The organism is Pseudonocardia sp. Ae505_Ps2, assembly GCF_001932425.1.
GTDB lineage: Bacteria > Actinomycetota > Actinomycetes > Mycobacteriales > Pseudonocardiaceae > Pseudonocardia.
Genome location: NZ_MCIP01000001.1, coordinates 4,358,280 through 4,473,622 on the forward strand (window position 1 = coordinate 4,358,280; position 115,343 = coordinate 4,473,622).

The 115,343-nt window shown below is 74.2% G+C and carries 69 protein-coding genes (1 of these 69 only partly in view); 32 read left to right on the forward strand and 37 right to left on the reverse strand.

Going from position 1 to position 115,343, the window contains the following annotated elements; all coding sequences use genetic code 11:
• Window positions 1–189 (forward strand): hypothetical protein (locus Ae505Ps2_RS32730; protein WP_212567654.1); only part of this gene is annotated, 189 nt, incomplete at its 5' end.
• Between the two features lie 230 nt (window positions 190–419).
• Entirely contained in the window at window positions 420–2,654 is a 2,235-nt protein-coding gene (locus Ae505Ps2_RS20610) for a hypothetical protein (RefSeq protein WP_139320196.1), read from the forward strand.
• Between the two features lie 134 nt (window positions 2,655–2,788).
• Here Ae505Ps2_RS20610 and Ae505Ps2_RS20615 read toward each other — a convergent pair whose 3' ends face one another.
• The 5 genes from Ae505Ps2_RS20615 to rfbA all read right to left on the reverse strand — a co-directional run bounded on the left by Ae505Ps2_RS20615 (window position 2,789) and on the right by rfbA (window position 8,652).
• Entirely contained in the window at window positions 2,789–4,672 is a 1,884-nt protein-coding gene (locus Ae505Ps2_RS20615) for a transglycosylase domain-containing protein (protein WP_139320197.1), read from the reverse strand.
• Between the two features lie 342 nt (window positions 4,673–5,014).
• Complete coding sequence (locus Ae505Ps2_RS20620) at window positions 5,015–5,509, reverse strand: hypothetical protein (RefSeq protein WP_020621700.1); 495 nt, start codon at window positions 5,507–5,509, stop codon at window positions 5,015–5,017.
• Window positions 5,506–6,888 carry a HAMP domain-containing sensor histidine kinase gene (locus Ae505Ps2_RS20625; protein ID WP_249265312.1) on the reverse strand — a complete coding sequence of 461 codons (1,383 nt, stop codon included), beginning with the start codon at window positions 6,886–6,888 and terminating at the stop codon, window positions 5,506–5,508. Before Ae505Ps2_RS20625 ends, Ae505Ps2_RS20620 begins: the two co-directional genes overlap by 4 nt.
• Before the next feature lie 77 nt (window positions 6,889–6,965).
• Complete coding sequence (locus Ae505Ps2_RS20630) at window positions 6,966–7,661, reverse strand: response regulator transcription factor (RefSeq protein ID WP_020621698.1); 696 nt, start codon at window positions 7,659–7,661, stop codon at window positions 6,966–6,968.
• Between the two features lie 112 nt (window positions 7,662–7,773).
• The gene (gene rfbA / locus Ae505Ps2_RS20635; RefSeq protein ID WP_075553890.1) at window positions 7,774–8,652 is read right to left on the reverse strand and encodes a glucose-1-phosphate thymidylyltransferase RfbA; all 879 of its coding nucleotides are present in this window, start codon (window positions 8,650–8,652) and stop codon (window positions 7,774–7,776) included.
• A 393-nt stretch (window positions 8,653–9,045) separates the two neighbouring features.
• Between rfbA and rfbB the strand changes: the two genes are divergently transcribed.
• Window positions 9,046–10,026, forward strand: coding sequence for a dTDP-glucose 4,6-dehydratase (gene rfbB / locus Ae505Ps2_RS20640; protein ID WP_075334242.1), 981 nt, complete (start codon window positions 9,046–9,048; stop codon window positions 10,024–10,026).
• 111 nt (window positions 10,027–10,137) lie between these two features.
• Window positions 10,138–10,563: a VOC family protein gene (locus Ae505Ps2_RS20645; protein ID WP_075333341.1), complete on the forward strand. Its 426-nt coding sequence runs from the start codon at window positions 10,138–10,140 to the stop codon at window positions 10,561–10,563.
• Here Ae505Ps2_RS20645 and Ae505Ps2_RS20650 read toward each other — a convergent pair.
• The 10 genes from Ae505Ps2_RS20650 to Ae505Ps2_RS20695 all read right to left on the reverse strand — a co-directional run bounded on the left by Ae505Ps2_RS20650 (window position 10,539) and on the right by Ae505Ps2_RS20695 (window position 44,440).
• Window positions 10,539–11,267 (reverse strand): alpha/beta fold hydrolase, encoded by a 729-nt coding sequence (locus Ae505Ps2_RS20650; RefSeq protein WP_075553891.1) that lies wholly within the window; start codon window positions 11,265–11,267, stop codon window positions 10,539–10,541. The genes Ae505Ps2_RS20645 and Ae505Ps2_RS20650 overlap by 25 nt on opposite strands.
• Window positions 11,268–11,342: 75 nt before the next feature.
• Complete coding sequence (locus Ae505Ps2_RS20655; RefSeq protein WP_075333343.1) at window positions 11,343–12,479, reverse strand: class II histone deacetylase; 1,137 nt, start codon at window positions 12,477–12,479, stop codon at window positions 11,343–11,345.
• A 1-nt stretch (window position 12,480) separates the two neighbouring features.
• On the reverse strand, window positions 12,481–12,786 hold the full coding sequence (locus tag Ae505Ps2_RS20660; RefSeq protein WP_075333344.1) for a hypothetical protein: 306 nt from the start codon (window positions 12,784–12,786) through the stop codon (window positions 12,481–12,483).
• A gap of 30 nt (window positions 12,787–12,816) precedes the next feature.
• Entirely contained in the window at window positions 12,817–16,704 is a 3,888-nt protein-coding gene (locus Ae505Ps2_RS20665; RefSeq protein WP_075306661.1) for an aminotransferase class I/II-fold pyridoxal phosphate-dependent enzyme, read from the reverse strand.
• Window positions 16,701–17,819, reverse strand: coding sequence for a DNA alkylation repair protein (locus tag Ae505Ps2_RS20670; RefSeq protein ID WP_075333346.1), 1,119 nt, complete (start codon window positions 17,817–17,819; stop codon window positions 16,701–16,703). Before Ae505Ps2_RS20670 ends, Ae505Ps2_RS20665 begins: the two co-directional genes overlap by 4 nt.
• A 45-nt stretch (window positions 17,820–17,864) precedes the next feature.
• Window positions 17,865–23,990: a type I polyketide synthase gene (locus Ae505Ps2_RS20675; protein ID WP_075553892.1), complete on the reverse strand. Its 6,126-nt coding sequence runs from the start codon at window positions 23,988–23,990 to the stop codon at window positions 17,865–17,867.
• A 1-nt stretch (window position 23,991) separates the two neighbouring features.
• The gene (locus Ae505Ps2_RS20680; protein WP_075553893.1) at window positions 23,992–32,649 is read right to left on the reverse strand and encodes an SDR family NAD(P)-dependent oxidoreductase; all 8,658 of its coding nucleotides are present in this window, start codon (window positions 32,647–32,649) and stop codon (window positions 23,992–23,994) included.
• Window positions 32,646–42,002: a type I polyketide synthase gene (locus Ae505Ps2_RS20685; RefSeq protein WP_075553894.1), complete on the reverse strand. Its 9,357-nt coding sequence runs from the start codon at window positions 42,000–42,002 to the stop codon at window positions 32,646–32,648. The genes Ae505Ps2_RS20680 and Ae505Ps2_RS20685 overlap by 4 nt, the downstream gene beginning before the upstream one ends.
• Window positions 41,999–43,168, reverse strand: a complete 1,170-nt coding sequence (locus Ae505Ps2_RS20690; RefSeq protein WP_139320199.1) for an aromatic ring-hydroxylating dioxygenase subunit alpha — start codon at window positions 43,166–43,168, stop codon at window positions 41,999–42,001. The genes Ae505Ps2_RS20685 and Ae505Ps2_RS20690 overlap by 4 nt, the downstream gene beginning before the upstream one ends.
• 30 nt (window positions 43,169–43,198) lie before the next feature.
• Window positions 43,199–44,440, reverse strand: a complete 1,242-nt coding sequence (locus Ae505Ps2_RS20695) for an NAD(P)/FAD-dependent oxidoreductase (RefSeq protein WP_075306656.1) — start codon at window positions 44,438–44,440, stop codon at window positions 43,199–43,201.
• 271 nt (window positions 44,441–44,711) lie between these two features.
• On the opposite strand from Ae505Ps2_RS20695, the gene Ae505Ps2_RS20700 reads away from it, so the two are divergent.
• Together Ae505Ps2_RS20700 and Ae505Ps2_RS20705 are read left to right on the forward strand one after the other, a co-directional pair.
• On the forward strand, window positions 44,712–46,226 hold the full coding sequence (locus Ae505Ps2_RS20700; RefSeq protein ID WP_233147752.1) for an acyl-CoA carboxylase subunit beta: 1,515 nt from the start codon (window positions 44,712–44,714) through the stop codon (window positions 46,224–46,226).
• A gap of 20 nt (window positions 46,227–46,246) precedes the next feature.
• Window positions 46,247–46,501 (forward strand): acyl-CoA carboxylase epsilon subunit, encoded by a 255-nt coding sequence (locus Ae505Ps2_RS20705; protein WP_255407968.1) that lies wholly within the window; start codon window positions 46,247–46,249, stop codon window positions 46,499–46,501.
• On the opposite strand, the gene Ae505Ps2_RS20710 is transcribed toward Ae505Ps2_RS20705, so the two are convergent.
• A complete protein-coding gene (locus tag Ae505Ps2_RS20710; protein ID WP_139318733.1) occupies window positions 46,434–46,769 on the reverse strand; it encodes a hydroxyisourate hydrolase in 336 nt (111 codons plus the stop codon). The genes Ae505Ps2_RS20705 and Ae505Ps2_RS20710 overlap by 68 nt on opposite strands.
• Window positions 46,766–47,917: a hypothetical protein gene (locus Ae505Ps2_RS33590; protein ID WP_249265313.1), complete on the reverse strand. Its 1,152-nt coding sequence runs from the start codon at window positions 47,915–47,917 to the stop codon at window positions 46,766–46,768. Before Ae505Ps2_RS33590 ends, Ae505Ps2_RS20710 begins: the two co-directional genes overlap by 4 nt.
• Before the next feature lie 337 nt (window positions 47,918–48,254).
• Here Ae505Ps2_RS33590 and Ae505Ps2_RS33595 point away from each other — a divergent pair, with 337 nt between their 5' ends.
• Window positions 48,255–49,931, forward strand: a complete 1,677-nt coding sequence (locus Ae505Ps2_RS33595; RefSeq protein ID WP_075553895.1) for a tetratricopeptide repeat protein — start codon at window positions 48,255–48,257, stop codon at window positions 49,929–49,931.
• A 137-nt stretch (window positions 49,932–50,068) separates the two neighbouring features.
• Here the strand turns inward: Ae505Ps2_RS33595 and Ae505Ps2_RS20735 are convergent, their stop codons facing one another.
• Together Ae505Ps2_RS20735 and Ae505Ps2_RS20740 are read right to left on the reverse strand one after the other, a co-directional pair.
• On the reverse strand, window positions 50,069–50,773 hold the full coding sequence (locus Ae505Ps2_RS20735; protein ID WP_139320200.1) for a Crp/Fnr family transcriptional regulator: 705 nt from the start codon (window positions 50,771–50,773) through the stop codon (window positions 50,069–50,071).
• A gap of 203 nt (window positions 50,774–50,976) precedes the next feature.
• Window positions 50,977–52,479, reverse strand: a complete 1,503-nt coding sequence (locus Ae505Ps2_RS20740; protein ID WP_075553897.1) for an MFS transporter — start codon at window positions 52,477–52,479, stop codon at window positions 50,977–50,979.
• 97 nt (window positions 52,480–52,576) lie between these two features.
• Here Ae505Ps2_RS20740 and Ae505Ps2_RS20745 point away from each other — a divergent pair, with 97 nt between their 5' ends.
• Window positions 52,577–53,158: a TetR/AcrR family transcriptional regulator gene (locus tag Ae505Ps2_RS20745; RefSeq protein ID WP_075306650.1), complete on the forward strand. Its 582-nt coding sequence runs from the start codon at window positions 52,577–52,579 to the stop codon at window positions 53,156–53,158.
• A 36-nt stretch (window positions 53,159–53,194) separates the two neighbouring features.
• Here the strand turns inward: Ae505Ps2_RS20745 and Ae505Ps2_RS20750 are convergent, their stop codons facing one another.
• Window positions 53,195–53,860 (reverse strand): TetR family transcriptional regulator, encoded by a 666-nt coding sequence (locus Ae505Ps2_RS20750; protein WP_075306649.1) that lies wholly within the window; start codon window positions 53,858–53,860, stop codon window positions 53,195–53,197.
• A 76-nt stretch (window positions 53,861–53,936) separates the two neighbouring features.
• Here Ae505Ps2_RS20750 and Ae505Ps2_RS20755 point away from each other — a divergent pair, with 76 nt between their 5' ends.
• From Ae505Ps2_RS20755 to Ae505Ps2_RS20830, 14 genes are all read left to right on the forward strand, one after another.
• Window positions 53,937–55,076, forward strand: a complete 1,140-nt coding sequence (locus Ae505Ps2_RS20755; RefSeq protein ID WP_075306648.1) for an NAD(P)/FAD-dependent oxidoreductase — start codon at window positions 53,937–53,939, stop codon at window positions 55,074–55,076.
• A 378-nt stretch (window positions 55,077–55,454) separates the two neighbouring features.
• Window positions 55,455–55,742 carry a hypothetical protein gene (locus Ae505Ps2_RS20760; RefSeq protein ID WP_139318729.1) on the forward strand — a complete coding sequence of 96 codons (288 nt, stop codon included), beginning with the start codon at window positions 55,455–55,457 and terminating at the stop codon, window positions 55,740–55,742.
• A 381-nt stretch (window positions 55,743–56,123) separates the two neighbouring features.
• The gene (locus Ae505Ps2_RS20765) at window positions 56,124–56,552 is read left to right on the forward strand and encodes a hypothetical protein (protein ID WP_139318728.1); all 429 of its coding nucleotides are present in this window, start codon (window positions 56,124–56,126) and stop codon (window positions 56,550–56,552) included.
• Between the two features lie 32 nt (window positions 56,553–56,584).
• On the forward strand, window positions 56,585–56,869 hold the full coding sequence (locus Ae505Ps2_RS34290) for a DUF1918 domain-containing protein (protein WP_075306645.1): 285 nt from the start codon (window positions 56,585–56,587) through the stop codon (window positions 56,867–56,869).
• Window positions 56,870–57,962: 1,093 nt separating this feature from the next.
• Window positions 57,963–58,955, forward strand: coding sequence for an iron-siderophore ABC transporter substrate-binding protein (locus tag Ae505Ps2_RS20785; protein ID WP_170917068.1), 993 nt, complete (start codon window positions 57,963–57,965; stop codon window positions 58,953–58,955).
• A 612-nt stretch (window positions 58,956–59,567) separates the two neighbouring features.
• Window positions 59,568–59,777 (forward strand): MbtH family protein, encoded by a 210-nt coding sequence (locus Ae505Ps2_RS20790; RefSeq protein WP_075306641.1) that lies wholly within the window; start codon window positions 59,568–59,570, stop codon window positions 59,775–59,777.
• A 69-nt stretch (window positions 59,778–59,846) separates the two neighbouring features.
• Window positions 59,847–60,293, forward strand: coding sequence for an aspartate 1-decarboxylase (gene panD / locus Ae505Ps2_RS20795; RefSeq protein ID WP_075554287.1), 447 nt, complete (start codon window positions 59,847–59,849; stop codon window positions 60,291–60,293).
• Window positions 60,290–63,745: a non-ribosomal peptide synthetase gene (locus tag Ae505Ps2_RS20800; protein WP_075553900.1), complete on the forward strand. Its 3,456-nt coding sequence runs from the start codon at window positions 60,290–60,292 to the stop codon at window positions 63,743–63,745. The genes panD and Ae505Ps2_RS20800 overlap by 4 nt, the downstream gene beginning before the upstream one ends.
• Before the next feature lie 133 nt (window positions 63,746–63,878).
• Complete coding sequence (locus Ae505Ps2_RS20805) at window positions 63,879–78,092, forward strand: non-ribosomal peptide synthetase (protein WP_075553901.1); 14,214 nt, start codon at window positions 63,879–63,881, stop codon at window positions 78,090–78,092.
• The gene (locus Ae505Ps2_RS20810; protein WP_075333359.1) at window positions 78,092–79,414 is read left to right on the forward strand and encodes an MFS transporter; all 1,323 of its coding nucleotides are present in this window, start codon (window positions 78,092–78,094) and stop codon (window positions 79,412–79,414) included. Before Ae505Ps2_RS20805 ends, Ae505Ps2_RS20810 begins: the two co-directional genes overlap by 1 nt.
• Window positions 79,411–80,097: a formyltransferase family protein gene (locus tag Ae505Ps2_RS20815; protein WP_075306636.1), complete on the forward strand. Its 687-nt coding sequence runs from the start codon at window positions 79,411–79,413 to the stop codon at window positions 80,095–80,097. Before Ae505Ps2_RS20810 ends, Ae505Ps2_RS20815 begins: the two co-directional genes overlap by 4 nt.
• Before the next feature lie 105 nt (window positions 80,098–80,202).
• Window positions 80,203–81,591, forward strand: a complete 1,389-nt coding sequence (locus Ae505Ps2_RS20820; RefSeq protein ID WP_083695876.1) for a salicylate synthase — start codon at window positions 80,203–80,205, stop codon at window positions 81,589–81,591.
• Window positions 81,588–83,228 (forward strand): AMP-binding protein, encoded by a 1,641-nt coding sequence (locus tag Ae505Ps2_RS20825; protein WP_075306635.1) that lies wholly within the window; start codon window positions 81,588–81,590, stop codon window positions 83,226–83,228. Before Ae505Ps2_RS20820 ends, Ae505Ps2_RS20825 begins: the two co-directional genes overlap by 4 nt.
• Window positions 83,225–84,037, forward strand: a complete 813-nt coding sequence (locus Ae505Ps2_RS20830; RefSeq protein ID WP_075306634.1) for an alpha/beta fold hydrolase — start codon at window positions 83,225–83,227, stop codon at window positions 84,035–84,037. The genes Ae505Ps2_RS20825 and Ae505Ps2_RS20830 overlap by 4 nt, the downstream gene beginning before the upstream one ends.
• Here Ae505Ps2_RS20830 and Ae505Ps2_RS20835 read toward each other — a convergent pair.
• Both Ae505Ps2_RS20835 and Ae505Ps2_RS20840 read right to left on the reverse strand, forming a co-directional pair.
• Window positions 84,024–85,058 (reverse strand): ABC transporter substrate-binding protein, encoded by a 1,035-nt coding sequence (locus Ae505Ps2_RS20835; protein ID WP_139320201.1) that lies wholly within the window; start codon window positions 85,056–85,058, stop codon window positions 84,024–84,026. The two genes, Ae505Ps2_RS20830 and Ae505Ps2_RS20835, sit on opposite strands and share 14 nt — an antisense overlap.
• 130 nt (window positions 85,059–85,188) lie before the next feature.
• The gene (locus Ae505Ps2_RS20840) at window positions 85,189–86,016 is read right to left on the reverse strand and encodes a TIGR03084 family metal-binding protein (RefSeq protein ID WP_349289835.1); all 828 of its coding nucleotides are present in this window, start codon (window positions 86,014–86,016) and stop codon (window positions 85,189–85,191) included.
• A gap of 321 nt (window positions 86,017–86,337) precedes the next feature.
• Between Ae505Ps2_RS20840 and Ae505Ps2_RS20845 the strand changes: the two genes are divergently transcribed.
• On the forward strand, window positions 86,338–86,883 hold the full coding sequence (locus tag Ae505Ps2_RS20845) for a hypothetical protein (protein ID WP_020625921.1): 546 nt from the start codon (window positions 86,338–86,340) through the stop codon (window positions 86,881–86,883).
• 4 nt (window positions 86,884–86,887) lie between these two features.
• Here the strand turns inward: Ae505Ps2_RS20845 and Ae505Ps2_RS20850 are convergent, their stop codons facing one another.
• On the reverse strand, window positions 86,888–87,811 hold the full coding sequence (locus Ae505Ps2_RS20850) for a DUF5996 family protein (RefSeq protein WP_075306631.1): 924 nt from the start codon (window positions 87,809–87,811) through the stop codon (window positions 86,888–86,890).
• Between the two features lie 105 nt (window positions 87,812–87,916).
• A complete protein-coding gene (locus tag Ae505Ps2_RS20855; RefSeq protein ID WP_020625919.1) occupies window positions 87,917–88,216 on the reverse strand; it encodes a GNAT family N-acetyltransferase in 300 nt (99 codons plus the stop codon).
• Window positions 88,217–88,584: 368 nt separating this feature from the next.
• Between Ae505Ps2_RS20855 and Ae505Ps2_RS20865 the strand changes: the two genes are divergently transcribed.
• Window positions 88,585–91,326 (forward strand): LuxR family transcriptional regulator, encoded by a 2,742-nt coding sequence (locus Ae505Ps2_RS20865; protein WP_075306630.1) that lies wholly within the window; start codon window positions 88,585–88,587, stop codon window positions 91,324–91,326.
• A 34-nt stretch (window positions 91,327–91,360) separates the two neighbouring features.
• Here Ae505Ps2_RS20865 and araA read toward each other — a convergent pair whose 3' ends face one another.
• From araA to araB, 3 genes are read right to left on the reverse strand one after another with little or no spacing between them, the layout of a single operon-like run.
• On the reverse strand, window positions 91,361–92,872 hold the full coding sequence (gene araA / locus Ae505Ps2_RS20870; RefSeq protein ID WP_075553903.1) for an L-arabinose isomerase: 1,512 nt from the start codon (window positions 92,870–92,872) through the stop codon (window positions 91,361–91,363).
• Window positions 92,873–92,903: 31 nt separating this feature from the next.
• On the reverse strand, window positions 92,904–93,590 hold the full coding sequence (locus Ae505Ps2_RS20875) for an L-ribulose-5-phosphate 4-epimerase (RefSeq protein WP_075306628.1): 687 nt from the start codon (window positions 93,588–93,590) through the stop codon (window positions 92,904–92,906).
• The gene (gene araB, locus Ae505Ps2_RS20880) at window positions 93,587–95,290 is read right to left on the reverse strand and encodes a ribulokinase (protein WP_075333361.1); all 1,704 of its coding nucleotides are present in this window, start codon (window positions 95,288–95,290) and stop codon (window positions 93,587–93,589) included. The genes Ae505Ps2_RS20875 and araB overlap by 4 nt, the downstream gene beginning before the upstream one ends.
• Window positions 95,291–95,588: 298 nt before the next feature.
• Between araB and chvE the strand changes: the two genes are divergently transcribed.
• From chvE to Ae505Ps2_RS20900, 4 genes are all read left to right on the forward strand, one after another.
• Window positions 95,589–96,731, forward strand: coding sequence for a multiple monosaccharide ABC transporter substrate-binding protein (gene chvE / locus Ae505Ps2_RS20885; RefSeq protein ID WP_226351002.1), 1,143 nt, complete (start codon window positions 95,589–95,591; stop codon window positions 96,729–96,731).
• A gap of 92 nt (window positions 96,732–96,823) precedes the next feature.
• Window positions 96,824–98,341, forward strand: a complete 1,518-nt coding sequence (locus tag Ae505Ps2_RS20890; RefSeq protein WP_170917149.1) for a sugar ABC transporter ATP-binding protein — start codon at window positions 96,824–96,826, stop codon at window positions 98,339–98,341.
• Window positions 98,338–99,588, forward strand: coding sequence for a multiple monosaccharide ABC transporter permease (gene mmsB / locus Ae505Ps2_RS20895; protein WP_075553904.1), 1,251 nt, complete (start codon window positions 98,338–98,340; stop codon window positions 99,586–99,588). The genes Ae505Ps2_RS20890 and mmsB overlap by 4 nt, the downstream gene beginning before the upstream one ends.
• Window positions 99,589–99,742: 154 nt before the next feature.
• Window positions 99,743–100,732 carry a LacI family DNA-binding transcriptional regulator gene (locus Ae505Ps2_RS20900; protein ID WP_139318726.1) on the forward strand — a complete coding sequence of 330 codons (990 nt, stop codon included), beginning with the start codon at window positions 99,743–99,745 and terminating at the stop codon, window positions 100,730–100,732.
• A 9-nt stretch (window positions 100,733–100,741) separates the two neighbouring features.
• Here Ae505Ps2_RS20900 and Ae505Ps2_RS20905 read toward each other — a convergent pair whose 3' ends face one another.
• Window positions 100,742–101,737, reverse strand: coding sequence for an LLM class flavin-dependent oxidoreductase (locus Ae505Ps2_RS20905; RefSeq protein ID WP_075306625.1), 996 nt, complete (start codon window positions 101,735–101,737; stop codon window positions 100,742–100,744).
• A gap of 36 nt (window positions 101,738–101,773) precedes the next feature.
• Window positions 101,774–102,331 carry a MarR family transcriptional regulator gene (locus tag Ae505Ps2_RS20910; protein WP_233147526.1) on the reverse strand — a complete coding sequence of 186 codons (558 nt, stop codon included), beginning with the start codon at window positions 102,329–102,331 and terminating at the stop codon, window positions 101,774–101,776.
• 68 nt (window positions 102,332–102,399) lie between these two features.
• Between Ae505Ps2_RS20910 and Ae505Ps2_RS20915 the strand changes: the two genes are divergently transcribed.
• Window positions 102,400–102,843, forward strand: coding sequence for a Rid family hydrolase (locus Ae505Ps2_RS20915; protein ID WP_075553905.1), 444 nt, complete (start codon window positions 102,400–102,402; stop codon window positions 102,841–102,843).
• A 7-nt stretch (window positions 102,844–102,850) separates the two neighbouring features.
• Here Ae505Ps2_RS20915 and Ae505Ps2_RS20920 read toward each other — a convergent pair whose 3' ends face one another.
• Entirely contained in the window at window positions 102,851–103,333 is a 483-nt protein-coding gene (locus Ae505Ps2_RS20920) for a CGNR zinc finger domain-containing protein (RefSeq protein ID WP_075306623.1), read from the reverse strand.
• 96 nt (window positions 103,334–103,429) lie between these two features.
• On the opposite strand from Ae505Ps2_RS20920, the gene Ae505Ps2_RS20925 reads away from it, so the two are divergent.
• Complete coding sequence (locus tag Ae505Ps2_RS20925; RefSeq protein WP_075333364.1) at window positions 103,430–104,296, forward strand: alpha/beta hydrolase; 867 nt, start codon at window positions 103,430–103,432, stop codon at window positions 104,294–104,296.
• A 57-nt stretch (window positions 104,297–104,353) separates the two neighbouring features.
• On the opposite strand, the gene Ae505Ps2_RS20930 is transcribed toward Ae505Ps2_RS20925, so the two are convergent.
• The 3 genes from Ae505Ps2_RS20930 to Ae505Ps2_RS20940 form a co-directional block, all read right to left on the reverse strand.
• The gene (locus Ae505Ps2_RS20930; RefSeq protein WP_198932293.1) at window positions 104,354–106,402 is read right to left on the reverse strand and encodes a DEAD/DEAH box helicase; all 2,049 of its coding nucleotides are present in this window, start codon (window positions 106,400–106,402) and stop codon (window positions 104,354–104,356) included.
• Window positions 106,293–107,819 carry an amidohydrolase family protein gene (locus tag Ae505Ps2_RS20935; RefSeq protein WP_249265314.1) on the reverse strand — a complete coding sequence of 509 codons (1,527 nt, stop codon included), beginning with the start codon at window positions 107,817–107,819 and terminating at the stop codon, window positions 106,293–106,295. Before Ae505Ps2_RS20935 ends, Ae505Ps2_RS20930 begins: the two co-directional genes overlap by 110 nt.
• Before the next feature lie 137 nt (window positions 107,820–107,956).
• Window positions 107,957–108,616: an HAD family phosphatase gene (locus tag Ae505Ps2_RS20940; protein ID WP_075553906.1), complete on the reverse strand. Its 660-nt coding sequence runs from the start codon at window positions 108,614–108,616 to the stop codon at window positions 107,957–107,959.
• A gap of 73 nt (window positions 108,617–108,689) precedes the next feature.
• Here Ae505Ps2_RS20940 and Ae505Ps2_RS20945 point away from each other — a divergent pair, with 73 nt between their 5' ends.
• Window positions 108,690–109,196 carry a methyltransferase domain-containing protein gene (locus Ae505Ps2_RS20945; RefSeq protein WP_158071486.1) on the forward strand — a complete coding sequence of 169 codons (507 nt, stop codon included), beginning with the start codon at window positions 108,690–108,692 and terminating at the stop codon, window positions 109,194–109,196.
• Between the two features lie 18 nt (window positions 109,197–109,214).
• Here the strand turns inward: Ae505Ps2_RS20945 and Ae505Ps2_RS20950 are convergent, their stop codons facing one another.
• The 4 genes from Ae505Ps2_RS20950 to Ae505Ps2_RS20965 are packed head-to-tail and all read right to left on the reverse strand — an operon-like array spanning window position 109,215 to window position 114,020.
• A complete protein-coding gene (locus Ae505Ps2_RS20950) occupies window positions 109,215–110,054 on the reverse strand; it encodes a glycosyltransferase family 2 protein (RefSeq protein WP_212567655.1) in 840 nt (279 codons plus the stop codon).
• Window positions 110,051–111,337 (reverse strand): bifunctional PIG-L family deacetylase/class I SAM-dependent methyltransferase, encoded by a 1,287-nt coding sequence (locus Ae505Ps2_RS20955; protein ID WP_084786369.1) that lies wholly within the window; start codon window positions 111,335–111,337, stop codon window positions 110,051–110,053. Before Ae505Ps2_RS20955 ends, Ae505Ps2_RS20950 begins: the two co-directional genes overlap by 4 nt.
• A complete protein-coding gene (locus Ae505Ps2_RS20960; RefSeq protein ID WP_083702338.1) occupies window positions 111,337–112,359 on the reverse strand; it encodes an acyl-CoA dehydrogenase family protein in 1,023 nt (340 codons plus the stop codon). The genes Ae505Ps2_RS20955 and Ae505Ps2_RS20960 overlap by 1 nt, the downstream gene beginning before the upstream one ends.
• 56 nt (window positions 112,360–112,415) lie before the next feature.
• Window positions 112,416–114,020, reverse strand: a complete 1,605-nt coding sequence (locus tag Ae505Ps2_RS20965) for an NAD(P)/FAD-dependent oxidoreductase (RefSeq protein ID WP_233147527.1) — start codon at window positions 114,018–114,020, stop codon at window positions 112,416–112,418.
• Between the two features lie 311 nt (window positions 114,021–114,331).
• On the opposite strand from Ae505Ps2_RS20965, the gene Ae505Ps2_RS20970 reads away from it, so the two are divergent.
• Window positions 114,332–115,343, forward strand: the 5' portion of a protein-coding gene (locus tag Ae505Ps2_RS20970) for an alcohol dehydrogenase catalytic domain-containing protein (RefSeq protein ID WP_075306616.1). The gene runs 173 nt beyond the window's last position; 1,012 of the gene's 1,185 nt are visible here — the first part of the coding sequence; the start codon lies at window positions 114,332–114,334; the stop codon falls past the right edge of the window.

The following is a 115,343-nucleotide window of genomic DNA, read 5'->3' on the forward strand; positions in this document are numbered from 1 at the left end:
TCCTCAGCCAGCCGGCGCGCATTGATTCAGCTGTCGGGCAACGAGATCCGCCGTCTCCTCGCCGCGCTCGCCTTCACCCCGCTCACCTGCATCGACCACGTCATGCACTGGTCGACCTGGCGCCGTGAACGCCAACAACAGGCCCGCGACTGCCACTACCGCCGACGCGGCGAACGACCCCCGAGCTGATCAACTGCCGTTGCAGTACTAGGAGTCGATCGGGTAGTGGACGAGGCCGCCGACGTTAGGCCATTTCGCCTCGGACAAAAGTCCACCGCCGCGAGATTAATGGAGACCGACATCCGCGCCGCCCGGCACGGACAACACTCTGACCAGGAATGGAGCAGGGAATGAGAAAGGTAGAAATGAGACCGAGAATACGAGCACTCGCAGCTGTGACGGCAGCTGCGGTCACCGCGGTGAGTCTGGTGTTGACCGGGCAGGGTGTGGCGGCGGCGTCCGAGCCGAACCCACCGGGCCTGCCCCCGACGGTCACCCAGGACCCGCTGCCGACCGTGCAGATCGACGGGACGGTGTGGAGCCAGGTCGTCGTGGGCGACATCGTCTACGTCGGTGGCAAGTTCGAGAAGGCCCGCCCCGCGGGCGCGGCGCCGGGGACCAGCGAGACGCCACGGTCGAACCTGCTGGCCTACGACATCCGGACGGGCGTGCTGGTGGACTCCTTCGCGCCGAAGGCCGACGGTGAGGTCAATTCCGTCGCGGCGTCTCCGGACGGGAAGCGGTTGTTCGTCGGGGGCGCTTTCCAAAGCATCGACGGCAAGACCCGATCGCGCCTCGCGGCGATCGACCTCCCGACGGGCAAGCTCGTCGACAACTGGTTTCCGAAGGTGGGGACGACGGTGAACGCGGTCGTCGCCGCTGGCTCCAAGGTCTACTTCGGCGGCGATTTCAAGAAGGTCGACGACAAGCCGCACAACAAGCTCGCGGCCGTCAACGCCGCCGACGCAACCCTGGACGACGCCTGGAGCCCCCAGGTCTTCGGCGCGCGTCCGGTCGAGTCGATCACGATGAGCCCGGCCCGCACGCGGGTGATCGTCGGGGGCCGCTTCAACCAGATCGGCGAGACGAAGACCAACGCCGTGGCGTCGATCGACGCCACGAACGGGCAGGTCCTGCCGTTCGCGATGGGCAAGGTCACGACGAACGGCGAAGCCCCGACGACCGACACGCCCCAGCTCGACGACGACAATGCCAGCTCCGGCATGTGGTCGGTGGCTGCCGACGACAAGTACATCTACGGCGGTGCGTGGAGCCACGCCGGCAACGAGAAGTTCGGGAACCTGGAAGGCACCTGGGCCGCCGACCCGACCACGGGCGAGGTCGTCTGGTTGAACGACTGTTTTGGTGACACCTATGGCATCGCCCCGGTCAACGGCGTGCTGTACGCGTCCAGCCACGCCCACAACTGCGCGGCTGCGGGGAAGTTCCCCGAGCAGGGCACGAACCTCCACACCCAGGCCTGGTCGATCGCGCCGAGCTCGGTGCACAACATCAAGGACATCCGGGGGAACGACTTCTCGGCCTACCGGACGTCGAACCTGATGCAGTTCGCCCCGAGGTGGACGGTCGGCAACCAGGAGCTGAAGCAGGCGGTGTACAACATCGTCGGCACCTCCGAGTACGTCTCGATGGCCGGCGAGTTCCGAGCTGTGCTGAACAAGCCCCAGCAGGGGCTCGTCCGTTTCGCCACCCACGCGAAGGCACCGAACGCCTACGGCCCGTCCAAGGAGGCCCCGGGAACCATCAAGGCCGATCGGCTCACGACCGACGGCAAGGAGTCGGTGAAGGTGACCCTGTCGAACGCGATGTTCGACCCCGATGACACCGAGCTCACCTACGACCTGGTCCGCAACGACGACACGGCGAAGCCGGTCGCCTCGGGCAAGGCGACGACCCCCGGGTTCTGGGAGAAGGACAAGGGACGGCCGGTGGAGCTGACCGACCCGTCCCCGACCGGGGCTGCGGACAAGTACGTGATCGTCGCCCGCGACGGTGGCGGCAAGACCGCGTCGACGGACCCGGTGACGGTGGCCGCGCGGCCCACGCCGCCGACCCCGCCGACCCCGCCGACCCCGCCGACCCCGCCGGTGATCGGCCCGGACGGCGCGGAGAACTTCGCGGTCGGGCGTGCGGCGTCGATGTCGTCGACCTACGGGTTCTACAAGGGCATTCCGGTCGGCGCCAACATCGCGGTGGACGGCAAGACCGCAGGCCACCTGAACTACGGCGAGGTGATCCACACCGACAGGGGAGACGGCCGGGTGCCGGCCTGGTGGCAGGTGGACCTGGGGCAGTCACGCGACATCAGCAACGTCACGGTGTGGAACCGGACCGACGGCTACACCGAGCGGCTGAAGGACTACTGGATCTTCGTGTCCGACAAGCCCTTCGACACGTCCCTCACACCGGACCAGCGGAAGGCTCAGGGCGTCACCAGCGCTCGGGTGCAGCAGCAACCCAGCCCGTCGCTGACGACCTCGATGGAGCACCAGCCGACCGTGTCGGAGATCATGCTCCATACCGGCAAGCCCGCAGGCCCCAGCCGGGGCCGGTACGTCATGGTGCAGCAGGCAGACCCCAACGAGTTCCTGAGCCTCGCTGAGGTGCAGGTCTGGGGTCCGCCGAAGCGCTGACCGACGGGCCATCAGGGCCGGTGCGACTCGGCGGCCTGCGCTGCGACGCAGGCCGCCGAGTTCTCCACCGATCCGGGTCGGGCAGCGGGTCCGAGGACTCGCCGCCCGACTCCGGGTGATGATCGCGTCGGCGATCAGCACCTCTCCGACCCCGACACCTCCGGGCACCCGCCCCACCCCGTCCCGCCCGTGGGGGACGAGGCGTCGAGGTCAGGCTCGCCGGTGTCGGGGTCACCCTGCCCGAACGTCGGGAAGTCGGCCTTGCCGAGGTCGAGGACCGCACCGGCCATGTAGCGATACCAGAGAGCGCTGGGCAGTCCGATGCCGGTCACGGGGGTGCCCTCCTGGTCCAGGAGGGGGACGTTGCGGTCACTCCCGATCCACACCACCGCGGCCTGGACCGGGGTGAAGCCGGCGAACCAGGCGTCGTTGCTCTGACCGTAGGTGCGGGATCCGACCGTGCCGGGCTGAACTGCCGCCTGTTGCCCCTGGGGCAGCTCGAACCCGCCGAGGGGCGGGACCGACATCATCGTCTCCGCCACCGCCCGAGCAGTCTCCGGGGAGAACCGGTACTCGCCGGCCCGTTCCGGTCGCTGGTAGAGCACGTTCCCGTTGACGTCCACCACTGTCGACACCAGGTGTGGCGGGTGGTAGACGCCGCCGGCGGCCAGCGTGGCGTACGCGGATGCCAGCTGCAGCGGTGTGACCTCCTTGACGCCGAGCGCGACGGATGCGTCGGGTGCGTCGATCACTGCGGTGATCCCGGCCTTGCGGGCGGCATCGACCACGGCGGGTGGACCGACCAGGTTGGCGAGTCGGCTGAACAGGCCGGTGTCCGATGTGGCGAGGGCCTGCCGCAGGTCACAGACCGTGCAGCTGGTGGCGCCCCCGGGGGACGAGCTGATCGCACGTGTGTCGACCGGAGGGTCGGAGAGCAGACCGGCGAGCACGGCGAACGGGGTGAAGGTCATGCCCGGTTGCTTCAGGACCTGGGCGTAGTCGGTACCCAGCCCCTTGTCGCCGCCGTAGTAGGCGGAGATGCCCCCGGTCGCAGGGTCGATCGCGACCGCTGCGCTGCGCAGGTCCTCGGGCTGGCCGGCCACCTGTTCGCGGACTGCCTCGACCAGCTCGCGCTGGCGGGACGGGTCGATCGTGGTCGTCACACGCAGCCCCTGCCGGGCGATGGCGGTGCCATCCACGCCGAGCGCGCTCAGCTCGGCGCGCACGGCGTCGGCGATGTGGCCGTTCTCGCCGTCGAGGCTGGACCAGCCGGTGGAGGCGGACGGTGCGACGGTCGGCGGGAACCGTGCGGCCCGCCGTTCGCCGGGTGAGATCCGGTCCTGGTCCAGAAGGCCGTCCATGACGAACTCCCACCGCCGTCGAGCGTCGTCGGGGGCACGTGCAGGGTCCCAGTTCGTCGGGGACTGGATCAGGCCGGCCAGCAGCGCGCCCTCGCTGACGGTCAGCTGGGAAGCCGGCTTGGCGAAGTACGCCTGGCTCGCGGTCTCGATCCCGTAGGCGCCGCGACCGAAGTAGATCGTGTTGAGGTAGCCGCGGAGGATCTCGTCCTTGGGCAGCTGCTGGGTGACCTTGACCGCGACGATCAGTTCCCGATACTTGCGCGTGAGGCTGAACTCGTTGCCCACCAGGACGTTCTTGACGTACTGCTGCGTGATCGTCGAGCCCCCGCCGGAGCCTCCGGTGAGCTGTTTCCCGACGGCACGGACGATGCCCGTCAGGTCGAACCCCGGGTTGGTGTAGAAGGTGCGGTCCTCCGCGGCGAGGACGGCGTCACGGACGTGCGGGGGGATGGCCTGCAGCGGAAGCCGGACGCGGTTCCCGCCCTTCGGGACCAGCCGGACCATGGGGCTGCCGTCGGCGTAGGAGATGGTGGAGATCTGCTTGAGGGTGGCCTCGTCGGGCGAGGGCACCGCGAAGATCAGCCATCCGACCGCGAACAGCACTGCCGGTGCCCCCACGACGGCGATGACCAGGGCGATCAGGATGCGACGGTGCACGCGCCGGGACCGGATACGCGACGACCGCGTGCCGGTCTCCGGGCCCTCCCCGGCACTGGGAACTGCGGGGTCGGTGCCCGGCCGACCCGCCTCCGGACCGTCCGGCGCCACCGCCGGCAGGGGCTGCGTGACGGCATCCGGCACGGGCTGTGTGACGGCATCCCGGGGGATTCGTCTCGGCCCTCGGGCCGGTGAGGGGGGAAGCACGGTCTCCTCCGGTCACGGTGAGTAGTGGCCGTGCCGAGGGTGCCGGGGTCGTTCGGTGGTCATGTCCCGACCGTGTCGCGAGCGTGTCACGGTCGCGGGCTCACCGGTGACATGGTTACGACGGTGTGCCGTCGTTCAGTACTCGCAGGCCAGCAGACGCGGTTGGGTGCCGAGCTCGTAGAGGAACACCATCGCCTCCGTGTGGTCCGGCGTCATGAGGGTGCAGGCGATCTGCTGCTCGGCAAGCCGCCCGAGGGGCGTCCCACCGTTCGCGAGGGTGACGACGACACCTTGCTCCGAACGTTCGGCGCTCACCAGGGAGACGGACGGAGGTAGCTCGGTGCTCACGCCGGTCGAGAGTTCGGCCGGCGTCGGGCCGGCGAGCAGCACGAGCAGCAGGTCGGTGTCGTCGACGGGGCCGACGAACCGAACCACCGGAGTGGGCTTCCCCCGGAACAACAGGTAGATCTCGCGGACGTTCGGGTCGACCTCGGACAGGACCTGGTCGTCGGTCATGACCTGGGCCTCGACAGGTGCCGACGCCACGGTGTTCATTCCGCCGGGGCGAACACCACATGCGCTGACCAGCAGCAGGCCGGCCAGCCCCGCGGTGACGAGTGCCCGCCTCACCTGCGCCCCTCCGGGTACCGCGGCAGGCGCAGCGTGAACACCGCGCCACCGTCCGGGCCGTTCGCGGCAGTCAGCGTGCCGCCGTGCAGGTGGGCGTTCTCGCGGGCGATGGCCAGCCCCAGACCGCTTCCCTCGGAGCGGCTCCGTGACTGGTCGGCCTTGACGAAGCGCTGGAAGACGTCCTCCATCGAGCTCTCGTCGATGCCGGGTCCCGAGTCGCTCACCTGCACGGTGACGGTGTCGGCCGTAGCACCGGCGGTGACCAGCACGGGTGGCGCTCCGTGCCGCACGGCGTTGCCGACCAGGTTGGCCACGATGACGTCCAGCCGTCGCGGATCGATGACGGCGACGACACCGTCGGGCAGGTCGGTGTCGACCACGAGACCACGCCGATCGAGGGTGGCCCGGATCGCGTCGGCGATGTCGACGGTGTCCACCCGCAGCGTGGCGGTGCCGGCGTCGAAGCGGGTCACCTCGATCAGGTCCTCGACCAGCCGGGTCAGGCTGCGGGTCTCGACGCCGATGAGCCGGACCGCCCGAGCGGCGTCCTGGGGCAGCTGGTCTGCCGTGTCGTCGAGCAGGTCGAGGACGGCGGTCATCGCGGTGAGGGGGGTGCGCAACTCGTGCGAGACGTCGCCGACGAACCGGCGTGCGTCGGTCTCCATACGACGGAGCTGGACGACATGGTCGCGGAGCGAGTCCGCCATCTCGTTGAAGGTCGCGGACACGGCGGCGAGCTCGTCACCGCCAGGTGGGACCGTCGCCCGCGCCTCGAGGTCCCCGGCACCCAGCCGAGCCGCGGTCTGCTGCAGCGCGCGCACCGGACGCACCACTCCGCGAGCGGCGAACATCGCGAGTCCGAGTGCCACGACCACTCCCGCGGCGCCGACCAGCCAGGCGTCGCGAGCGAGATTGTCCACGACCGCTTGCTCACCGGTCAGCGAGTCGAGCACGAAGACACTGATCCGGGTCGACGGATCCTCGGGCGGTCCCGTCCCATCCTGCATGGACAGCTGGACACCGGTCACGAGCCAGGTGGCGTTGTCGTGGCGGACCCGTTGTGAGACCAGGTATCCGGCAGCGGCGGCATCGCGCAGTTGGGGCGACACCAGGGTCTGGTCGAACCCGTACGAGGCCTGACCGTCTCCGCGGAGGACCAGCACCGGGTACTCGGGCCGGCTACCCATCCTGGCTCCGATGACGGACAACAGCTCTCCCTCGGACCGTACGGGGAGAGGTTTGAGCGACTCCACCTTGCGGAGGAACCTGGCCACCGCGATGTCCTGGGCCCGCTGCACGATGGCGTCTCGCGCGGTGATGTACTCGACACCGGCGACGCCGGTGGCCACCGCGAAGCCGAGCATCGCGAAGGCGACCACCAGACGCAGGCGCAGGCCACGGAGAGGCCACGCGCGAACACCGTCAGGAGCGAGCTGAGCATCGACGGTGCGGTCGGTCACGGTCCGCCGAAACGGTAGCCGAATCCGCGCACGGTCTGCACGACGGTGGGGGACGAGGGGTCGTCCTCGATCTTCGCGCGCAGCCGCTGCACGCAGGAATCGACGAGTCGGGAGTCGCCGAGGTAGCTGTGGTCCCAGACAGCCGACAGCAGCTGCTGGCGGCTCAGCACCCGGCCCGGCGCGTCCGCGAGCTCGAGCAGCAGCTTCAGCTCCGTCGGGGTGAGCGTCACCACGCGATCATGAGAGGTGACGACCAGGGCCTGCCGGTCGATCGTGAGCGAGCCCTGTCGCACGATCTCCGGCCGGCCGTCGCTCGTCACGGCTGGTCTCTCGGCCGTCCGTCGCAGAACGGCCCGGATGCGGGCGTCGAGCACACGACCGGCGACCGGCTTGACGACGTAGTCGTCGGCGCCGGCCTCCAGACCGGCCACGACGTCGATGTCGTCGTCACGAGCGGTCAGCATCACGATGGGGATCGATCCGGCGGCACGCAACCGCCGGCACACCTCGAACCCGTCGATGTCGGGCAGCATCAGGTCGAGCACCACGACGTCGTAGTCGCCCCCGGCGACCCGGGCCAGGCCCTCGGAGCCGGTCACGGCGCAGTCGACGACGTGTCCCACGTGGGTCAAAGCGATCCGCAGACCCTCGGCGACCGACGTGTCGTCCTCGATGAGCAGGGCCCGCGCCATGTCAACATCATGACGCACGAGCGGACACGCCGCTGCCGGGCCACCACCGCGGCCCGGTGTCGAGTGGTCGCTGACTCTGTTCATGGACGGTGTGCGGTCGCCGGGGCGTCGCTCAGAAGGTGGCCGCGACCTCCATGACGTAGGCGTCGTAGCCGGAGGCGCCGTAGCGTTCCCCCAGCTTGTGGCAGGCGTCGGCGTCGATGAAGCCCATGCGCAGCGCGACCTCCTCGACGCACGCGATGCGCACGCCCTGCCGGTTCTCCAGCACGCGCACGTAGTCGGCGGCCTCGAGCAGGGATTCGTGGGTGCCGGTGTCGAGCCACGCGAAGCCGCGGCCCAGGTCGACCAGCCGCGCCGACCCCTGCTGCATGTAGACCCGGTTCACGTCGGTGATCTCCAGCTCGCCGCGGGCCGACGGGTGCACCGAACGCGCGATGTCGACGACCTGCTGGTCGTAGAGGTACAGCCCGGTGATGGCTCGGTCCGAGCGCGGGGCTGCGGGCTTCTCCTCGATGGAGATCAGCCTGCCCTGCGGGTCGGCTTCGCCCACTCCGTAGCGCTGTGGGTCGCGTACCGGATACCCGAACAGCACGCAGCCGTCGCCGGAGTTCAGGCCCTCGATGCTGCGGTGGAGCATCCCGGAGAAGCCGGGTCCGTGGAAGATGTTGTCGCCCAGCACCAGCGCCGAGGCGCTGTCCCCGATGTGGTCGGCGCCGATCACGAACGCCTGTGCCAGGCCGTCGGGGGAGGGCTGCTCGGCGTAGGTGATCTCCAGGCCGAGCTCGGCGCCGGTGCCCAGGAGCCGTCGGAAGTCCGGCAGGTCGGTGGGCGTGCTGATCACCAGGATCTCCCGGACGCCGGCGAGCATCAGCGTCGAGAGCGGGTAGTAGATCATCGGCTTGTCGTAGACGGGCAGGAGCTGCTTGGACACGACCCGGGTGAGCGGATCGAGGCGGGTCCCACTGCCGCCGGCGAGGATGATTCCTTTCACCGCTGCCCCAGAGCCCCGTGCGCAGGGCGGCCGAGCTGCGCGCCGGGACCCGCGTCGGACATCACGTGCCCGTCTGCGCAGACATCGGTGGGGTGCACCACGGAGCTCCTTCGGGTCTCGCGCAGCCCGCTCGTCGTAGCTGCCGTCGGACGGCGACGCCGTCCCTGAGGTCCGTCTCGTCGCCCCACGATGCTCGCGCGAGGTCATCACCGTGTGCTCGCCGTGTCGTGATTGCGTCACAACGGCCGACGGGTCGCAGCAGGCCGGCACGGCGGACTGTGACGCCATCGCGACACGACGAGGACGAGGTGCGGACAGGGGAGGCCCACCGTGGGCGACGTCCCGGCCGACACGGGTCGGCCGACAGCCCCGATCCCCTGGAAGGTTCTCTACGTGCGGATTCTCGTTACCGGTGGTGCCGGGTTCATCGGCTCGAACTTCGTCCGGGCCGTCCTCGCCGACCGCTACGCGGCGCTCGCCGGAGCCGAGGTCGTGGTCCTCGACCTGCTCACCTACGCGGGCACCCTCGCCAACCTGACCGAGGTGCGCGACTCGCCGCGCCTGCGGGTGGTGCCGGGCGACATCCGCGACGCCGAGACCGTCGCCGCGGCGATGAGCGGCGTCGACGTGGTGGTCCACTGCGCGGCCGAGTCGCACGTGGACCGGTCGATCGAGGGAGCCTCCGAGTTCGTCTCGACCAACGTCGTCGGGACCCAGGTGCTGCTCCAGGCCGCGCTGGAGGGTCGCGTCGAGCGGTTCGTGCACGTCTCCACCGACGAGGTGTACGGGTCGGTGGAGACAGGTGCGTCGGTCGAGACCGACCCGCTCGAGCCGAACTCGCCGTACTCGGCGTCGAAGGCCGCGTCGGACCTGCTGGCTCTGGCCTACCACCGGACGCACGGGCTGCCGGTCTGCGTCACCCGCTGCTCGAACAACTACGGGCCGCACCAGTACCCGGAGAAGCTCGTTCCGCTGTTCGTCTTCACCCTCCTCGACGGTCGCCCGGTGCCGCTCTACGGGGACGGCCGCAACGTGCGCGACTGGCTCCACGTCGACGACCACTGCCGGGCCATCGCCATGGTGGCGGTCGGTGGCCGCCCCGGGGAGGTCTACAACATCGGCGGCGGGACCGAGCTCAGCAACATCGAGCTCACCCGCCGGCTGCTTGAGCTGGTGGGTGCGTCGGAGGCGATGGTGGAACGGGTCGCCGACCGCAAGGGGCACGACCGCCGCTACTGCGTCGACTGGTCGAAGATCCGCGCCGAGCTCGGGTACCGGCCGCAGGTCGAGTTCGACGACGGGCTGCGGCGCACCGTCGAGTGGTACAGGCGCAACCGCGTCTGGTGGAGGTCGATGAGCCCGGCCGCGGCCTGAGCGCGCGTCGAGAGGCGTACACGGTCCGGTGCCGAGATCGCCCGTACGGGACGCCACGGACATGTCGGTCGTCGCTATGATCGCCAGGTCTTCTGGGCGACGGGGAGAGTCATGCGGCCAGCCAGTGTGTACCCGGTCCTGTGCACGGACCGGATCGAACAGTCGAGGGACTTCTACGTCGACCGCCTGGGTTTCGAGACGACGTTCGAGGCCGACTGGTACGTCAGTCTCCGATCGCCCGGCTCCCGCCCGTTCGAGCTCGCGCTGATAGCCCACGATCACCCCACGCTGCCCAGCGCCTACCGGAGGCCGGTCCAGGGGCTCCTGGTGAACATCGAGGTCGACGACGTCGACGCCGAGTGGAAGCGAGTCGTCGTCGACGGTGGGGTGACGCCGGAGCTGGAGCTGCGGGACGAGCCGTTCGGGCAGCGGCACTTCATCGTCGCGGATCCGAACGGCGTCCTCGTCGACGTCATCACCCCCATCGAACCCTCGGCCGAGTTCGCCGCCCTCTACGCCGAGGACGCCACCACCTGAGCCACGGCCGGGCCCACCGCCGTGTCGGCGCGGAGCGCGTCGAGCAGAACGGGGACGATCGTCTCCGCAGCGGAGCTGCGGTACAGGTAGAAGTGACCGCCGTCGAACGAGAGCCTGCGGAAGTCCGAGGTCGTCTCCACCGACCACAGGAACATGCGCTCGGCGATGACGATCGGGTCGTCGGTCGCGCAGAGGGCCACGATCGGGACGTTCGTCCCGTTCGGTGGACGTCGGTAGGTCTCCAGAGCCTCCAGATCCGCCCGGATGGCCGGCAGCGAGGGACGGAGCAGCCCCCCAGGATCGGCGACTCCGTCGGGGGCGCCACCGATGCGATGGACGTGGCGGACCAGGTCGTCGTCGCTCAGCCGGTGCGAGTAGGGCGGCCGGCTGGGGAAGCACGGTGGCTGGCGCGCCGAGACGGCGACGAGCCGCGGTGGCATCCCGCGGCGTTCGAGCGCGCGGGTCAGCTCGTAGGCGAGCACGCTCCCGAAGCTGTGCCCGAGCACGACCGTCGGCAGCGGGTCGCGACCGGCGACCTCGTCCGCCAGCTGCGCCACGATGGGCCCGGTCCGGCGCAGCGGTGTCTCGGTCGAGCGTGTCCCGCGACCCGGCAGGTGGGCGGCGAGCAGCTCCACGTCGGCCGGGACGAGGCCGATCCACGACCGGAACGCCGACGGCCACCCGCCTGCGTGCGGCAGGACCACGATCCGACCGACGGGCTGCGGCCGGCTCCGGCCGGCTCCGGCCGGTGCGGCGGCCGAGCGCGGCGAGCCAGCCGGTCATGACACCACCGCCGGCGCGGCGAGCAGCGGATGACGGGCCTGCAGGTGATCGACGACCCGCCGCTGGTGCGGGGTGAGTCGTTGCCCGGGAAGGTTCTCCAGGGAGTGCAGGAACGGGTCGTCCGGGGCGGGCAGACCGGCCACCGCGGTTGCGACCGACAGCAGGAGGGTGGGCTGGTACCACGCGGAGTAGCCGCCCTCGTGTGCGAGGACGATGCGCCCGGAACAGAGCTCGTCGGCGAGGTCGCACAGGGCGCCCACGACAGTGTGGAAGGTGCGGCTGGTCGCCATCATCCGCCCCATCGGGTCGTGTGCGCCCGCGTCGAGTCCGGCCGCCACCAGGATCAGGTCCGGCCCGAAGGCCCTGGCGGCCGGGAGGACGAGCGACTCCACCGCCGCCACGTACCCGCCGTGTCCGGTGCCCGCGGGCAGCGGCACGTTCATGGTGGTGCCCGCGCCCGCTCCGGACCCCGTCTCGGCGGCGGTCCCCGATGCGGGCGGGAACAGTCCGTCCTGGTGCAGCGACACGTAGCAGACGTCGGGGTCCTCCCAGAACACGCGTTGCAGTCCGTTGCCGTGGTGCACGTCGATGTCGACCACCAGTACCCGGCGGGCGCCCTGCTGCTGGGCGACCCGGGTGGCCACGGCCAGGTTGTTGAACAGGCACAGCCCCATGGCCCGGTCGGGCTCGGCGTGGTGACCGGGCGGGCGTACCAGGCAGTAGGCGCGCCGGTGCCGGCCGGCGAGCACCTCCCGGACGGCCGCGGTGCAGGCACCGACGGCCAGCCGCGCGGCGGCCGCGCTGTGGTGTCCTGCCGGGGCGTACACCCCGGCGTCGCCGCCGCCCCGGGCCGAGGTCGCCTCGACGCGGTCGACGTGCTCGCGCGTGTGCACGAGCAGCAGGTCCGCATCGGGCGCGGGGGAAGGGGTGTGGCGGGTGAACCGGTCCAGGACGCCCGACAGCCGGACGAGCCCTTCGGCACGCCGGAGGTCGGGGTCGACGGCGAACTGGCGCAGCGGCTCCACCCCCGGTCCGACGGGAAGATGACCGCTGCCCGCACCGGGGTCGTGCCAGAAGCACAGCTCGTGCGAGAACCACGCCGGCGGCGGCCCGGCCGGCCCACCCGCGGTCATCTCAGACCGCCGCGCCGGCGCGGACCACCGAGAGGCCGGAGACCCGGGAGATGTGCCCGGTGTGGAACGCGCGATCCTCGGCGGTGGTCCGCTTGGTGGTCAGGACCGTGTCGAGCAGTGCCAGCACCTGCTCGACCTCCGACGTCGTCGGGTCCCGGTCGCCGATCTCGGTCTCGATCTCACGGATCCGTCCCGCCGGGACGATGACCCCCGCCTCGTACTCGGCCGAGTCGTCGTTGTGGTTGCGCGTGCAGGCCACTGCCCGCAGCACGGCACCGAAGAACGCCTTGCCGTTGATGTCACCCATGATGCTTCCCTTCGGGACGGAACGGACGGATCAGACGAGCCCGAGCCGGCGGCCGGCGCGGGTCAGGACCTCCACGGCGAGGTCGATGTCGTCATCGGTGTGGGACAGGTTCACGATGGTCCGCAGCCGCGGAAGGCTCCGCGGCACGGCCGGGTAGACGATGGGCTGGACGAACACCCCGTCGGCCTGGCACAGCCGGGCGAGGTCCTGGGCCTGGCCGTCGTCGCGGCAGAGGACCGGCACCACCGGCGACTCGCTGTGCAGGGTGTCGAAGCCCGACCGGTGCAGCGCGTCGCGGTAGCGCCCGGTGCGGCCGCGCAGCTGCTCGGCCATCCCCGGTGCGGCCGTCATCACCTCGACGGCGGCGAGCGCGGCGGCCGCGTTCGCCGGGGTGACCGCGGCGGAGAACATCCAGCCGCGGGCGTTGTTCTTCAGCGCGAACACCAGGTCCGCACTCCCGGCGACGTAGCCGCCGGCGCTGGGCACGGTCTTGGACAGTGTTCCCATCTTGACCGCAACACGGTCGGCGCCGATGCCGAAGTGCTCGGTGATGCCTCGTCCGGTCCGGCCGAGCACCCCCAGGCTGTGGGCCTCGTCCACCATCAGCGGGGCGTCGAAGCGTTCGCAGAGATCGACGATGCCCGGCAGCGGCGCGATGTCGCCGTCCATGCTGAACACGGCGTCGGTGACGACGAGCCTGCCGCCGTCGCCGGACTGGCGCAGCGCCCGCTCGAGATCGTCGAGGTCGTTGTGGGCATAGGTCAGGACCCGGGCCCCCGACAGCCGGTACCCGTCGAGGATACTGGCGTGGTTGTAGACGTCGCCGATCACCGTGTCGCCGGGCCCCACCAGTGCGCCGACCGTGGCCACGTTCGCCATGTACCCGCTGGAGTAGACGATGGCGTCCTCCGTGCCCAGGAACCGGGCGATCGCGAGCTCCAGCTCGCGGTGGAGGCCGAGGGTGCCCGCGAGCAGGCGGACACCGTGCGCACCCGTGCCGTGCCGGCGCACGGCCTCCTGCACCCGGGCCCCGATGTAGTCGTGCCCGATCAGGCCGAGGTAGCTGTAGGAGGCGAAGTTGAGGTACCAGCGGTCGTCGAAGCGGATCCAGGAGCCCGTCTCCTCCTCGACCACCGGCTCGTAGAAGTAGCGACCCTCGGCGACGACGGCCCGGTCCTCCCGGGAGAGGTCGTCGATACGGCGGTCGAGGAAGCCCCCGCCGGGGCGGTCGGTCAGCCGGCCCGGCAGTGTGCGTCCCGGCACGCTCCGAGGCCCGGTCGGGGCCCCTGCTGCGCCTCCCTCGGGGCGCGGGCCGGGCCGGTCGAGGACGTCCGATCCCACAGCGCCGGCCGCTGCTGTGTGCGGCATCGGCCGCGTCACCGCGGGCGGTGCCGGGACCGGGCGCGGTGACGGCACCACCGCGGGCGCCGGCGCGATCACCGCGGCCGGGGTCGACGGGGGTGTGGTCGACGAGAGTGTGATCGAGGGGGCGGGCGCGGGGTGCCCGGGACCGACCGGCTCCGTACGGAAACGGTCCCAGTCGGGCCGGAACGCGGGGCGCACGTCGGAGGTCGTGGATCCGGCAGGTGCGGACGTCGGGACCGAGGAGGCCCCGGCATCGGTCGTGGGCACGGACGGGGCCCCGCCGCCCGGAGTCGGGGCAGGCACGGGGAGGGACCGGAGGTGGTCCAGCAGGTCCTGCACCTTGGTCAGCTCGAAGAGGAGCGCGGGGTCCAGCTCGTAGCCGGCCTTCGCCAGGCCGGCGGTGATCTCGACGGCCATCATCGAGTCCAGCCCGAGCTCGAGCAGGTCGTCGCCCGGAGCGACCGCGGGCAGGTGCATCGTGCCGGTGAGGATCGCGCTCACGGACGTCCATGCGTCGGTGGTGTCCAGCGTGCTGGTCATCGGTTCGTCCTTCGGTCGGGCGGGTGCGGACAGGACGTACTGGCCGGGTGGGCGGGTCAGCACCTCACGCAGCAGCGCCAGACCCGCGTCCGGTTCGAGCGCCGGGATGCCGCGGGCCGCGGCCGCAGTGACCACGCCCTCGCCCATCCCGGCGTTCCACAGGCCCCAGTCGAGGCTCCACCAGTGCTCGCCGTCGTAGCGGCGGCGGGCCGCGTAGCCGTCGAGGAACGCGTTCGCGGCGGCGTACGCGCTCTGGCCCAGATTCCCCTCGACCGCGCTGATCGAGCTGAACAGCACCACCGCGCCGGGGCGGTGGTCGCGGTCGAGCATCGCATCGAGTGCCTGCACACCCGAGATCTTGGGGGCCAGGACCTCCGCGATCCGCTCAGGAGTGAGCGTCCGGACCAGGCCGTCCCTCAGCACCCCGGCCGAGTGGATCACCAGGTCGAAGCGCTCCCGACCCAGCGCCGGGTCGGGAGCGGCCACGTCCGTCGTCAGGACCTGGACCTCGCACCGCTCGCGCAGCCGGTCGATCCGCTCCCCCCGACGCCCCGACGGCGCGGTGCGGCCGACGAGGGTCAGGTGTGCGCACCCGAGCTCCGCCAGCAGCTCCGCGACGAGCAGCCCGAGTCCGCCCAGACCCCCGGTGACCAGCACGCGCCGCCCCCTCGGGTCGAACGGTGGCCCGTCGCCGGGGCCGGCGTCGCGACGGTGGGGGACGAGCAGCTCGTCGCCGTGCCGGCGGTACTCGCCGCCGTCGTGCGGGACGGAGAACGACCCCGACGGTTCGCCGCCGAGGTCCAGCAGCGTGACCGGCGTCCGGGGGTGCTCGGTCCGCACCGAACGGAACAGGCCCCACAGCGCGGTGTGCGACGGATCGGGACGCTCCCCGTGGGCGTCGCGGGTCACGACGGTCAGGGCGGGGAACGGTCGGATGCCGGACAGCGTGCGTGCCAGTGCGGCCGCCTGCAGCACCTGGGTGCACGCGTCCCCGCCGGGGGCCGGGGCGTGCACGACGAGCTCCGGCGGCTCCTCGGCCAGGTGGGACTGCAATGTCCCGTCGGTGATGACCTCGAGCCCGAGACGTCGCACCGGTCCCCTGATCCCGGGGGCGTCGCCCAGGACCAGGATCCTCGAGGTGTCCTGAGGTGTCGGCGCGGGTGCCGGAGCGGCCCGCCAGCCGGGGACCGTCGTGCAGCCGGCCGTCCCGGACGCGCGGGTCGGCATACCGGCGGCGGTGCGGCCCGGCGGGCCGACCGTCCGCAGCACGATGCGGTCGAGTTCGAGGACGACCTCACCCTGTTCGGTGCAGACCGTCGCCCGCCCCCGGCATCCGGCGGCGTCCGGGCCGCCCGGGGTCCGCTCGACGAGGGCCAGCAGTGTTCCCCGGACCGGACGACGGACGGAGATCCGCCCGATGTACCACGGCAGGCAGCGCCCGGCGGCGCCGTCGTCCAGCAGCCCCAACCCCTGGAGGAGGGCGTCGAGCACGGCCGGGTCGATCACGGCGCCGGGCTCGTCGGTCGTCGGTCGCAGTACCGCGAACATCCGGTCACCGTCGCGTCGCAGCGAACGCATCACCCGGTACCGCTCGCCGTAGACGATCCCGCTGCCCGCGCGCCAGCCGTCCAGGACCGCCAGCGGCGCTTCGGGTCCGGCGGAGGCCTCGAGCGCGGCGGTGTCGAGGTAGGTCGGCGGGGGAAGGGGTGCCCCGGCCGCGACCGCACGGGCATGCAGCCGGGACGGGGAGTCCGGGTCGTCCGCCCGGCGGGCCCGCAGGACCACCGCGCCGTCGTCAGCGACGTCGACCTCCAGAGCCGACCCGCGGTCGGTGACGACGAGCGGCTCGGCGAGGACCACGTGCTCCAGCCACCACCGCCGCGAGGGTGCGCCGGCACTGACGGCCCGCAGCATCTGGTCGATCTGTGCCGCCGCCGGGAGCACCCCGACCCCGTCGATGCGGTGGTCGGCGACCACCGGATCGTCCGCGGTGAGCGTCCGCCGGCTGGTCATGTGACGAGCTCGAATCCGTCGGCGGCGACGACCCGACCGTTGACCTGGAGGTCGATGACGTGGGTACCGGGGTAGTAGCGGCGGGTCGTGATCTCCCGGACCGGGTGGCGCTTCTCCACCACCCGGCTCTCGCCGGGCCCCAGCTCGACCGAGGCGAGCTTGAAGACCTTGGGGAGGGTGCGCCCGTTGTTGCGCACGTGGTGCACGACGTAGTCGACGGCGACGGTGTGCGCGTGCCGATCGGTGTTGCGGATCTCGGCACGCAGGGTGACCGACTCGCCGAGCCGGATGGTGGCGGGGCTGAGCACCAGCCGGTCCGCCCGGACGTGTTCGCCCCCGGTCACACCGGACAGGGCGAGTGCTCGCTGGTCGCCGTTCTTCACCAGAACCCGCAGCGCGTGCCTGCTGATCCACTCCGTCTCCGGGGTCGGGCTCTCCGCGGCCCACCGTTCGAGCACGTCCAGTACGGCGTCGGGGTGGTCGCGGGCGATGTCGTTGAGATTGTTGGCGACCGACTTCCTGACGTAGGGCGAGGGGTCCGAACGCAGTGCCTCCAGTACCTCCAGGACAAGGGTGGGGTCCTGGACGAACCGGTGCAGGGTCCGCGCCCACGGCAACCGCGGCCGGATCCCCTCGCTCGCCAGCCGGCGCACGTTGAGGCTCGGTGATCCGGCCCAGGTCCGGACCCGCTCCATCGTGATCTCGTGGTGCTGGTCGAGGTAGGGCCGGATCGCGTACTCACCGGTGTGCCGCCGGGTGATCTGTTCGATCGCGTCGAGCGAGATCTCCGGGTGACCGAGACCGTGGTCCTCCACGAACCGGGCCACCGGCATGAGGTACCAGCTGGTGTTGAACATTCCGTCGCCCTCGGCCAGCTCCTCGCCGAGGATCGACAGCAACGTCGCCAGGGCCTGCGGATAGTCCTGCGGGAGCCTGCTGCGCAGGCCGTCGGAGAGGACCCGGACGCGGTCCTTCAGCTCGAGCGGGGGGACCAGCGCCGCGACCTCGGTGACGTATCCCTCGAGGTCGAACTGCGGGTGCACCTGCGTCACCAGGTCTCCGAGCAGGCGGGCCGCTCCGCTGTCGAAGTGTCGCTTCAGGCCGTACTCCGTCATGGACGTACTCACTCTCCGGGGTCGCGGGGGAACCGGTCGTCGACGTTAGAGGGTTGTCCTATCGGTCGGCTTTCGGTCCTGACGTCCGGTGTCGTCGACCCAGTAGCGGGTCCGGGCGAACGGGAACCGGGGCAGGTCGGCGATACCCGGCCCGGGCGTCCGCGGTGTGCCCGCGAGGACGACCTCGGGGTCGGTGGTGTTGTGGTGGTCGCACAGGTGCCGGTACAGCGCGTCGGTACGGCCGCGGGCGAGGGTCGAGCGCACGAACCCCGCCTCGGGAGTGAGGTCGGCGGCGAGCCGGGCGAGCACGGGCTGCGGCCCGATCTCCCAGTAGCCCGCCGGCCGGCTCCGGTGGACCTCGGTCAGTGCCTCGTGGAAGAGCACCGGCTCGACCAGACCGTCGGCCCACGTCTGCGGGTCGGTCGCGGTCTCCGCCGTGTGCCGGGTCCCGGTCACGGTGGAGGTGAAGGCGATCTCCGGTGGCCGCAACCCGGCCGTCGCGAGCTCCGACCGCAGCGCGGGCACGGCGCCCGACATGTCCCGCGAGTGGAACGCGTGGCTGACACTCAGCGGTGTCACCGCGACCGGTTGCGCCGTCGCGGTGAGCCGGTCCCGCAGTGCCACGATGTGCTCCCGCGGGCCGGCGACCGCGGTGTTGCGCGGCCCGTTGTGCGCGGCGACCTCCAGCCCCGGGTGGTCGCGCAGGATCTCGGCGACGGTCACCCGGTCGGCGTGCACGACGGCCATCGAGCCGGGCGCCGGCTGGGCGAGCATGGCCCGCCCCCGGCAGGCGGTGACCCGCATGAGGTCGGGCAGCGCGAGGCACCCCGCGGCCCATGCGGCGGTGAGCTCGCCGACGCTGTGCCCGATCACGTGCCCGGGACGGATCCCCCAGGAGTCCAGCAGCCGGACCAACCCGACCTGGACGGCGACGATCGCGACCTGCGCGTGGTCGGTCCGGGTCAGCACCCCGGCCTCGGACCGGAACAGCAGCTCCGGCAGCGGGACCGCGAGCCAGGGCGCCAGCATCGCCGTGCAGTCGTCGACGGCGGAACGGAACACGGGCTCGTCGCGGTAGAGGTCGGCGCCCATGCCCGGGTACTGGGAGCCCTGGCCGGTGAACAGGAACACCGTCGGACCTCCTGCTCCCGTACCCGTCCGGATGACCGGTGCCGCGTCCGCGGCCCCCGTCGCGACGGCGGTGAGCCGTGCGGCGAGCTCGGCGCGCGTCGTGCCGTGGACCGCCACGCGGTGGCGCTGGCGGGCCCGCCCCGCACGCGAGGTCCAGGCGACGGCGGCGAGGTCGTCGTCGTCCGGGAGAGCGGTGACGGACCGGGCGTAGCGGTCGGCGAGGTCCCGCACGGCGTCCTCGGTGGGAGCCGACACGGTGAGGACATGGCTGCGTCCGGCCGCAACGGCGGGTCGCACCAGGGGGGAGGGCTCCTCCAGCACGACGTGGGCGTTCACCCCGCCCATCCCGAACGCCGACAGGGCCGCGCGCCGGGGACCGTCGCCCCGGTGCCAGGGCAGCGCGTCGACGGCGGGGAAGAACGGTGTGTTCTCGAACCGGATGTGGTCGTTCGGCCTGGTCAGGTGCAAGGTGGCCGGGATCGTGGCGTGCTCGAAGGCGAGGAGGACCTTGACCAGACCGGCCAGACCGGCGGCGGGCTCCAGATGGCCGATGTTCGACTTGACCGAGCCGATGGCACAGAACTGGCGGCGGTCGGTGTGCCGACGCCAGGCCCGGGTCAGCCCGTCGACCTCGATCGGATCGCCGAGCGTGGTGCCCGTGCCGTGTGCCTCCACGAGGGAGATGGAGTCCGGCGACACGTCGGCGTCCCGCAGTGCCGCGGTGATGACGTCGCGCTGGGCCGTCGGGCTCGGGGCCGAGTACCGGCTGGTGCGGCCGCCGTGGTTGACGGCTGCGCCGATGACGAGTCCGCGGACCCGGTCGCCTTCGGCGGTGGCGTCGGCCGAGCGGCGCAGCACGACGGCCGAGGCACCCTCACCGGGTACGAAACCGTCGGCACCCGCGTCGAAGGCGGCGCACCGGGCCTGCGGGGACAGGGCCCGCATCGCCGTCATCGAGGCGAAGTACTCAGGGCTGATCGCCGCATGCACCCCGGCGACCACGGCGGTGTCGATGTCCCCCGAGCGCAGGTGCGCCAGCGCGGTGTGCAGGGCGACCAGGGCAGAGGAGCACAGCGTGTTGACCACCATGCTCGGTCCGGTCCAGTCCATCAGGTGCGACAGCCGGTTCGGGATCATCGCCTCGAGGCCCAGCCCGCGGCCGTCACCGACACCGAGCCGGGCGCGTTCCTCGTGGTAGTGGTCGTGGCTGTAGGCGATCCACAGCCCGGTCCTGCTGCCCTCGGCCCGCGGGCCGATCCGACCGCCGTCCTCCAACGCTTCCCAGATCGTCTCGTAGACGATCCGGGCCTGCGGGTCGATCATCGGAGCCTCGCGCGGCGAGATCCGGAAGGGTGTCGGGTCGAACCGGTCGACCTCCGGCAGGAACGATGCGCGTGGGGCGGAGTCCGGGTGGCCGGCCCACCTGCCGGCGGGGAGTTCGTCGACGGTGTCGACGCCGTCCCGCAGCAGTTGCCACATCTGCTCGGGGGTGGAGGCACCGGGCACACGGACGGCCATGCCGACGACCGCGACGTCGCGCGACGGATCCCGGTCCGCCGGGTCGGCCGGGCGCGGGCCGGTGGGTCTCCCGGCCGGCTCGCCCGCCGGGGCCACGGTGGGTGCCGGCGTCGGTGTGGCGGCCACCGGTGCCGGGGTGGTCGGCCCCGCGGCCAGGGATCTCGACGGGGGTACGGGCGGCCGGTCCGAGCCGGGTGGGTCCGCGGGTGGCGGGCCGCCCGTCGGCTGTCGGGACGCGTCGTCGGTCCGGCCGCCGGCGCCGGGCCGCTCTGCCCGCAGCGCGCGCACCAGCTCCGGCGCGTCCTCGGCCAGGAAAGCGGCGAACCGTCCTGGTGTCGGGAACTCGAAGAACACCGTCGGGTAGAGCGACAGGCCGCGCTCGCGGGACAGACGCTCGCTGAGGTCGACCAGGCCCACCGAGTCGAACCCGGTGGACAGGAACTCCTCGTCGGTGTCGTCGTGACCGAGCCCGGCCTCGGCCAGGAACCAGTCGAGCACCACGGCGGGGGCCGGTCGCCCGTCCGCGCCGGACGATGCCACCACGCCGGTCCGCGAGGACGGACCGATCGCCGGAACCGCCGGAACCGCCGCCTCGGCGGTGACCTCCGCCGGGGTGGGGGCCCGTTCCGGCGCCGTCGGCGCGGACGTCGCCGCATCGGTCGGCGCGAAGGCGGCTGCCGGTACCCGCTTCGAGGAGATGTCACGCAGCACCATCACGACCGACCCGGCGTCGTCGGTGACGGTCTGGGTGACCCGGCAGGCCTCCTCGTTCCAGAACCCGACCCGGGTGTGGACGAACGCGGCTCGTTCCAGAGATCCGTGCACCTCCACCGCGCCGATCGACAAGGGGATGAACACCGGGGCGTCGGCCCGGCCCGCGATCGCATGGTCCAGGTCCAGTGCGGCGATCGTGACGCTGTCGAGCAGGCCGGGGAACAGCTCGACCCCGTCGTCGTTCCAGCTGCGCTGACGCGCTCCCTCGACGCGGGCGAGCGTGCCGTCGGGTACGGCCGCGACCCACGAGATGTTGCGGTAGTAGCGGCCGTGCCGATAGCCGAGCGCACGCAGTCTGCGGTAGAGCGTCGTACCGGACCTCAGTGGCCCGCAGGTCTCCAGCAGCGGGCCCAGGTCCAGACGGGCGGGCCGGGCGACGGCGGTGGTGACGTAGCGCCCGTGCGCGTACGGGCCGTCCGGTCCCCGGAGCTCGAAGGCGCCGTCGCCGGTGGTCCTGCACGTCACGACCTCCGGCTGCGCCGCCCGCAACGGGCGGTGGAACACCAGGTCGGCGAGGCCACCGAACGTCCCGCCGGCGGCCACCGCTCCGGCCCTCAGCAGGTCCAGCCACGCCATTCCCGGCAGCATCGCCTCGCCGAACACCGAGTGCTGCGCGATGGGAACCTCGCCGGGGCCGTGGACCCGCTCGAAGGCGAAGCCGTCCGCCCCGAGCGGCTGCAGTACCCGCAGCGGCCCGCCGGACTCGGCCGACCGCTGCGGCTCCCGCAGGTCCAGCACCCGCCCGTCGGCCTGGGTCATCGGGACCTCGGCCGTCCGGAACGGCCGGCCGGCGCGGTGGCGGCTCCAGTCCACGTCGTGCCCGTCGGCGTACAGGGCGGCGAGGACCGCGGCGATCCTGCCGGCGACGTCGGCCGGGCCGGTCGTGCCGTCGAGAGGACCGGGGCCCTCGACCGGGGTGCCGGCGGCGAGCAGCGCCGCGACCGCCGCGGTGGGGTCGGGGTCGTCGCCGAGTGCGTAGGCGGCGGTCACCGCACCCGGCCCCTCCCCGGGGAGCGCCGCGTCGGGTGCCCCCAGGGCGACCAGCGCGACCGGCCAGGCGATCGCGCCGCAGAGCGCGGTACGGCGGGCCCCCCAGGCGCCGATCGGATCCCCGGTGGCGGTGACGAACCGGTCCACCAGCCGTGCGACGGCCGGGACCTGTTCGGCCAGCCAGGGCAGCCAGGTCCCGGCGTCGCCGCCCGGGACGGGTGGCGCCGGTGCCCGGTGTGGTGCCGACCCCGGCCCGGTGCGCAACAGCGTGTCCCGCAGGGCTGCCGCGAGCGCGTCGGCGCCGTCACCGGACACCGCGATCCGTGCCGCGAGGTGCGGGCGGGAGAGCCGGGTGGTGGCGCAGGCGTCGTCGAGACCGGGACCGAGCCGGGGGAGCAGCTCCAGCCACTGGGTGGCGAGCTCACGCACCCCGTACGGCGTCCGGGCGGACAGCGTGAGCACGTGGGGACCGGTGCCGGCACGCGGCGGGACCGGCGGCGCCCCGGTGACCACGGCGTGGACGTTCGTCCCGCCGAAGCCGAACGCGCTCAGCCCGGCCCCTCGGACCGTCGCCGCGGGCCACGTCTCGGCCGCCCCGGTCAGCCGCAGCGGCCCTCCGTCGATCTGCAGGCGTGGGTTGGGCTGTTCGACGTGCAGGCCGGGGACGATCTCCTCGGCGAGCGCGCAGAGCAGGCCGGCCAGCCCGGCCAGGCCGGCAGCGGAGTGCAGATGCCCGATCCGCCTCTTGAGTGAGCCGAGCGCGACCGAACCCGGGGCCATCCCGTGCCGGGTGAACACCTCGGAGAGGGCGCGGACCTCGATCGGGTCGCCGATCGCGGTGCCCGTGCCGTGTGTCTCCACCATCTGGACCGTGTCGGGGTCGACCCGCCGGTAGACCCCGTCGAGGAGCTCGACCTGGGCCTCCAGGTTGGGCGTCGTGACACCCATGGTCGCGCCGTCGTTGTTGGCGGCGACGTGCACGATCGTCCCGAGCACACGGTCGCCGTCGCGCTGCGCCGCCGCCAGCGGTTTCAGCACCAGGGCGACCGCCCCTTCCCCGGGGACGTAACCGTCCGCGCGACGGTCGAACGTGCGGCACAGCCCGTCGGCGGACAGGGCCCCGGCCCCGTCGAGCAGTCGGTAGGTGAGCGGGTCGACGAGCAGGTCCACGCCGCCGACCACGGCCAGGTCGCAGTCACCGCTGCGCAGGCTGAGGCAGGCCGCCCACAGGGCGGTGAGCGAGGACGAGCAGGCCGTGTCGAGCACCAGCGCCGGCCCCGCCAGGTCGAGCCGGTCGGCCAGCCAGGCCGCGGCGAAGTTCTGCGACCGGCCCCACAGCGTGGCGGCGGGCGGCCCGGTGGGGGACCCGGGGCCCGGGAGGGCCGCGTCGTAGCCGTAGGCGTTCATCCTGCTGCCGACGAACACCCCGGCCCGCAGCCGCCGGCGGCCCCGATAGCCGGCCTCCTCGAGGGCGCGCGCCCCGATCTCCAACATCACGCGGTGCTGGGGGTCGATGCGGACCGCGTCCTCGGCGGACAGGCCGAACGCCTCGTGGTCGAACGAGTGCGGATCCTGCAGGAAGCCCCCGCGCAGGCCCGGGCGCGGCAGCAGGCCCGGCGCCCAGCGGGCGGCCGGCACCGGCGACACCGCGACGGTGTCGCCGGCCAGGAACGTGCGCAGGTCGGTCACGTCCTCTGCTCCGGGGAGCCGGACGGCGAGGCCGATGACGGCCAGGTCATGGGTCGGGTGGTCGGACATGTCAGGCCTTCCCGTCCGTGCGAGGGGTGTCGTCGAGTTCGGTCAGCAGGGTCCGGAGGTCGGCCCCCGGTGCCGTCGCCGCGGGGGTGTGGTCCGTCGTGGTCGACGGGGAGCGCGGTGCCGTGCCGGCGACGACGTCGGCGACGTCGGCGACGCCGCGGGCCCGCAACAGCACTGAGGGGTCCAGCGGGCTGCCGGTGCGGGACTCGATCGCCGCGGCGAGCTCGGCGACCGTGATGGAGTCCAGGCCCAGTGCCTCGAGTGCGACCTCCCCGGGGTCCTCGCCCAGCACCGCCCGGAACGCTCCGGAGACCGCAGAGACCGCCCGTGCACGATCCGGCGCCGCGGAGCCGAGGCCGGCGGCCCCCTTCGGCCCGACCTCCTGGTGAGGGGAGCCGTGCGCCGCCGGGACCGGGGCACCGTCGCCGGCCCGGGTGGCGGAGCCGAGGAGCACCACCGCACCGCCGAGGTCGAACGAGGCACCGAACGCGGCCCGGCCCTCCTGCGGCGTGAGCGAGTGGCGGGCGGCGAAGGCCGGATCGGCGGCCATGCCGGTGCCCGTCCAGTCGGGCCAGGCGTGTGCGGTCACCCGCAGGGACGGGCCGTCCTCCCGTTCGGCCAGCGCGAGCTGGTAGGCGTTCGCGGCGGCGTAGTCGACCACCCCGCGACCCGCCTCCGGGAGCCAGCCCGCGATGGACGACACCAGTACGACCCAGCGTGCGGCGTGCCGGCGGGCGAGCGCGACGACCACGTCGGAACCGACGCACTTCGGGGCGAGCACCCGTTCGGCGTCCGCGGGGCTCCGGCGGGTGAGCGCCCCCACCGGGTTCACCACCCCGGAGCAGTGGACGATCCCGCGCAGGGGCCCCCACCGCTCGACGAACCGGGCCACGACGGCGTCGAGCCCGTCCGGGTCGGTCACGTCGGCGCGGTCGCAGGCCACCTCCGCACCGGGGACGGTCGGCGGCTCGACGGCCGAACGGCCGACCACCCCGATCGCCCGTGCCCCGTGGTCGGCCAGCGCCGCGACGAGCTCGCGGCCCACCGCTCCGTGACCGCCGAGGACCAGGTGGAAGCCGGACGCGTCGGCGTCGCGGGGGGTCGGTTCCGGGAGCGGCTCGTGGCTGCGCTGCAGACGATCACCGGACCGCAGCGCCCGCTCCTCCGGTTCGGCGGGTTGCCCGGTCACCAGCGAGTACAGCTCGCCGGGCAGCGCCTTGGCCGCCCGGGGATCGTCGACCCGGACGTCCACGCTGGCCGCCGACCAGCCTCGTTCCGCGGCCGCCGCGCGTACGGCGGCGCCGCGCGCGACCGACCACGGTCGCAGCTCGGGCCTCTCCTGCGACCCGACGGCCGCGGCGCCGTGCAGCACCCACAGACAGGCCGCGCCGGTCCGCAGGCCGGCGGCGACGCCGCGCAGCCGGTCCCAGAACGTGGCCGTGGTGGAATCCGGGTCGTCGAGCACGACCACGGCGTCGGCGGTGGACAGCTCGGTCGCGGGGACGCAGCCGTCGGAGACGAGTCGGGCGATCAGGGTCTCCCGCGGGACGGTTCCCCCGTCGACGAAGACGGACAGTCCGGCCGGGGGCCTGGCCGGCGGGACGCACGCCGTGCGCCACACCGGACGGGCGGCGGACGGTGCGATCACCGGGTCCTGCGGCGGCCGGCCGACCGTGTTCCAGTGGTCCTCGTCGGCGAAGGGGTAACCGGGCACCGCGGTCCGCCGTGCGGTCGGTGCCGAGAACAGCGACCAGTCCAGCCCGTCGGCACCGGTCAGTGCCGCGGCGACCAGGTCCGCCGGGTCCCGTGGCGCCACCGGTGGCGGAGCGCCCCCGCCGCACACCACCGGGGCGGTCCCGTCGGCCACTGCCAGCAGCCCGGCGCGCAGCTCGGTCGCGGACCCACCGGCGACGGCGGCGCGGTGGGAGAGCTCGGCGCGTCCGGTGTTGGCGGTGTGCACGACGTCGGCGAGGTCGGTGTCGTCTCCGGTGTCGTCGCCGGTCTCGCCGATCCGGTCGGCGTAGGAACGAGCCAGTCGGCGTACGCCCTCCTCGGTCGCCGCTGAGATCCGCAACGCGTGTTCCCGGGGCGGGACCGGCGTGCGCGGCCCGATCGGCGGCGGCTCCTCGATGACGACGTGGGCGTTGACGCCGCCCATGCCGAAGGCCGAGAGAGCGGCGCGGCGGGGGGTGCCGTTGCGGCGCCAGGGGGTGGGGGTGAGGAGGGGGTGGAAGGGCGTGCGCTCGAAGCGGATGTGCTCGTTGGGGCGGTCCAGGTTGCGGGTGGGCGGAAGGGTGTCGTGCCGGAGAGCGAGGATGATCTTGGCGAGTCCCGCGAGTCCCGCGGCCGGCTCGAGATGACCGATGTTCGTCTTGACCGACCCGATCGCACAGTACTGCCGCCGGGTGGTGTGGGGGGCCCACGCCCGGGTGAGCGCGTCGATCTCGACCGGGTCGCCGAGGGCGGTCCCGGTGCCGTGGGCCTCGAGGTAGCTGATGGTGTCGGGGGACACGCCGGCATCGCGCAGCGCCGCGGTGATCACCTCCTGCTGCCCCGACACCGCAGGCACGGTCAGACCGGACGTCCGGCCGCCGTGGTTGACCGCGGTGCCGGTGATGACGGCGTGCACCGGGTCGCCGTCGGCGAGTGCGTCGTGGAGCGGTCGGAGGACGACGGTCACGGCGCCCTCCCCGGGGACGAACCCGTCGGCGTCCTGGTCGAACGCCCGGGGGGATCCGCTGGGGGACAGCGCCCCCAGGTTGGTCATCGCCGTGTAGTGCAGCGGCGACAGTGCGAGCCGCACCCCACCGACGACGGCGTGGTCGCACTCGCCGTCGCGCAGGCTGCGCACGGCGGTGTGCAGCGCGACCAGCGACGACGAGCACAGGGTGTCCACGGTGAGGCTCGGGCCGTGCAGGTCGAAGAACCAGCTGACCCGGTTCGCCAGGAAGGCGTTGTGGTTCCCCAGGCCCGCGGCGGCGTCCAGCTCACGGTCCACGTTGAACTCGCGGTAGTGCTGGTAGCTGGCACCGACGAAGACCCCGGTCCGGCGGGGTGCGGAGGTCGGGTCGACGCCGGCCGACTCCCACGCCTGCCAGGCCGTGCGCAGCAGCCACCGTGCCTGCGGGTCGAGCAGGCGGGCCTGGCGCGGGTGAAGTCCGAACAGGTCGGCGTCGAAGCCGGCGACGCCGTCGACGAACCCGCCGACCGGCCGGTCCGGCCGGTCCCACCGATCCGCGGGCGCCGGGCGCAGGGCATCGCTCCCGTCCCGCAGCAACGGCCACAGGCTGTCGATGTCGTCGGCACCGGGCAGGACACCCGCGAGGCCGATGACGGCGATGTCGTGGCGGTCCCCCGACGGTGCGACGGGTGGCCGCCTGCGCGCGGACACCGCGGGGGCCACCGCCTCCTCCACCGCCTCGACGAGCGCGGGGTCCGCGGTCAGGGGAGCGAGGGACTGCTCGTCCGCGCGGTCCGGGTGGGTGGACCGGAGGGCGGCGTCCTCCCGGGTGGCGGACGGGCCGACCTCGAGCCCGAGCGCGTCGGCGAGGGCACGGCCGTCGCGGGCGGCGAGTACCTCGACCGCCGACACCGGGGTGCCCGCGGCAGCCCCGATCTCGGCCGCGATCTCGCCGGCGAGCAGGGAGTCCATCCCCACCGCGGACAGCGGCGTGGTCACCGTGACCGAGGGGTCGGCGAGGACCCCGCGCAGGATCTCCAGCAGACCCTCCGGAGTGAGCGACGTCCCGGGGGCGTCCGCGGGCGGTGATGCTCCGCCGGCGCCGGCCACCGGTCGGAACCGGATGCCCTCGAGGACGAGGACCGGGCCGTCGACGCCCAGCAGCCACGCATCGGCGACGTGCGTGCCGTCCTGCCACCCTCGCGAGCGCAACCGGAGCGAGAGCGCCTCGGCGGGATCACCGGTCGCGGTGACCCGGCCGATGCCCACCGGAAGGAGGGCGGTGTCGGACAGTGTGGGATCTCCCAGGGTCAGCACCGCCATGGCTTGCAGCGCCGCGTCGACGGCGGTGACCCGGTCGGTCGCCGGTACCGCCCCCGGCAGCAGATCGGCGGCGACCGCCCCCTCGCCGTGCCGGACACCGCCGATGCGGCGCAGTGCCGGCGCATACCGGGTGCCGTGGGTGTCGAACCACGCGTACAGCCCGGCGGGGTCGAGCACGCGGGGGCACGGTGTCACGTCGGGTGCAGGCACCTGCGTCGGACCGGGCTCCGGACGCAGCCGGGCGATCACCCGGCCCTGCTGGTGCAGGGTCGCGACCGCACCGTCGATGGTGTCGTCCAGGTCGTGCTCGGGCAGGGACGTCGCCGTCCCTCGGGCGGGGAACTCCACGTCACGCAGCACCGGGGCCCGGTCGAGGCCCAGGGACAGCAGCAGCGCCGCGGGCACCGTCGGCAGCCCGAAGACCTCGTGTCCCGCGATCAGCGCGGCGGCTCCGGCCGGGTCGGGGGCGGTGGACGGAGAGGGGGTCGCCGGCGTACGGAACGGGTAGGACGGCAGTGGCGCACGCCGCGCGGCGGCACCCGGGCCGAGGGGGCCGCGGGGGCCGCCGTCGACCCAGACCCGGGCGGTCTGCACGAGTCCTGCGACGGTGTCGTCCGCCCCGTCGGGGTGCACGACGGACCCCGGCCCGCACCCGAGCGCGCGGCGCAGCCCGTCGGCCAGCTCCTCGGCACCGCGGGCGACGACCGCCACCCGCAGCGCCAGGTGCCTGCGGCCCACCCCGGCCGAGGTGTGCAGTACTCCGGGGTCGAGGCCGTCGTGCACGGCGGCGAGCAGGTCGGTGAGGCGCCGGGTCAACGCCTCCGGCGTGTGCGCGGACACGTGCAGGACGCCGGCCGCGCCCGGGTCGTGAACGGTCGCGACGGGCGCCGGCCAGTCCTCGACGACGACGTGGGCATTGGTGCCGCCCATGCCGAACGCGCTGATCCCGGCCCGTCGGGGCCGGTCGCCGGCCGGCCAGGCGGTCGACGCGGTGGGGATCGCCAGCACGCCCGCGGGCAGTCGGAGCCGCTCGCCGGGCCCACGGTGTCCGGCGACGGGCGGGATCTCGCCGTGACGCAGGGACAGCAGCACCTTGACCAGGGAGGCGAGCCCGCTGGCCGGTTCGAGGTGCCCGATGTTGCCCTTCAGCGCGCCGAGCAGCACCGGTGCGGCCCGGTCCGGCCCGAACACCTCGGCCAGTGCGGCGATCTCGATCGGGTCGCCGAGCGGGGTCGCCGTTCCGTGGGTCTCCACGTGGTCCACCGACGACGGGGAGAGCCCGGCGTCGGCGAGTGCGGCCCGCAGTACGTCGGCCTGCGCAGCGCTGCGCGGGACTGAGAGGGCGCCCGCACGACCTCCGTGGTTGGTGGCGACCCCACGGATGACCCCCCAGACGTGGTCGCCGTCGCGGAGCGCGTCGGCCAGCGGCCGGAGCAGGACTGCCACCGCACCCTCGCCGGGGACGAACCCGTCGGCCGCGGCGTCGAACGGGCGCGGCAGGTCCGCGGAGAGCGCGCCGAGGCGGCTGAGACTGCGGTAGTACCACGAGGTGAGACCGACGTGGCAGGCAGCGACGACGGCGGTCGAGCACCGGCCGGCCCGCAGCGCCGACACCGCCTGCTCCAGGGCGACGAGCGAGGACGAGCACAGCGTGTCCACGGTCATCGAGGGCCCGGTCAGGTCGAGCGCGTAGGAGATCCGGTTGGCGAGCAACGCGTTCATCGAGCCCAGGGCGGTGTGCGGCCCGACCCGGTCGAGGCCGGCCGCGTCACGGTGGTGGGTGTAGGTGGCCCCGACGAACACACCGACGTCGCGCCGGTCCGCCGCTCCGCCTTCCTGCACGACCGACCAGGCGTGCTCCAGCAGCAGCTTCTGCTGCGGGTCCATCTCGGCGACCTCACGGACGGCGAGCTCGAAGAACCGCGGGTCGAGACGGTCGATGTCGCGGACGAACGCGCCGTTGCCGCAGTAGGTGCCGGTCGTGGCGGTGTCCCGGTCCTGCAGGACCTCGCCGATGTCGAAACGGTCGGCCGGGACGGGGCCGAAGGCGTCGTCGCCCCGCCGCAGCATCGCCCAGAAGTCGTCGAGGTCCTCGGCGCCGGGCAGGTCGCCGGACACCGCGACGACGGCGATCGCGCCCTCGGGCGGCTCCCGCCGTGGCTCGGGCCGTCCGGCCCGGGAGACATCGGTGGCGGTCGCGGGAGCGGGGTCCGGTGTGGGGACTCCGGATGCCGGTGCGACGCCGTGCCGGTCGCGGAGCGCGTCGACGACGCCGCGCACGTCGGGATGCTCCAGGAAGAGCGTGGGGGGCAGGGTCAGGCCCCAGCGCGCACCGAGGGCCTCGGTCAGCTCGACGCTCGTGATCGAGTCCATGCCGAACTCGGCGAACGAGGTGTCGGGGGCCAGGTCCTCGACACCCAGGCGGTCGACCAGCGCAGCGGTGACCTCGGCGGTGAGCGGGTCGGTGCCGGCGTCCGGCGGCGGTGCCGGGCTCGGATCGGCCGGGCGGGCCGACGCGGCCGGGGGCGCGTCGGGACGGACCTCCTCGGTACCGGTTGCTCGGTCGGGGTGGGCCACCACCACCTGTCGTTCGCCGGACAGGACCGCGGCGGTCAGCGCGTCGAGTCCCTCGACCGTGCCCAGCGGCTCCACCCCCCGACGGCGGAGCTGCGCGGCGACCTCCACACCCATCCCGATCTCGCCCCACAGCCCCCAGTCGATGCTGATCCACGGTGCGCCGAGCAGGTGGGCGGCACCGTCGAGGTGGGCGTTCGCCGCGGCGTACCCGGCCTGCCCGAGGTTGCCGAACGCGCCCGACACCGACCCGAACAGCACCGCGAGGTCCAGCTCGACCCCGTCGACGGCGGCGACGAGCTCGCGCAGACCGTCGGCCTTGGGCGCGACCACCGAGCGCAGGTCCCCGGGGGAGACACCCCGCAGCAGGCCGTCGCGCAGCACCCCCGCCGCGTGCACGACTCCGCGCAGGGGCCGCCCGCCCAGTCCGGCGACGAGCTCGGCGAGGGCGCCGGGTACTGCGACGTCCACCGCGTGCGACCGGACGAGGGCACCGTGTGCGGCGATCGCGGTGGTCGCCGACGGGGCGAGCCGCGAGCCCCCCGACCGGCTCACCAGGTGGATCTCGCCGGCGCCGTCACGGGCGAACCGTTCCGCCACGGCGAGCCCGAGCCCGCCGTGCCCGCCGAGCACGAGGTAGGCGCCGTCGGCCCGGACCGGCAGGGCGGTCCCGGGCCCGGCGGGCAGCGGTTCCCAGGCGGGGCACAGTCGTGCCCCGCCCCGGATCGCGCTCTCGGCCGGGCCGATCCCCAGATCATCGGCACCCACGGTCCCGGTGCCGGCGAGATCGATCATCCGCAGCGACAGCCCGGGGTACTCGACGGCCGCGGTCCGCAGCAACCCCCAGACCGACGCGCGGCCGGGGTCGGGCCGGTCGCCCGGGGCCGCCGCGGCGGCCCGCTCGGTGAGCACGACGAGCCGCAGTCCCTTCCGGCGACGCTCGGTGAGGGACCGGACGACGTGCAATGCATCGAGAAGGTCCCGCTCCCCGTCGTCGGCGGGGTCCCCGACCGCGGTCGCCATGACGACTCCGTCCAGCCGGCCGGCAGCTGCCTCGTCCCAGAGGCGGGTGAGCCCGTCGAGGTCGGGGATCCCGTCCGCGACCTCGTCCACCCGGGAGCCGGCCGCCCGCAACGCAGCGGCGGCCTCGGCACCGGGGGACCGTGGGCCGCCGTGGTGCAGGACCACCCAGCGGCCGCCGGGTGCCGGTGCGGAACCGGGTCCGGACGGCGACCAGCGCAGAACCCTCATCGGAGCAGGAGCAGGAGCAGGAGCAGGAGCAGGAGCAGGGACCGGCGTCCTGGCCGTGACGGCCTCCGACGGTGCTGCGGCCGTCATGGGGACCCCACGCATCCGCAGCCCCACCAGCTCGGCCACGACCCGGCCGGTCCCGTCGAGGACCACGGCGTTACAGCGGCCCGTCCCGTGCTCGGCCGGCGCAGTGCGCCACGCGCGGACCGACACCTCCGGACCACGCAGGGGTGCGTGCACCACGAGCCGGTCCACCCCGACCGGGTACAGCGGGCGCAGTCCTCCCGGCGCCGTCGCCTCCTGCAGGACCACCGACGACAGCTGCAGCACCCCGTCGAGAAGCAGGGGGTGCCCGATCCACGGACGGGCGTCCGCGCTGTGCAGCACGGCTTCCGCCGCCCCCTCACCGACGACCAGTGAGGTCAGCGTGCGGTAGGAGGGTCCGTACTCCAGGCCGGCTCCCGACCAGGCCGCGTACACCAGGTGCGGGTCCCAGGCCGTACCGGCCACGGCGGGTGGTGCCGTGCCGGGCGGCGACGCGGCGGCGGCCGGGGTCGCCGCCCCGACCGGTCCGCTCGTCCCGTCCGCCAGGAGCTGCACGGACCCGGCGCCCGCACCGGAGCGGACGACCCGCACCGTCGTCGGCGCGTCCGGCGGCACCACGACCGGCCTGCGGAACGACACGCCCCGCAGCTCGGTGCCGCCCGCGGCGACCAGCGCCAGCTCGATCTGCACGGCGGCCGGGAGCAGCGCCCTGCCGTCCTTGCGATGCTCGCCGACCAGCGGGTCGGCCTCGGTGAGGGTCAGCTGGAGCAGCTGCGAGTCGGTCATGACGCCAGGCCTCCGGAACGTCCGTCGAGGAAGGGGTGGCCGGCCGCTACCGCGGCGCCGTCGCCCGGGGCGCCCACCACGGACGCGTCGGGCAGGGCGGAGTGCCGGATGCGGGCGAACGGATAGGTCGGGATCCGCACGCCGACGTGCGGCTTGCCCCGGTGGTGGGCAGCCGGGTCCAGCGTCGCGTCGGTCTCGTCGTGGTGGTCGGCCAGGGCACGGTGCAGCGGTGCCGTGCCCTCCTCCCGGCGCAGCGTGGAGCGGAACCGGGTCCGCCCGTCGCGCGGGGAGGCGATCCGGCGCAGCAGCGGGAGCAGCGCGGGTTGTGGACCGATCTCCCACCAGACGTGGTCCTGCTCGTCCGGGACACGGGCGTCGAGCTCCGCCGCCGCCGGTCCGAACAGGACCGGAGCACGGACCGCTCCCGCGTAGGAGGCCGGGTCGGTGGCGGTCCCGGGGGTGTGCAGCCGCCCGCTCGCGGTCGAGGCGAACGGGATCGACGGCGGCTGCAGCGCCAGTCCCGCGAGATGGTCGGCGAACGGGCCGACGACGCCGGCCATCGCCGCCGAGTGGAAGGCGTGCGCGACGGGCAGCGCGGTGGCCCGCACCGTGCCCGAGTCCAGGAACGCGGCCATCGCGACGGCCGGGCCCGCGACGGTCGTCGCACCGGGACCGTTGTCGGCCGCGATCTCCAGGTCCGGATGGGCCGCGATAGCCTCCCGCGCGGTGTCGACGTCACCGCGGACGACGGCCATCGCGCCGGGCCCGGGCGCGGAGGCCATCAGCCGTCCGCGCAGGGCGGTGGCCCGCATGAGGTCGGGCAGGTCCAGCACGCCCGCGGCCCAGGCGGCCGTCAGCTCACCGACGCTGTGACCGACGACCGCGTCGGGGTGGACACCCCAGCTGCGGAGCAGCGTGACCAGGGCGACCTGGGTCGCCACGATCGCGGGCTGGGCCCGGTCGGTCCCGACGAGGGGATCCTCCTCCAGGAGGGTCTCCAACGGCACGTCGAGGTGACCGCGCAGGACCGCGGCGCACTCGTCGAGCACCGCCGCGCAGATCGGTTCGGACCGGCGGAGCTCCCGGGCCATACCCGGCCACTGGGCCCCCTGGCCGGTGAAGGCGAAGGTGACCGGGGTGCGCGCGCGGCGGGCACGTGCCGGCACGGGCCCCCGACCCTCGGCGACGGAGTCCAGGGCGGCGACCATCCCGTCCCGGCCGCGGGCATGCAGCAGCAGCCGCAGCCCGTGCCCCGCCCGCCCGGTGTTGGCGGTACGAGCGACGTCGTCGACCCGGTCGGCGGGCCGGGCCCGCAGATGGCCGGCGTAGGCCGCGGCCACGGCACGCAGACCGTCCTCGGTCGGCGCCGTGACCCGCAGCAGGTGCGAACCGTCGGACCGCTCGCCCGGACGCAGGGGGGCGGTGCGCGCCGGCGGCTCCTCGATGATGACGTGGGCGTTGACCCCGCCCATCCCGAACGCGGACAGCGCTGCCCGACGGGGCCGCTCGTCCCGGTTCCAGGGCAGGGGGGCGACCACGGGGAAGAACGGGGTGTCCTCGAACCGGATGTGGTCGTTCGGCCGGGCGAGGTTGAGGGTCGCGGGGATCGTCCGGTGTTCGAGGGCGAGCAGGATCTTGACGAGCCCGGCCAGGCCAGCGGCAGGCTCGAGATGGCCGATGTTCGACTTGACCGAGCCGATCGCGCAGAACTGGCGGCGGTCGGTGTGCCGGCGCCATGCCCGGGTCAGCCCGTCGATCTCGATGGGGTCGCCCAGCCCGGTCCCGGTGCCGTGCGCCTCCACCAGCGAGATGGAGTCCGGGGACACGCCGGCGTCGCGCAGGGCGGCGTCGACGACGTCGCGCTGGGCGTTGGTGGTGGGCACCGTCAGCCCGGCGGCCCGGCCGCCGTGGTTGACCGCGGTGCCGGTGACGACGGCGTGGACGGGGTCCCCGTCGGCGAGTGCGTCGCGCAGCGGCTTGAGCACCACGGTGACCACACCCTCTCCCGGGACGAAGCCGTCGGCGCCGTCGTCGAACGCCCGTGACGACCCGGTGGGGGAGAACGACCGCAGACGCGAGCCGAGCTGGAAGTACTGCGGCGACAGGGCCATGTGGACCCCGGCGACGAGCGCGATGCCGCACTCGCCCTCACGCAGGCTGCGGACGGCGGTGTGCAGGGCGACCAGCGAGGACGAACAGAGCGTGTCGATGGTCATGCTGGGACCGTGCAGGTCCATGAACCAGCTCACGCGGTTCGCCAGCATGGCGTTGTGGTTGCCGAGCCCGGCGGCGGTCTGGACCACGTCACCCACGACCTGGTCGCGGTAGTGCTGGTAGCTGGCGCCGACGTAGACGCCGACGGTGGTGTCCGCGGTACGCCCCGACAGACCGGCGTCCTCCAGCGCCCGCCAGGCCGACTGGATCAGGTGACGCTGTTGTGGGTCCATCCAGCCCGCGTCGGCCGGTGCGACCCGGAAGAACGACGCGTCGAACCCCTCCAGGTCGTCGACGAACCCCGCACGGCGCAGGTAGACGGTGCCGGGGGTCGAGTCGGTCGCGTAGTATTCGTCGAGGTTCCAACGGTCTGCGGGTACCTCGCGTAGGCAGTCGCGGCCCTCGACGAGCACATCCCACAGCCGGTCGACGTCCCCGGCACCCGGGAACACCCCGTCGACGCCGATGATCGCGATGTCGTGCAGGTCGCGGTCGTCGGACACCGGACCTCGCGGACCCTGCCCGGTGCTCCGGGCCGCCGGGGCGGGGGCCGGCGGCGCGGGATCCGGTGGCGCGGCGACCGGCGGGTCGACCGGCGTCGGAGGCGGTGTGCGATCCGACCCGGCGGCCCCACCGGTCCCGGCTCCGCCGTCGGCCCCGGCGTCGCCGACGGACCCGGGCGCGGACGTCACGCCGTAGACCTCGGCCAGCTCCCGCACCAGCCCGTCCAGCGTGCCGACCTCCAGCACCAGCGTCATCGGAAGGGCCACACCGAGCCGGTCCCGCAGGTCCTGGGCGACGGACACGGCCAGCATCGAGTCGAGGCCGAGGTCCTGCAGCGGCCGGTCGGGCTCGATCTCGGCGGGATCGACCTCCAACGCCCGGGCGACCCACTCCGCCACAGCGGTCCCGAGGTCCCGCGCGCCCGCGGGCACCCGGCTCCCTCCGCCGGTGTCCCGCACCGGACCGGCGGCCGGTGCCCCGTTCGTCGCGGGTGCCCGTGGCGGCACGGTCGTCCCGCCGGGACCCGGACCGTCCGCGGCCGACCCGGTCGCGTCGCTCCCGGGTGCGGTGCCCTCCGTCGCGGTGAGGCGGGTCCAGGTGACCCGCTCGGCCCGCAGGAGCACCTGCCCGTCCGCGCTGACGGTGATGTCCGCGGTGACGGTGCGGTCCTCCCCGGTGCCGCGGTCGACCCGTCGTGCGTGCACGGTGACCCGCGAGGGCAGCGGCCCGTACACGGCCAGCCGCTGCACGGAGAACGGCACGTAGAGGCCCGACGTGCCGCAGGCGGCGAGCGCGACCTGGAAGGCGCCGTCGATGAGGGTCGGTTCGAGGGCCGCGGTGCCGTCGCCGACCCGCGCGAGCTCGCCGGAGGCGACCCCGTCGCCGACGACGAGTGTGTGCAGGCAGCGGAACCGCTCGCCGTAGTGCAGTCCGTGCCGCTCCAGGTCGAGATGGAACGCGGCGACATCGGCCGGGACACCGTCGGACGGGGCCGGGACGACCGGCCGCGCCGGGACGGTGTCGAGCAGCCGGGCGTCGCACACCAGGACCCCGGCGTCGTCGCGGAACCGGACGGCCCCGTCCTCGAGCCGCCCGGTCAGACCGGTGGGAGGGCTGACCACGGCCCGGAACGTCATGTCCTGCAGCGCGAGGGGCAGCCCTCCGCGCAGGTCCACGACCTTCTGCGGGTACGCCGCGCCCGGCAGCACCCGGGACCCCAGCACCACGTGACCCTCGGCCTCGGGGAGGTCGGCCCACTCCCGTTCGCGGAGCCCACCGAACAACGATCCGACGGCACCCAGGGCCGCGCCGGGATGGGCCGGCCCCCCGCGCCGCGCCGTTGCGGTGATCGTGGCGGGGGCCGCGGCCGGACGTTCCATCCAGAGGTGGCGCTCCTCCAGGGGCACCGTCGGGATCCGCACCGTGCGTGCGGGTCCGGTGACCACGGGGTGCTCACCCGCGACGAACCGCCTCGCCGCCTCGTCGAGGTCCGTGCGGTCCACGCCGGTCACGGAGAACGTCCCCGTCGCCGCCGTGGGGTTCGTGACCCCGGTGTGGCTCGACCGACTGTCGCGGTTGCCCGTGAGGAACAGCATCAGCTTGTCCTCCGCCTGCTCCGCCGAGTCGACGACGCAGGCGAACCGGTGGTGACCGTGGCGACGGCGCAGCGCGGTGGCACACAACGCCGCGATCGCGGGACGGTGCTCGGACCGCAGGAGCATCAGGAACCGCTCGGCGAGCCGGTGCAGCGCACGTTCCGACCCGGCCGAGAGCACCAGCAGCCCGAGGACGTCGTCGTCGTGCACCGCGGTGGGGGCGGCGGCGAGCACCGCGTGTGCGTTGACCCCGCCGAACCCGAAGCTGCTGACCCCCGCCACCCGGGGACCCGTCCAGGGAACGGTCCGGTCCGGGACGAACAGCGGCGAGTTCTCGAACCGGAAACGGGCGTTCGGGGTCTCGATCCCGGGCGTCCCCGGAACCGTGCCGGCCTGCAGGGCCAGCACGGTCTTGATCAGACCCGCCAGCCCCGCGGCGGGCTCCAGGTGGCCGATGTTGCTCTTCACGGAGCCGATCGGCACCGATCCTGCGGCGGCCGGGCCGAGGGCATCGCCGAGTGCCTCGAGCTCGACCAGGTCGCCGAGGCGGGTCCCGGTGCCGTGCGCCTCGACGTAGCCCATGCCGTGCGGGCCGATCCCCGCGGCCGACAGCGCCTCCCGGACGACCTCGGTCTGGGCCGGCCCGTTCGGAGCGGTGAGGAATCCGGTGCTGGCACCGGTGTGGTTCACCGCGACGCCGCGGACCACGGCCAGGACGGCGTCGCCGTCACGGACGGCGTCGCCGTCACGGACGGCGTCGGAGTACCGCTTCAGGACGACGGCGGCGGCGCCCTCACCGCGGACGTACCCGTCGGCCTCCTCGTCGAACGCCCGGCAGCGGCCGCGCGGCGAGAGCATCCCGTTGCGCGCGAAGGACCGGGACTTGGACGGGGTGAGGATGAGATTGGCCGCCGCGACCACGGCCGCGTCGCTCTGCCGGGCGCGCAGCTGCAGCACCGCCTGGTGCAGGGCGACCAGGGACGAGGAGCATGCGGTGTCCAGGCAGAAGCTCGGGCCGGTCCAGTCGAAGACGTGGGAGACCCGGTTCGCGAGCAGCGCCATCGCCGAGCCGGTCGCCGCGTGCGGGTCGGCGTGGCCGTCAGCGGCGGCCACGAGCTCACCGAAGTCGCTGGCGATGGTCCCGACGAACACCCCGGTGCGACGTCCGAGGGACACCGGATCGTGCCCGGCCGACTCGACGGCCTCCGCGGTGACGGTGAGCAGCAGCCGCTGCAGCGGGTCGGTACGGCGGGCCTCGCGGTCCGACATCCCGAAGCGGTCCGCGTCGAACAGCTCGACGCCGGCCAGCCAGCCGGCCGTGGTCGGGTCGTCGTCGGACCACAGTGAGCCCCAGCCCCGGTGCCCGACCGGGGCCGTGCCGATCGAGACGTGACCGGCGGTCAGGGACGCCCAGAACTCGTCGGGGGTGGCCGCGCCGGGGAACCGGCAGGCCATGCCCACCACGGCGATCGGCTCGTCGGCGGCCGTCTCCCGTGGAGGTACCGCCGCGTGCCGGTCGTGCACCGGCACGGACGGCACGCCGCGCTCGCCCGTGTCCGTCGTCGGTGACGGGGTGTGGGCCGCGGTGGGCGCAGGCGTGCTCCTACCGGCGACGACGTCGGCCGTCCCCCGGGACGGCCCGGACAGGCCGAGGAGCTCGGCCAGTCGCGCCGGGGTTCCGGTCGCGAGGATGTCCGTCGGCCCGACCGCGGTCCCGAGCCGGCGGGTGAGTGCGGTGGCCGCAGTGACGACGGTGATCGAGTTGCCGCCCAGGTCGAAGAAGCCGTCGGTCGCCCCCAGCGCCCCGATGCCCAGCACCTCGCCGAGCACCTCGCCGGTCACGGCCACCGGATCGGCCGGGGCCGGTGCTGCGACGGCTCCTGCCGGTCGGGCGGTCTCGACCGGCAGGACGGGCTCGACCGCCGGCGGCGCGACCGCGGGCCGCGCGACTCCGGCGCGCAGGACGGTGTCCCGGGTGGGGACCGGCAGCCGTGCCCGGTCGATCTTGCCGTTGCCGGTGAGCGGGAACCGCTCGATCGGGACGAAGGCAGCGGGGATCATGTAACCGGGCAGCTCGCGCCGCAGCGCCGCGACCAGATCCTCGCGGTCGCAGTCGCCCCTCGTCGTGAGGTAGGCGGTCAGCGCAGGCTCGCCGGTGCCTTCGAAGGCCGTCGCCACGACGACCGCGGAGCCGACCGACGGGTGGCGTTCGAGCACCGCCTCGATCTCGCCGGGCTCGATACGGAACCCGCGGACCTTGACCTGTGCGTCCACCCGTCCGAGCCACTCCAGGCCGCCGTCGGGATGCACCGCGACCAGGTCACCGGTCCGGTAGTACCGGGCGCCGCTGCGCGGGTCTCGCACGAACACCTCGGCGGTGCGATCGGGGCGGTTCACGTAGCCGCGGGCGAGCCCGGCACCCGAGAGGTGGAGCTGCCCGGTCCCTCCTGGGGCGACCGGTGCGAGGTCGTCGTCGAGCACGTGCAGCCCGATCCCGGGCGGGGCCGCCCCGAGGCCGATCACGGCGGGATCGTCGATCCTGGCGCAGGAGACCCAGATGGTCGCCTCGGTCGGGCCGTAGAGGTTCCACAGGGCTCGTCCGCCCAGGAGCTTCTCGGCGACCGACCGGGGGAGGGCCTCGCCACCGGACAGCACCGTCAGATCCGGGTGCGGTGTCCAGTCGGCGTCGAGCAGGATGCGCCAGAGGCTGGGGGTCGCCTGGGCGACGACGACGTCGGCCAGCAGCCCCGACAACCGCGCCGGGTCCGAGGCCTCGGCGCGCGAGGCGAGCACCACACTGCCGCCGGTGGTCAGGGGCAGGAGCAGCTCCAGCAACGAGATGTCGAACGCCAGTGTCGTGTGGGCGAGGACGCGGTCACCGGGGGCGCTCCCCAGCACACCGGCGATCCCGGTCAGGAAGTTGCCCAGCGCGGCGTGCTCGATCTCCACGCCCTTGGGCTCACCGGTGGAACCACTGGTGAACAGCACGTAGGCGAGGTCACCGGGTCGCACGACGGGCGGGACGGCGAGCGCCCGCCCGTCGTCGGGTCCGATGCGCCGCACCTCGCCGAGCTCACGGCCGAGTCCTTCGCACGCCTCGTCGACGAGGACGGGGCCCGCCCCTGCCACCTCCAGGTAGCGCTGCAGCCGCTCCCGGGGGAATCCCGGGTCGAGCGGGAGGAACGCCGCGCCGCAGCGCAGCACACCGAGCAGCGCCGGCAGCAGGTCGGGCCCCCGGTCGGACAGGACCCCGACGACGTCGCCCGGGCCGACGCCCGCCTCGTACAGCGAGGCCGCGACCGCGTCGCCCCAGCGGTCCAGCTCGGTGTAGCTGAGCGTCCGTCCTCCACAGCGGACGGCGTCCGCGTTCGGGCGGCTCGCCACGACGGCGTCGAACAGGTCCAGCACCGTCGGTGCCGGTGCGGGATCCTCCTGCGGGTCCGCGGTGGGGACCGCGACGACGTGCTCGGCCGGCTCGGTGCCGGCGAGTGCCTGGCGGGCCGCCTCCTCGACCTCCTCGGCCAGCTCGAGCGCGGCGGCCCCGTCCAGCCACGTCGCGCGCACGCACAGCAGCGGGGCGGTCCCCGCCACCGACACCAGCGCGACCTCGGTGTCCGAGTCGATGGACGCGTCCTGCTCGTGCTCGCGGCGCAGCAGCGCCGCCCGGGTGAAGGAGGGCAGGTCGGAGCCGAGCGGGCGGGGAGCGAGCCCGGCGCGGATCTCCAGGTCGGCGACGTAGCCCACCCGCTCGTCGGCCTCGGCGCAGGCGCGCTCGAAGGCGTGGCGGTCCGAGTCGTCCCAGCGGACCGGGACGCGTTCCACCACCAGCTGGGAGGTGATCCGTCCCGACTCCTGCGCCGCGGCCGTCGACCAGGCCACGTCGAAGCTCCGGGAACCGGTGCGCCGGGACAGCACGCGCAACAGGGACTGCTCGACGACAGCGGTCTCCTCGGGCGCGGCGGGCACCAGGGCCAACGGCAGCCGGGTGTAGTGGGCCGTCGCGGCGGAGAAGTCGCCGGCGGCGATCGGGAGGGGACGGATCCGGTCGAGCCGGTCCCGCCACCAGGTCTCGTGCCGGCGCGCCGCATCGAGCGTCGCGGCGACGGCGGCGAGCCGCGGCGCGTCGACGGGCGGCAACGGCGCGCCCACGACCGCCCCGAGCCGTTGCGCCGCGGCGGTCCCGGACAGGCTGCTGCCGTCCGGGGCGAGGAAGTCCGAGAGGACCAGGTCGGCGTCGGTGCCGGACACGGTGATCGAGGACGGGAGAACGGCGGCGACCGCGGGAGCGGCCCGGTGCGCGTCCCGCGCGGCCGCGCGCAGCTGACGGCACAGCACCGCCCCGGCGCCGGTCAGCACAGCCGGGATGCCCAGCGGATTCGGGAAGGAGCCGAAGTCCATCGCCCGGCCCAGCCGTTCCGCCCGGTCGGCCGGGGTGCCGGGGTGGACGAGCCCGTCGTCCATCCGGGCCGAGCGCGGGTGGAACCGCCGGTCACGTCCGGCCACGTCGACCGGGGTCGGCAGCGACCGCCGTGCGAGGTCGTCGACGATCTCGCCGAACAGCGCGATTCCCGCCTCGGTGGACTCCCAGGTGAGCGACAGGCCGGTCGCGTGGGGCCGTACCGGGAACCACCGCTCGGCGAGCACCGCCCCCGCGTCGACCTGTTCCGCCATGACGTGCCAGGTCACCGCGTGCCGGACCGCGCCGTCGAAGACCGCCCAGGCCGCGACGTTGCTGCCGGCGTAGCGCGGGAGCGGACCGTCGTGGAAGTTCACCGCCGCTATCGCCGGCAGTGCGAGCACCTCGGGGGAGAGGACCTGCTGGTTGACGATGCTGAACAGGAAGTCGGCCGGCTCGGCCGACAGCGCGGCGACCAGGTCGGACGACGCCGGGCGGCAGGGGATGCCGTGTCCGGACGCCCACGCCTCGACCAACGGGTCGTCGCTGAACACACCGCGGACGGTCGCCCCGGCCGCCAGCAGCGCGTCACCACAGCGCGTGAGGACCCGCGTCCCGCCCAGGAGGTGGCAGCGGGCGCTCACGTCGCAGTCCCCGTTCCCCCGGTGGCCGGGTCGGTGGCCCGGGCGACCCAGGCGTCGATCTGGGACACGACCTCCTCGTCGAGCGAGAGCTGTCCGGGGCTCCACAGCGGGTTCGACAGCCCCCGGTGGGTGCGCTCGCACAGCTCCCAGTCCTCGTGGTTGGCCTTGTCCCACAGGGCGAAGACCGCTTCGTGGGAGAAGTCGGGACGAGCGGTCTCCGACGGGTGGAAGAGCCAGAAGTGGCGGACGGTGCAGGTCGCGGGGCTCTCCGGCCACACCCACTGCGCCATCACGTAGTCCGCGGTGAAGCCGAACAGCAGGTTCGGGAGGATCGTGATCCAGTTGATCTTCTGCAGGTCGCCCTCGGGAACCGACGGGATCGGGCGCCTCTCGCTGCGTCCGGTCGAGGACACCGAGTTGTAGCCCTCGTGGATGACCTGCCAGGCACCCACGAGGTCCCCACCGAGCATGTAGGTGCCCGCGTCGTCGAAGTCCGTGACGCGGTGCAGGTCCTTGTGCGCGGTCGGGAAGTGCAGACTCTCGTTGACGTTGTGGGCGACCAGCTTCCAGTTCGACGCGACGGGATAGTCCTTGGCCTGGACGACCTGGAGGTCGGCGAGCTCGTAGGCACGGGCGAACTCGCCGAACTCGGCGAGCGCGTCGTCGAGGTCCGGGGCGTCGTCGGAGAAGCTGACGAACACCAGACCGAAGCGGACCTCGGTGCGGATCGGGATCAGACCGTTCTCGCCCTTGTCGAAGAAGTGGTCCAGATAGGTGCCGTTGAGGCTCTTCAACGCCCCGTTCCGGTCGTAGACCCAGCAGTGGTAGAGGCAGACGATGCTCTGGCGCCGCCCGGTCGGCTCCTCGACGAGCTTGTAGCCGCGGTGCCGGCAGTAGTTGTGGAAGGCCTGGACACCCTCGTCGCCGTGGATCAGCAGGATGGAGCCGGTGCCGATGTCGAGCGTCGTGTAGCTGCCCTTGTCGCCGAGCCGCGACACGTGGTCGACGGGGAGCCAACGACGGCCGTAGATCTCCTTCATCTCCCGGCGGAACTGCTCCTCGCCGGTGTAGAACTCGTGGGAGCGGCCGGTACCGCCGGTGGCGAAGTAGTCGCGGTCGGGATCCTGCTCACCGATGCGGTCGAACATGCTGGGGACGCTGGTCATCGTGGGCTCCTCGCGGCGGGCGGGTGACGGTCAGGCCGTGGGGTCGTAGACGCGCCGCTCCTCGGGGAGGCCGGCGTCGTCGTAGAGGGCCTGGAGCCCCTCGGGGGAGAAGATCTCGTGGTCGGGGACCCCGCCGGCGATCCAGCCGAGCATCGCGGTCGTCCACCGCTCGGTGGATCCGGCGGCCTCCAGGACCGCCTGGAAGAAGGGCGGCAGCTCGTCGAGCTCGGCGACGGTCGTGGTGTAGTCGTAGAGCACCGCGGTGTCCTCGTCACGGCGCTTGCCGTACTCGGCGAGTGCCGCGGAGGGGTCGGTCTCGCCGGACGCGGACCGGGTGACCGCGTCGGCGAGCATCTCGGCCTGCAGGAACGCATCGGTGATGCCCCAGCCGGTCAGCGGGTCCTTGTGGTAGCCCGCGTCGCCCACCAGGGCCCAGCCGGGACCGGCTGCCTGACGGTAGAAGTTGTCGGGGTACCGCATCGGGACGAAGGGCTCCAGCGCCCGGCCGCGGTCACGCATCTGCTCGCCGAGCTCGGGGGCGACGTCGTCCAGCACGGCCTGGAAGTGACGGGGCACGTCCTGACGGAACTCACGCAGCAGGTCCTTGCGCCCGATCACGGCGACGAGCTGGCCACCGTTCGTGGGCCACGTCCCGGCCCACGTTCCGTGGTGCCCGGTCCGGTGGTGCATGCCCCAGTCGTCGAGACCCTCGAAGTAGGAGTAGTAGGTGAACCCCGCGGCCGGACGGACGTTGTAGGTCTCCGCACCGACGCGCTTCGCGATCGTCGAATGGGCCCCGTCCGCCCCGACGACGAGCGCTCCGCGAAACTCCTGTTCGGTACCGGAGCCCGAGCGCCCCCGGACCCCGACGACCCGCCCGTCGTCCCAGATCACGTCGGTCACCGCGAAGCCGTCGACGACCTCCGCACCGGCGCGGCGTGCCGCGTTGACGAGGATCTCGTCGAGCACCACCCGGCGCGGGCAGTAGACCGCGTCGATGCCGTCGACGGGGTCGGCGAAACCGATCATCGTCACGTCGCGGTGCGCGTAGTGCATCGACCGGGACGCGGGTGTGCCGGCCGCGACGACCTCGTCCAGCAGGTCCCATGCCTGGAGCCGGGCTAGCCCGGCCTGGTGGAGGTAGTGGGTCGAGACGGTGTCCGACGGCAGCGCGGCACGGTCGAGGACGAGCACGCGGTGGCCGCGCCGGGCCAACAGCATGGCCAGCGGGGCTCCCCCGCACCGGGCTCCCACGATGATCGCGTCGTACATGCTGGTGCTCCTCCTCGGTCGGGCGCCGGGCGAGGTGCCCGACTGTGTCCCGGTGCCCTTGGTACGCACGCCGCGCCGGGGCGACCGCTCAGAAGTGCGCGTCGGGACGAGCCGCCGGGGGAGTGCTCAGAACTGCGCGGGGGAGTGGTCGGCCGCGTCCTAGCGTCGGTGGCGCGAACCGTGGAACAGAGAGGAGCGGCCCGTGACCGCCGTGGAGAACCGTCCGTCCGACCAGACGGCACCACCTACGCTGCGCGGGCTGGTCGAGGACCTGCACCGCCGCCGCGCCGCCGTCGTGGAGGGGGAGGCCGAGGCCACCGCCCGGCAGCACGCACGGCGCAAGCTGACGGTGCGCGAGCGGCTCGACCTGCTGTTCGACGAGGGGTCGTTCGTCGAGGTGGAGCCGATGCGGCGGCACCGGGCGACCGCGTTCGGGATGGACCGCAGGCGGCCCGAGACCGACGGCGTCGTCGCGGGCTGGGGCACGGTGCACGGCCGGACGGTCTTCGCCTACGCGCACGACTTCCGGATCTTCGGGGGTTCGCTCGGTGAGGCGCACGCCGAGAAGATCCACAAGGTGATGGACCTGGCGCTGTCCGCCGGCGCCCCGCTCGTGTCGCTGAACGACGGGGCCGGCGCGCGCATCCAGGAGGGGGTGACGGCGCTCGCGGGCTACGGCGGCATCTTCCGGCGGAACGTGGCCGCCTCGGGGGTCATCCCCCAGATCAGCGTGATGCTGGGGCCGTGCGCGGGCGGTGCTGCCTACTCCCCGGCGCTGACCGACTTCGTGTTCATGGTCCGCGACGTGGCCCAGATGTTCGTGACCGGCCCCGACGTGGTGGCCGCGGTGACCGGTGAGCAGATCGGGCACGATGCCCTGGGCGGTGCCGACGTGCACGCGACGACCGGCGTCGCGACCTTCGTGCACGACGACGAGGCGACCTGCCTGCTCGACGTCCGCCACCTGATCGCCCTGCTACCCGCCCACGGCGACGAGTCACCGCCCGCGACGCGGGTGGATGACCCGCCCGAGCGGACCTGCGAACGACTCCTGGACCTGGTTCCCGCAGACCCGTCGAAGCTCTACGACATGCGGGAGGTCGTCGAGGACATCGTCGACGACGGGGAGCACATGGAACTCCACGAGCTCTGGGCACCCAACGTGCTGTGCACCCTCGCGCGGATCGGCGGGCGGGTGGTGGGCATCGTCGCGAACCAGCCGCTCGCCCAGGCCGGGGCGCTGGACATCCCGGCGTCGGAGAAGGCGGCCCGGTTCGTCCGCACCTGCGACGTCTTCAACATCCCGCTGGTCACCCTCGTCGACGTGCCCGGCTTCATGCCCGGCACCCGCCAGGAACACGGGGGGATCATCCGGCACGGCGCGAAGCTCCTCTACGCCTACTGCGCCGCGACGGTGCCCCGGATCCAGGTCATCCTCCGCAAGGCCTACGGCGGCGCCTACATCGTGATGGACTCCCGCTCCATCGGGTGCGACGTGTCCTTCGCGTGGCCGAGCAACGAGGTGGCCGTCATGGGCCCCGACGGGGCGGCCAACGTCATCTTCCGCCGTGAGATCGACCAGGCCGAGGACCCGGAGGGCGTCCGCGCCCGACGCACGGCGCAGTACCGGCAGGAGCTCGTGCACCCCTACTACGCGGCCGAGCGAGGCCTGGTCGACGACGTCATCGACCCCCGCGACACCCGGAGGCTGATCCACCGGACGCTGGACATGCTGAGCGACAAGCACGTCGGCGACGCGGCGCGGCACGGGAACCCGCCCCAGTGAGTGCGCAGGCGGCGCCGGACGTGCGGGTACTGCGCGGCGCACCCACCGACGACGAGCTGGCCGCGTTGATCGCCGTGCTCGCGGCGGCGGCCGGGACGGTCCGGCGCACGTCGTGTCGGGCGGTCCCGCGACGGTCTCGGCGCCCCCGGCGTCGAGGGCCGGGGCGACCGCCCCGCGCAGCCCGGGCGGCGGCCGGCCGGCCGCCGCTCACCCGGAGTGGCCGGTCCAGACCGCGTAGCCGTGCGGGGCGATCTGCAGTACGACGTCCCGGCTGACCCCGGGGCCGGCGGTCCCGGCGTCGACCGTGATCTCGTCGGTGGTGACGGCGACGCCCTGCGCGGCGAAGTACCGGCGGGCGTCGATCACGATGCGGACCGGCAGCCGATGGCGGTCGGGCCCCGTCTCGGTCAGCAGTCCCGTGCCGTCGGTCAGCGCGACGCGGGCGAGCTCCCAGCAGCCGTCCACCTCGTACTCCATCCGGGCCTGGACCTCCGCCGCCGGGCGGCCGTGCAACAGGTCGTACACCCGAAGCGTCAGTGTCATCGGGACGCACCGCCATCGGGCCGGTCCGATACCGCCGTTCGGCGGCTCACGAGGGCGACGCTCGGCTGAACGGACGATGCGTAACTACCGTTTCGTCCGCTGTGTGCCACTCGTTCGTGGACTTCTTCGAACAGCATCTCTACTGTCGGTAATGCTTTCACGGCGTATCGCGGCAGTGGCCATGGGGGGCGTCCGTGCGACTGCGGGTTCTCGGCGTGCTGGACGTCCAGCGCATGACGGGTCAGGCCGTGGACCCGGGAGGGCCTCGGCTGCAGATCGTCCTCGCCTGTCTGCTGCTCGACTGTCCCGCGACGGTCTCGACCGAACGGCTGATCGACGCGGTGTGGCCGGACGCTCCGCCGGCGACGGCCCGGAGCCAGATCCAGATCTGCGTCTCGCACCTCCGGCAGCGGCTGGGGACCGCCGTGGCCCGGATCGTGACCCGACGCGCCGGCTACGCCCTCGAACCCGGCGCGGCGGAGCTGGACCGGCTGGAGTTCGAGCGCGCCGTCGACCGCGCCCGCGAGCTCGTACGGGCCGGCAGATCCAGTGAGGCGGTCACCGTCCTGCGCGGTTCCCTCGCGCTGTGGCGGGGGCCCGTCGTCCTCCCGGAGATCACCAGTCCCGCCGTCCGCGACAGGGCAGTGGCCCTGGAGGAGAGCCGCGCCGTCGTGATCGAGGAGCTGGCCGCGCTGATGCTGGCGAACGGCAGGCACTCGGAGCTGGTACCGCTGCTCAGCCGCGAGATCCTCGACTACCCGCTGCGCGAGCAGATGCGCAGCCAGCTCATGCTGGCGTTGTTCGGAGCCGGCCGGCAGGCCGACGCGCTGCGGGAGTACCGGCGTGCCCGTGACGTGTCGATCGCCGAGCTCGGCATCGAACCCGCCGAGCCGCTGCGCTCGCTGGAGGCCGCGATCCTGCGCGGCGACTCCTCGTTGCTGCAGGGCCCGTCGCCGGCCGCGCCGGCCGCGTCGGCTCCCGCGATGCTCCCGGCGGGCGTCGGTGACTTCACGGGCCGCGAGGCCGCGATCCGTCGCATGCTGGGTGTGATCCGCTCGAGTACCCGGGGCCGCAGCGCCGCCGCGGTGCTCGTTCTGTCCGGGCACGGCGGGGTCGGCAAGTCGGCACTCGCGCTGCACCTGGCGCACCGCACGGCCGACAGGTTCCCCGACGGCTGCTTCTACGCCTCGATCGGCAGCGACCCGGCCGCTACGGACCGGGCGCTCGAGCGCTTCCTGCGGGCTCTGGGGACTCCGCCCCAGCTCATCCCCGAGTCGTCGGACGAACGGCACGCGGCGTTCCACGAACGCATCGCCGGCCGGTCGGTCCTGATCGTCGTCGACGACGCGACCGTGGAGTCGCAGCTGCTCCCTCTGGTCCCCCCCGGGCCCGGGGAGCGCGCTGATCGTCACGAGCAGGCGGCGACTGACCGCCCTCCCGGGCGCCACCCGCTTCGAGGTCGGAGCGTTCGCCCCTGCCGAGTCGATGGCGCTGCTGGAACGCATCCTCGGGTGCGAACGCATCGGGGCCGATCCCGAGGCCGCCCGCACCCTCGCGCGGTTCTGCGGGCACCTGCCGCTCGCGGTGCGGATCGCGGCGGCCCGGCTCGCCGCCCGTCCGCACTGGACGTTGCGCGCCATGTGCTCGCGCCTGGCCGACGACTCGATACAGCTGGACGAACTCCAGCACGGGGACATGGCGGTGCGGGGGAGTCTGCTCCTGACCTACGAGTCGCTGGCCCCCGAGGCCCGCCGACTGCTGCGGCTGCTGGCGCTGCTCGACACTCCCCGCACCGGCGGGTGGGTGTGCGCGGTGCTCCTGAGCTGCGACGGACGTACGGCGGAGAGGCATCTCGACGAGCTCGTGGAGCTGCACCTGCTCGAGATCGTCGAGGTCGGCTCGGACGATCCCCTGTCCGGTCAGTTCCGGCTGCACGAGCTGGTCCGGTTGTTCGCCCGCGAACGCGCGATGGTCGAGGAGACGCCGTCCGGTCGGGTCGAGGGCATCACCCGGGTCGTGCGGGCGTTCCTGCGGCTGGTCGAGCAGACCCATGTCCACGAGTACGGCGGGGATCTGCTGCTGCGGAGCGATGGGCTGCCGGGCGACGGGCCGCGGCCGGAGGCGGACCGCCGCGCCGCCGACCGACTGCCGGTCGAGCCACTCGCCTGGTTGCGGCGTGAACGCGCCGCCCTGGTCGCCGCCGTCTCCCAGGCATCGGCGCTCGGGCTGCACACCGAGTGCTGGTCCCTGGCCGTCACCGCGGTGGTGCTGTTCGAGGCGTACGGCTTCTACGACGAGTGGCGCTCGACCCACCTCACCGCGCTCAGCGCGGTGGTCCGGGCGGGGGACCACCGCGGCGAGGCGGCCGTCCGCTACTCGCTCGGGTCCCTCGAGCTGTTCGAGCAGCGCTACGGACGGGCGCGGGTCGACCTCGACCGGGCCGCCGAGTTGTTCGCCGACCTCGCCGACGAGTACGGCCGGGCTCTCGTGGACCGCAACCTCGCCATCCTCGATCGGCTCACCGGGGACTTCGACCGGTCGTGCCAGCGGTCCCGGGCCGCCCTGGTGGTGCTGCGGTCGCACGGTGACCGGTCCGGGGCGGCACACGTGTTGGCCAACCTGGCCCAGCTCGCGATGGACACCGGCCGGGTCGACGAGGCGCTGGCGGTCATCGAGGATGCCGCACGTGCGGTGGAGGACCTGCCCAATCGCAGGCTCGCCGCGCAGATCACCCACCGGCGCGGGCTCGTCCATCTCCGCCGCGGCGAGGGCGAGACCGCGGAGGCGTTGTTCGACCGGGTGCTCACCTTCGCCCGCGCGGTCGACGACCGGTCGGCCGCGTTGCACGGGATGGTCGGACTCGGTGAGGCGCTGGAGCTGCGGGGAGACCCGGTCGCGGCGCGCCGGTCGTTCGAACAGGCCGCCGTCCTCGCCGAGAGCCTGGGCGAGAAGCGGATGCGGGCCCACGCGCTGCTCGCGATCGGTCGCCTCGACCTGGGCCTCGGCGACCGTGCGGCGGCGGCCGCTGCTGCGGTCCAGGCACTGGACGTGATCGAGGGGGCGGGCCTGACACTGCTCGAGGACCAGTGCCGCGCCGCCCTGGCCGTGGCCCGTGGTGACGCCCCGGGAGGAGCCGCGGGGCGTACGCGACCGCCGGCCTGACCTCGGGGGCGTCCTCATCAGTCCCAGACCGTGTTGCGCGGTCGCCGTGGGGAGGTGGTGGACCTGGTGGGTGTGTGCGTCATGACCGGTCGGCTCCTTCGTGGTGGTGGTGGACCGTTCCCGGCGGTCTGTGACGGTCAGCCGGCGTCGGCGCGGGCATCGAGGTAGAAGCGCAGTGCCGCCGGACGGACCCGCAGCACGCGGCCGGTCCGGAACTCGACGGCCCCCGCCTCCTCGAACCGGCGCAGGAAGTACCCGACTCGCGACCGGGTGGTGCCGACGATGTGCGCCAGCTCCTCCTGCGTGATGCGGTCGTGGATGGTCACCCCGGTCGGCCCCGCGCGGCCCAGTCGGTGGGCCAGGTCGAGCAGGGTCACACCCAGGCGGTGCTCGCTGTCATCGGTGACGAGATGGCTGATCGAGGTCTGCTGTTCGGCGAGCCGGCCCGCCAGGTGCTGGATGAGATGCCGGTGCAGTACCCGGCCGTCGAGAGCCCGGAAGAGCGCCTCGTCGGAGAACCTCAGCATGTCCACCGGGTCCATCGCCACGGCCGGCTCGGTGCGTGCGCCGTCGAGGAGTGCGAGCTCCCCGACGACCTCCCCGGCACCGTAGATGCGGAGCAGGCACATCTTCCCCGACCGGGAGTGCACGATGGTCTTCACCCGTCCGGTGAGGACGAGGTAGATCGACTCGTCGGGGTGCTGTCCGCGGTACACGGTGCTCCCCTCGGCGAACGACGTCCGGGTGTAGGACAGCTGTCCTCTCCGGACGAGATCGCCGAGCAGGTCCGGGAACTCCGTCCGACTCGACGTCCCGATGTTCCCGGGGCGGCGGGCCGGCAACGGTTCCGCCTGACCCACCACCCTGTGCGCGAGCTCCCCCACAGCGCCTCCACGGCGTATCGGACTCCTGCCCGGTTTGGGCGGTGAGTTCGGTACGTCCGACCGTAGGTGTGTGGTCTATCAGGGCCCTATCGAGCTGGATGTCCGATACGGCGGCGGCAGCGGTGATCGGGGCGGGTCGCCCGATCACCGCGCCGAGCCGGTCAGCTCCTGGTGCGCAGACCCAGCACGATCGCCACCGCCATGACGGCGGACAGCACCGCGCTGACCAGGCCGATCGTCGACAGCGACGAGGTGAACGCCTGGGTGCCCGCCGCGACCAGCTCTCCGGCCTCCGTGCCGGGGAGCCGGCCGGCGGCCTCCACGGTGCCGGCGAAGGTGTCGGCACCTCCCGCCTCTGCTCCGACAGGGGATCCCGCGAGCTGGGTGCGGTAGATGAACGTGCCGAGCGCGCCGAGCACCGCGACGCCCAGTGCCATGCCCAGCTCGGTCGCGGTCTCGGAGACGGCGGCCGCCGAGCCGGCCTTCTCCGGCGGGGAGGAGCCGACGATCAGGTCGGTGCCCAGGGCGATCAGCGGGCCGCCACCGGCGTAGGTCAGGCTGAATCCGACCACCGCCACCCACAGTCCGGTCTCCGGGCCGACCGTTGCGAGCATCAGGTGTCCGACGATGGAGATCAGGAGACCGCCGGCGACGATGTGGGCCGGCGCGAAGCGTCCGGCCAGGGCCGGAGCGGCCATCGAGGTCACGATCAGCCCGAGCGCCGCGGGCAGCAGCCAGAGGCCGGCCGCCATGGGGGACTGTCCCTGTGCCAGCTGCAGGTACTGGGTCACGTAGAGGTAGGTGCCGCCGGCGACGAACATCGCCAGCAGCATGGCCACGGCGGCGGTGCTGAAGGCCCGGCTCCGGAACAGGGTGAGGTCGATCAGCGGGGTCGTCAGGCGCCGCTGCCGGCGGGCGAAGACGACGCCGAGTGCCAGACCGGCGACGATCGCCACTGCGGCGATGCCGGCGTTGCCGCCCACCGCGAGCTCCTTGAGGCCGTAGACGACGGGCATGATCGCGCCGAGGGACAGGGCGACGCTCGCCAGATCGATCGGGTCGGCCTGTTCGGCGCGGTACTCCGGCAGCAGGAGCGGTCCGGCGACGAGCAGCAGCGCCATGACCGGCACCGCGATCAGGAAGACCGAGCCCCACCAGAAGACCTGCAGCAGCGCGCCGCCGATCACCGGACCGAGCGCGATCCCGACCGAGAACATGGTGACCCACAGCCCGATCGCCATGCCGCGCTGGCGTGGGTCGCCGAACATTGCGCTGATCAGCGACAGGGTCGAGGGCATCAGGGTCGCGCCGGCGATCCCCAGAGCGGCCCGGCTGACCAGGAGAGCCTCCGGGCTGGTCGCCAGCGCGGCCACGATCGATGCGACGCCGAAGGCGGCCGCGCCGATCAGGAGCAGCTTCCGCTGCCCGATGCGGTCGCCGAGGCTGCCCATCGTGACCAGCAGGCCCGCGATCATGAAGCCGTAGATGTCGATGATCCACAGCATCTGCTGTGCGGTGGCGCCGAGATCCAGGGTGATCGCGGGACCGGCCAGGTGCAGGACGCTGACGTCCATCGAGACGAGGAGGGTGGGAAGTGCCAGTACCGCGAGGCCGAGCCATTCGCGGGTACCGGCGCGCTGCTCGCGAGGCGCGACGGTGGTCATGACGGGACTCCTTGGTCGAAGTTGGCGTACCATCGGTACGTACAAGGGGACCGTAGCACGTTCACATACCGTCGGTACATGAAATCGGGGAGGGTCGATGACCGGAGTGCGGGTCCGGCAACGGGAGCAGACGCGCCAGGCGCTGATCCAGGAGGCGCGGACGTTGTTCGCCCAGCGTGGCTACGGCGCGGTCGGGCTGGCCGAGATCGTGGCCGCCGCCGGTGTCACCAAGGGGGCCCTCTACCACAGCTTCGACGGCAAGATCGGCCTGTTCCGCGAGGTCCTCGCGCAGGTCCAGTCGGAGGTCGCCGAGCGGGTGGCCACGTCGGTGTCCGACGACGCGGACTCCTGGGTCTCCTTCGTCGAGGGGTGCCGGGCGTTCCTGTCGGTGTCGAACGACCCCGAGCTGTCCCGGATCATGCTGATCGACGGGCCCGCGGTCCTGGGATGGGCGGAGTGGCGGCGGCTGGACGAACAGACCTCCGCGCGGCATCTGGCGGAGTCGCTGCAGCAACTCGTCGATGACGGGGTGATCGCGGCGCAGCCGGTCGAGCCGCTGACCAGGCTGTTGTCCGGTGCGATGAACGAGGCTGCCCTGTGGCTGGCCGAGGCGCGGGGGACGGTGGACAGCGAGGCAGTCTGGGCAGCGTTCCACGGCCTGCTCTGCTCGCTCCGCTGACGGCGGCCCGCCGACCGGCGGCCCTGGGTCGTCCGCTCAGGGGAGCCGGGTGAGCCCGGCGAGGATGAGGTCGATCCCGGCGAGGAACTCGGCCCGGTCGTCGTGATCGCGCATCCGTCCCGCGACCGTGCGGGTGAACGCGTACTGCTCGCCGTCGAGCTCCTCCCACCGTACGGCCAGCCGGTCGAGGAACTCCTGGCGCCCGAGAGCGGCCTCGGGGGAGCGGGCGTTCCTTGCCTGCTGACTACCGGCGCCGATGATGTGCACCAGCAGTGCGGACGTCGCGGTGAACTGGGCGTCGGACGGCACTTCCAGTGCCTGGACCTGGCGACCGATCAGCTCGAACACGACTAGGGCCGTCGCGTCCCACGGCGGCCTCGCCAGCTGGGCGCCGACCCAGGGGTGCGCCTCGATCGCATCGAACACGCCGAGGGCCACCGCGCGGATCGCGGCTTGCGGCGAGCCGGCCGGGTCAGCGCGTCCGAGCGCGCGGGACACGACCATCTCGGTCGCGGCGACGAGCAGCTCGTCCTTGGTCGCCACGTGCCACTGGATCGCGCCGTGTCCGGTCTCCAGCTTCGCGGCGAGTGCCCGGAAGGTCAGACCGTCCTCGCCCACGGTGTCGAGCAGCTGGGCGGCCGCCTCGACGACGCGCTGCCGGGTCAGCGTTTTCCGCTCCGCGCGGCGCGACGTCCTGGGCACGACTCATATTGACACGGATGGTACGTCGTACCAATCTGGTACGACGTGCCATCCGCACACCGTCGGGAGAGCTGTCATGGCCGGATCGGTCACCATCGTCGGAGCGGGTCTCGGAGGGCTCGTCCTCGCTCGCGTCCTTCACGTCCGCGGTGTCGGTGCCACGGTCTACGAGGCGGAGAGCTCGCCGCAGGCCCGCACACAGGGCGGTCAGCTCGACCTGCACCAGTACAACGGGCAACCCGCCCTGGCGGCCGCCGGTCTGACCGCACAGTTCGAGGGGATCATCCACCGTGGCGGCGAGGCCACCCGCGTTCTGACGGCCGACGGCACCGTCCTGCTCGACGAGCCCGACGAGGGCATCGGAGGCCGTCCGGAGGTCCTGCGTGGCGACCTCCGCCGGATCCTGCTCGAGTCGCTTCCCGAGGGCACTGTCCGATGGGGGCACCGGCTCGCCGGGGTCGCTCCCGCGGGCGACGGGCGGCACACGCTGCGCTTCGACAACGGCGCCACCGTGACCACCGACGTGCTCGTCGGCGCCGACGGCGCCTGGTCGAGGATCCGGCCGCTGCTCAGTGACGCGACCCCGGAGTACGCCGGTATCTCGTTCGTCGAGACTTCGCTGCACGATGCCGACGTACGGCACCCGGACGCGGCCGCGGCGGTCGGGGACGGGGCGCTGTTCGCGCTCGCGCCGGGCCGCGGGGTGCTGGCCCACCGCGAGCCCGGAGGTGTCCTGCACGCCTACATTGCCCTGGTCGAACCGCGGGGCTGGTTCCGTGAGATCGAGGGCGCGGACGCCGCCATGACGACGGCACGCGTCGCCGCCGAGTTCGGAGGCTGGTCTCCCGCGCTCACTGCTCTGATCACCGATGGCGACACCGTTCCCGTGCTGCGCCCCATCCATGTCCTGCCCATCGGGCACCGCTGGGACCGCGTGCCCGGGGTGACCCTGCTCGGGGATGCCGCGCACGTTATGTCGCCGTTCGCCGGGGAAGGCGTCAACCTCGCCATGTTCGACGGCGCCGAACTCGGCCGAGTCATCGCCGAGCACCCCGACGACATCGAGGCCGCGTTCGCCTCCTACGAGACGGCCCTGTTCGCGCGGAGCGCGCAGTTCGCGGCCGAGTCCCACCGCAACCTCGGACTGCTCTTCGACGAGCACACTCCCGCCGGCTTGCTCGCCCTCATGTCGGGCGACGAGCTGGACCACCACTGAGTCGGTCGGTTGCACCGTCACCGACGACGCGACCACCAGGTGGTCCGACGACTCCGGGAGACACCATCGACGAGAGGGTCCGTGCCCTCCTGCTGGCGCCCCATTCCGCTCACGTGCCCACCGCCCGCGCTGACGGCAGCGCCCCGGTTACCCCGACCCGGGTCGACTGGCAGGACGGTGATGTCCTACTGAACAGCACACCCCGACAGGCCTGGGTCCGGAACCTGGTGCGTGACGCGCGGGTCACGCTCGGGGTCTCGGCGAGCGACAACCCCCACGAATGCGTGACCGACCGTCCGCGGGCATGTCGTCGATGTCACCGCCGACGGTGCCGAAGTGCATTTCGCACGGCTCTTTCAGTACCAGCGTGACCGCGCGATGCCGTCGAGCCCCGACGTCGGTGAGCCCGACCCGCAGGACCCCGACCGCAGGAGGCTCGTCAGAATCGCCGTCGAGTCGACCCGCCAACAGTGGCAGCCCGGCCCCGGCGCGGCCGAGGAGTACGACGCCTGCCTCGCCTCGATCGCGAGCCCATCAGGTGAGACCTCGGCCGAGGCGCGCGGCGACGGCCCGACGACCGTTCGCGAGATCCTGGTCGCGGGTGTGACGACGGAGGCCGCACCTCCGGCATGCTCTCGGCGCAGCCGGGTAGTCCGCTCGCCATGACCCACGATCGTCGCCGCCCCGGGTCCGGCTCCGCGCTCGATCCCTCCGGTGCGGGTGTGCGCCCCCCCGGCGCGGCCGGGCGGGATCCGGTGGATCACGTGATCGCGCGTCGAGCCGTCGTCCGCCGACCGCGTGGAGGAACGGGGCCGCGTGCGATGTGCGGATTCCGGTTCCTGGCAGATGTTCAGCGCGATCGTCTGTTTCCTCCGACGTCGGCCCCGCCAGGAATAGGGCCGTTGTCGGAATCGGTTCCTATAAATCGAGATGGCGGTGTGAGAACGCAGTTCGATCGGTTCCGCGAGGGCCGGGGTGCCGCGCGGACATCGCCGGAACAGGGGTGCGAGAAGGAGGGGTTTCGTGATGGGAGTTGAACGGATCAGAGTGGACTCCCCACATCCGGACGTGTACCGGATCCGGGTGTGGGGCTTCCTGGACACCACAGCGGGTGCGCGGATCCTGCGCCAGGTCGACGCCCGCCTCGCCCTGCTCGACGACGCCCGTGTGCGGGCCGGGCACATCCTGGCCGACCTGGCCGGGGTCGCGGCTGCGACCTCGCCGGGGCTGTCCGCTCTGCGCCACGCCACCTACGCGACCGCGCGCCGCGGGGTGGGTTTCCACCTCGTCGGTGCGGGGCACCTCGCGGCACGGGCCGGGGTGCGGGCCCACGCCGTGCTGGAGCGGATCGGGCAGTTCCCCGATCTGCCGGCTGCACTGGACGCGCTGGTCACGGCCCCGGACCATCGCGACGGGGGCCGGTCACCGCGCCCGAGCCGGGGCGTCGCGTCACCGAGCCCCCGGTCCCGAGGGTGAGCACCGCAGGAAAAGGAGGAAGGTGGAGAACGATGCAGGCAGTCGTGGGCGACCACATCGTCGTCGAGTCCGCCACGCTGGGGCGAACCGCCCGACTCGGTGAGGTGCTCGGCGTGCTGGGACGGAACGGGGAGCCGCCGTACCGGGTCCGGTGGGCCGATGGGGCGGAGTCGCTCTACAGCCCCGGCGCCGACGCCCGGGTGCGGCTCGTCGCGCCCGAGCCCCACCCGGAGGAAACCGTGATCGGGGAGGGCGACGTCGAGTGGGTGGAACCGGTTCGCGACGACGGTTCTCCGGTGTCGGATCCGCGTCCTTGACAACCGCCGTGGAGTGTCTTATTAGTGGAGATGTCCGAGAGATCGGACACCGCACGACAACCGACCGAGTGTGAGCGACGGTTCCTCCGAGCAGGCCGGGAATGGCAGGCCGAAGTGAGCCCGGGCGACAGATATGGTGACGTCGTCCGTGCCGTGCCCCGTTTCCCGGTGTGCGTGGAACAGGTCGGAAAGGGAGGTGAGAACCTGGTGATGCGGGCCAATCCGTTCCGTGCGCTGGACCGGTTCCTCGACCCGGACGTCAGACCGTTCGTCCCGGCGGCCCCGGGTTGGCCGACGCACGTCGCGATCGGGTCGACGATCGCGGACGACAGCTCCTGGCCCGGTCCTCGCTGACGCGGCGGTCCGCCGAGGCCGCGGCCCCCGAGCAGCCACCGAACGGCCACGGAGTCGCCACGGAACGGCCACGACGACAGGTTCGGAAGGGGGTGGCAGCCACCTCGAGACTTCTGATCATCGACCGACCATCACTCGAACCGCACGGTGGAGTCGCCCACGGGTCGGGCACCGTCCCCGGTGCTCCGACCGGGGCGACTCCGCTCCTCGACCCTCGTGAGGTGATGACGATGCTGGACGCCCCGTGTGCAGCGCCCTCGGGTGTTCCGGCCCGAGCCGACACGGCCCCCGTCGTCGAGATGCCGCTCGACGGCCGTACCTCACCCGACTGCGGGGTCACCGCCCACGTCGAGACCGGGCCCGACACCGACGCCGCGTTCTTCGCCATCGTCGCCGCGTCCGGTCCGTGGCCCGAAGCCCGGCCTCGGACCGCCCGCCGTCGCACGATCCGGCGTCCTCGCACCGACACCGCCACCGCCACCGAGGACACGCCCGACCGCGCCGGACCGGGACGCGCCGGACCGGGAACGCGACCAACGCGGCACGACGCCGGGCGCCGAAGAGTGCGCCCCGACCAACGCTCGCCTCCGACCGCATGAGCAGGGGCCCCGGGCCGTCACGGCCCGGGGCCCCTGATCGTGCGCGTCGGTCCTCATCGGACCGTCGTGACTGTGCGGTACCGCACCGATACCGCGACCGATCTTCCGCGGACGAGTACCTCCTGCGTAACTTACGAGGTATGCCTAAGTTAAGTCGCCGAGGACTCCTCGGTGCCGCCGTGTGCGGCGCGCTGCTGTTCGGAACCGTCGCCTGCGGCAGTGAGTCCTCCGGTGCCCCCGACACCGCCCAGGGCTCGGTCACGGTCACCCACGCACTGGGCACCACGACCGTGCCGCCCGGTGTCTCACGGATCGTGGCGCTCGGGCCCACCGGGTTCGACGTCGCACTGGCGCTGCAGGCGCCCGTCGTCGGAGCGTCCTCCAGCGGCAGCGAGTCCGGTCTCTCCCCGTGGACGTCGCAGGCCCCGGGTGCCAAGGACGTCGAGGTGCTCCCCGTGACCGGCGAGGCCACCGAGGTGAACATCGAGCAGGTCGCCGCCCTGAAGCCGGACCTGATCTTCGCCCCTGGCTACTTCGCGCTGCAGAAGTCCTACCAGCAGCTCAGTGCGATCGCGCCGACGATCGGCTACCAGAAGGGCCCGGCCCAGGACACCTGGCAGGAGATGACGACGCAGCTCGCGACTGCGCTCGGCCGCCCGGCCGACGCCGAGCGGGTCATCGGCCAGGTGCAGACGAAGCTCGACGAGACGCGGGCCGCGCACCCGGCGCTGCAGGGTGCCACCTACACCTTCGGCTTCGTGCAGCCCGGTGCGGTGACCGCCCTGCGCGACCCGGACGACGCGATGAACTCGGTGCCCGCGGCGCTGGGGCTCTCGCTGTCGCCGCAGATCCTCGCCCTGCCGAAGGGGGAGTCGTTCGGGGTGCAGCTCTCCTCCGAGCAGATCGCCTCGCTCGACGCGGACGCCCTCGTCCTGTTCGACGGCGGTGACGCGGAGGCACTCAGGACCCTCCAGCGGAACCCGCTGTACGAGCGGCTGCCGGTGGTGCAGCGCGGCGCGGTCGTGACCTACGACTACGACGAGTTCATCGGGCTGCGCAACCCGTCCCCGCTGTCGATCCCGTGGATCGTCGACCGGATCGCCCCGCGTCTGTCGGACGCCGTGTCCAAGTAGTCCCTCGTCCTCCACTGCGGCCGGCTCCGGCATCCCCGGTGCCGGCCGCAGTCGTGTGCGGAGGGTTGATCCCCGGGGCCGGGGCCTCCGTCGAACGGGCCGAGGAGGCCCGGGACGTCACACCAGGACGCAGTAACGCCAACGCGCGACGAGATCAGTCAAACGAGTGACGCTGGCCTCCTCACGCTACTCCGACCTGGCGTTTCGGTCGGTGTGGGTGTTCTGCGTGATGTCACTCTCTAGGCGGGATGTTGATCGATGTGATGAAGTTAGGCTCGCCTTAGAGAAGTGCAGCCGACCATGTGCAAGGGACAGTGATGGCCGACCCCGCGAGGGTGCGAAGCGGTGGCGGTCGGACGACCGGCTGCCTCGCCGAGTGTCGGAGCGCGGTCGGGCGGCACCACGGCAGGCTCACCGAGGGCACCACGACGGGGAGCGCGAGCCTCGGGAGCCCGGTCGCTCTCCGTGGGACCCGCAGCCCTCGACCGTCGACCCGGGACGGCCACGACCAGCTCGAGCGGCCGGTGTCCGGCGGCACCGAGCGGTCCGGCCCGTGTCCCGCCGGTCGCGCCGCGCGCTGATCCGACCCGACCGACGACAGAGGAGACAGCCATGTCCGTCAACCCGTTCGACGACGAGACCGGGACGTTCTACGCCCTGGTCAACGACGAGGGTCAGTACTCCCTGTGGCCCGGGTTCGCCGCCGTCCCCGCGGGCTGGCAGGTCACGCACGGTCCGGCCGACCGCGCGTCCTGCCTCGCGCACGTCGAGCAGCACTGGACCGACCTGCGACCGCGCAGCCTGGCCGACCGCACCGGCTGACCCGCTCCACCCCTCACCCCCGAAACGGAAGGAACCCCCATGTCCGGCGTCGCCGATGTCGTCCCGCAGGTGTACCGCACGCTGCTCAGCGGCAAGATCCACCGCGCCACGGTCACCCAGGCCGACCTGCACTACGTCGGTTCGCTCACAGTCGACGAGGACCTCATGGACGCGGCCGGGCTGGTCGAGGGCGAGAAGGTCCAGGTCCTCGACATCGACAACGGCAACCGCCTCGAGACCTACGTCATCACCGGTGAGCGCGGTACCGGCGTGATCGGTGTCAACGGGGCCGCGGCACACCTCGTGCACCCCGGCGACCTCACGATCATCGTCGCCTACCAGCAGGTCCCGCAGTCCGCTGTCGCCGACCACGTGCCGCGGGTCGTCCACGTCGACGCCCACAACCGGATCGTCGAGCTCGACACCGACCCCGCCGCTCCGGTGCCCGGAGCCCTCGACCAGTTCGCCGGTCGCTGGGCGTCCGCAACCACCGCGCAGGAGGAACCACCCCGATGAGCCCCGTGTCCACCGACGAACTCCGTGAGCTGATCGCCGACCTGGTCGACGAGGAGCCCGCGGACGTCGGCGACGACGACGACCTGTTCGAGCTCGGCCTGCAGTCCATCGCGCTCATGCGCCTGGTCTCGCGCTGGCGCGACGAGGGGCTCGACGTGGGGTTCGGCGACCTCGCCGCCCGCCCGACCGTCGCGGCGTGGGCCGCGCTCCTGGCCCGCCGTCCCGACGCCGCCCCGGCGACGGACGGCACCGACGAGCAGCCCACCGACGCGGGCCGGCCCGCCGCGACCGACGAGTCCGCCGAGTTCGGGCTGGCCCTGCTCCAGCACGCGTACTGGGCCGGCCGCGACCCGGCCCAGCCCCTGGGCGGGGTGGCCCCGCACCTGTACCTGGAGTTCGACGGGCCCGGTCTCGACCCCGACCGGCTGGCCGCGGCCGTGCGCCGGCTCGTCGACCGGCACCCGATGCTGCGCGCCCGCATCACCGACAACGGCCGCCAGGAGATCCTGCCCGCCGACGGCCAGGGCACGCCCGTCGTGCACGACCTGCGTGCGGTGTCCGACACCGAGCGCGAGCAGCGGCTGGCCGCGACCCGGGACGCGATGTCGCACGAGATGCTCGCGATCGAGCGGGGCGAGGTCTTCCGGGTCGCGGTGAGCCTGCTGCCCGACGGAGCCCGGCTGCACGTCGACGTCGACATGGTCGCCGCGGACGCCGTCAGCTTCCGGGTGCTGCTCGCCGACCTGGCCCACTGCTACGCCCACCGCCTCGACGCGCCCGAGACCGAACCGATCGGCGTCACCTACCGGGAGTACCTGCAGGCCAGGCCGGCTGCACGCCGGGCGGTGTCCGACGCCGCCCGTGCCTACTGGGAGACCCGGGCCGCCGACCTGCCCGGGGCGCCCGAGCTGCCCGTGGTGGAACACGGCACCGGTCGGCCGCGCGCCCAGCGGCTCGCGTTCACCCTGGCCGGCGACGAGCGGGACGCGGTCTTCGCCGCGTGCCGCCGCCACGGTCTGACCGCGGCCGCCGTCATCGCCACCGCCTACGCCGAGGTGATCGGCGCGTGGAGCGCGCAGCCACGGTTCGTGGTGAACGTCCCGCTGTTCGACCGCGACCCGGTGCACCCCGAGATCGACCGGGTCGTCGGTGACTTCACCGGCTCGGTCCTGCTCGAGGTCGACCTGACCACGCCCGCGACGTTCCTGGAACGGGCACGGGCCGTCCAGCACCGGCTGCACTCCGACGCCGAGCACGCCGCCTTCTCCGGTGTGGAGGTGCTGCGCGAGCTCGGCCGCCGCGCGGGCGAGCAGGTACTCGCACCGGTGGTCTTCACCAGCGGGCTGAACCTCGGCGAGCTGTTCGACGAGCAGGCGCGGGCGCTGTTCGGCGACCCGGTGTGGATGATCTCGCAGGGGCCGCAGGTCCTGCTCGACGCGCAGATCACCGAGGTCGGCGGGCAGATCCTGGTCAACTGGGACGTCCGCGCCGACCTGCTGCCCGACGGCGTCGGCGAGGCCATGTTCGCCGCGTTCAGCCGGCTCGTGCGCGGTCTGGGCGAGGAGCGGACCTGGTCCGTGCCCGTCCCGGCGCTGCTGCCCGCCGACCAGCTCGCCGTGCGGGAGCGCGTCAACACCACCGCCGAGCTGCCGCCGGCGCGACCGCTGCACCACGACTTCTTCGCCAGCGCCGTCGCCAGCGGGGACGCCCCCGCCGTCGTCGCCGACTCCGGGGTGCTGGGCCACGCCGAGCTGGCCGACCGGGCACTGCGGGTCGCGGCCGGGCTGCGCGAGCGCGGGGTCGCGCCGGGCGAGCCGGTCGCGGTGACGCTGCCGCGCGGACCGGAGCAGGTCGTCGCGGTGCTCGGTGTGCTCGCCGCGGGCGGCACCTACGTGCCGCTGGGCGTGGAGCAGCCCCCCGCCAGGGTCGAGCGGATCCGGGCGGTGTCCGGGCACCGGTGGGCGATCACCGCCGAGCCGGGGGAGGACCGGGTGACGCTCACCGAGCTCATGGCCCACTCGCCGCTGCCCGAGGCGGCCGGCCCGGACCCGGAACAGGCCGCCTACCTGCTGTTCACCTCCGGCTCCACCGGCGAGCCCAAGGGAGTCGAGGTCCCGCACCGCGCCGCCGTCGCCACCCTCGACGACCTCGTCCGCCGCTACCGGATCGGGAGCGGCGACCGGACGCTCACGGTCTCCGCACTCGACTTCGACCTGTCGGTGTTCGACCTGTTCGCGGTGCTCGGCACCGGCGGTGCCGCCGTCGTCGTGCCCGAGGGCGCCCAGCGCGACCCCGACCACTGGGCGCGCGCGATCCGCGAGCACGGCGTCACGATCCTCAACTGCGTGCCGGCGCTGCTCGACGCGCTGCTGGCCACCGGGCACGACCTCGGCGACACCCTGCGCCAGGTCCTGCTCGGCGGCGACCGGGTGGGCACCGACCTGCCGGGCCGGCTGCGCGAGCGGGTGCCCGGCTGCGGCTTCGCCGGGCTCGGCGGCACGACCGAGACCGCGATCCACTCCACCGTCACCGAGGTCGGCGACGGCCCCGGTGCCGTCGACCCGGACTGGCGGTGCGTTCCCTACGGCACCCCGCTCGACGGGGTCGCGCTGCGCGTCGTCGACCACCTCGGCCGCGACGCACCCGACCACGTTCCCGGCGAACTGTGGATCGGCGGCGCCGGGGTGGCGCACGGCTACCGCGGCGACCCGGACCGCACCGCGGACCGCTTCCTGACGCTCGACGGGCGCCGCTGGTACCGCACCGGGGACCTCGCCCGCTACCGATCCGACGGCACCGTCGAGTTCCTCGGCCGTCGCGACGACCAGGTCAAGCTCAACGGTTTCCGGGTCGAGCTGGGGGAGGTCGAGGCCGCCACCGCCGCCGTCGACGGGGTGGCCCGCGCGGTCGCCGTCGTCGTCGGCGACGCGGTGCTCGCGGTCGCCGTGCACGGCACCGCCGACCCCGACACCGTCGCGGCCGCGCTCCCGGACGCGCTGCCGCCGCACATGGTCCCGCGGGCGGTCGTCGCGCTGGACCGGATGCCGCTGACCGCGAACGGCAAGATCGACCGCCGGGCCGTGCGGGCCGCCGTCGCCGAGCGGGTGGCCGACGGCGGCGACCGGGTCGAGCCCGACTCCGCCCTGGAACGGGTGGTGGCCCGGGTGTGGGCGCAGGTGCTCGAGCACGACGGCCCGGTGGGCGTCGAGACCCCGCTGTTCGCCCTCGGCGGGGACTCGGTCCTGGTCACGGTGATCGTCTCCCAGCTGCGGGAGCTGCTCGACACCGACGCCGTCTCCGCACGCACGGTCTTCGCCCACCCGACGGTCCGCGAGCTGTGCCGGGCCCTGCGCGCGCAGGAGCCCGAACGTCTCGACGCCGTCGCCGAGGTCGTCGACGAGATCGAGTCGCTCGCCGAGGACGAGGTCGACCGGGCGCTGGCCGACCGGTGAGCGGTCCTCCGCACGGCTGAGCCCCGCCGCCGCGCAGCGCCCGGACCGTGGCACCCGAACTGCGGCACCCGAACCGACCGCACCCGAACGACCGCACCCATCCGTCCCGCCCGGGACACCGGAGGCCACCACCATGACCAGTCTCGACGAGCGCAAGCGCGCCCTGATCGCCCGGCGCCTGGCCGAGTCCGGCCTGCGCCGCAGCGACCCCGGCGCCGCGCCGCGCCGGGCCGGTCGGACCGAGTTCCCGCTGTCGTTCGCGCAGCGACGGATGTGGCTGCACCACCAGATCGTGCCGGGCAGCACCGCGTTCAACCTGTGCATCGAGCTGACCGTCGACGGCGACCTCGACGTGGCGGCCCTGCGGGCGGCCTTCGACGCGCTGGTGGCCCGGCACGAGGTGCTGCGCACCACCTATCACGCGGGCGACGACGGCGACCCGTTCCAGCGGGTGCACGACTCGCTCGACTACCCCTGGGAGGTCCTCGACGCGCCCGGGGCCGACGCCGACGCGCGTCGTGCCCGGGTCCGCGAGCTGGCCCGCGAGCGGGCGTCGCGGCCCTACGACCTCGCCGCGGACTCCGCGCTGCGGGTGGCGGTGCTCCGGGAGGGCCCGGCACGCACGACGGTGTTGCTGCAGGTCCACCACATCGCCTGGGACGGCCTCACCTTCGCCGTGATCTCCCGCGACCTGGAGCGCGCCTACCGGCAGGCCCTGGACGGGGCGGTGACCACGACCCCACCGCAGCGCCAGGTCGCGGACTTCGCCGATGCCGAACAGCGGGCGTGGGCCGCTGCCGGGCAGGGGAGCGGCCACGACGCCGACGCCGCGTTCTGGCGGCAGCGGCTCGCCGAACCGGTCCCCGCGCTGTTCGACCGGCTGCCGGCCGAGGACCCCACGGCCGGCGTCGAGACGGGCGGACGGGTCGACCGGCGCTTCTCCCCGGCCGCCGCCCGCGCGGTCCGGGAGCTGTCCGCGCAGCTGGGCACGACGCCGTACACGGTGGTCCTCGCCTGCTACAGCGCCGTGCTGAGCCGGTTCGCCGGCACCGGCGACGTCGCCGTCGGCACCGCCGTGGTCAACCGCGAGGAAGGCGGGGTCACCGAGCTCGTCGGCAACTTCGGCAACCTGGTCGTACTGCGCTCGCAGGTGCGGTCCGACGACACCGTCCGGTCGCTCACCGGCCGGGTCGCGGGCGTCGCGGCCGACGGGTTCGCCCACCAGGGCTTCCCCTACGACCGGCTCGTCGAGCAGCTGAACCCGTCGGCGTCGGGACAGGACCGTTCGCTGTTCGAGGCCCAGCTGCTGTTCCTCACCCAGAAGCTGGACGGCCCGCAGCTGCCCGGTGCCACCACGAGCTGGCTGCGCACCGACAACGGCACCGCCCAGCACCCGCTGGCGCTGGAGGTGTTCCTCACCGACGACGGCTTCGACGTCGAGGCCACCTACGCCGCGGCGCACCTCACCGCGGACGCCGTGTCCACCCTGCTGGCCGACCTCGAGGCACTGCTCGAGGACGCCGGGGACGACCCGGACCGCCGGCTCGCCGACATCTTCACCACCCGCCCGGTGCACCGGTCGGTCACCGCCACCGACGGCGGGCCACGCTGGAACCCGGCCGACGCGCTCGGCCCGGGCGTCGCCGACCGCGCCGACGAGGTGGCCCTGGTCGCCGCGCCCGGCCCCGGGAAGGCTCCGGTGGAGGTCACCGTCGCCGAGCTCGACGACACCGCCGACCGCGTCGCCGCCGCGCTGCGTGCGCGCGGCATCGGGCCGGAGGACCGGGTCGCCGTGCTGCTGCCCCGCACCACCGGCCTGGTCGCCGCCGTGCTCGGCGTCCTGCGCGCCGGCGCGGCCCTCGTACCGGTGGATCCCGGCTACCCGGCCGCACGGATCCGGCACGTGCTCACCGACTCCGCGCCCGCCCTGGTGATCACCGACGGTGCCGCCGTCGCGACCGGTGCGGCCACGGCGAGCGTCGCGGACCTGGCGACGGGCCCGGCCCCGGACCGGCCGTTCGACCGGCCGCGCCCCGAGCAGGCCGCCCACCTCGTCTACACCTCCGGATCGACCGGCGTGCCCAAGGGCGTCCTCGGCACCCACCGCGGCCTGGCCCGGCGGCTGGACTGGGCGGGCCGGGCCTGGCCGGTCGAGCCCGGTGACGTCCGGGTCGCCAAGAGCTCGATCGCCTTCATCGACGGGGTCACTGAACTGCTCGCCGCGCTGGCCGGTGGGGCGCGGGTGCTGGTCGCCGACGACGCCACCGCGACGGAGCCGGAGGCACTGGCCCGGCTGCTGCGCACCGAGCCGGTCGCGCAGGTCACCGCCGTCCCGTCGCTGGTGTCCGTGCTCGCCGAGACCCCCGGCCCGGTCGCGGTGCGCCGCTGGATCTGCTCCGGCGAGCCGCTGACCGCCACCGCCGTCGCGGCCGCGCGCGCGTGGGCGCCCGGCTCGGTCGTCGTGAACTCCTACGGATCCTCCGAGGTCGCCGGCGACGTGCTCGCCGGAGAGGTCGACGGCGACGAGCGCGTCACGGCCGGGCGGGTGGTGCCCGGCAGCACCGTCGCGCTGCTCGACCGGTTCCTGGCCCCGGTACCCGACGGCGTCGTCGGCGAGCTGTACGTCGGCGGCGAGCAGGTGGCCCGCGGCTACGCCGGCCGGCCGGCCGAGACCGCCGCCCGGTTCGTCGCCGACCCGGCCGTGCCCGGCGCCCGCCTCTACCGCACCGGTGACCTCGCCCGGCGCCTGCCCGACGGCCGGTTCGAGCTGCTCGGCCGCGCCGACGACCAGGTCACCGTGCGCGGCGTGCGGGTCGAACCCGGCGAGGTGGAGGCCGCCCTGGTCGCACAGCCGGGTGTGCGCGCGGCCGTGGTCGTCGCCCGCACGGTCGGCGACGGACCGTCCCTGGTCGCCTACGTCGTCCCCGCCGACGACACCGCCGAGCTCGTGGGGGAGGACCTGCGCACGGCCGTCGCGCAGCGGCTGCCGTCGCAGTTCGTGCCGGCCACGGTCGTCGTGCTCCCGGAGCTGCCGCGCACCCCCGGCGGCAAGATCGACACGCGTGCGCTGCCGGTGCCCGACCGCGTCCACGGTGGCTCGCGCCCGCCCCGGGACGACCGCGAGCGCGCACTGTGCGCACTGTTCGAACAGCTCCTCGACCGCACCGGGGTCGGCGTCGACGACGACTTCTTCGTCCTCGGCGGGCACTCGCTGTCCGCGCTGCGGCTGGCCAACCGGGTGCGGGCACGGCTCGGCGCCCCGGTCACGGTCCCGGACGTCTTCGCCCGCCCGACCGTCGCCGGACTCGCCGCGCTGGTCGCGGACCACGCCCCCGCCGGTACCGACGACCGGGACCCGGCTGCCGCCGACGGCCCGGTCCGCCGCCCGGACACCGCACCCGCGGTCCTCGCCCCCGCCCAGCATCCGATGTGGACGCTGTACCGGATGCAGGGCCCCGGCGCGGCCTACAACGTCCCCCGCGAGTGGACCGTCACCGGCCCGTTCGACCCCGAGGCGTTCCGTGCCGCGCTGCACGACGTCGTCGCCCGTCACGAGGTGCTGCGCACCACCTACGGCGAGACCGCCGACGGCACGGTCACCGTGGACGTCCATCCGCCCGGTGAGCTGCCGGTGCACGTCGGGACCGGAGCCTCGGACGAGGCGGGCGCCGACGCGACGCTCGCCGCGCTCGTCGGGCACCGCTTCGACCTGGAGCGCGAGGCCCCGGTCCGCGCCGAGATCGCCCGCACCGCCGACGACCGCCACCGCATCGGGCTCGTCTGCCACCACATCGCCGTCGACGAGTGGTCCCTGCGGGTCCTGCTCGCCGACCTCGGCACCGCCTACGCCGCCCGCCGCGCCGGGCGCGCCCCCGCCCTGCCCGCACCGCCGCTGCGCTTCGGCGACGTCGCCGCCTGGCAGGCCGCGCTCGTCGGGACCCCGCAGGAGCCGACCGACCGCGCACGGCGCCAGCTGGAGTTCTGGGCCGACCGGCTGACCGGCGCGCCGCCGGTCACCACGCTCCCCCCCCCCGACCGGCCCCGGCCCGCGACGCCCGGCGGGAACGGCGCCGAGGTCCGCTCCGAGTTCGGCCCCGAGCTGGCCGCGGCGCTCGGCGTCGCCGCCCAGCGGCACGGGACCAGCATGTTCATGCTGCTGCACGCCGCACTGGCCGTCCTGCTGGAGGCGCACGCCGACGCCGACCGCGACCCCGGCGACGACGCCGGGGACGCCGTCGTGGTCGGCACCCCGGTCTCGGCGCGGCGGCACGCGGGGGCCGAGGACGTCGTCGGGTTCGCGCTGACCACCCTGGCGCTGCGGCTGGACCTGCACGGTGACCCGACCCTGGCCGAGGTCCTGGACCGGGCCCGCACCGCGGACCTGGCCGCGATGGAGCACGCCGACGTCCCCTTCGACCGCGTCGTCGACCGGATCGGCCCGGAGCGGGGCGCGGCCTCGCCCCTGTTCCAGGTGGAGCTGCTCTACCTGCGTACCGACCCCGACCGCAGCGAGCTCGACCTGGACGGCGCCGTCACCACGGCCCGGCGCACCGGCACCGGCTCGGCGAAGTTCGACGCGACCTTCGCCTTCCACGAGTCCGTCACCGAGACCGGCGACCCGCGGCTGGGCGTGATCGTCGAGTACGCCACCGAGCTCTACGACGCCACGACCATCGAGGCGGTGCTCGCGCGGCTGGAGCGTCTGCTGGACCTGGTCGCCTCGGCGCCCGGCACCCGGCTCTCCCAGCTGCGGCTCGACCCGCCGGCCCCGGCACCCGCTCCGGCGCCGACCGGCACCGATCGGCTCCCCGGGACCCTCCCCGCCACCCTCGCGGCACTGTTCGCCGCGACCGTCGCGGCCCGGCCCGAGGGCCCCGCGCTGGTCGCCGGGGCGGAGCGGCTGACCTGGGGCGAGCTCGGCGACCGCGCCGGGCGGCTGGCCGCCGTGCTCGTCGCCGACGGGGTCCGCCCGGGGGACCGGGTGGCCGTCGGCGTCCCGCGCGGCGCCGACATGGTCGTCGCGGTGCTCGCCGTCGCCCTCGCCGGGGCCACCGCGGTCCCGCTGGACGTCGACTCCCCGGCCGGTCGCCTCGCGCTCATCGTCGGCGACGCCCGGCCGCACAGCCTGCTGGCCGTCGCCACGACCCCGCAGAGCGTGACCGGTCTCGGCCCGCGCGTGGTCGCAGTCGACGCGCTCCCGGCGGACGTCGCACCGCTGCCCGAGCCCGTCGCCGTCCCCGCAGCGCAGCCAGCGTACATCGTCTACACCTCCGGGTCCACCGGCCGGCCCAAGGGCGTCGAGGTCCCGCACCGTGCGGTGCTGTCGCTGCTGGCGGCGACCGTGGCACCCGGCGGCACCATGGACGTCACCGCCGACGACGTGTTCTCCCTGGTCCACTCGATCGCCTTCGACGTGTCGGTGTTCGAGCTGTGGGGCGCGGTCGCGACCGGCGCGACGGTCGTGGTCGTCGACGGCGACACCGCACGTGACCCGGAGCGCCTCTGGGCACTGATCGCGGCCGAGCGGGTCAGCGTGCTCAGCCAGACGCCCTCGGCGTTCGGCCCCCTGGCCCTCGCCGAGCCCACCGGCGGCGCGGCGGCCGAGACCCTGCGCTACGTGGTGTTCGCCGGGGAGGCACTGGAGCCGCGGCTGCTGCGGGACTGGTGCGCCCGGCACGCCCCCGGCGCCCCGGTGCTGGCCAACCTCTACGGCATCACCGAGACCACGGTGCACACCACCTACCGTGAGATCGGCCCCGCCGACCTCGACCGGCCGGTCAGCCCGGTCGGTGGCCCACTGGCCGGGCTGGAGGTACGGCTGCTGGACCGGCGGCTGCGACCGGTCCCGCAGGGCGTCGTCGGAGAGATCCACGTCGCCGGAGCCCAGCTGGCCCAGGGCTACGCCGACCGCCCCGACCTCACCGCCGTCCGGTTCGTGGCCGACCCCGACGGCCCACCCGGCACCCGGCTCTACCGGTCCGGTGACCTCGCCCGGTTCGACCGGGCCGGGGAGCTGGAGTTCGCCGGCCGCGCCGACGAACAGGTGAAGATCCGCGGGTACCGGGTCGAGCTGGGGGAGGTCGACGCCGGCCTGCTCACGCTGCCGGGGATCGCGCAGGCGGTCACCCGGGTGCACACCGGCACCGACGCCGCCGACCGGCGGCTCGTCGGCTACGTCGTGCCGACCCCCGGCACCACGGCCGACCCCGCCGCCGTGCGCACCGCCCTGGGCGCCGTCCTGCCCGGGTACATGGTCCCGGCCGCGATCGTCGTGCTGGAGCGGCTGCCGTTGACCGTCAACGGCAAGCTCGACCGCCGCGCCCTGCCGGAGCCCGACTTCGGCGGGGGCCCCGTCACCGCGGACCGCGAGCCCGCCGACGACGTCGAGCGGACCCTGTGCGCCGCGTTCGCGAAGGTCCTCGGCGCTGCCCGGGTCGGCCCGGACGACGACTTCTTCACCCTCGGCGGCGACAGCATCCTCGCCACCCGGGTCGTGCGGGCCGCGCGCGAGGCCGGACTCGACGTCCGCACCTCGCACGTGTTCGCCCACCGGACCCCGGCCGGGATGGCCCGCGTCGCGGGCACGGCACCGCAGACGGTCCGCACCGACACCCGGCTGCTGCGCGACCTGCTCGGGCTCGGCCCGGCCGACGTCGCCGCGCTCGGCGAGCGGGTCGGCGGCACCGCCACCGACGTCTGGCCGATGTCCCCGCTGCAGGAGGGCCTCTACTTCCAGTCCGTCTACGACGCCGCCGAGGGCACCGGCGGTGACACGGCCGGCAGCGGCGTCTACATCCTGCAGACCGTGTTCACCCTGAACCGCACCCTGGACCGCGAGCGGCTCCGGGACGCGCTGGCCCGGCTGGTCGCGGCCACGCCGCTGCTGCGGGTGGGGTTCACCACCGACGACCGCGGCCGCCCGGTCCAGGTCGTCCGGGACCACCTCCCCGACCTGCCGGTGCCGGAGCTGTCCGTGGCGTCCGTGGACGGTGCCCGCGAGGCCGCCGAGCAGGAGCGGGGGCGACCCATCCCGCTCGACGCGCCGCCGCTGTTTCGCCTGCTCCTCGTGCACCTGCCCGACGGCCGGGACCGGCTGGTGCTCACCAACCACTTCCAGCTGTTCGACGGCGCGTCGGCCATGCGCGTCGTCGACCGCCTGCTCACCCTGCACGACGGTGGCGAGCCCCCGGCGGCGCCCGGCTACGACACGTACCTGCGCTGGACCGCCGACCAGGACGAGAAGACCTCGCGCGAGGTGTGGGAGCGGGCCTACGCCGACCTCGCCGCCCCGACCCTGGTCGCGGGCGAGGAGCAGCGGTCCTTCACCGAACCCTCGGCCCGGATCGGGACCCGGCTCGGGGTCCCGCTGTCCGACCGGGTCCGGGCCGTCGCCGCCGGGCACGGGGTCACCGTCAACACCGTCCTGATCGCGGCGCTCGGCGTCGTGCTCGGCCATGCCACCGGCGGCGACGACGTCGTGCTCGGCACGCCGATGGCCGTCGCACCGGACGAGATCGCCGGGGTGGAGCACTCCGTCGGGCTCTTCCTCAACACCGTCCCCGTCCGGGTCCGGCTCGCCCCCACCGACACCGGCGCCGACGTGCTGCGCCGCCTCGCCGACGAGCGCGCCGACCTCGTCGCGCACGAGTACCTCGGGCTGGGGCAGATCCAGCAGGCCACCGGCCGTCCGCGGCTGTTCGACACCCTGTTCACCCTGCGCAACGCCTGGGACGCGTTCGCCGAGGCCGCGCAGCGGCACGGGATGGCCGACGTCGAGACCCTCGACGACTCCCACTTCCCGCTGTCGTTCGCGGTCAACCCGTTCGACGACATGGAGCTGACCGTCGACCACCGTCCGGAGGCGGTCGACACCGATACCGCACGGTCGCTGATGGACCGCTTCGTCGCGGTGCTCGACGCCCTCACCGCCGCGCCGGACGCCCCGCTCGCCGCGGTTGACCTCGGCGTCGCCGTGGACACCGGTGCGACCGCCACCCCGGTCCCGGACGCCACCATCGCCGAGCTGCTCGCCGAGCGGGCCGCGACCTGCCCGGAACGCACCGCCCTGGTGGCGGGGGAGTCCCGGCTGACCTTCGCCGAGCTCGACGCCCGGGTCACCCGCACCGCGCGGGTCCTGCGGGCCCGCGGTGCCGGCCCCGAGACCGTCGTGGCGCTGGGTCTGCCGCGGTCGACGGCCAACGTCGTCGCGTTGTTCGCGGTGCTGCGTGCCGGCGCGGCCTATGTGCCGTTGGAGTTGGACCATCCCGACGAGCGGCTCGCGGAGATTCTTACCGCGTCGGGGGCGGCGTTGTTGGTGACCGATTCCACCGTCGCCGCCCGTTTCGATCCGTCCGTGCCGCAGGTGTGTCTGGACGAGCCGGGTCTGTTCGACGGTGTCCCGGACACTCCGTTGTCGGTCGAGGAGCTGGGTGCTTTCGCGCCCGGTACCCCGGGCCGGCTCGACCACCCCGCCTATGTGATCTTCACGTCGGGGTCGACGGGGAAGCCCAAGGGTGTGGTGACTCCGTTCCGTGGGTTGACGAACATGCAGGTCAACCACCGTCGGGAGATTTTCGCTCCGACGATCGAGGCTGCGGGTGGTCGGGTGTTGCGGATCGCGCACACGGTGTCGTTCGCGTTCGACATGTCGTGGGAGGAGCTGCTCTGGCTGGTGGAGGGGCATGAGGTGCATGTGTGCGACGAGGAGCTGCGTCGTGATGCGGAGCGTCTCGTGGAGTACTGCGGTGAGCATCGGGTGGACGTGGTGAACGTGACCCCGACCTACGCCCATCACCTGTTCGCCGCGGGTCTGTTGGACGGTCCGCACGTGCCGCCGTTGGTGTTGCTCGGTGGTGAGGCGGTGCCGGAGTCGGTGTGGTCGCGGTTGCGCGAGACCGAGGGGACGTGGGGTTACAACCTGTACGGTCCGACCGAGTACACGATCAACACCCTCGGCGCGGGCACCACCGACAGCGCCACCTCCACGGTCGGCACCGCCATCACCAACACCGCGGCCCACGTCCTCGACGGCTGGCTGCGCCCCGTGCCCGACGGCGTGGTCGGCGAGCTCTACATCGCCGGAGCAGGGCTCGCCCGCGGCTACCTGGACCGTCCCGCCCTGACCGCCGAGCGGTTCGTGGCCGACCTCCGGATCCCGGGTGGCCGGATGTACCGGACCGGTGACCTGGTCCGGCGTCGCGGCGACGGGAACCTGGACTTCCTGGGGCGCAGCGACGACCAGCTCAAGATCCGCGGCTACCGGGTGGAACCGGCCGAGATCGAGACCGCGCTGGCCGCCGCCGACGGGGTCTCCCAGGCCGCCGTCGTCGCCCGCCCGCACCCGGAGGTACCCGGCCAGCGCCAGCTCGCGGCCTACCTCGTCGGCGACCCCGACCCGGCCACCGTCCGCGACGCGGTGGCCCGCGTGCTGCCCGACTACATGGTGCCCACGCTGTGGGCGGTGGTCGACGCGCTCCCGCTCACCGTCAACGGCAAGCTCGACGTCGCCGCCCTCCCCGAGCCCGCCGCCCTGCGCCGCAGCGGGGGACGCGCACCGCGCACACCACTGGAGGAGACCCTCTGCTCGATCGTCGCGGAGGTCGTCGGCGTCGACGGCGTCGGCCCCGACGACGACTTCTTCGACCTCGGCGGCGACAGCATCTCGGCGCTGGCCCTGGCGAACCGGGCCCGCAAGGCCGGCATCCGGATCCGCCCCCGCCACGTGTTCGAGGCCCGCACCGTCACCCGGCTCGCCCCCTACGGCAGCCGGACCGCCACGGCCCGCCCGGCCCTGCAGCCCGTGCACCACGACGGAGGAGAACGGGAGATCTCCGCCGGGCAGCGGCAGATGCTCGCGCTGTCGCGGGTCGGCGGACCCAGCGCGGTCTACAACGTGCCGGGCGTCCTGCGCCTGCACGGCCCGCTCGACACCGACGCGCTGCGCGCCGCCTGGCTCGACGTCCTCGGTCGGCACGAGGTGCTGCGCACGATCTACCCCGACGGCGCGACCACGGCCCGGGTGCTCGAGCCGGGCGCCGTCGGACCGGTCGTCACCACCGAGCGGATCGACGCGGCGGACCTCGACAGCCGGATCGAGACCGCGGTGCGCGCCCCGTTCGACCTCGCCCGTGAAGCACCGACCCGGGTCACCCTGTTCGAGCTGGGCCCCGACGAGCACGTCCTGGTCGCGGTGCTGCACCACATCGCCGTCGACGAGTGGTCATGGCGCCCCCTCATCGAGGACCTCCAGACCGCCTACCGGGCACGGCTGCGCTCCGGCCCGGACGCGCCGTCGTCGCTGCCCGCGCCGACCGTCCGCTACGCCGACTTCGCCGCCTGGCAGCGCGACTGCCTCGCCGACGGGTCGGACACCTCGGCCACGGCGCAGCTGGACTTCTGGCGGACCACACTGACCGGCGCCCCGGTCGAGACCACGCTGCCGGTCGACCGGCAGCGTCCCGCCGCCCCCACCGGGGCAGGCGATGCCGTACCGGTCGAGGTGGGCCCGGAGCTGACCGCCGAGCTGCACCGGCTGGCCCGCTCGCACGACGTCACCGTGTTCATGCTGCTGCACGCCGCGCTCGCCGTGCTGCTGTCCCGGCACACCGGCTCGCCCGACGTGGTCGTCGGCACCCCGATCTCGACCCGCTTCGACCCGGCGCTCGACGACGCGGTGGGCTACTTCCTCAACACCCTCGCCCTGCGGACCGACGTGGCGCCCGACCACACGGTGGCCGACCTGCTGCGCGCGGTCCGGGGCGCCGACCTCGACGCCTACGACCGGGCCGACGTGCCCTTCTCCGACGTCGTGGCCGCCGTGGCCCCGGACCGGGCGCCCGGGCGCAGCCCGCTGTTCCAGGTGATGGTGGTGTGCCTGGGCGGCGACGCGAACGCCCTGCCCCCCCGCCTCGACGGCGTGGACGCGAGCGCCGACGTCGTCCGCACGGGCACGGCGAAGTTCGACGCGTCGTTCAACTTCACCGACACCCCCGACCTGCTCTCCGGCGTCGTCGAGTACTCCACCGACCTGTTCGACCGGTCCACGATGGAGCGCGCCGCCGACCGCATGGTCGCGGTACTGCGGGCCTTCGCCGACGACCCGGCACGTCCGGTCGGGTCGATCGACGTCCTCGCCCCGGCCGACCACGCCGACGCCGTCGCGCGTGCGGCGTCCGCGGTCGCCCCGGTCCCGGACGCCACCATCGCGGAGCTGCTCGCCGAGCGCGCCGCGACCTGCCCGGACCGGACCGCACTGGTCTCCGGCGACGAGCACGTCACCTTCGCCGAGTTCGACGCCCGCGTCACCCGGCTCGCCCGCGTCCTGCGCTCCCGCGGGGCCGGCCCGGAGACGGTCGTGGCGCTCGGGCTGCCGCGCTCGGTGGACAACGTGGTGGCGTTGTTCGCGGTCCTGCGGGCCGGTGCGGCGTACGTGCCGCTGGAGCTGGACCATCCCGACGAGCGGCTGGCCGAGGTGCTCGTCGCCTCGGGGGCGACGCTGCTGGTGACGGTCGCGGGTGTGGCCGCACGGTTCGACGGCGCGGTGGAGCAGGTGCGCCTGGACGAGCCGGGTCTGTTCGACGGTGTCCCGGACACGCCGCTGACCGATGAGGAGCTGGGGTCGTTCGCGCCCGGCACTCCGGGTCGGCTGGACCATCCCGCGTATGTGATCTTCACGTCGGGGTCGACGGGGAAGCCGAAGGGTGTGGTGACTCCGTTCCGTGGGTTGACGAACATGCAGGTCAACCACCGTCGGGAGATTTTCGCTCCGACGATCGACGCCGCGGGTGGTCGGGTGCTGCGGATCGCGCACACGGTGTCGTTCGCGTTCGACATGTCCTGGGAGGAGCTGCTCTGGCTGGTGGAGGGCCACGAGGTCCACGTGTGCGACGAGGAGCTGCGTCGCGACGCGGAGCGTCTCGTGGAGTACTGCGGTGAGCATCGGGTGGACGTGGTGAACGTGACCCCGACCTACGCCCATCACCTGTTCGCCGCGGGCTTGTTGGACGGCCCGCACGTGCCGCCGTTGGTGCTGCTCGGTGGTGAGGCGGTGCCGGAGTCGGTGTGGTCGCGGCTGCGCGACACCGACGGGACGTGGGGCTACAACCTGTACGGTCCGACCGAGTACACGATCAACACTCTCGGCGCGGGCACCACCGACAGCCCGACGTCCACCGTCGGCACCCCCATCACCAACACCACCGCCTACGTCCTCGACGGCTGGCTGCGGCCGGTGCCCGACGGCGTCGTCGGTGAGCTCTACATCGCCGGGACCGGACTGGCCCGCGGCTACCTGGACCGGCCGGACTCGACGGCGGAGCGGTTCGTCGCCGACCCGTGGACCCCGGGTGGCCGGATGTACCGGACCGGTGACCTGGTGCGGCGCCGCGGCGACGGGAACCTCGACTTCCTCGGCCGCAGCGACGACCAGGTGAAGATCCGCGGCTACCGGGTGGAACCGGCGGAGGTCGAGACCGCGCTGGGCGCGGTGGAGGGGGTCGACCAGGCCGCCGTCGTCATCCGCACGACCGGGACGACGAAGCGGCTCGCGGCCTACCTGGTCGGCGACCCCGACCCGGAGACGGTCCGCGACGCGGTGGCCCGCGTGCTGCCCGACTACATGGTGCCCACCCTGTGGGCGGTGGTCGACACGCTGCCGCTGACGGTCAACGGCAAGCTCGACACCGGTGCGCTGCCCGAGCCCGAACCGATCGCGCACCGCGCCTCCCGCGCCCCCCGCACCCCGCTCGAACAGCGGCTGTGCGCGATCGTCGCCGCCGTCCTCGGACTGGACACGGTCGGCATCGACGACGACTTCTTCGGCCTCGGCGGCGACAGCCTCGGCGCCATCGACATCGCCGCCACCGCCCGGCGCGAGGGCATCGAGCTGCGCGTCCGGGACCTGCTCGTCGCCGGGACGGTCGCCGCGGTCGCGGCGGCGCTCGACGCCGGCGAGGGCGAGGGCGGTGACACAGCCGGTACCGCCGGCACGGTCGGTGCCGGGGCATCGGCCACCCCGGCCGCCGACGAGCCCGGCACCGCGCCGCTCACTCCGGTCCTGTCCTGGCTGGGATCCGTGGGCGGCCCGGTCGCCGGCCGGGCACAGGCGGTGCTGGTCACCACCCCCGCCGGGTTCGACGCCGACGACCTCACCGCGCTGGCCGACGCCCTGGTCACCCGGCACCCGGTCCTGCACTCGGCCCTGGAGACCGACGCGGACGGGCGCTGGACGGGCCTGCAGATCCTCCCGCGCCACGACGCCGACCCGGCTGCGCTGGTCCGGCGGGTTCCCGTCGACCCGGCCGCCGGGGCCGACGCACTCACCCGCGCCGTCACCGAGGCGACCGTCGCCGCCCGCGACGAGCTCGACGCGGGACCCGGCGGGATGCTGCGGCTGCTCTGGTTCGACCGCGGCACCGAGCCGGGACGGCTCGCGGTCGTGGCGCACCACCTCGCCGTGGACGGCACGTCCTGGCGGGTGCTCGCCGAGGACATCGCGACCCACGGCACCGGGACCGAACCGGCCCCGGAGGCCACCGGCTTCGCCGCGTTCGCCGCGCGGCTCCACGCCCACGGCGCCGGACCACAGGTCACCGCGGAGACCGGCTTCTGGACCGAGACCCTCTCCTCGTCGGCCCCGCTGCCGGCGCTGCGGCCCCGCGACCACCGGGACACCCACGCCGACCTCCGGCAGACCGTCGTGACCGGCCCGGACGTCGTCACCACGCTCGCCGGGAGGCACGGCGCCGGCGCCGAGGCGGTGCTGCTCGCCGTTCTCGGGGAGGCGCTCACCGTCACCGCGCCGGACGGCCCGCTGCTGGTCGACCTCGAACACCACGGCCGCGCCGAGGAACTCGGGGACGACATCGACCTCGCCCGGACGGTGGGCTGCCTCACCGTGCTCGCCCCGGTCCCGGTGCGCGGCACCCCCGGTCCGGAGGTACCCGACACGGCCCCCGCGATCGCCAGGGCCCGCGACGCCGTCGCCGCACCGCCCGGGCGCGGCCTGGGCTGGGGCCTGCTGCGGTACCCGGCCGACGGCACGCCCCGGGTCACCGGCCCGGGAGCGGAGGTCGCGCTCAACTGGCTCGGTCGCACCACCCGGCCCGCCGGGACCGCGAGCGGCGGCTGGGAGCTCGCCCCCGAGCAGACCGCGGTACGGGTCGGACCCGCGCCCGGCGTGCGGGTCGGGCACTCGCTCGTCGTCGACGTGCTGCTGCGCGACACCATCGACGGCCCCGTCCTGGAGACGACCTTCGGCCACCCCACCGGCGTCCTCGACGCCGGCACGGTCGACCGGGTCGCGCAGCGCTGGGCCGAGGTCCTCATGACCTGGTCGGTGCGTGGCTGATGGCGTCCCTGCTGGTCGACGTCAGCCCGCTGCGCGAGGACCGGACGTTCCGCAACCTGTTCGTCGCCCGGACCATCCTGCTGTTCGGGGTCGGGATCGTCGCGGTCACCGTGCCGCTGGAGGTCTACGGCCGCACCGGCTCCACCCCGGTCGTCGGGATGGTGACCGCGATCGAGTCGGTGGCGTTCGTCGTCGGGTACCTCGGCGGTGGGGTCCTCGCCGACCGGGTCGACCGCTGGCTCCTGGTGCGCGTCACCTGGCTGATCAGCGGGACGACGTTCGCCGGGCTCGCGGTGAACGCCGCCTGGATCGGGTCGACCCCGTTGACCGCCGCACTGGTCGCCGCGAACGGGCTGTCCGGCGCCACCTGCATCACCGCGATGCTCGCCGTGACCCCGTCCATCGTGGACCGGGCCAAGCTGCACGCGGTCGGGGCGTTGAACACCGTGTCGCTGCGCCTCGGCGCGGTGGTCGCCCCGGCCGTCGGCGGCATCGTGTTCGCGGTCGCCTCCGCCGCCTGGAACTACACGGCCGGCGCACTCGCCGCCGCCGTGACGTGGGCGCTGCTCATGGTCGCGCCGCCACCGGGCCGGGGACGGACGACCGCGGCCGCCTCGGCCGGTCCGGACGGCGACGGTCCCGACGGCGACCAGCCCGGCGCGGGCGGCGGGGACGGCGCTCCGCAGGAACCGGTGGAGAGCCCGCTGGCCGCCCTGCGCTCCGGTGCCCGGTTCGCGGTCCGCGAGCCGGTGGTGTTCGGCGTGATGGTCGCCGGCCTCGTCGGGATGGTCGGCGGAGGCTCGTTCGTGCTGGTCCCGGCCTTCGTCGAGGCCCGCTTCGGCGGCTCGTCCACCGTCGTCGGCCTCATGTACTCGGCACTCGCGGCCGGGGTGGTGCTCGGCTCGCTGGGCAGCGGCTGGGTCCGGCGCAGCCCGCGTCCCGGCCGGCTCCTGCTGGCCCTGATGGTCCTCTGCTATGCCTGCTACGCGCTGGCCGGCGCCGCACCGACCGTTGCGCTGGTCCTCGCCGCCCTGGTCGCCGCCGGCGCGACGAACGCGATCGAGGAGGTGCTGCGCTACACGCTGCTGCAGCTCCGCACCCCCGACGCCCTGCTGGGCCGGGTGAACAGCCTGTTCGCCGCCCAGGCCATGACCGGCGCCGCAATCGGCGCCGTCGTCGCCGGGTTCGTCGGCGGCCTCGTCGGCGACGGCGACGCGCTCTGGTTCTACAACACCGTCACCGGTCTGGTCGCCGCCGCGACCGGACTGCTGCTCGGACCGCTGCGCCGGGTCACCCGCGCATCCATCGAGGAGGAACGATGATCTTCGTCGGCGACGGCGCCCTGCTGTGGCGCGCCGTGCGGCACGCCCGGGCCGACGGCCACCCCGTCGACCTCGTCTGCCACGGGCCCCGCACCACCCCACCGCCGGGGTTCGACCCAGGCGCCGCCCGCGAGGTCCGCAGCGGCGCCGACCTCGACGCGCTCGCCGGCGAGCTCGCCGAGCGGTGCACCGACGGCCTGCTGTGGTCGATCGACAACCCGTTCCTGTTCCGGGAGAAAGTGCTGGCCTCGGGGCTGCGGCTGCTCAACGTGCACGGAGGGCCGCTGCCGTCCTACCGCGGCCTCCCGCCGGTGACGGCTGCCTACGCCGTGCTGCACGGCGAGACCAGCTTCGCCGCGACCCTGCACGAGATCGACGCCGGCATCGACACCGGCCCGGTGCTGGCCGAGGCGCGGTTCCCGATCGACCCCGACGCGGTGCTGGAGGACGTGCTGTCCGACCTCGTCGAGGCCGCGCACCGGGCGTTCACCGAGAACCTCGGCGCGGTCGTCGACGGCACCGCCGGACCGGCCCGCCGGCCCGAGGGCGAACCCGGCTACTACGGGCTCGCCGAGGGACTCGCACTCGCCGGGATGCGGGGCCACCCCCGCTACGACCAGGCCACCGACCTGGGGATGTTCGCCGACTACTACCCCGACGCCGCGACGGCCTGGGGCCGCTGAGCCCGCCGTCCCACCTGCCCGTCGACGCCCGGCCCACCACGCCTCGGCACCCCACGACGACCCCCACCCCGGTGGCACGAGCGCCGGCCCGAAGGAGAACCGACCATGTCCACGACCACCGAGGCGGCCGGCCCGCCGCGCACCCAGCCGGCCCCCACCGAGCGGACCCGCAGCACGACCGACCGCAGCACGACCGACCGCACCGCCACCGACCGCATCGCCGGCGCCACCGCCGTCGCCCGCACGGTGCCCGACTCGGACCCCTACGTGCTCTACGAGCGCGGCGAGGACGTGTTCCTGGCCGCGGGCACCGCCGCCGAGATCGTGCTGGGTCCCGACGGCCTGACCGTCACCGCGCCCACCGGCACCCGGCACGAACCGCTCGGCGCGGACCCGCTCGGCCAGGTCTCCGCCGCCCTCGCCGAGGTCGGCGGCACCGGGTGGCAGGCGTTCGGCTGGGCGTCGTTCGAGCTGGCCCACCTCCTGCACGGCGGGGAGCTGCCCGCGGACACCGGCACCCTGCTGCACCTGCTGCTTCCCCGCCACACCGCGCACCTGCACCCCGGCGGCGTGGACGTCGACACCGCCGACGACGCCGTCGCACGGGCCTGGCGCGACGCGATCCTCGGTGCCGGGAACGCAGCACCCCGCACCGGGCCGGCGGTGACCGTCGACGAGTCCGCCCGCGCCGAGGCCTACCGCGGCTCGGTGGCCGCCGCCGTCGCCGAGATCGGTGAGGACCGCTTCCGCAAGGTCATCCTGTCCCGCACCGTCCCGGTCACCGAGCCGGTCGACCTGCCCGCCACCTACCGGCACGGCCGGGCGCACAACACCCCGGCCCGCTCGTTCCTGCTGCGCCTCGGTGGGCTGGAGGCGGCCGGGTTCAGCCCGGAGACCGTCGTCGAGGTCGCCGCGGACGGGACCTTCTCCACCCAGCCGCTGGCCGGCACCCGGGCCCGGTCCGGCGAGCCGGAACGCGACGCCGAGCTGTCCGACGAGCTGCGGCGCGACCCCAAGGAGATCTACGAGCACGCGGTGTCGGTCCAGGTCGCCCAGGACGAGGTGTGCGAGGTGAGCGACCCGGACGCCGTCGTCGTGGAGGAGTTCATGCGGGTGGTCGAGCGCGGCAGCGTGCAGCACCTCGCGTCCCGCGTCCGCGGCAGGCTCCGGCCCGGCGCCACCGCCTGGGACGCGCTGGGACGGCTGTTCCCCGCGGTCACCGCGTCCGGGCTGCCGAAGGCCCCGGCGTGCGAGGCGATCAGCCGCCACGAGGGAGCACGCGGCCTCTACAGCGGCGCGGTGCTGACCGTCGACCACACCGGTGCGCTCGACGCCGCGCTCGTGCTGCGCGCCATCTACCGCGCGCAGGGCCGGACCTGGCTCCGCGCCGGGGCCGGCATCGTCGGCGCGTCCACCCCGGAACGGGAGCTGGAGGAGACCCGGGAGAAGCTGCGCAGCGTCAGCCGGTTCCTGGTCGGAGAGGAGACGACGTGACCGTGCTCATCGACGGGGCGCTCGGCTGGCCCGACGCGGACGTGGAGCGCTACCGGCGGGAGGGCTACTGGGGCGAGGACACCCTCGGTGACCTGCTGGGACAGTGGGCCGGGCGGTACGGCGACGCCGTCGCCGTCGTCGCGGGGCCCAGCCGGCGGACCTACGCCGAGCTGGACCGGGCCGCGGACGCCCGCGCCCGCTCGCTGCGGGCACTCGGCATCGCCGAGGGCGACCGCGTCGTGGTCCACCTGCCCAACACCGCCGAGTTCCCGGTGACCCTGTTCGGGCTGCTGCGGGCCGGGGCGGTGCCGGTGCTGACCCTGCCCGCGCACCGGCAGGCCGAGATCGAGCACCTCGCCGCGCTCTCCGGGGCCGTCGCCTACGTCGGACCCGACGTCGTCGAGGGCTTCGACCACCGCGAGCTCGCACTGCAGGTGGCGAAGGCGGTCCCCTCGTTGCGGCACCTCCTCGTCGACGGCGAGCCGCTGCCGGGGACGACCGCGATCGCCGACCTGCCCGCCGGCACCGCCGAGCCGCTCCCGCGGCCCGACCCCGGACAGGTCGCGGTCCTGCTCGTCTCCGGCGGCACCACGGGCAAGCCGAAGCTGATCCCGCGCACCCACCGCGACTACGCCTACAACGCCCGGGCCAGCGCCGAGGTCTGCGCGCTGACCGCCGACGACGTCTACCTCGCCTGCCTGCCGCTGGCGCACAACTTCCCGCTGGCCTGCCCGGGCCTGCTCGGCGCCCTCGGGGTCGGGGCCACGGTCGTCCTCGCGCCGGTCCCGAGCCCCGACGTCACCCTCGGGCTGGTCGCGGCCGAGGGCGTCACGGTCACCGCGATGGTGCCGCCGCTGCTGCGGCTCTGGGCCGACCTCGCCGGCGACGGCCGCGGGTCCTGGGACCTGTCGACCCTGCGCCTGGTCCAGGTCGGTGGGGCCAAGTGCGACGCGACGCTCGCCCGCCGGGTCCGTCCCGAGCTCGGCGCCGCCGTGCAGCAGGTCTTCGGGATGGCCGAGGGGCTGCTGAACTACACCCGGCTCGACGACCCCGACGACCTCGTCGCGGTCAGCCAGGGGCGCCCGCTCAGCCCGGCCGACGAGGTCCGGGTCGTCGACCGCGACGGCACCGACGTCGCGGAGGGGACGGCGGGGGAGCTGTGGACCCGTGGCCCGTACACGCTGCGGGGCTACTACCGGGCCCGCGAGCACGACGCGACGTCGTTCACCCCGGACGGCTACTACCGCACCGGCGACCTGGTGCGCCGCCTTCCGACCGGGCACCTCGTGGTCGAGGGCCGGATCAAGGACGTTGTGAACCGCGGCGGCGAGAACGTCGCGGCCACCGAGCTGGAGGAGCACCTGCTGGCGCACCCGGACATCGCCGGCGCGGCCGTCATCGGGATCCCGGACGACGACCTGGGCGAGGCGGTGTGCGCGGTGATCGTCCCGGCGCCCGGCGCGACCCCGCCGAAGCGGCGTCACCTGCGCACCTTCCTGACCGAGCGCGGGCTGGCCCGCTTCATGTCCCCGGACCGGGTCGTCGTCCGGGACGACCTGCCGCTCACCGCCGTCGGTAAGATCGACAAGCGGGCACTGGGTGCGCTGCTCGCCGCCGAGAGCGAGGTGCGCGGATGACGGTCACGACCCTCAACGGCATCCGGCTCTCCTGGACCGACCACGGAGGCGACGGCCCGCCCGTCGTCCTGGTGATGGGCACCGGCAGCCCGGGACGGGTCTGGCAGACCCACCAGGTGCCCGCACTCCGCGAGGCCGGCCACCGCGTCGTGACCCTCGACAACCGGGGCATCCCGCCGACCGACGAGTGCGCGCACGGGTTCACCGTCGACGACATGGCCGCCGACGTGCTCGCCCTGGTCACCCACCTCGACGCGGGCCCGGCGGCGCTCGTCGGCACCTCGCTCGGCTCCCGCGTCGTGATCGAGGCGGCGCTGGCCCGGCCGGACCTGGTCACCCGGGTCGTCGCGATGGCCGCGCACGCCCGGCTCGGCCCCGTGCAGCGGGCGATCACCGCGGGCGAGATCGCACTCGCCGACGCCGGGGTCGAGCTGCCCGAGGACTACCACGCCGCGGTGTCCGCGTTGCAGTACCTGTCGCCGTCGACCGTGCGTGCCGACCGGGAGGCCCAGGACTGGCTCGACGTCCTGGCGTTCGCCGGGGCGGGGGTGTCGAAGGGGCACCGGGCCCAGCTGCAGGTGTCGATGGACCTGGGGGACCGGACCGAGGCCTACCGGGCGCTCGCCGTGCCGCTGCTGGTGCTCGCCTTCGCCGACGACGCCGCGATCCCGCGGCACCTGAGCCGCGAGGTCGCCGACGCCGTGCCCGGTGCCCGGTACGTCGAGATCGCCGACGCCGGGCACTACGGCTACCTCGAGCGGCCCGCCGAGGTGAACCGGGCGACGGTCGCGTTCCTCAGCGGCCGGTAGCGGGCGCGGCGGCCACCCGCTCCAGCGCCGGGCGCAGCCGGTCGAGGAGCCAGCCGGTGGACACCACGTTCGGTGCCTGCAGCGCGATCGCCTCGTCGAGGCCGATCGGGACGTAGGTCGTGCGGGCCAGCGCCCGCGCGACCACCGGGTTGCCCTCGAACCGCCGTCGGTCGGCCGGGGTCGGGAAGCTCATGACGACCAGGTCGGCCTCGGCCAGGCGACCCGCCTCCTCGTAGGACAGCGCGACCGTGCCGGGGGCGACCTCGTCACCGGCGGGCGGGTCGGGGGCGAAGGTCGGCGGCAGGCCCAGCCCGAGCGCGCGGGTCAGCGCGGTGGACTGGTTCGCGGGGTCGACGATGACCGGGATGACGTCGCCCCGTGCCTGTCCGACCAGCACCGACCGGCCGGCGAGACCGGGCAGCTGGGCCCGCAACGCGCCGACGGCGCCGTCGGCCCGCGCCACCAGCTCCTCGGCCCGCTCCGGTGCCCCGAGGGCCGCGCCGATCCGCCGGGCGTCGTCCTCCATCGGGGCGCCGAACAGCACGTCGCGGTAGACGACGGTCGGGGCGATCGCGCTCAGGCGCTCGTAGGCGTCGCGGTCGGTCACCAGGTAGGACGACACGGCCAGGATGACGTCCGGGCGGTACGCCGCGATCCGCTCCAGCGGCAGCGGCTCCAGCTCACTGATCGTCAGCACCCCGTCCGGGAACGGCGCGAGGTAGGGCGCCTGCGGCTGCGACTCCCCGGCGTTGCGCAGGCCACCGACGACGTCCGCCCCGAGCGCCCTGGCGACCGCGACGTCGGCCGACCCCAGCGCGACGACCCGCTGCGGACGGGCCGGGATCGTCGTCGTCCCGAAGGCGTGGTCCAGCGTCAGCGGGAACGCGGCGTCCGCTCCCTGCGGACCGGCCGCCTGCGGTGCGGCGGAGCATCCGGCGACGAGCAGCATGGCCGCGACGACGAGTGCGACGACGGTGGCGACGACCGACGGGCGGGCCGAGCCGAGCGGTGGGGTGTGCACGTTCCGACAGTCGTCCGCGGGCCGCTCCCGGTTCCGGCGAGCGGCGTTCCCCACACCCGCGGCGCCCGTCCGCGCGCGATGTCCCCCGGCGGAGCGCGGCCGCCGCGCCCGTTGCGCCCCGGCGCTCGGGTCACGCGGGTCCTCCCGTGGGCGTCCGGGTCGGCGCCGGGAAGGCGGCCGCGACGGCGCCGGGGGCGCGGCCGGGGCCGGGCGTGTCGGCGAAGGTCTGGGCGATCGCGACCCACTCCGCGGCCACCGGACCGGTCGTGGTCACGTCGGTGTCCTCGACGTGCCGGCGCTGGGTGGCGACCAGGCAGAAGCCGAGCGCGGAACCGGTGACCCGGTCCGCGGCGTCCTCCGGGCCCCAGGTCCACGAGGCGCCGGAGGGGGCGAGCAGCTCGACCCGCACGGGCACCTGCGGGACCTCGCGGCCGTTGTTGCGGAAGGTGAAGCCGAAGGTCTGCACGCCGAGGTGGGCGACGTGGCGCAGCCGGTCCGTCGGCTCCCGGAGCACCCCGAGCGCGTCGGCGACGTCCTGGCCGTGCGCCCAGGTCTCCATCAGCCGGGCGGTGACCGAGGACAGGGCACTCATGTCGGGCCCGTACCAGGGCAGCCGGGTCTTCGGCTCGATGCCGCGGAACGTGCCGACGAGGGCGTCGCGGGCCCCGGCGAACCACGCCCGGACCTCCTCCGCCCCGAGCCCGGCGTGGTCCGCGGCGACCCGGTCGGGGAAGCCGGGACCCAGCTCCCGCGGCGCGGCCGCCCGCGACCGGAAGGTCTCCGGGTCCGTCGCGGCGAGGGCGGCGGCCTCGTCGAAGTAGGCGAGATGGGTGAGCTGGTCGCGGACGCTCCAGCCCTCGGCCGGGGTCGGCGCGCCGATCCCGGCGTCGTCGAGGTCGGCGACCATCGCCCGGACGACCGCGCTCTCGGCCTCCAGGTCGTCGAGGACCGCGTCCATGGACACCATGGTCAGATGCTCTCCTGCCGGACGGGCGCGCCGTAGGTCACGTCGCTCGTGTGGGGCCGTCACCTCGCTGCCACGGCCTGCGGATCATGGTGGACCGTGTCGAGGACATCGGGAAGTACAGAGGAGGACATCGGGAAGCACGGACGACCGATTGCGTGACCGATCCCCGGGGACCGCGCCCTTCGTAACGTCACCGCCGGGTCGCCCGTCCCGCACCTCGGCACGCGACAGCGCGACGGGAGGCCCCCGCGGCGACCGATCGCCCGGCTGGTGCACCGGGCCCGCCACGGTCCCGGTGGGAGAGGGGTAGACGTGAGGATCACGATCCTGGGACGCGGCACCGTCGGCGGCGGCCTGGCCGCGCTCTGGTCGGCCGCCGGGCACACCGTCACCGGTCTGGGCCGCGACGGTGGTGACGCGACCGGGGCCGACGTGCTCGTCGTCGCCGTCCCCGGGGACCAGGTCGCCGACGCGCTGGGCCGGACGACCGGGATCGCCGGCGTCCCTGCGATCGACGCCACCAACGTCTACGGACCGCGCGACCCGGAGCACGAGTCGAACGCGCACCTCGTCCGCTCCCGGACGGGCGGGCCCGTCGCGAAGTCCTTCTGCGCGAACTTCGCGTCCGAGTACCCGCGCCTGGCGACACAGACCACGCCCCCGGGCAACCTGGTGGCGGCCGACCCCGCTATCCGTACGCTCGTCGACCGGCTCAACCGGGACGCGGGGTTCGACCCGATCCACGTCGGCGGCCTGGAGGCGGCCCGGGCGATCGAGGACGCCGGCCCGTTGCTGATCGCGATCGCCCGCAACGGGACCGGCCCGTTCTTCTACCGGATCACCCCGACCGCCGGTTAGGCGGTCACGCCCAGCGGAGCGGGTCGTCCTCCAGCGCGGAGCGGTCCCAGCGCCCGAGGTCCGCGGCCGCCTCGTAGGTCGTGCGGAGGAACTCGGCGACCGCGCGGTCCGGGTCGGGTGCGGCGCGGGCGACCTCGTAGGGCAGCAGGAACTGCTGGAAGTCCGGGCTGTAGAAGGCACCGTCGGGGCCGACCGGGGCCTCGGCGAAGCCGTCGGGCGCGGGGTACGCATACGAGTAGAAGGCGCCCTCCTCGCCGCCACCGGGCCAGAACCCGCAGCTGGACAGCTCCCGCGAGTAGCCCTCGACCATGACCCAGTCGCCGCAGTTGGGCACCCCGCCCGGGTGCGCCGGCGCCGGCCTCCCGGAGAAGCGGGTGCAGGCCATGTCCATGCTGCCCCAGAAGAAGTGCACCGGGCTGACCTTGCCGACGAAGTGCGCCCGGAACTCACCGAGCACGCGGTTCACCTGCAGCAGCTGCCGCCAGAACAGGGTGGCGGCCTCGGCGTCGTAGGAGGCGTGGGTGAGGTCCTCGGCGAACGGGATCGCCGGGTCGACCTCGTTGGGGTGCGGCCGGATCGGCGCGGAGATGCCGAGCCGGCCGAGCACGTCCAGGACGGCGCCGTAGAACTCGGCCACCGACATCGGCGCCAGGTCGAAGCCGAGCGCGCCGCCGTCGCTGCTGCGGACCTCGAGCCGGTGGCCGAGCAGGTCGAGCTCGATCTCGAAGGCCCCGGTGCCGTACGGGACGGCCGACGTCGTCAGGCCCCGCGCGCTCGGGTACAGGGTCACCTGCCACCAGTGGTTGATCAGCGGGGCGTGTGCCATCCGGATCTTGCCCACGATCTGGGTCCACATGTGCAGGGTCTCGCGGGTGGTGGTCCAGTCCGCCACGCGCAGGCTCGGCCAGCTCGTCGTCGTGCTGCTCATCGGTCTCCTCGTGGATCGGCCGGACCGGGGTCGCGTTCCCGGTCCCGGCGGTGACGCGGCCCGGGTGGTGTCCACCGGGGCCGCGGATGTGGCGCCGGCGACCGGTCAGTCGGTGACCCTGCTGGTCGCCCGGTACTCGAGGTGGGCGAGCTCGGGATGGCGCGCCAGCCAGGCAGCGACGAACGGGCAGATCGCGAGTACCCGCAGCCCGTCGGCCTGCGCCGACGCGATGCCCTCGCGGGCCAGCGCCGATCCCACCCCGCGTCCCTCGAAGGCCGGGTCGACCTCGGTGTGCACGAAGGCGACGAGCTCCGGCGTGCGTACGTACGCGGCGACGCCGGCGAGCGTCGTGCCGTCGTGGGCCTCGAACCGGTTCGCGGAGCGGTTGTCGGTGACGACGATCATGTGGGGCCTCTCTCCGTGGTCGCCCGTCGACCGGGCCGGCGGTACTCGGGGGTGGTCCGGGGCCGGGACCCCGCCCGCGCCCCGGATCATCGAGGCGAGGTGGGTCAGGCTATCGGTCACGATCGCGCTGCCGCGGTCGACGACCGGGTTCGACGCCGGTCGCGCGGAACACCGGTGACGTCGGGACCCCCGCACGTCCCGGGCGCATCGGTGGGGGCGGGTCGGATCACCCGGCGAGTGTCGGGTCCGGCCGGTCCCGGCGGATCGGTCGCCGGATCGGTCACCGGACGATCCGGACGACGCGGCTACGGTGGCCCGACGGATCCGCCGTGCCACGGGGAGCAGGCGGGACGAGGCTGCGGGGGGTCATGGAGCTGTTCGGACGGCGTGCCGAGACCGCGGCACTGGAGCGGCTGCTGGCACGCGCGGCCGACGGCGCGGGTGCGGCGCTCGTGCTGTGGGGGGAGCCGGGGATCGGCAAGACCGCACTGGTCGACCACGTCGTCGACGCCGCGTCCGGGGCCACGGTGCTGCGGACCAGGGGCACCCGGATGGAGACGGGGCTCGCCTTCGGCGCACTGCACGCGCTGCTCTGGCCGGTCCTCGACCGGCTCGACGCGCTCCCGGACCCGCAGGCCGCCGCACTGCGCGGCGCGCTCGGGGTCAGCCGGGACCCGGCCAACCGCTTCCTCATCGGCGCGGCCGTGGTGTCGCTGCTCTCCGGCCTGGCCCGAGACCGGCCGGTGCTCGTCGTCGTCGACGACGCGCAGTGGGTCGACGAGGCGACCGCGCACTGTCTGGGCTTCCTCGCGCGTCGGGTGCGGACCGAGCCGGTCGTGGTGATCCTGACCGACCACGCCGACCCGGCCCAGGGGCCCTGGGAGGGGGTGCCGGCGCTGGAGGTCGTGGGACTCGCCGACGACGACGCCCGCCGGCTGGTCGCGGCCGCCGTCCCCGACGCCGACGAGGCCCTCGTCGACGACACGGTCGCGATGGCGGCGGGCAACCCGCTCGCGCTGCAGGAGCTGCCCACCGTCGGGCGCGAGGCCGACGACGAGGCGTCCGGGGAGCCGATGCCGGTGGGGCCCCGGCTGCGGCAGGCGTTCTGCGCCCGCGCCGAGGCGCTGAAACCGGCCACCCGAGCGTTGCTGCTGCTGGCGGCCGCGGACGGGCGGGGCGACCGGCACGTCGTCGACCGGGCCGGGGCCGGGTGGGGTGTCGACGCCTCCACCTGGGACGAGGCGCTGCGCTCCGGCCTGCTGCACGCCTCGGGCACCCGCCTCCGGTTCCGCCACCCGCTGGTCCCGGCCGCCCTCTACGACGGCGCCCCCGTCACCGACCGCCGGACCGCGCACCGGGCGCTGGCCGCGGCGCTGCCGGCCGAGGACGTCGAGCACCGCGCCTGGCACCTGGCGGCCGCCGCGGACGGCCCCGACGAGGACGTCGCGGCGCTGCTGGAGCAGGCGGCCGCCAGGTGCCTGGAGCGCAGCGCCGGTCCACTGGCGGCACGCACGCTGCGGCGGGCGGCCGACCTGTCGCCGGACCCCGCGGACGCCGCACGCCGGCTGGCGGTCGCCGCCCGCGCCGCCTGGGGCGCCGGCGACGCCGAGGGAGCCCGGCGACTGCTCGACGACGCCGAGGGCCGGGGCGGGGCGGAGCCCGTCGTGCGGTACAGCGGCGGGCTGCGCGGGATCCTCGAGTTCACCACGGGTCTCCCCGAACGCGCCCACCACTACCTGGTGGGGGACATGGCCGTCGTCGCGGGGACCCGCACGGCGATGGAGCTGGGCACGGTGGCGGCCCGCGCGGCGTGGTCGGCGGGCCGCCCGGACCTGCAGCAGGCCGCGCTGCAGCGGCTGCTCGCCCTCGACCCCGGCGGCGTCCCGGAGCTGGCACCGGTCATGCCGACACTGCGGGCCTGGTGGGCCTGCTACGACGGGACCGGCCGGGCGGCCGGGTCGCTCCCGGCCCCGGACGCGGCCACCGTCGGCCTGCTCGGGACCGTGCCGTGGGAGCTGCTGCCGCCCGTGCCGCTGGTCCAGGCCTGCGGGGTCGAGGGGCCGCTGCACGACGTGCTGCGGGTGCAGGCCGCGCAGCTGCGGCGGCGGCACGAGTTCGCCGCGCTCGCGATGGTGCTCGCACAGAGCGCGGTCCTCGACGCCGCGGCGGGCCGGTGGGAGACCGCCGAGGCCGGCGCCACCGAGGGCCTGCGGCTGGCCGAGGAGGTGGGGGCGAACCACGTGGCGAGCCAGTGCCGGCTCTGTCTGGCGAACCTGGCCGCAGCCCGCGGCGACGCCCCCGGCCTGGAGGAACACACCACCCGGGCGCTGGCGGTCTCGGTCCGGCAGGAGGTGCGCGCGCTCACCGCGTCGGTGTACTGGGTGCGCGGCCGGGCGGCGCTGTTCGACGGCAGGCCCCGCGACGCACTGCACCACCTGATGCCGCTCGACGAGCCCGGCCACGAGGCCGCACACCCCACCTTCGCACTGCTCGCCGCCCCGGACACCGCCGAGGCCGCGACGCACGAGGGGCGCACGGAGACGGCCTCGGCCCGGCTGGCGGCCGTCGAGAGGTGGGCCCGGCGGACCGATGCCCACTGGGCGCGTACCGCTGCGCACCGTCTGCGCGCCCTGGTCGCCGGCGGGCCGGACACGGAGGCCGCGTACCGCGCCGCGCTCGACGGCGCGGGTGCCGTCCCGGATCCGTTCGAGCGGGCCCGTACCCGGCTGCTGTATGGCGAATGGCTCCGTCGGGTCCGCCGTCGCGCCGACGCCCGGCACGAGCTCGCCGGGGCGGCCGAGGCCTTCGGCCGCCTCGGCGCGGAGCCGCTGCGGGCGCGGGCGCTGCGGGAGCTGGGGCTGGCCGCGCAGTCCGGGGTGCGGCACGAGCCGGCCGCCGCCGGGCTCACCGCCCAGGAGCTGCGGGTCGCCCAGCTGGCCGCCGAGGGGCTCACCAACCGGGAGATCGCGGCCCGGCTGCTGATCAGCCACCGCACGGTCGGGCACCACCTGGGCAGCGTCTACCCCAAGCTCGGCGTCACCTCCCGGGCCGAGCTCGCACGGATCGACATGGCGGGCGACCTGAGGTTCCGCACCCCCGGGCACGAGTGACCCGGACCGCCGGCCCGTCGCCGGGCGGCGGAGCTCAGAAGCCGCGCGCGAGCCGGTGGTAGGCGTTGTTCCAGCGCAGCTCGTGCAGGAACGTCCGCGGCCGTGTGGTGTCGCCGATGTGCACCAGCTCGGTGCCGACGATCTCGGCGAGGTCGTCGACGGCCTCGACCCCGACGGCGGTCGACAGCACCGTGTGGTGTGGGCCGCCCGCCATCAGCCAGCACTCGGCCGAGGTCGCGAGCGAGGGCTCCGGGACCCACGTCGCCGTCGCCACCGGGAGCCTCGGCATCGGCTCGTCCGGGTCGACGACCTCGATGTCGTTGCTGACCAGGCGGAACCGCTCCCCGAGGTCGCAGATGCCGAGCACGACGCCCGGGCCGGGGTCGGCGGTGAACCGCAGCCGGACCGGGTCCTCCCGCCCGCCGATGCCCAGCGGGTGGATCTCCAGCGACGGCCGGGACCCGGTGATGCTCGGGCAGACCTCCAGCATGTGCGCCCCGAGTATGCGCTCGTGGCCGGGACGCAGGTGGTAGGTGTAGTCCTCCATGAACGACGTGCCGCCGGGCAGCCCGGTGGCGACGACCTTCACCGCGCGCAGCATGGCCGCGGTCTTCCAGTCGCCCTCGGCGCCGAAGCCGTAGCCGTCGGCCATCAGGCGCTGCACCGCGAGCCCGGGGAGCTGACGCAGACCGCCGAGGTCCTCGAAGTTCGTGGTGAACGCCTGCGCCCCGGTGGACTCCAGGAACGAGCGCAGCCCGATCTCGACCCGCGCGCCGTAGCGGAGCGCGTCGTGCCGGGCGCCGTCGGGGAGCAGCTCGGACGCGACGTCGTAGACCTCGGCGTACTCGCCGACGAGCTTGTCGACGTCGGCGTCGGAGACCTGGTCCACCACGGCGACCAGGTCGTTGACGCCGTAGGTCTGCACCGACATCCCGAAGACCCGGGTGGCCTCGACGCGGTCGCCGTCGGTCACGGCGACGTCGCGCATGGTGTCACCGAACCGGACGAACCTCAGCGCGCGCAGCTCCGCGGCACCGGCGGCCGCACGCGTCCAGGTCCCGATGCGGTCGCGGAGCACCGGGTCGGACACGTGCCCGGCGACGGTCTTGCGGGCCAGGCCGAGCCGGGTCTGGACGTAGCCGAACTCGCGGTCGCCGTGCGCGGCCTGGTTGAGGTTCATGAAGTCCATGTCGATCTCCGACCAGGGGAGGTCGACGTCGGCCTGGGTGTGCAGGTGCAGCAGCGGCCGGGTCAGGGCCTCGAGCCCGGGGATCCACATCTTCGCCGGGGAGAAGGTGTGCATCCAGGTGATGACGCCGAGGCACCGGTCGTCGGCGTTGGCCTCCAGGCAGATCCGTCGGATCGCGTCGGCGTCGGTGAGCACGGGCTTCCACACCACCCGCACCGGGATCTCGTCGGCGGCGTCGAGCCGGGCGGCGACGGCCGCGGACTGGTCGGCGACCTGGGCGAGGGTCTCCTCGCCGTAGAGGCCCTGGCTCCCGGTCAGGAACCAGACCTCGTAGCTGTCGAGCAGCGAGCCGCTCATCAGACTTCCCTCCTTCGGGGTCGGGCGGAGCTCAGCGCTGCCCGTAGACGTTCTGGTAGCGGTCCCAGAGGCTGTCGATCTGGTCCTGGGGGATGGGCACGGTGTCGCCGAGCTGGCGGGCGAGGTGCACGGTGCGGGCGACGTCCTCGCACATCACCGCGGCCTTGACCGCGGAGCGGGCGTCGGCGCCGACGGTGAACACGCCGTGGTTCTGCATGATCACGGCGGGGGAGCGGCTGCCGGTCAGGGTCTCCACGACGCCGCGGCCGATCGACTCGTCGCCGATCAGCGAGAACGGGCCGATCGGGATGTCCCCGCCGAACTCGTCGCTCATCGCGGTGAGCACGCAGGGGATCGGCTCGGCGCGCGCCGCCCACGCGCTGGCGTAGGTGGAGTGGGTGTGCACCACCCCGCCGACCTCGGGCATGGCCCGGTAGACGTGGGCGTGCGCCGCGGTGTCCGACGACGGCGTCAGGTCGCCCTCGACCGGGGCGCCGTGCAGGTCGCACAGCACCATGTTCTGCGGGGTCAGGTCGTCGTAGGAGATCCCGCTGGGCTTGATGACCATCAGGTCGTGGCCGGGCACGCGGGCCGAGACGTTCCCCGCGGTCCAGACGACGAGCTCGTAGCGCACCAGCTCGGCGTGCAGCGCGCACACCTGCTCGCGCAGCCGCGCCACGGTGGCGGCGAGCTCGGGGGAGGCCAGGGTGTCGGTCATGCGTCGAGGTCTCCTTCTCGCTGGGCGCGGGCCTCGCGGCGGATCGCGCGCAGGCGGTGCATCACGTCGTCGCCGCCCCGGCCGAAGTGGTCGTGCAGGCGGGTGTACTCGGCGAACAGGGCGTCGTAGGACTTCGCCGACTCCTCGTCGGGCAGGTGTGCGCCCTCGCGGACGCGACCCATCGCGGCGGCCGCGGTGGGAACGTCGGGGTGGACGCCCGCGGCCACGGCCGCGTGGATCGCCGAGCCCAGGGCCGGGCCCTGCCCGGCCTCGACGACGGTGAGCGGCAGCCGGGTCACGTCGGCGTAGATCTGCATGAGCAGCGCGTTGCGGGTGAGCCCGCCGGAGACGATCAGCTCGGTCACCGGGACGCCGGAGGCCGCGAAGGTCTCCACGATCATCCGGGTGCCGAACGCGGTGGCCTCCAGCAGCGCCCGGTAGGTGTCCTCGGGCCGGGTCGCGAGGGTCTGTCCGAGGACGACGCCGGACAGCTCGTGGTCCACCAGCACCGAGCGGTTGCCCGAGTGCCAGTCCAGCGCGACGAGCCCGTGCTCACCGACCGCCTGCCCGGCGGCCAGCTCGGTCAGGTACTCGTGCAGGTCGAGCCCCCGCGCGCGGGCCGCCTCGTGGTACGCGGGCGGCACGCCGTGCTCGACGAACCACCCGAAGATGTCGCCGACGCCGCTCTGCCCGGCCTCGTAGCCCCAGAGCCCGGAGACGATGCCGCCGTCGACGACCCCGCACATGCCTGGCACCTCGCGCAGCACGTCGGAACTCATGACGTGGCAGGTGCTGGTGCCCATGATCGCGACCATCTGTCCCGGCCGGACGGCGTTCGCCGCCGCGGCGGTGACGTGCGCGTCGACGTTGCCGACGGCGACCGCGATCCCCTCGGGCAGCCCGGTCCAGCCTGCCGCCTCGGCGGTCAGCGTCCCGGCGACGGTGCCCAGCTCGCCGATCTCGTGGGCGACCTTGGTCTCGGCGAACCCGGCGAAGGCCGGGTTCAGCGCGCCGAGGAAGTCACGGCCGGGGTAGGCGCCGTCCTGCAGGATGCCCTTGTAGCCGGCCGAGCAGGCGTTGCGGACGTAGCGGCCGCACAGCTGCCAGACGATCCAGTCCGCGGCCTCGACCCAGCGCTCGGTCCGGGCGTAGACCGCGGGGGCCTCCTCCAGGATCTGCAGGCCCTTCGCGAACTCCCACTCCGAGGAGATGAACCCGCCGTAGCGGGGCAGCCAGCTCTCGTCCCGCTCGGCGGCGAGGGCGTTGATCCGGTTGGCCTGCGGCTGGGCGGCGTGGTGGCGCCAGAGCTTGGTGTAGGCGTGCGGCTCGTCGGCCAGGTCGGGCACCTCGTTGAGCGGGGTGCCGTCGCGCAGGGTCGGGACCATGGTGCAGGCGGTGAAGTCGGTGGCGATGCCGACCACCCGCACGGGGTCCACCCCGGCGGCGGCGACCGCACCGGGGACGGCGTGGCGCAGGACGTCGACGTAGTCCGACGGCACCTGCAGCGCCCAGTCCGGCGGCAGCCGGAGGTCCGGCCGCCCCGGCAGGGCGTCGGTGAGGACGGCGTGGGTGTAGGCGTGGACGGCGGAGCCCAGCTCGGCCCCGTCGGCCGCACGGACGACGACCGCCCGTCCGGACAGCGTCCCGAAGTCGACGCCCACCACGAGGGCGTCGGCGAGGTCGATCGGTGGTCGGATCATGAGCACTTCCTCGGGTCACGAACACGGCCGGCCGAGCGATCGGACGGCGAGCGAATGTTATCGCTAACAGAAGGCGAACTCAACGGTCCGGTGCGGATGCCCCGTGGACGACGGCCGGCTGTACGACACGTTCACGTCGATCATGAGGTCGCTGATCGACACGGACCGGCCGGCCGGATAACGGAGCGGTAACGGCGCCTTCCCTGCCGGCGCGTCTGTAGTTAGCGTTCACATTCCTGGGTGCGCCGGTCCGGTCGGGCGGGACCCACCCGCCGCCGTCTCGACGAGGAGATCGCCTGTGTTCACGAGGATGCGCACCGTCGCCGTCGGTGCCCTGCTGGTGCTGGGGCTGGCCGCCTGTGGTGGACAGGGAGCCGGGGGAGGTGGCGGGGCCGGGGCCGGTGCGGCACCCGGCGACCTGACGGTCGGCGTCTCGATGCCGACCCAGACCTCCGAGCGGTGGATCGCCGACGGCAACGCCGTCCGCGACCAGCTCACCGCCGCCGGCTACAAGGTCGACCTGCAGTACGGGGGCGACGACATCCCCACCCAGTCCCAGCAGATCGACCAGATGGTCACCAGCGGTGCGGACCTGCTGATCGTCGCGGCCATCGACGGGACCGCCCTGTCCGGGCAGCTGCAGGCCGCCAAGGACGCCGGCATCCCCGTGATCGCCTACGACCGGCTGATCCGGCAGAGCCCGAACGTCGACTTCTACGTCACCTTCGACAACTTCCAGGTCGGCGTCGCCCAGGCGAAGGCGCTGCTGCGCGGCATGGGCCTGCAGAACGCCGACGGGTCACCCGGTCCGAAGAAGGGCCCGGTCGTCGTCGAGCTGTTCGCGGGCTCCCTCGACGACAACAACGCCTTCTACTTCTTCGACGGCGCCATGTCGGTGCTGAAGCCGCTGATCGACAACGGCACGATCCGGGTCAAGAGCGGCCAGACGACCATCGAGCAGACCGCCACGCTGCGCTGGGGCCAGGAGACCGCCCAGAAGCGGATGGAGGACCTGCTCACCTCCACCTACAACGACGGCAGCCGGCCCGACGGCATCCTGTCGCCCTTCGACGGCATCTCCCGCGGCGTCATCACCGCCCTGCAGAACGCGGGCTTCGGCACCCCGGCCAAGCCGATGCCGACCGTCACCGGGCAGGACGCCGAGATCGCCTCGGTCAAGCTGATCGACGACGGGGTGCAGAGCTCCACGGTCTTCAAGGACACCCGCAAGCTCGCCGAGCAGGCCGTCGTCGCCGCGAAGGCGTTCCTCTCCGGCGGCACCCCGCAGGCCAACGACACCACCACCTACGACAACGGGGTGAAGGTCGTGCCGTCCTACCTGCTGCCGGTCCGGACGGTGTTCAAGGCCGACATCCGGCCCGTCCTCGTCGACTCCGGCTACTACACGGCGCAGGACGTCGCCCGCGGCCGCCAGGGCTGAGCCCCGCGACCGGCCGCACCCCACCTTCCGTGACGGAGGACGACGTGACCGACCACGACCCCGGCGGCGACCTGCCGGACACCATCCTCGAGATGCGCGCCATCACCAAGACCTTCCCGGGGGTGACCGCGCTGTCGGAGGTCTCGCTCGCCGTGCGCCGCGGCGAGATCCACGCGATCTGCGGCGAGAACGGCGCCGGCAAGTCGACGCTGATGAAGGTGCTCTCCGGGGTGCACCCGGCGGGCACCTACGACGGCGAGATCGTCCTCGACGGGAGACCGGCCCGGTTCGCCGGGATCCGCGACTCCGAGGCCGACGGCATCGTGATCATCCACCAGGAGCTCGCGCTGGTGCCGCACCTGTCGATCGCCGAGAACGTGTTCCTCGGCAACGAGCGGCGCGGCAGGCTGGGGCTGGTCGACTGGCGACGGACCCACGCCGAGGCCGCCCGCCTGCTCGCCGAGGTGGGCCTCACCGAGAACCCCGCGACGCCGGTCGGGCGGCTCGGCGTCGGCAAGCAGCAGCTCGTCGAGATCGTCAAGGCGATGACCAAGGACGTCCGGCTGCTCATCCTCGACGAGCCCACCGCCGCGCTCAACGACACCGACTCCGCGCACCTGCTGGAGCTGATCCGGCGCTTCCGCGACAACGGCATCACCTCGATCATCATCTCGCACAAGCTCGACGAGATCGTCTCGATCGCCGACCGCACGACCGTCATCCGCGACGGCCGCACCGTCGAGACCTTCACCGTCGCCGACGAGCCCGCCCCGCGGAACCGGATCATCCGCGGAATGGTCGGCCGTGACCTCACCTCCTTCTACCCGGAGCGGGCGAGCAGCCCGGGGGAGGAGCTGCTGCGGATCACCGACTGGACGGTCTGGCACCCGACCCAGGACCGCAAGGTCGTCGACGCCGCGTCGCTGTCGGTGCGGGCCGGGGAGGTCGTCGGCATCGCCGGGCTGATGGGCGCGGGCCGCACCGAGCTCGCGATGAGCGTGTTCGGGCGGTCCTGGGGCCGCGACGTCAGCGGCACCCTGCGGATCGGGGGTCGCGAGGTCCGCGCCCGCTCGGTGTCCGACGCGATCGAGGCCGGGCTCGCCTACGTCACCGAGGACCGCAAGCACCTCGGCCTCAACCTGGTCGACGACATCCGGCGCAACGTCTCCGGCGCGGGCCTGCACCGGCTCGCCCGCCACGGCTGGGTCGACGCCGACGCCGAGCTGCGCGTCGCCGAGTCCTACCGGAGGGATCTCGGCATCCGGGCGGCGAGCACGAGTGTCGGGGTCGGCACCCTGTCCGGCGGCAACCAGCAGAAGGTCGTCCTGGCCAAGTGGCTGTTCACCGAGCCGGACGTGCTGATCCTCGACGAGCCGACCCGCGGGATCGACGTCGGCGCCCGCTACGAGATCTACGTGATCATCAACCGGCTGGTGGAGGCCGGCAAGGCGGTCCTGGTCATCTCCTCCGAGCTGCCCGAGCTCCTGGGGATCTGCGACCGCGTCTACACCCTGTCGGCCGGACGGATCACCGGCGAGGTGCCGGTCGCCGAGGCCACCCAGGAGGGCCTGATGGCCCTCATGACCCAGGAGGCGGAGAGCTCCGCATGACCAGCACCCTCCCGAAGAAGGACCCCTCCTCCGACGAGCGCCCCGGCGCCGGCGCGGCGGCCCTGCACTCCGGCACGAGCGACCTGCGACGGCTGCTGGCCGGCAACGTCCGCCAGAGCGGCATCGTGATCGCGTTCGTGGCGATCGTCGCGCTGTTCGCGGTCCTCACCGGCGGCGTCTCGCTGAGCCCGGGCAACATCACCAACATCGTCCTGCAGTACTCCTACATCCTGGTCCTCGCGATCGGGATGGTGATCGTCATCGTCGGCGGGCACATCGACCTGTCGGTGGGGTCGGTGGTCGCGCTCACCGGCGCGGTCGCCGCGGTCCTCGTGATCGGTGGCGGCCTGCCCTGGTGGGTCGGTGTCGTCGCGGCCGTCGGCGTCGGCGTGCTGGTCGGCGTCTGGCACGGCTTCTGGGTCGCCTACGTCGGCATCCCCGCCTTCATCGTGACCCTCGCCGGGATGCTGCTGTTCCGCGGGCTGACCCTGCAGGTGCTGGGCAACATCTCGCTCTCGCCGTTCCCCGCGGAGTACCAGCAGATCGCGGGCGGCTTCCTCAACGGGCTCATCGGCGGCCAGGGCTACGACGCGTTCACCGTCCTGATCGCCGCGCTCGGCGTCGCCGGGTACGCGGTGCTCGCCTACCGGAGCCGGGTCGCGAAGGTCCTCGACCTGCAGCAGGTCGAGTCGTTCCCGCTGTTCGCCTGCCGGATCGCACTCGTCGGGCTGGTCGTCATGGCGTTCGCCTGGCAGCTGGCGTCCTCCCGCGGGCTGCCCGTGGTGCTGGTCGTCCTGTCGGTGCTGGTGCTCGCCTACGGCCTGCTCACCCGGCGCACCGTGTTCGGCCGCCACGTCTACGCCCTCGGCGGCAACGCCGCCGCGGCCCGGCTGTCCGGGGTGCGGGTCCGCGCCGTCACGTTCTGGATCTTCGTGAACATGGGCTTCATGGCCGGCGTGGCCGGGGTGATCTACTCGGCCCGGTCGAACGGTGCCCAGCCCGCGGCGGGGAACATGTTCGAGCTCGACGCGATCGCCGCCGCGTTCATCGGCGGCGCCGCGGTGACCGGCGGTGTCGGCACCGTGGTCGGCGCGCTGGTCGGCGGTCTGATCATGGCCGTGATGAGCAACGGCATGCAGCTCATGGGCGTCGACCAGTCCGTGCAGTCGGTCGTGAAGGGACTCGTGCTGCTGTTCGCCGTCGCGTTCGACGTGTGGAACAAGCGCCGCGCCCGCGGCGACGCCTGAGCACGACCCGCCCGCCCGGCGTCGGGGCTGGGTGCCGCCACGGCGAACGCCCTCGGCAGGGGGACGGTCACGGACGGCTACGCTGCACGGATCGGAGGGGGTGGGCGTGGGGATCGCGATGGAGCCTGGGCCGAGGCCGGGGCGGGCACCGTCCATGTTCGACGTGGCCCGCCGTGCCGGGGTCTCCCACCAGACGGTGTCCCGGGTGCTGAACGCGCACCCCAACGTCCGGGAGAGCACCCGGGTGCGGGTCCGCACCGCGATCGAGGAGCTCGGCTACCGGCCGAACCGTGCCGCCCGCACCCTGGTGACCGGCCGTGACCGGGTGCTCGGGATCGTCGCCCCCCGGTCCACCCTGTTCGGTCCGGTCTCGCTGCTCGCCGCGTTCGAGGAGCAGGCGGTCGGTGCCGGATTCGGGGTCAGCGTCGTCCGGGTCCGCGAGATCGACGGCGGGTCGGTGCGCGAGGCCGTCCAGCGTCACCTCGACGGGCAGGTCGCCGGGATCGTCGTGATCGCGCCGGTCGCGTCGGTGGCCGAGGCGCTCGACTCCGTCCCGGGTGACGTCCCGCTCGTGACCGTCGACGGCGACCCCGAGCAGCAGCTGCCGATGGCGACGGTCGACCAGGTCGAGGGCGGTCGGATCGCCACCGAGCACCTGCTGGCCGCGGGGCACGCGACCGTCTGGCACGTCGCAGGCCCCACCGACTGGTTCGACGCGGCGGGCCGCGCGGCCGGCTGGGCCGCGGCACTGCGTGCGGCCGGGGCCGAGGTGCCCCCGGTGATGGCCGCGGACTGGAGCGCGGACGCCGGGTACCGGGCGGGGGAGCTGATGGCCCGGATGCCCGAGGTGACCGCGGTGTTCGCCGCGAACGACGCGCTGGCCACCGGCCTGCTGCACGCCTTCCACGACCGCGGCCGGCGGGTCCCGGGCGACGTCAGCGTCGTCGGGTTCGACGACGTGCCCGTCTCGGCGCACCTGATCCCGCCGCTGACGAGTCTGCGCGCGGACTTCGAGGCCGTCGCCCGGGAGGCGCTCGACCTGCTGCTGAACCACGGCGACGGTCCGGACGCGCCGCAGGCGGTGCACCGGAGGATCGCCCCGGTGCTGGTGTCCCGCGACAGCGTCGGCCCGCCGCAACGCTGACGGCCGCCGTCAGTCGGTGGTCTGCACCTTCGTCGCGAGCAGCTCCCAGCTGCGCCACCAGCTCTCCCGGCGCGGCGCCGGACCGGTGACGATCAGCTCGTCGGCGTCGGCGCGGGCGGCGAACTCCTCCAGGTACGCGGTGACGGTCTCCGGTGTCCCGACCGCGGTGTAGCGGGTCATCGACCGGATCTGCTCGCCCGAGGCGCTGTCGAGGACCGCGTCGGCCTCGGCGTCGGTCAGCGAGGCTCCCCGTCGGCCGGTGAACAGCCGCACCCGGGACCGCTGCACCTCGCGCTGGATCTGCTGCGCCTCGTCCTCGGAGTCCGCGGCGATCACGTTCACCCCGGCCAGGACGTGCGGGGCGGACAGCTGCTCCGAGGGCCGGAACTCGCGGCGGTAGAGCGCCACGGCCTGCTCCAGGGCGTCCGGCGCGAAGTGCGAGGCGAAGCCGTAGGGCAGCCCCAGTGCGGCCGCGACCTGCGCGCCGTAGAGCGAGGACCCGAGGATCGTCAGCGGGACCCCGGTGCCGCGGCCCGGGTGGGCCTCGACGCCCGGGACCAGGCTGGTCGTCCCGAGGAAGGCCTGCAGCTCCTGCACGTCCTGCGGGAAGGTCTCCGACGCGCGCGGATCCCGCCGCAGGGCCGCGACGGTCGCCTGGTCGGTGCCGGGCGCGCGGCCGAGCCCCAGCTCGATGCGGCCGGGGTGGAGCTCGGCGAGGGTGCCGAACTGCTCGGCGATCTGCAGCGGCGAGTGGTTCGGCAGCATCACCCCGCCGGAGCCGAGCGTGATGCGCTCGGTGTGCGCGGCGACGTGGGCGATGACCACGCTCGTCGCAGCCGACGCGATCGAGCCCATGTTGTGGTGCTCGGCGTACCAGATCCGCCGGAACCCCCAGTCCTCGGCGCGCTGCGCCAGCCTGGTGCTGGCCTCCAGGCCCTGGGCGACGGTCTCACCCCGGGCGACGGTGGCCAGGTCCAGGATCGACAACGGCAGCGGTAGCGGCATGACAGCACCTCACGGATCGACACGGTGACCTCTCGGTCAACGAACCGGAGGCCCATCCTCTTCCGTCCCGGGGGTTCCGGATCGGAAATGTGGCGACCCCGCGCGCGGCGGGAAGTCCTGCACCCCGAGCGCGACGCCGATCCGGCCCAGCGCCGCCCGGTCCTGCGCGTCGAGCCGGTCGAGGACGACGTCCCGGACCGCACGCAGGTGGGTCGGTGCAGCGGCGTGCACGACGTCGAACCCGGCGTCGGTGAGGGCGGCGAGGGTGTAGCGGCCGTCGTCGGGATCGGGGGAGCGGTGCATCCAGCCGCGGCCCTCCAACCGCTTCACCACGTTGGACAGCCGCGACAGCGAGCCGTTCGTCAGGAAGGCGAGCTCGCTCATCCGCAGCCTGCGTCCCGGTGCCTCGGACAGATGGCTGAGCGTCAGGTACTCGAACAGCGTGATGCCGTGCGCCTGCTGCAGCGGGGCCTCCAGCCGGCCGGGCAGCAGCATGATCAGCGAAATCACACTCGTCCACGCCGCCTTCTCCTCGCCGTCCAGCCACGTCGGCTCGTCACCACCGACCTCCGGCGTCGCCCGCTCCGTCGTCACCCGTCGCCCCCGTCCCTGGTTCCGAGCTCGTACTTTACAGGTGAAGCCATGAGTTGTAGCTTGAATTCATGAGTGAAGTCATTGACCACGCGACCCTCACGTTCCACGTCACGCCGGGCTACGGCGTCACGGCCCGCGACCTGCTCGGCTACAGCCAGGCGGTCCGGATCGGCGACCGGGTGGAGACCTCGGGCCAGGGTGGCTGGAACGACGACCTGGTCGTCGTCGAGGACCTCGAACAGGAGATCGTGCAGGCGTTCGACAACGTCGGGCGCACGCTCGCCGAGGCGGGCGCGACCTGGGTCGACGTGGTCCACGTGAACTCCTACCACAAGGTCGAGCCCGGGGCCGAGGCCATCGGCGACGAGCACAACCGGGTCATGGTCCGGGAGTTCCGCAACCGGCTCGGCGGGCGCGCGCCGGTGTGGACCCAGACCGGGGTCACCGTGCTCGGGCTCGCCACCATGCGGATCGAGATCCGGGTGACCGCCCTGGTCGGGTCGGCCGGCTGAGGCCGGCTCAGCGGGTCCGCTCGTAGTGCCGGCGCGCCTTGGCGCGGTTCCCGCAGACCGCCATTGAGCACCACCGGGCGCGGTTCGCGCGGCTGCGGTCGAGCAGGAACAGTCGGCACGCGTCGTTGGCGCAGGGGCGCAGCCGCCCGGGCAGCTGCTCCTCGACGGCGGCCCAGGCGAGTACGGCCTCGACGGCGAGCCGGGCGTGCGGGGGCGTGACGGTCCGCCAGGTCAGCCGGCCGTCGGTGAACTCCGGTGTCCGGCGCACGCCGTCGAGGAGCGGGGCCAGCGCGACACCCGGGTCGGCGTCCCCCCGTGCGACCCGGGTGAGTGCGTCCCGCGCGCGGCGCAGTGCCGCCAGCTCCTCCGGGTCGCCGTCCCCGCCGTGCCCCCGTGCCCAGCGGCGTCCCGAGGTGGGGTCGCGGAGGGCGTCGCGCTCCGTGCCGTCGACCAGGGGTCTGCTGTTGAGCAGGTCCAGTAGCAGGTCCACGTCGCCTCCTAACCGCATCGACTTCTTTGACAGGTTACATGCGAGCGTGCTTCCGTGACGGTGTCTAACCACATCGAGCACGTGAAGGAGTTAGCCATGCCGCTCGTCCACCATCGGACCGCGACCGTCGACGGACACGAGGTCTTCTACCGGGAGGCCGGTCCCGCGGACGCACCCACGATCGTCCTCCTGCACGGCTACCCGACCAGCTCGTCGATGTTCCGGCACCTGATCCCGCTGCTGGCCGGCGACCACCACGTGATCGCACCGGACCACCTCGGCTTCGGGCACTCCGCCGCCCCGCCGGCGGCCGAGTTCGACTACACCTTCGACGCGCTCGCGGACGTCACCGACGGGCTGCTCGAGCTGCTGGGGGTCGACCGCTACGCGCTCTACGTCCAGGACTACGGCGCACCGATCGGCTGGCGGCTCGCCCTCGCCCACCCGGAGCGGATCACCGCGATCGTCACCCAGAACGGCAACGGCTACGAGGACGGGTTCGTCGAGTCCTTCTGGACCGACGTCTGGGCCTACGGGGCCGCGCCCGGCCCGGAGACCGAGCCCCCCGTCCGTGCTGCCCTCGGCCTCGACGCGATCCGGTGGCAGTACCTGCACGGGGTGCCCGACCCGGGCACGGTGGACCCGGACACCTGGCACCACGACCACGCGCTCGTCTCGCGCGAGGGCAACGACGCGGTCCAGCTCGCGCTGTTCCGCGACTACCGCACCAACCGACCGTTGTACCCGCGCCTGCACGAGTTCCTGCGGACCTCGGGGGTCCCTGTGCTCGCGGTGTGGGGGCGCAACGACGAGATCTTCGGACCGGACGGGGCACGGGCGTTCGCCCGGGACGCCCGCGACGTCGAGGTGCACCTGGTGGACGGCGGCCATTTCCTGCTCGAGAGCCACCTCGACGTCGTCGCCGGGCACCTGCGGCGCTTCCTGGAGCGGGTCCCGCGGTGAGGCGTGCGCCCGACGGTGGACGCGCGGGTCGGTCCCGGCCGCGACGACGACCGCCGCTCACGCGGCAGCCAGATCGGCCTCCAGTGCCTCGGTGAGCAGCGCGACCAGCGCCTCGCGCTGCACGTCGGCCGACGAGCCGGACACGTCGTCGGCGCCGTCGAGTGCCGCCGCCGCGAGACCGGCCTTGGCGTCGATCAGGTCTGCGATCCGGGCGTCGATCGTCTGCGCGGCGAGGATCCGCCACGCGGTCACCGGTTCGGACTGACCGATCCGGTGGCTGCGGTCGATCGCCTGGGTCTGCTCGGCCGCGGTCCAGGACAGCTCCGCGAGCACGATGTTCGACGCGACCTGCAGGTTCAGCCCGACCCCCGCCGCGGTCAGCGAGCACACCGCCACCGCGACGCCCGGGTCGTTCACGAACGCGTCGATGTTGCGCTGGCGCACCGTCGGCGTCTGGTCGCCGCGGATCGAGGAGTACCGCACGCCCTGCTTGGCGAAGGTCTGCTCGGCGGCGTCCATGACGTCGACGTGCTTGGCGAAGAACACGACCTTGCCCGCGCTGCGCGCGATCTGCACCGCGTAGTCCGCCGCCAGCCCGGCCTTGGCCCGGCCGAGGCGGCGCATCATCGTGAACACGTTGTCCCCGGAGCCCGCCTCCGCCGCGTCCTTCTGCTCCCAGCCCGCGACGTCGCGGACCAGGCCGTGGTCGATGCCCTCGACGCCCGGGCCGGACCGCCGGGCCGCCAGCGCCGCGGTGTAGCGGGCCACCATCCGCCGGGCCAGCGCCTTCTCCGCCGCCCGGATCGACCGGCCGGTCGGGCCGTCGATCTCGACGGGCAGGTCGGCGATGCGCCGGGCCGGGATGTCCGCGGCGACGTCGATCTTGCGACGACGCACGATGCCCATGTCGACGACGCACTGGCGGGCGGCGCGCTCGAACAGCCCGTCGGCCGGGGTCATCCCGGTCGCGGTCAGCGCGTCGAGCAGCTCGGCGCGCGGCTTGGTCGCGTCGATCCAGCCGAGGAACTGCCAGATGGCGAGGAAGTCCTCGACGTCGTTGATCAGAGGGGTGCCGGTCAGCGCCATGAGCAGCGGTCGCGGGATGAAGGCCCGGATCTTCTCGGCGATCTCCAGGACGTGCTTGGACCGCTGCGAGGTGCGGTTCTTGATGAAGTGCGCCTCGTCGACGACCATGCCGCGGAACCCGAAGTCGCCCAGCCAGCCGATGTGCCGGTCGAGCACCTCGTAGTTGACGACGACGATGTCGGCGAAGCCGTCGACGGAGTCGCCGTTGCCCTGGATCGCGGTCGCGGACCGGCGCGGCGCCCACAGCGCGGCCTCGCGCACCCAGTTGGTCTTCACCACGTTCGGCACGACCACCAGCAGCGGGTAGGCGTTCGCCGCCTCCGCCGCGCGCAGCGCCTGCGCGGTCTTGCCCAGGCCCGGCTCGTCGGCGAGCAGGAAGGTGCGGTGCCCGTTCTCGGCGGCGGCGACGAGCTTCGCCTGGTGCGGCATCAGCTCCCGGCCACCCGGGATCGGGCGGGTCGACGGCTCGGGCAGCTCCATGCAGGCCGGGGCACCGGCCCCGGCACGCTCGAAGGAACGCAGCAGCGGGCCGAGCAGCTCCCAGCCGGTCAGCGGGGTCGGGCGCGGGCCGCTCGGCGGGGCGGCGGAGAAGTCGGGCGCCAGGAACGGGTTGGCCATCTGCCGGGCCACCACGGACCGCGGCACGACCTGCGGCTTCGCCGGGACCTGCGGGACGTCGACGGGCTCCGGTTCCGGCTCCGGCTCGTCGACCTCGATACCGGCCGAACGCAGCATCTCCCGCTTCAGCGCGCGCGCCGAGTCGGAGACGACGGCGTCGTCGGCGAGCAGTGCCAGCAGGCCGGCGTCGCGCACCGCGTCCATCGCCAGCGCCTTCGCGATCTCGTCGAGGCGCTGCAGGGTCTCGGCGCGCTTCGCGTCGTCGTGCCGGTCACGGACCCGGGCCCGTTCGTCACGCAGCAGCAGCGCCACCGTCTGGAACTTGGTGCGGGTGGCCGGGGTGACCCGGCCGCTCCGCAGAGCCGTCCGCACCTCGCGGGCGGCCCCGGTCAGCACCGACATCACGTCGTTGCCGCGCGGGCGGCGACGTCGCTGGGGGGTGCCCTGGCGAGCCCCGGTCCGGGGCCTGCCTCCTCGCGCCACGTACTGCTCCTGTCGACGTCCTGCGGCGCCGGTCCGTGGCCGCGTCCCTTGTGGGGGCCGCGGCCGGACGTGCTCGACGTGACGAAGGGCCTGATGGCCCCTCCGCACCACGAACCGGCCGGTGGGGGATCGCAGTCACGGAGGTCGGCGGTCCGGCTGCGGGAAGCGCCACAGGCCGTCGACGGTGTCCGGGACCCGCTCTCCGCCCCGGCCGTCGGAACGCCCGGGACGGGCGGCAGATCTGATCCGGGTGCCACCCTACCCCGCGCGGGCCCGGTCGGCGCGTGACACACCGGTGGCGGTCGACACCACTGCCGATACCCCTGCCGACAGCACTGCCGTCACCGGTCCGGGCCGACCGGTCCCTCGATCCGGAACAGCCGGCGGGCGTTGCCCTCGGTGAACAGGGCGCGGTCGGTGGCGTCGAACTCGTCGAGGAACGCCTCGACCTCCACCCGCGACGGGTGCTGGAAGGGTGGTCGGTCGAGAACAGCAGCCGGTCGGGCGTCGTCACCGCGAGCGCGTGCTGCAGGTGCGCGGGGTCGAGCATGCCCGAGCAGGTGAGCACGATGTTCTCGCGCACGTACTCGGGCACCGAGCGTTCCAGCCCCGCGACCCGGGCGACGCCGTTCGCCCGGTCGGCCCAGTAGGGCAGCAGCTCCCCCCAGTGGCCGAGCACGACGGTCAGACCGGGGTGCCGGTCGAAGGTACCGCGGGCGATCAGGCGCAGCACCGCGACGGCGGCCTCCACGTGCCAGCCCCACCCGAACGTCGCGAGCGCCAGGTCGGTGGTGGTGCCGAACCCGGAGTACGACGCGTCGCGCACGGCGGGCGGCGGGACCTGCGGGTGCACGAACACCGGCAGCGCACGCGCCGCGGCGACGGCGAACAGGTCGTCGAGGCGCGGGTCGTCGAGCAGGAGCTCGCCGCTGCGGCCGTAGACCATCGCCCCGACCATGCCCAGGTCGGCGGCGCGTTCCAGCTCGGCCGCGACCGCCGACGGCGCCGCGGTGGGCAGGGTCGCCATCGCCCGCAGGCGTCGCGGACGGTCGGCGACGGCCGCGGCGGCGGTGTCGTTGAGCTCGCGGCACAGCGCGACCGCGTCCGCCGGGTCCAGCGGCCCGGTCGAGGGCGGGGCGATCGAGAGCACCTGCAGGTCGACGCCCTGGGCGTCCATCGCGGCGATCCGGCCCGCGCCGAGGTCGTGCAGCTGCGCGAGGTGGTCGCCGATGTCGTTCAGCGCGGTGCTCGGGTCCCGCCGGTCCGCCGGCAGGGCGGCCAGCGCCGCGTCCAGCGCGGGGGAGGTCCAGTGCTCCTCGACGGCGATGATCGACATGGGTGCTCCCGCGGCTGTCGGAGGACCGGCCTCGCGACCACGGGGCCGACGACGATGCTGCCACCGCAGGGACGGCGGGGTCGCAGCGCCCGGTGCCGCCGGGCGGGCGGGTCGACCATCGTGATGCAGGCGCCGCCTCAGCCGCGCAGGATCCGCGGGATCGCCTGCCGCACCGCCGCGAGGTCGGTGAGGACCTCGACGGCGCCGGCCGCGGTCAGCTCGTCGACACCGGCACCGCCGGTGCGCACCGCGTAGGCCGGGTGCCCGGCGGCCGCCGCGGCGCGCACGTCCCACTCCGAGTCGCCCAGCACGAACGCGGTCGACCCGGCGACCCGGCGCACCGCGGTCCTGACCAGGTCCGGGTCGGGCTTGGTGCGGCGCGCGTCCTCCCGGGTGAGGCAGGCGTCGGCCAGCTCGCGCCCGCCGAACAGGTCGAGGTAGGCATCGACGTGCTCCGAGTCGCCGGAGCTGGCCAGCACGACCTTCATCCCGAAGCCGTCGCGCAGGTCGGCGAGCAGCTCCGCGGCCTGCGGCAACGCGACGACCTCGCCGAGCAGCGGGTCGAACTCCTCCTTCCAGGCCGCGCGGGCGTCGTCGCCGTGGGCGTCCTCGAACTCCTGCCCCGCCACGGCGGGTACCAGCTGGTCGCCGCCCATCCCGACGGCGCGGTGCAGCCGCCACAGCGGCACCGTGACGTCGAACCGGCGCAGGGCGCGGGACCAGGCGAGGGCGTGGTGGTAGTTCGTGTCGACGAGCGTGCCGTCGACGTCGATCACCGCGGTGTCCGGGGTCGTCATCCGCGCGGGGTACCCGCGCGCCGCCGGTCCAGTCCGGGTCCGCCCGGTGATCTGCGCCCTGCGGTGCCGCCGGGTGGAGCGACCGGCCTGCCGGACCGCGGCCGCCCTGTTCGGGCTGCCGACGCTGGTCGGGGCCGGGGACGCCGTCCCGCTCGCCGACGGTGCGTTCCCGGCCTGCTGGTGTCTCGGCGTGCTCTGCACGGTCGAGGACAAGGCCGCCGTGCTGGCCGAGCTGCACCGGGTGCTCCGCCCTGGCGGGTCGCTCGGGCTGCTGGTGTTCCTGGCCGACACCGAACGCCCGGCCGGGTCCCCGGAGGGCAACCGGTTCCCGTCGGCGCCGGAGCTGCGCGCCTTGCTGCACGACGCCGGGTTCGCGCTCACCGACGAGGCGGCGCTCACCGCCTTTCCCCCGTCCCCGCAGGACTGGCGGGACAGCACGGCCCGGGTGGACGCGGTCCTGGACCGCGACCACGGGCACGATCCGCGCCACGCCGCGGCCCGCGAGCAGTCCGAGCGGATCGGGCGGCTGATCGCCGACGGCACCGTCACCGGCCTGCTGCTGCACGCCGTGGCCCGCTGACCCCGGCGCCCGCCGGGCTCACGCGACCGGCATGCCCGCCCCGCCCGCGCCGACACCCGGCCGGGGCTGGGGGAGCGCCGGACCGGCGTCGCGCAGCAGGTCGGCCAGCCCGCCGCGGGCACGGCCCCGGGTGCGGGCGCTGGTCCGGACCGTCCCGGGCGCACCTGGGACGACGCGGTAGCCACCGGCCCGCAGCCGGGCGACGAGCCCGTGGTCCTCGCCACAGGCCAGCGGCGGGAACCCGCCCACCGCCGCCCACGCGTCGGCGCGCACCCCCAGGTTGGCGCCGTACACCGGGTGCTCGGGCGGCGCCGGCTCCCCGGGCGGGCGCGGCAGCCCGGGCACGTCGAGCACCACCCCACCGGCGACGGCGTCGGCGCCGGCCGCGGCCAGCGCCAGGTGCGCGGCCACCCAGCCGGGGGTCACGGTGCCGTCGGCGTCGGTGCCGAGCAGCCAGCTCGTGGCGGGGGTGGCGCCGTCGGCGGCGAGCAGCGTGGCCAGGGTGCGGGCGGCGACCTCGCGGACCGCGCCGATCGTGACCGGTCCGGCGACCTCGTGCGGCCGCTGCACGGGCCGGCCGCCGGGCAGCGGGGCCACCCCGGCGGTGGGTTCGAGCACCGTCACCCGCACCCGGGCCGCGGCCGGGTGCGTCGCGGCCGCGGCCCTGGCGAGCGCGGCGGTGGTGTCGGAGCAGCGGTCGGCGACCACGCACAGCGCCCGCGCGGTGAGCCCTGGCGTGTGGTCGAGGGACGTCAGCACGGAGCGGACGCACGCGGCGACGGTGGCCGCCTCGTCGTGGGCGGGGACGAGCACCCCGACGGCGGACGGTGCGCCACGGGTCCGCACGGGCCGGCTCACCGGCGCCGGACCACGTGCAGCAGGAACTGCTCGTCGGTGTGCTCGACGAGGGTGTCGAAGCGGTCGTCGGCCAGCACGCGTGCGTGCACGGCCGCGGCGTCGGCTGGTGCCTCGGCGGGCCACTGCCGCCAGTGCACCAGCACCAGGTCGCCGCCCGGCACCAGCGCACCCGCGATGCGGTCGAGCACGGCGTCGACCCGCGTGGCGGGCAGGTAGTAGAGGAACTCCGCGAGCACCACGAGGTCGACCCCGCCGGGGACGGCCCGGTCGTCGTCGACGTCGGCCCGGAGGATCTCGACGCCCGGGGTCCCGCCGACGGCCTCGGTGGTGGCGGCGACGGCCTCGTCGACGACGTCGGAGGCCACCAGCCGGTCGCAGCGGGCCGCCAGCGCGCGGGTCAGCTCGCCGAGCCCGCACGCCGGTTCGGCGGCGAGGGCGTAGTGGTCCCGGGGCAGGCAGGCCAGCAGGACGTCGCGCTTGCGCCGCTCGTAGAACGAGCCGCGCACGTCCCAGGGGTCGGCGCCGTCGCGGTAGAGCCCGGCGAACAGCTCCGGCGGCGCCCCCGAGGGTGACGGCTCCCGGAAGTGGACCTCGTGGTCGCCGTCGAAGTGCGCGAGCGTCGCCGCGGACAGCACCGCCCGGGTCCCGCCGGGCGGCACCGCGGACTGCGACGCGTGCGCGGCGATCGCGCGCCGCCGGGCGTCGCGGTCCTCGGGCGACAGGGTCAGCCGGTGGGCGCGCTCCCACGGCACGCCGGGGTCGGTCGGTGGGATCCGGGTGCGCGCCCAGATCGGGAACCCGAAGCCGTGGGCGGTCACCGGGGCGGCCCGGGGGCAGGCCCGCCCGACCGCGGCGTGGTCGGGGTGGGGGTCGCCGCGCCACGGGCTCGCCCAGGCGTCGGCGCCGGCGAGCAGCCCGGTCAGCGGCCCGACGAGCTGGTCCTCGTGCAGCGCCGAGTCGGGCAGCCCGAGCCGGTGGACCGTCGCGGGGACGCCCAGCTCGGCCAGCGCCGCGTCGAGCTCGGCGAGGCGGGTGCGGGCCAGCTCGGCCCGGTCGATCGACCCGACCTCGGGCAGGGCGGCCTCCCCGTCGCTGGCCAGGACGATCTCGACGGTGCCGCCCGCGGCGACGACGCCGCGCATGAGCCCGGCCGCGCCGAGGGTCTCGTCGTCGGGGTGGGCGCAGACCACGACCAGGCGGCCGAACGCCGACGGGTCCAGCTCGCGCCGGGCGAGGGTCCCGGCCGCGTCCTCCCAGACGTGCGCGGTCTGTACGGGCTCCATCAGGTCACCGGGGCGACCAGGGCGCGCCCGAGGGCGGCGAGGTCGCGTCCGCCGTGGTGCTGGCGGAGGTAGATCTGCAGGTCCGCGAGACGTTCGGTGAGCAGCGGCGACCCGGCCAGCACGGCCACCCCGGCGATCTCCGGGGCGGCGTCGAGGACGGTGCGGCACGCCCGCTCCACCGCGGCCCGCACGGTGGCGACCGCGTCGTGGTGGGGGCTCGTGGGGTCGGCGTCGATCCGGGCGGCGGTGACGGCGAGCAGGGCGTCGGCGGCGGCGACGGCCGCGTGCACCGCCCCCAGCGCGGCGAGCCGGTGCGGGTCCGGGTCGGTGGTGCGCAGGGGTTCCGCGACGTGGTCGACGACCGCGGCGGCGGCACCCAGCCACACCGCGGCCACCCCGGCGCCGCCGTGGGCGAAGCCGGGGCGCGCGGTGTAGGCGTCCGGGCCGCCGACGACGGCCTCGGCCGGCACGGGCACGTCGTGCAGTACGACGTCGTGGGTGTCGCTGGCGGCCATCCCGGACGCCCGCCAGGCGGTCACCCGTTCCACCTGCGGGGCGCGCAGGTCCAGGTCCACGAGCCGGGTGCCGTCCTGCGCACCGGCGACGACCAGGGCCCGGTCGAGCAGGTGGGTGCCCGAGCAGAACCGCACGGTGCCCGTGAGGCGCAGCCCGTCGCGGCCGCCGTCGAGCCGGGCCCCGCCGCCGGACCGCGACGCCCAGACCCCGTAACTGGCGCCCGGGGCGGGGGAGCGGTGGAGGTCGGCGAGGATCGCGACGGCGTCGGCGTGCCCCTCGGCGAGCCGCGCGACCGGCAGGTCCCGTCGTGCGATGCGGGCCAGCCGGGCCCACCGGGTCGCGGTCGCCCCGGCGCCGGGCAGCGGGAGGTCCAGCTCACCGGCGGCCACGACGGCCGTGAGCGTCGCCCCGGGTGCGGCCGGGAACGGCTCGGTGGGGCCGGTCGGCGCGGGCACCGGGTCCAGGACGCCGGTGCCGGTGACGGCGGGTCGGTGATCGATGGTCACGGATGACCGTATGTCCGTCCCCCGCGGGTCCAAACCCGACCGGAGGGTGGTCGGGCTCAGCCGTACAGCCGCCGGTGGGCGAACCGGACCGCGCCCCGGTAGAGCGCACCGGTCGCCCCCGCCGCGGCCAGCGCGGCCCGCGCCGCGTTGGCGCCGGGCCCGCCGTGCACCGCCCCGCCGGGGTGCGCCGACGCCCCGGCCAGGAACAGGCCCGGCACCGGGGTGTCGGCGCGGCCCAGACCCGGCACCGGACGGAACACCAGCTGCTGGTGCACCGCGGAGGTGCCCGCGGTGATCGCCCCGTCGACGAGGTTGCCGTCGCGGCGCTGCAGGTCCGCGGGCCCGGCGACGGCGCGGGCCCGGACCAGCGACCCGAACCCGGGGGCGTGGTCCTCCACCACCTGCTGCATCCGGTCGGCCCAGCGCAGCACCTCGTCGCGGCCCCAGCCGAGCCCGCGCGGCACGTGGGTGTAGGCCCACGCCGACTCGGTGCCGGGCGGGGAGCGGGTCGGGTCGGCCGTGGTCATCTGCCCGAACAGCAGGAACGGGTCGCCGGGCAGCCGGCCCGCGGTGAGGTCGGCGGCGTAGCGGCGCAGGCCGTCGAGGTCGGCGCCCAGGTGCACGGTGCCGGCCGACCGGGCGCCCGGCGCGGTCCAGGGGACCGGCCCGTCGAGCGCCCAGTCGAGCTTCACCGTCGAGTGGTCCCACTGGAACCGGTCGAGGTCGGCCACGAAGCGGGCCGGCAGGTGCTCCTCGCCGACGAGGTCGCGGAAGAGGCGGGGCGCGTCGACGTCGGCGAGCACCGCCCGGCGGGCGAGGACACGCTGCCCGGCCGCGTCCACGACACCGCTGGCCCGCCCGGACGGTCCGACCAGCACGGTCCGGACCGGTCGTCCGCAGTCGAGCCGACCGCCCCGTGCCGTGAGCCGGGCGACGAGGGCGCCGGTCAGGGCACCGGCACCGCCCTCCGGGACGGGGAAGCCGACGCGCTGCCCGACCATCGCCAGCAGCCAGCCGTAGGCGGCGCCCGCCGCGGAGTCCGGCCCGAGGTCGGTGTGCAGGGCGTTGCCCGCGAGCAGCAGCGGGGCGGCCCGGCCCCCGAAGTGCTCCTGGGCCATCCGGGCGACCGGCTGTACCAGCATCCGGGCCAGCCGCAGGGCGTCGCCGGTGCCGAGCGTGCGCAGCAGCCGGGTCGCCGGGCGGACCGGTGGGAACGGGCGCAGCGCGGCCGCGAGGACGTCGTCGCCGATCCGGTCCCACTGCGCGACGAGGGCGCGCCACGCGGCGCCGTCGCCGGGGTGGTCGTCGTCGAGCGCGTCGGCGGTGTCGTCGAGGCGGCGGTGCAGCACCGCGCACCGGCCGTCGGGGGTGGGGTGGGCGAGCACGGCGGGGGCGTGGCGCCACACCAGCCCGTGCGCGCCGAGGTCGAGCTCGCGCAGCACCGGGGACGCGGCGCCGAGGGGGTGGAAGGCGCTGGCGAGGTCGCTGACGAAGCCGGGCGCGGTGATCTCGGCCGAGCGCACGGCGCCGCCCGGCGCCTGGGCGGCCTCGCAGACCAGGACGTCCCAGCCGGCGTCGGCGAGCAGGTTCGCCGCGACGAGACCGTTGTGCCCGGCCCCGACGACGACGGCGTCGACCCGTTCTGCCACCCGTTCTGCCACGCGGTCCCCCTCCCGTGCCACGGCCCGCGGGCCCGCCGTGCATCCGCGGTACCCGGGCTCACGGACGTCATGCCGGTCACGACGGGCAGCCCGCCGGTGCGCGGGTGGCCGCGCCGGCACGTCGACCGACCGGTGCCACGGACCCGGTCGAGTATGCCGACCCGGCCCGGCACCACTCCCACGGCCACGCGGTGGGCCGCGGTGGGACGGACCGCCGGATGCGGGTTGCCGGCCGGACGCCCGTGCCGGTTTCGCCGGGGTGCGCCCGGGTAGCCGGGCGCCCACACCACCGGCGACCCCGAGGAGACCCCATGCGTGCCCTGACCTGGCACGGCCGCCGCGAAGTCCGGGTGGACACCGTTCCCGACCCGGTCATCGAGCAGCCGGACGACGTGGTCGTCCAGATCACCAGCTCCGGCCTGTGCGGCTCCGACCTGCACCTCTACGAGGTGCTCACCCCGTTCCTGACCCCCGGCGACATCCTCGGCCACGAGCCGATGGGTGTCGTGGCGGAGGTGGGATCGGCCGTCACCGAGCTCTCGGTCGGTGACCGCGTCGTGATCCCGTTCAACGTCAGCTGCGGGCACTGCTGGATGTGCGAGCGCGGCCTGCAGTCGCAGTGCGAGACCACCCAGAACCGCGAGCAGGGGACCGGCGCCTCCCTGTTCGGCTACACCCAGCTATACGGGCAGGTGCCCGGCGGACAGGCCGAGTACCTGCGGGTGCCGTTCGGCAACTCGCTGCCCATCCGGGTCCCCGAGGGGCCGCCGGACGACCGGTTCCTGTTCCTGTCCGACGTGCTGCCGACCGCCTACCAGGCCGTGCAGTACGCCGCGACGCCCGCCGACGGGACGCTGGTGGTGCTGGGGCTCGGGCCGATCGGCGACATGTGCACCCGGATCGCCGCGCACCTGGGGGTCCGGCGGGTGGTCGGCGTGGACGTCGTGCCGGAACGCCTGGCCCGGGTCGAGGCGCGCGGGGTGACCGCGCTGGACCTGGGCCACGGCGACGACGAGGTGCTCGGCGCGATCCGGTCGATGACCCGGGGCCGTGGCGCCGACGCCGTCATCGACGCGGTCGGCATGGAGGCGCACGGGTCCCCGGTCGCGGCCGCGGCCCAGAAGCTCGTGGCCGCGATGCCCTTCGGGCTGGGCCGCACGGTCATGGAGACGGCCGGTAGTGACCGGACCGCGGCGCTGGAGCTGGCGATCGGCGCAGTGCGCCGGGGCGGCACGATCTCACTGTCGGGCGTCTACGGCGGCAGCGCCACCCCGCTGCCGCTGCTCACCCTGTTCGACAAGCAGGTGCAGATGCGGATGGGCC

What these genes read in the sequence shown, in the direction of transcription:
- Ae505Ps2_RS20630 (WP_020621698.1), bottom strand. Translation starts at nt 7,661, where the DNA reads ATGGCGCGGGCCCTGCTCATCGAGGACGACACGTCGGTCGCCGAGGGT.
- Ae505Ps2_RS20645 (WP_075333341.1), top strand. Translation starts at nt 10,138, where the DNA reads ATGCGGCCAGCCAGTGTGTACCCGGTCCTGTGCACGGACCGGATCGAA.
- Ae505Ps2_RS20655 (WP_075333343.1), bottom strand. Translation starts at nt 12,479, where the DNA reads ATGACCGCGGGTGGGCCGGCCGGGCCGCCGCCGGCGTGGTTCTCGCAC.
- Ae505Ps2_RS20660 (WP_075333344.1), bottom strand. Translation starts at nt 12,786, where the DNA reads ATGGGTGACATCAACGGCAAGGCGTTCTTCGGTGCCGTGCTGCGGGCA.
- Ae505Ps2_RS20665 (WP_075306661.1), bottom strand. Translation starts at nt 16,704, where the DNA reads ATGACCAGCCGGCGGACGCTCACCGCGGACGATCCGGTGGTCGCCGAC.
- Ae505Ps2_RS20670 (WP_075333346.1), bottom strand. Translation starts at nt 17,819, where the DNA reads ATGACGGAGTACGGCCTGAAGCGACACTTCGACAGCGGAGCGGCCCGC.
- Ae505Ps2_RS20675 (WP_075553892.1), bottom strand. Translation starts at nt 23,990, where the DNA reads ATGTCCGACCACCCGACCCATGACCTGGCCGTCATCGGCCTCGCCGTC.
- Ae505Ps2_RS20680 (WP_075553893.1), bottom strand. Translation starts at nt 32,649, where the DNA reads ATGACCGACTCGCAGCTGCTCCAGCTGACCCTCACCGAGGCCGACCCG.
- Ae505Ps2_RS20690 (WP_139320199.1), bottom strand. Translation starts at nt 43,168, where the DNA reads ATGACCAGCGTCCCCAGCATGTTCGACCGCATCGGTGAGCAGGATCCC.
- Ae505Ps2_RS20695 (WP_075306656.1), bottom strand. Translation starts at nt 44,440, where the DNA reads ATGTACGACGCGATCATCGTGGGAGCCCGGTGCGGGGGAGCCCCGCTG.
- Ae505Ps2_RS20710 (WP_139318733.1), bottom strand. Translation starts at nt 46,769, where the DNA reads ATGACACTGACGCTTCGGGTGTACGACCTGTTGCACGGCCGCCCGGCG.
- Ae505Ps2_RS33595 (WP_075553895.1), top strand. Translation starts at nt 48,255, where the DNA reads ATGGCGCTGCTGGAACGCATCCTCGGGTGCGAACGCATCGGGGCCGAT.
- Ae505Ps2_RS20740 (WP_075553897.1), bottom strand. Translation starts at nt 52,479, where the DNA reads ATGACCACCGTCGCGCCTCGCGAGCAGCGCGCCGGTACCCGCGAATGG.
- Ae505Ps2_RS20745 (WP_075306650.1), top strand. Translation starts at nt 52,577, where the DNA reads ATGACCGGAGTGCGGGTCCGGCAACGGGAGCAGACGCGCCAGGCGCTG.
- Ae505Ps2_RS20755 (WP_075306648.1), top strand. Translation starts at nt 53,937, where the DNA reads ATGGCCGGATCGGTCACCATCGTCGGAGCGGGTCTCGGAGGGCTCGTC.
- Ae505Ps2_RS20760 (WP_139318729.1), top strand. Translation starts at nt 55,455, where the DNA reads ATGCCGTCGAGCCCCGACGTCGGTGAGCCCGACCCGCAGGACCCCGAC.
- Ae505Ps2_RS34290 (WP_075306645.1), top strand. Translation starts at nt 56,585, where the DNA reads ATGCAGGCAGTCGTGGGCGACCACATCGTCGTCGAGTCCGCCACGCTG.
- Ae505Ps2_RS20785 (WP_170917068.1), top strand. Translation starts at nt 57,963, where the DNA reads ATGCCTAAGTTAAGTCGCCGAGGACTCCTCGGTGCCGCCGTGTGCGGC.
- Ae505Ps2_RS20790 (WP_075306641.1), top strand. Translation starts at nt 59,568, where the DNA reads ATGTCCGTCAACCCGTTCGACGACGAGACCGGGACGTTCTACGCCCTG.
- Ae505Ps2_RS20800 (WP_075553900.1), top strand. Translation starts at nt 60,290, where the DNA reads ATGAGCCCCGTGTCCACCGACGAACTCCGTGAGCTGATCGCCGACCTG.
- Ae505Ps2_RS20805 (WP_075553901.1), top strand. Translation starts at nt 63,879, where the DNA reads ATGACCAGTCTCGACGAGCGCAAGCGCGCCCTGATCGCCCGGCGCCTG.
- Ae505Ps2_RS20810 (WP_075333359.1), top strand. Translation starts at nt 78,092, where the DNA reads ATGGCGTCCCTGCTGGTCGACGTCAGCCCGCTGCGCGAGGACCGGACG.
- Ae505Ps2_RS20815 (WP_075306636.1), top strand. Translation starts at nt 79,411, where the DNA reads ATGATCTTCGTCGGCGACGGCGCCCTGCTGTGGCGCGCCGTGCGGCAC.
- Ae505Ps2_RS20820 (WP_083695876.1), top strand. Translation starts at nt 80,203, where the DNA reads ATGTCCACGACCACCGAGGCGGCCGGCCCGCCGCGCACCCAGCCGGCC.
- Ae505Ps2_RS20830 (WP_075306634.1), top strand. Translation starts at nt 83,225, where the DNA reads ATGACGGTCACGACCCTCAACGGCATCCGGCTCTCCTGGACCGACCAC.
- Ae505Ps2_RS20840 (WP_349289835.1), bottom strand. Translation starts at nt 86,016, where the DNA reads ATGGACGCGGTCCTCGACGACCTGGAGGCCGAGAGCGCGGTCGTCCGG.
- Ae505Ps2_RS20850 (WP_075306631.1), bottom strand. Translation starts at nt 87,811, where the DNA reads ATGAGCAGCACGACGACGAGCTGGCCGAGCCTGCGCGTGGCGGACTGG.
- Ae505Ps2_RS20855 (WP_020625919.1), bottom strand. Translation starts at nt 88,216, where the DNA reads ATGATCGTCGTCACCGACAACCGCTCCGCGAACCGGTTCGAGGCCCAC.
- Ae505Ps2_RS20865 (WP_075306630.1), top strand. Translation starts at nt 88,585, where the DNA reads ATGGAGCTGTTCGGACGGCGTGCCGAGACCGCGGCACTGGAGCGGCTG.
- araA (WP_075553903.1), bottom strand. Translation starts at nt 92,872, where the DNA reads ATGAGCGGCTCGCTGCTCGACAGCTACGAGGTCTGGTTCCTGACCGGG.
- Ae505Ps2_RS20875 (WP_075306628.1), bottom strand. Translation starts at nt 93,590, where the DNA reads ATGACCGACACCCTGGCCTCCCCCGAGCTCGCCGCCACCGTGGCGCGG.
- araB (WP_075333361.1), bottom strand. Translation starts at nt 95,290, where the DNA reads ATGATCCGACCACCGATCGACCTCGCCGACGCCCTCGTGGTGGGCGTC.
- Ae505Ps2_RS20890 (WP_170917149.1), top strand. Translation starts at nt 96,824, where the DNA reads ATGCGCGCCATCACCAAGACCTTCCCGGGGGTGACCGCGCTGTCGGAG.
- mmsB (WP_075553904.1), top strand. Translation starts at nt 98,338, where the DNA reads ATGACCAGCACCCTCCCGAAGAAGGACCCCTCCTCCGACGAGCGCCCC.
- Ae505Ps2_RS20900 (WP_139318726.1), top strand. Translation starts at nt 99,743, where the DNA reads ATGTTCGACGTGGCCCGCCGTGCCGGGGTCTCCCACCAGACGGTGTCC.
- Ae505Ps2_RS20905 (WP_075306625.1), bottom strand. Translation starts at nt 101,737, where the DNA reads ATGCCGCTACCGCTGCCGTTGTCGATCCTGGACCTGGCCACCGTCGCC.
- Ae505Ps2_RS20915 (WP_075553905.1), top strand. Translation starts at nt 102,400, where the DNA reads ATGAGTGAAGTCATTGACCACGCGACCCTCACGTTCCACGTCACGCCG.
- Ae505Ps2_RS20925 (WP_075333364.1), top strand. Translation starts at nt 103,430, where the DNA reads ATGCCGCTCGTCCACCATCGGACCGCGACCGTCGACGGACACGAGGTC.
- Ae505Ps2_RS20930 (WP_198932293.1), bottom strand. Translation starts at nt 106,402, where the DNA reads ATGTCGGTGCTGACCGGGGCCGCCCGCGAGGTGCGGACGGCTCTGCGG.
- Ae505Ps2_RS20935 (WP_249265314.1), bottom strand. Translation starts at nt 107,819, where the DNA reads ATGTCGATCATCGCCGTCGAGGAGCACTGGACCTCCCCCGCGCTGGAC.
- Ae505Ps2_RS20940 (WP_075553906.1), bottom strand. Translation starts at nt 108,616, where the DNA reads ATGACGACCCCGGACACCGCGGTGATCGACGTCGACGGCACGCTCGTC.
- Ae505Ps2_RS20955 (WP_084786369.1), bottom strand. Translation starts at nt 111,337, where the DNA reads ATGGAGCCCGTACAGACCGCGCACGTCTGGGAGGACGCGGCCGGGACC.